General features: G+C 38.3%; 95 protein-coding genes and 3 tRNA genes. 21 read left to right on the top strand and 77 right to left on the bottom strand.

Annotated features, from left to right (window positions below; translation table 11 throughout):
* The 27 genes from LW137_RS04740 to LW137_RS04610 form a co-directional block, all read right to left on the bottom strand.
* The coding region (locus LW137_RS04740) for a pentapeptide repeat-containing protein (protein WP_233033692.1) at positions 1 to 381 on the bottom strand (381 nt) is incomplete at its 3' end.
* The gene (locus tag LW137_RS04735) at positions 381 to 857 is read right to left on the bottom strand and encodes a DUF7149 domain-containing protein (RefSeq protein WP_233033690.1); all 477 of its coding nucleotides are present in this window, start codon (positions 855 to 857) and stop codon (positions 381 to 383) included. The genes LW137_RS04740 and LW137_RS04735, both read right to left, overlap by 1 nt.
* Positions 858 to 905: 48 nt before the next feature.
* A complete protein-coding gene (locus LW137_RS07240; protein WP_233033688.1) occupies positions 906 to 2,660 on the bottom strand; it encodes a mechanosensitive ion channel family protein in 1,755 nt (584 codons plus the stop codon).
* A gap of 40 nt (positions 2,661 to 2,700) precedes the next feature.
* Positions 2,701 to 8,427 (bottom strand): autotransporter outer membrane beta-barrel domain-containing protein, encoded by a 5,727-nt coding sequence (locus LW137_RS04725; protein ID WP_233033686.1) that lies wholly within the window; start codon positions 8,425 to 8,427, stop codon positions 2,701 to 2,703.
* Positions 8,428 to 8,432: 5 nt separating this feature from the next.
* Positions 8,433 to 16,313 (bottom strand): hypothetical protein, encoded by a 7,881-nt coding sequence (locus LW137_RS04720; RefSeq protein ID WP_233033684.1) that lies wholly within the window; start codon positions 16,311 to 16,313, stop codon positions 8,433 to 8,435.
* Positions 16,310 to 18,883 carry an autotransporter domain-containing protein gene (locus tag LW137_RS04715; RefSeq protein WP_233033682.1) on the bottom strand — a complete coding sequence of 858 codons (2,574 nt, stop codon included), beginning with the start codon at positions 18,881 to 18,883 and terminating at the stop codon, positions 16,310 to 16,312. Before LW137_RS04715 ends, LW137_RS04720 begins: the two co-directional genes overlap by 4 nt.
* Entirely contained in the window at positions 18,873 to 20,108 is a 1,236-nt protein-coding gene (locus LW137_RS04710) for an autotransporter outer membrane beta-barrel domain-containing protein (protein WP_233033679.1), read from the bottom strand. The genes LW137_RS04715 and LW137_RS04710 overlap by 11 nt, the downstream gene beginning before the upstream one ends.
* A complete protein-coding gene (locus tag LW137_RS04705) occupies positions 20,105 to 23,074 on the bottom strand; it encodes an autotransporter outer membrane beta-barrel domain-containing protein (RefSeq protein ID WP_233033677.1) in 2,970 nt (989 codons plus the stop codon). The genes LW137_RS04710 and LW137_RS04705 overlap by 4 nt, the downstream gene beginning before the upstream one ends.
* Entirely contained in the window at positions 23,074 to 24,000 is a 927-nt protein-coding gene (locus tag LW137_RS04700; protein WP_233033675.1) for an NAD(P)H-dependent glycerol-3-phosphate dehydrogenase, read from the bottom strand. The genes LW137_RS04705 and LW137_RS04700 overlap by 1 nt, the downstream gene beginning before the upstream one ends.
* A 182-nt stretch (positions 24,001 to 24,182) precedes the next feature.
* Positions 24,183 to 25,127 carry a thiamine pyrophosphate-dependent enzyme gene (locus LW137_RS04695; RefSeq protein WP_233033667.1) on the bottom strand — a complete coding sequence of 315 codons (945 nt, stop codon included), beginning with the start codon at positions 25,125 to 25,127 and terminating at the stop codon, positions 24,183 to 24,185.
* A gap of 11 nt (positions 25,128 to 25,138) precedes the next feature.
* Positions 25,139 to 26,359: a 2-oxoacid:ferredoxin oxidoreductase subunit alpha gene (locus LW137_RS04690; protein ID WP_233033665.1), complete on the bottom strand. Its 1,221-nt coding sequence runs from the start codon at positions 26,357 to 26,359 to the stop codon at positions 25,139 to 25,141.
* Positions 26,360 to 26,369: 10 nt separating this feature from the next.
* On the bottom strand, positions 26,370 to 26,753 hold the full coding sequence (locus tag LW137_RS04685; protein WP_233033663.1) for a 4Fe-4S dicluster-binding protein: 384 nt from the start codon (positions 26,751 to 26,753) through the stop codon (positions 26,370 to 26,372).
* Between the two features lie 10 nt (positions 26,754 to 26,763).
* Positions 26,764 to 27,324 (bottom strand): pyruvate flavodoxin oxidoreductase subunit gamma, encoded by a 561-nt coding sequence (locus tag LW137_RS04680; RefSeq protein ID WP_233033655.1) that lies wholly within the window; start codon positions 27,322 to 27,324, stop codon positions 26,764 to 26,766.
* 63 nt (positions 27,325 to 27,387) lie between these two features.
* Positions 27,388 to 28,029: an HAD family hydrolase gene (locus LW137_RS04675; RefSeq protein ID WP_233033652.1), complete on the bottom strand. Its 642-nt coding sequence runs from the start codon at positions 28,027 to 28,029 to the stop codon at positions 27,388 to 27,390.
* Positions 28,026 to 29,375 carry an MATE family efflux transporter gene (locus tag LW137_RS04670; RefSeq protein ID WP_233033651.1) on the bottom strand — a complete coding sequence of 450 codons (1,350 nt, stop codon included), beginning with the start codon at positions 29,373 to 29,375 and terminating at the stop codon, positions 28,026 to 28,028. Before LW137_RS04670 ends, LW137_RS04675 begins: the two co-directional genes overlap by 4 nt.
* A 10-nt stretch (positions 29,376 to 29,385) precedes the next feature.
* Positions 29,386 to 30,093: a 3-deoxy-manno-octulosonate cytidylyltransferase gene (gene kdsB / locus LW137_RS04665; protein WP_233033649.1), complete on the bottom strand. Its 708-nt coding sequence runs from the start codon at positions 30,091 to 30,093 to the stop codon at positions 29,386 to 29,388.
* A 44-nt stretch (positions 30,094 to 30,137) separates the two neighbouring features.
* Positions 30,138 to 30,224, bottom strand: a tRNA-Leu gene (locus LW137_RS04660).
* Positions 30,225 to 30,252: 28 nt separating this feature from the next.
* Positions 30,253 to 30,337: transfer RNA gene (locus LW137_RS04655), tRNA-Leu, on the bottom strand.
* 28 nt (positions 30,338 to 30,365) lie between these two features.
* The gene (locus LW137_RS04650) at positions 30,366 to 30,665 is read right to left on the bottom strand and encodes a F0F1 ATP synthase subunit C (RefSeq protein WP_233033647.1); all 300 of its coding nucleotides are present in this window, start codon (positions 30,663 to 30,665) and stop codon (positions 30,366 to 30,368) included.
* Positions 30,666 to 30,763: 98 nt separating this feature from the next.
* Complete coding sequence (locus LW137_RS04645; RefSeq protein WP_233033698.1) at positions 30,764 to 32,806, bottom strand: polyribonucleotide nucleotidyltransferase; 2,043 nt, start codon at positions 32,804 to 32,806, stop codon at positions 30,764 to 30,766.
* Positions 32,807 to 32,873: 67 nt separating this feature from the next.
* The gene (locus LW137_RS04640; RefSeq protein WP_233033646.1) at positions 32,874 to 33,521 is read right to left on the bottom strand and encodes a phosphoribosyltransferase; all 648 of its coding nucleotides are present in this window, start codon (positions 33,519 to 33,521) and stop codon (positions 32,874 to 32,876) included.
* A gap of 8 nt (positions 33,522 to 33,529) precedes the next feature.
* On the bottom strand, positions 33,530 to 35,686 hold the full coding sequence (locus LW137_RS04635) for an LPS-assembly protein LptD (RefSeq protein WP_233033645.1): 2,157 nt from the start codon (positions 35,684 to 35,686) through the stop codon (positions 33,530 to 33,532).
* 28 nt (positions 35,687 to 35,714) lie between these two features.
* On the bottom strand, positions 35,715 to 36,164 hold the full coding sequence (locus LW137_RS04630) for an RDD family protein (protein WP_233033644.1): 450 nt from the start codon (positions 36,162 to 36,164) through the stop codon (positions 35,715 to 35,717).
* Between the two features lie 232 nt (positions 36,165 to 36,396).
* Positions 36,397 to 37,401, bottom strand: a complete 1,005-nt coding sequence (locus LW137_RS04625) for an LptF/LptG family permease (protein WP_249207959.1) — start codon at positions 37,399 to 37,401, stop codon at positions 36,397 to 36,399.
* Positions 37,402 to 37,411: 10 nt separating this feature from the next.
* Positions 37,412 to 38,125 (bottom strand): hypothetical protein, encoded by a 714-nt coding sequence (locus LW137_RS04620; RefSeq protein WP_233033642.1) that lies wholly within the window; start codon positions 38,123 to 38,125, stop codon positions 37,412 to 37,414.
* A complete protein-coding gene (locus LW137_RS04615) occupies positions 38,125 to 38,883 on the bottom strand; it encodes a carbon-nitrogen hydrolase family protein (protein ID WP_233033641.1) in 759 nt (252 codons plus the stop codon). The genes LW137_RS04620 and LW137_RS04615 overlap by 1 nt, the downstream gene beginning before the upstream one ends.
* Positions 38,849 to 39,880 (bottom strand): ribonucleotide-diphosphate reductase subunit beta, encoded by a 1,032-nt coding sequence (locus LW137_RS04610; protein ID WP_233033640.1) that lies wholly within the window; start codon positions 39,878 to 39,880, stop codon positions 38,849 to 38,851. Before LW137_RS04610 ends, LW137_RS04615 begins: the two co-directional genes overlap by 35 nt.
* A 195-nt stretch (positions 39,881 to 40,075) precedes the next feature.
* On the opposite strand from LW137_RS04610, the gene LW137_RS04605 reads away from it, so the two are divergent.
* The 8 genes from LW137_RS04605 (at position 40,076) to LW137_RS04570 (ending at position 46,374) form a co-directional block, all read left to right on the top strand.
* Positions 40,076 to 40,160 (top strand) — tRNA-Leu (locus LW137_RS04605).
* 558 nt (positions 40,161 to 40,718) lie between these two features.
* On the top strand, positions 40,719 to 41,492 hold the full coding sequence (surE, locus tag LW137_RS04600) for a 5'/3'-nucleotidase SurE (RefSeq protein ID WP_233033638.1): 774 nt from the start codon (positions 40,719 to 40,721) through the stop codon (positions 41,490 to 41,492).
* Positions 41,489 to 42,154, top strand: a complete 666-nt coding sequence (locus tag LW137_RS04595; protein WP_233033636.1) for a tRNA threonylcarbamoyladenosine dehydratase — start codon at positions 41,489 to 41,491, stop codon at positions 42,152 to 42,154. Before surE ends, LW137_RS04595 begins: the two co-directional genes overlap by 4 nt.
* A gap of 6 nt (positions 42,155 to 42,160) precedes the next feature.
* Positions 42,161 to 42,310 (top strand): hypothetical protein, encoded by a 150-nt coding sequence (locus tag LW137_RS04590; protein WP_233033634.1) that lies wholly within the window; start codon positions 42,161 to 42,163, stop codon positions 42,308 to 42,310.
* Entirely contained in the window at positions 42,310 to 43,197 is an 888-nt protein-coding gene (locus LW137_RS04585; protein ID WP_249206160.1) for a carbon-nitrogen hydrolase, read from the top strand. Before LW137_RS04590 ends, LW137_RS04585 begins: the two co-directional genes overlap by 1 nt.
* Positions 43,198 to 43,264: 67 nt before the next feature.
* Positions 43,265 to 43,744, top strand: coding sequence for a DUF3015 family protein (locus LW137_RS04580; protein ID WP_233033632.1), 480 nt, complete (start codon positions 43,265 to 43,267; stop codon positions 43,742 to 43,744).
* Complete coding sequence (locus LW137_RS04575) at positions 43,713 to 45,644, top strand: Lnb N-terminal periplasmic domain-containing protein (RefSeq protein WP_233033630.1); 1,932 nt, start codon at positions 43,713 to 43,715, stop codon at positions 45,642 to 45,644. The genes LW137_RS04580 and LW137_RS04575 overlap by 32 nt, the downstream gene beginning before the upstream one ends.
* 52 nt (positions 45,645 to 45,696) lie before the next feature.
* Entirely contained in the window at positions 45,697 to 46,374 is a 678-nt protein-coding gene (locus LW137_RS04570; RefSeq protein ID WP_233033628.1) for a F0F1 ATP synthase subunit A, read from the top strand.
* On the opposite strand, the gene LW137_RS04565 is transcribed toward LW137_RS04570, so the two are convergent.
* Genes LW137_RS04565 through recA form a run of 5 tightly spaced genes read right to left on the bottom strand, consistent with a single transcriptional unit; the run spans position 46,371 to position 50,059 of the window.
* Positions 46,371 to 46,841: a shikimate kinase gene (locus LW137_RS04565; protein WP_233033626.1), complete on the bottom strand. Its 471-nt coding sequence runs from the start codon at positions 46,839 to 46,841 to the stop codon at positions 46,371 to 46,373. The two genes, LW137_RS04570 and LW137_RS04565, sit on opposite strands and share 4 nt — an antisense overlap.
* Positions 46,842 to 46,863: 22 nt before the next feature.
* Positions 46,864 to 47,460, bottom strand: a complete 597-nt coding sequence (locus LW137_RS04560) for an AMIN domain-containing protein (protein WP_233033624.1) — start codon at positions 47,458 to 47,460, stop codon at positions 46,864 to 46,866.
* A complete protein-coding gene (locus tag LW137_RS04555) occupies positions 47,457 to 47,744 on the bottom strand; it encodes a hypothetical protein (protein ID WP_233033622.1) in 288 nt (95 codons plus the stop codon). The genes LW137_RS04560 and LW137_RS04555 overlap by 4 nt, the downstream gene beginning before the upstream one ends.
* Positions 47,744 to 49,015 carry a phosphopyruvate hydratase gene (eno, locus tag LW137_RS04550; RefSeq protein WP_233033620.1) on the bottom strand — a complete coding sequence of 424 codons (1,272 nt, stop codon included), beginning with the start codon at positions 49,013 to 49,015 and terminating at the stop codon, positions 47,744 to 47,746. The genes LW137_RS04555 and eno overlap by 1 nt, the downstream gene beginning before the upstream one ends.
* 9 nt (positions 49,016 to 49,024) lie before the next feature.
* Positions 49,025 to 50,059, bottom strand: coding sequence for a recombinase RecA (gene recA / locus LW137_RS04545; protein WP_233033618.1), 1,035 nt, complete (start codon positions 50,057 to 50,059; stop codon positions 49,025 to 49,027).
* A gap of 111 nt (positions 50,060 to 50,170) precedes the next feature.
* Between recA and LW137_RS04540 the strand changes: the two genes are divergently transcribed.
* The 6 genes from LW137_RS04540 to LW137_RS04515 all read left to right on the top strand — a co-directional run bounded on the left by LW137_RS04540 (position 50,171) and on the right by LW137_RS04515 (position 57,569).
* The gene (locus tag LW137_RS04540) at positions 50,171 to 51,031 is read left to right on the top strand and encodes a menaquinone biosynthesis family protein (RefSeq protein ID WP_233033616.1); all 861 of its coding nucleotides are present in this window, start codon (positions 50,171 to 50,173) and stop codon (positions 51,029 to 51,031) included.
* A 130-nt stretch (positions 51,032 to 51,161) separates the two neighbouring features.
* Positions 51,162 to 53,873 (top strand): FtsK/SpoIIIE family DNA translocase, encoded by a 2,712-nt coding sequence (locus LW137_RS04535; RefSeq protein ID WP_233033614.1) that lies wholly within the window; start codon positions 51,162 to 51,164, stop codon positions 53,871 to 53,873.
* Between the two features lie 94 nt (positions 53,874 to 53,967).
* Entirely contained in the window at positions 53,968 to 55,653 is a 1,686-nt protein-coding gene (locus tag LW137_RS04530; RefSeq protein WP_233033612.1) for a carbon starvation CstA family protein, read from the top strand.
* Complete coding sequence (locus LW137_RS04525; protein WP_233033610.1) at positions 55,646 to 55,909, top strand: cory-CC-star protein; 264 nt, start codon at positions 55,646 to 55,648, stop codon at positions 55,907 to 55,909. Before LW137_RS04530 ends, LW137_RS04525 begins: the two co-directional genes overlap by 8 nt.
* Complete coding sequence (locus LW137_RS04520) at positions 55,900 to 56,838, top strand: ArsA family ATPase (RefSeq protein WP_233033609.1); 939 nt, start codon at positions 55,900 to 55,902, stop codon at positions 56,836 to 56,838. Before LW137_RS04525 ends, LW137_RS04520 begins: the two co-directional genes overlap by 10 nt.
* A 26-nt stretch (positions 56,839 to 56,864) precedes the next feature.
* Positions 56,865 to 57,569, top strand: a complete 705-nt coding sequence (locus LW137_RS04515; protein ID WP_233033607.1) for an outer membrane beta-barrel protein — start codon at positions 56,865 to 56,867, stop codon at positions 57,567 to 57,569.
* Positions 57,570 to 57,573: 4 nt separating this feature from the next.
* On the opposite strand, the gene LW137_RS04510 is transcribed toward LW137_RS04515, so the two are convergent.
* The 8 genes from LW137_RS04510 to LW137_RS04475 all read right to left on the bottom strand — a co-directional run bounded on the left by LW137_RS04510 (position 57,574) and on the right by LW137_RS04475 (position 64,553).
* Positions 57,574 to 58,767, bottom strand: coding sequence for an NAD(P)/FAD-dependent oxidoreductase (locus tag LW137_RS04510; RefSeq protein ID WP_233033605.1), 1,194 nt, complete (start codon positions 58,765 to 58,767; stop codon positions 57,574 to 57,576).
* 45 nt (positions 58,768 to 58,812) lie between these two features.
* Positions 58,813 to 59,676, bottom strand: a complete 864-nt coding sequence (locus LW137_RS04505) for a damage-control phosphatase ARMT1 family protein (protein WP_233033604.1) — start codon at positions 59,674 to 59,676, stop codon at positions 58,813 to 58,815.
* Between the two features lie 2 nt (positions 59,677 to 59,678).
* Positions 59,679 to 60,122 carry a DUF3972 domain-containing protein gene (locus LW137_RS04500; RefSeq protein WP_233033603.1) on the bottom strand — a complete coding sequence of 148 codons (444 nt, stop codon included), beginning with the start codon at positions 60,120 to 60,122 and terminating at the stop codon, positions 59,679 to 59,681.
* Positions 60,123 to 60,126: 4 nt separating this feature from the next.
* Positions 60,127 to 61,095, bottom strand: coding sequence for an HTH domain-containing protein (locus LW137_RS04495; RefSeq protein WP_233033602.1), 969 nt, complete (start codon positions 61,093 to 61,095; stop codon positions 60,127 to 60,129).
* Positions 61,096 to 62,370, bottom strand: coding sequence for a peptidase U32 family protein (locus LW137_RS04490; RefSeq protein ID WP_233033601.1), 1,275 nt, complete (start codon positions 62,368 to 62,370; stop codon positions 61,096 to 61,098).
* Complete coding sequence (locus tag LW137_RS04485) at positions 62,367 to 62,870, bottom strand: hypothetical protein (protein WP_233033600.1); 504 nt, start codon at positions 62,868 to 62,870, stop codon at positions 62,367 to 62,369. Before LW137_RS04485 ends, LW137_RS04490 begins: the two co-directional genes overlap by 4 nt.
* Entirely contained in the window at positions 62,857 to 63,945 is a 1,089-nt protein-coding gene (prfB, locus tag LW137_RS04480) for a peptide chain release factor 2 (protein WP_233033599.1), read from the bottom strand. The genes LW137_RS04485 and prfB overlap by 14 nt, the downstream gene beginning before the upstream one ends.
* Before the next feature lie 107 nt (positions 63,946 to 64,052).
* Entirely contained in the window at positions 64,053 to 64,553 is a 501-nt protein-coding gene (locus LW137_RS04475) for a flavodoxin (protein WP_233033597.1), read from the bottom strand.
* 196 nt (positions 64,554 to 64,749) lie between these two features.
* Here LW137_RS04475 and LW137_RS04470 point away from each other — a divergent pair, with 196 nt between their 5' ends.
* The 3 genes from LW137_RS04470 to LW137_RS07190 all read left to right on the top strand — a co-directional run bounded on the left by LW137_RS04470 (position 64,750) and on the right by LW137_RS07190 (position 67,730).
* Positions 64,750 to 65,028: a hypothetical protein gene (locus LW137_RS04470; RefSeq protein WP_233033595.1), complete on the top strand. Its 279-nt coding sequence runs from the start codon at positions 64,750 to 64,752 to the stop codon at positions 65,026 to 65,028.
* A gap of 80 nt (positions 65,029 to 65,108) precedes the next feature.
* Positions 65,109 to 66,554 (top strand): threonine synthase, encoded by a 1,446-nt coding sequence (thrC, locus tag LW137_RS04465; protein WP_233033593.1) that lies wholly within the window; start codon positions 65,109 to 65,111, stop codon positions 66,552 to 66,554.
* A 63-nt stretch (positions 66,555 to 66,617) separates the two neighbouring features.
* Positions 66,618 to 67,730 (top strand): methyl-accepting chemotaxis protein, encoded by a 1,113-nt coding sequence (locus tag LW137_RS07190; protein WP_346344790.1) that lies wholly within the window; start codon positions 66,618 to 66,620, stop codon positions 67,728 to 67,730.
* Between the two features lie 3 nt (positions 67,731 to 67,733).
* Here the strand turns inward: LW137_RS07190 and LW137_RS04450 are convergent, their stop codons facing one another.
* The 6 genes from LW137_RS04450 to argB all read right to left on the bottom strand — a co-directional run bounded on the left by LW137_RS04450 (position 67,734) and on the right by argB (position 70,996).
* Positions 67,734 to 67,895 (bottom strand): hypothetical protein, encoded by a 162-nt coding sequence (locus LW137_RS04450; protein WP_233033592.1) that lies wholly within the window; start codon positions 67,893 to 67,895, stop codon positions 67,734 to 67,736.
* The gene (locus LW137_RS04445; protein WP_249206159.1) at positions 67,892 to 68,728 is read right to left on the bottom strand and encodes a TIGR00282 family metallophosphoesterase; all 837 of its coding nucleotides are present in this window, start codon (positions 68,726 to 68,728) and stop codon (positions 67,892 to 67,894) included. The genes LW137_RS04450 and LW137_RS04445 overlap by 4 nt, the downstream gene beginning before the upstream one ends.
* 33 nt (positions 68,729 to 68,761) lie before the next feature.
* Positions 68,762 to 69,151, bottom strand: coding sequence for a 30S ribosomal protein S9 (gene rpsI, locus LW137_RS04440; protein ID WP_233033590.1), 390 nt, complete (start codon positions 69,149 to 69,151; stop codon positions 68,762 to 68,764).
* 11 nt (positions 69,152 to 69,162) lie between these two features.
* Positions 69,163 to 69,588 carry a 50S ribosomal protein L13 gene (gene rplM / locus LW137_RS04435; RefSeq protein ID WP_233033588.1) on the bottom strand — a complete coding sequence of 142 codons (426 nt, stop codon included), beginning with the start codon at positions 69,586 to 69,588 and terminating at the stop codon, positions 69,163 to 69,165.
* Positions 69,589 to 69,674: 86 nt separating this feature from the next.
* A complete protein-coding gene (locus tag LW137_RS04430) occupies positions 69,675 to 70,070 on the bottom strand; it encodes a hypothetical protein (RefSeq protein WP_233033586.1) in 396 nt (131 codons plus the stop codon).
* 77 nt (positions 70,071 to 70,147) lie between these two features.
* A complete protein-coding gene (gene argB / locus LW137_RS04425; protein ID WP_233033585.1) occupies positions 70,148 to 70,996 on the bottom strand; it encodes an acetylglutamate kinase in 849 nt (282 codons plus the stop codon).
* A gap of 56 nt (positions 70,997 to 71,052) precedes the next feature.
* Here argB and LW137_RS04420 point away from each other — a divergent pair, with 56 nt between their 5' ends.
* Entirely contained in the window at positions 71,053 to 71,988 is a 936-nt protein-coding gene (locus LW137_RS04420; RefSeq protein WP_233033583.1) for a D-2-hydroxyacid dehydrogenase, read from the top strand.
* Positions 71,989 to 72,021: 33 nt separating this feature from the next.
* Here the strand turns inward: LW137_RS04420 and rplQ are convergent, their stop codons facing one another.
* From rplQ to rpsJ, 30 genes are all read right to left on the bottom strand, one after another.
* A complete protein-coding gene (gene rplQ / locus LW137_RS04415) occupies positions 72,022 to 72,372 on the bottom strand; it encodes a 50S ribosomal protein L17 (RefSeq protein ID WP_233033581.1) in 351 nt (116 codons plus the stop codon).
* An 11-nt stretch (positions 72,373 to 72,383) separates the two neighbouring features.
* Positions 72,384 to 73,388: a DNA-directed RNA polymerase subunit alpha gene (locus LW137_RS04410; protein WP_233033579.1), complete on the bottom strand. Its 1,005-nt coding sequence runs from the start codon at positions 73,386 to 73,388 to the stop codon at positions 72,384 to 72,386.
* A 15-nt stretch (positions 73,389 to 73,403) separates the two neighbouring features.
* Positions 73,404 to 74,030: a 30S ribosomal protein S4 gene (gene rpsD / locus LW137_RS04405; RefSeq protein ID WP_233033577.1), complete on the bottom strand. Its 627-nt coding sequence runs from the start codon at positions 74,028 to 74,030 to the stop codon at positions 73,404 to 73,406.
* An 11-nt stretch (positions 74,031 to 74,041) separates the two neighbouring features.
* The gene (gene rpsK, locus LW137_RS04400) at positions 74,042 to 74,434 is read right to left on the bottom strand and encodes a 30S ribosomal protein S11 (protein WP_233033575.1); all 393 of its coding nucleotides are present in this window, start codon (positions 74,432 to 74,434) and stop codon (positions 74,042 to 74,044) included.
* An 11-nt stretch (positions 74,435 to 74,445) separates the two neighbouring features.
* A complete protein-coding gene (gene rpsM, locus LW137_RS04395) occupies positions 74,446 to 74,808 on the bottom strand; it encodes a 30S ribosomal protein S13 (RefSeq protein WP_027326679.1) in 363 nt (120 codons plus the stop codon).
* Between the two features lie 3 nt (positions 74,809 to 74,811).
* A complete protein-coding gene (rpmJ, locus tag LW137_RS04390; protein WP_066340782.1) occupies positions 74,812 to 74,925 on the bottom strand; it encodes a 50S ribosomal protein L36 in 114 nt (37 codons plus the stop codon).
* Positions 74,926 to 75,040: 115 nt separating this feature from the next.
* Entirely contained in the window at positions 75,041 to 77,011 is a 1,971-nt protein-coding gene (locus LW137_RS04385; RefSeq protein ID WP_233033564.1) for an LTA synthase family protein, read from the bottom strand.
* A 124-nt stretch (positions 77,012 to 77,135) separates the two neighbouring features.
* Entirely contained in the window at positions 77,136 to 77,354 is a 219-nt protein-coding gene (gene infA / locus LW137_RS04380; RefSeq protein ID WP_066340781.1) for a translation initiation factor IF-1, read from the bottom strand.
* A gap of 3 nt (positions 77,355 to 77,357) precedes the next feature.
* Positions 77,358 to 78,116 (bottom strand): type I methionyl aminopeptidase, encoded by a 759-nt coding sequence (gene map / locus LW137_RS04375; RefSeq protein WP_233033556.1) that lies wholly within the window; start codon positions 78,114 to 78,116, stop codon positions 77,358 to 77,360.
* Complete coding sequence (gene secY, locus LW137_RS04370) at positions 78,116 to 79,369, bottom strand: preprotein translocase subunit SecY (protein WP_233033554.1); 1,254 nt, start codon at positions 79,367 to 79,369, stop codon at positions 78,116 to 78,118. The genes map and secY overlap by 1 nt, the downstream gene beginning before the upstream one ends.
* Positions 79,369 to 79,767, bottom strand: a complete 399-nt coding sequence (rplO, locus tag LW137_RS04365) for a 50S ribosomal protein L15 (protein ID WP_233033552.1) — start codon at positions 79,765 to 79,767, stop codon at positions 79,369 to 79,371. Before rplO ends, secY begins: the two co-directional genes overlap by 1 nt.
* A gap of 10 nt (positions 79,768 to 79,777) precedes the next feature.
* A complete protein-coding gene (gene rpsE / locus LW137_RS04360) occupies positions 79,778 to 80,218 on the bottom strand; it encodes a 30S ribosomal protein S5 (protein WP_233033550.1) in 441 nt (146 codons plus the stop codon).
* Between the two features lie 11 nt (positions 80,219 to 80,229).
* On the bottom strand, positions 80,230 to 80,586 hold the full coding sequence (gene rplR / locus LW137_RS04355; protein ID WP_233033548.1) for a 50S ribosomal protein L18: 357 nt from the start codon (positions 80,584 to 80,586) through the stop codon (positions 80,230 to 80,232).
* 10 nt (positions 80,587 to 80,596) lie between these two features.
* Complete coding sequence (gene rplF, locus LW137_RS04350; RefSeq protein ID WP_233033546.1) at positions 80,597 to 81,133, bottom strand: 50S ribosomal protein L6; 537 nt, start codon at positions 81,131 to 81,133, stop codon at positions 80,597 to 80,599.
* Positions 81,134 to 81,142: 9 nt separating this feature from the next.
* On the bottom strand, positions 81,143 to 81,538 hold the full coding sequence (gene rpsH / locus LW137_RS04345) for a 30S ribosomal protein S8 (RefSeq protein ID WP_233033544.1): 396 nt from the start codon (positions 81,536 to 81,538) through the stop codon (positions 81,143 to 81,145).
* A gap of 12 nt (positions 81,539 to 81,550) precedes the next feature.
* Positions 81,551 to 81,736 carry a type Z 30S ribosomal protein S14 gene (locus LW137_RS04340; protein WP_066340761.1) on the bottom strand — a complete coding sequence of 62 codons (186 nt, stop codon included), beginning with the start codon at positions 81,734 to 81,736 and terminating at the stop codon, positions 81,551 to 81,553.
* A gap of 1 nt (position 81,737) precedes the next feature.
* Positions 81,738 to 82,283, bottom strand: coding sequence for a 50S ribosomal protein L5 (gene rplE / locus LW137_RS04335; RefSeq protein ID WP_233033542.1), 546 nt, complete (start codon positions 82,281 to 82,283; stop codon positions 81,738 to 81,740).
* A gap of 1 nt (position 82,284) precedes the next feature.
* Positions 82,285 to 82,515: a 50S ribosomal protein L24 gene (rplX, locus tag LW137_RS04330; RefSeq protein WP_233033540.1), complete on the bottom strand. Its 231-nt coding sequence runs from the start codon at positions 82,513 to 82,515 to the stop codon at positions 82,285 to 82,287.
* On the bottom strand, positions 82,515 to 82,883 hold the full coding sequence (gene rplN, locus LW137_RS04325) for a 50S ribosomal protein L14 (RefSeq protein ID WP_027326665.1): 369 nt from the start codon (positions 82,881 to 82,883) through the stop codon (positions 82,515 to 82,517). Before rplN ends, rplX begins: the two co-directional genes overlap by 1 nt.
* A 1-nt stretch (position 82,884) precedes the next feature.
* Positions 82,885 to 83,145: a 30S ribosomal protein S17 gene (rpsQ, locus tag LW137_RS04320; protein WP_233033538.1), complete on the bottom strand. Its 261-nt coding sequence runs from the start codon at positions 83,143 to 83,145 to the stop codon at positions 82,885 to 82,887.
* 3 nt (positions 83,146 to 83,148) lie between these two features.
* Positions 83,149 to 83,337, bottom strand: a complete 189-nt coding sequence (rpmC, locus tag LW137_RS04315) for a 50S ribosomal protein L29 (RefSeq protein WP_233033536.1) — start codon at positions 83,335 to 83,337, stop codon at positions 83,149 to 83,151.
* Positions 83,324 to 83,749 carry a 50S ribosomal protein L16 gene (rplP, locus tag LW137_RS04310; protein ID WP_115569872.1) on the bottom strand — a complete coding sequence of 142 codons (426 nt, stop codon included), beginning with the start codon at positions 83,747 to 83,749 and terminating at the stop codon, positions 83,324 to 83,326. The genes rpmC and rplP overlap by 14 nt, the downstream gene beginning before the upstream one ends.
* Before the next feature lie 2 nt (positions 83,750 to 83,751).
* Positions 83,752 to 84,456 carry a 30S ribosomal protein S3 gene (gene rpsC, locus LW137_RS04305; protein WP_233033534.1) on the bottom strand — a complete coding sequence of 235 codons (705 nt, stop codon included), beginning with the start codon at positions 84,454 to 84,456 and terminating at the stop codon, positions 83,752 to 83,754.
* A 2-nt stretch (positions 84,457 to 84,458) separates the two neighbouring features.
* A complete protein-coding gene (gene rplV, locus LW137_RS04300) occupies positions 84,459 to 84,809 on the bottom strand; it encodes a 50S ribosomal protein L22 (protein ID WP_233033532.1) in 351 nt (116 codons plus the stop codon).
* A gap of 9 nt (positions 84,810 to 84,818) precedes the next feature.
* Complete coding sequence (gene rpsS, locus LW137_RS04295; RefSeq protein ID WP_233033530.1) at positions 84,819 to 85,100, bottom strand: 30S ribosomal protein S19; 282 nt, start codon at positions 85,098 to 85,100, stop codon at positions 84,819 to 84,821.
* 9 nt (positions 85,101 to 85,109) lie between these two features.
* A complete protein-coding gene (rplB, locus tag LW137_RS04290) occupies positions 85,110 to 85,937 on the bottom strand; it encodes a 50S ribosomal protein L2 (protein ID WP_233033527.1) in 828 nt (275 codons plus the stop codon).
* Between the two features lie 11 nt (positions 85,938 to 85,948).
* Positions 85,949 to 86,230: a 50S ribosomal protein L23 gene (locus LW137_RS04285; protein ID WP_233033525.1), complete on the bottom strand. Its 282-nt coding sequence runs from the start codon at positions 86,228 to 86,230 to the stop codon at positions 85,949 to 85,951.
* A 4-nt stretch (positions 86,231 to 86,234) separates the two neighbouring features.
* The gene (rplD, locus tag LW137_RS04280) at positions 86,235 to 86,849 is read right to left on the bottom strand and encodes a 50S ribosomal protein L4 (protein ID WP_233033523.1); all 615 of its coding nucleotides are present in this window, start codon (positions 86,847 to 86,849) and stop codon (positions 86,235 to 86,237) included.
* Positions 86,850 to 86,854: 5 nt separating this feature from the next.
* Positions 86,855 to 87,433, bottom strand: coding sequence for a 50S ribosomal protein L3 (rplC, locus tag LW137_RS04275; protein ID WP_233033521.1), 579 nt, complete (start codon positions 87,431 to 87,433; stop codon positions 86,855 to 86,857).
* Positions 87,434 to 87,451: 18 nt separating this feature from the next.
* The gene (rpsJ, locus tag LW137_RS04270) at positions 87,452 to 87,766 is read right to left on the bottom strand and encodes a 30S ribosomal protein S10 (protein ID WP_233033518.1); all 315 of its coding nucleotides are present in this window, start codon (positions 87,764 to 87,766) and stop codon (positions 87,452 to 87,454) included.
* Between the two features lie 181 nt (positions 87,767 to 87,947).
* Between rpsJ and LW137_RS04265 the strand changes: the two genes are divergently transcribed.
* The 3 genes from LW137_RS04265 (at position 87,948) to LW137_RS04255 (ending at position 89,999) form a co-directional block, all read left to right on the top strand.
* Positions 87,948 to 89,003 carry an ATP-binding protein gene (locus tag LW137_RS04265; protein WP_233033516.1) on the top strand — a complete coding sequence of 352 codons (1,056 nt, stop codon included), beginning with the start codon at positions 87,948 to 87,950 and terminating at the stop codon, positions 89,001 to 89,003.
* The gene (gene rnhB, locus LW137_RS04260) at positions 89,000 to 89,578 is read left to right on the top strand and encodes a ribonuclease HII (protein ID WP_233033515.1); all 579 of its coding nucleotides are present in this window, start codon (positions 89,000 to 89,002) and stop codon (positions 89,576 to 89,578) included. Before LW137_RS04265 ends, rnhB begins: the two co-directional genes overlap by 4 nt.
* 145 nt (positions 89,579 to 89,723) lie before the next feature.
* The gene (locus tag LW137_RS04255; protein WP_233033513.1) at positions 89,724 to 89,999 is read left to right on the top strand and encodes a hypothetical protein; all 276 of its coding nucleotides are present in this window, start codon (positions 89,724 to 89,726) and stop codon (positions 89,997 to 89,999) included.
* 18 nt (positions 90,000 to 90,017) lie between these two features.
* Here LW137_RS04255 and LW137_RS04250 read toward each other — a convergent pair whose 3' ends face one another.
* On the bottom strand, positions 90,018 to 92,603 hold the full coding sequence (locus tag LW137_RS04250; protein WP_233033512.1) for an autotransporter outer membrane beta-barrel domain-containing protein: 2,586 nt from the start codon (positions 92,601 to 92,603) through the stop codon (positions 90,018 to 90,020).
* Positions 92,604 to 93,070 lie beyond the last annotated feature (467 nt).

Below are 93,070 nucleotides of genomic sequence, written 5' to 3'. Positions count from 1 at the left end.
GAATTTAGTTTCTATAAATCTTGCTTCATTTTTAAATCGTGAGACAGAGAAATTTACTCTTCCTTGAAATTCTGCACTACTAAAATCAACTTTCCCTTCAAAATCACAGGCCCTGCATTCAACATCTCTTTCAAAAACACAACCTCTTGCATTCAAGAAATCTTTAAAAGTGCAATCGCTGAAGACTAGCTTGCTTTTTATCTTGGGAAAAACAAGTGTACTTTCAAAATTACAGAGCCAAAACTCAATCTCCATCTCTTCAAGCCACAGCGTTTCATCGATCCTTCCGATCTCAACATCTGATACTACAAACTTAGATTCTGTTTGTTGAATATTGCTTTTATCGATTCCTAAAAGCTTCGCGAGTTCTTCTACTGTCATTACTTCTCTCCTTCAATGATTCCAATCTCCTCAGGAGTGAGGTTGTAGAGGGAATAGACTAGGGAATTAATTTGGGATTCTAGCTCTTGGGTAGGGGAGCTGGGATTTTGCTCTTTTTGCGTTTCTCTTAAAAAGTAGAGGATCGCTTCATAGAAGGCTTTGGAGTGGAGATCTTGAGGGGATTTGGGGAATTCTGCTTTGTTGGCTAGGGATTTGACTTCGATAAGCACTTGAGCCTCTCCCTCGACATAAATCGCACTATCGATTCTGCCTTTGGTATTGCAGTCATAGCCAAAGCTTTGGTGCAAGAATTTCTCGATCTCTTTTTTCTGATATTCCTCATCGCTTCTTTTGGTGGCTTTGTCTAGGAAATTTGAAAGATTGGCTTGGAAGCGTTTGAGGTCTTCATCTTTTGGGACTTTGGGGCTGTGAGATTTGATGAAGTCTTGGAGTTTTTGTCCTTTGAAATAGATCATATGTTTCCTTTGTGGTTTTGTAGAGATACCCCCCTCCCCCCTTTTTTACTAAGCTTGGTTTGGCATTTTTTCAATATAGAGGCTTTGGCTTGGGAATGCAAAGCTAAGGTTGTGTTTATCTAAGATCTCCATAATCTTTAGCATCACATCTTGACGCACATCAAGCCATTCTCCCCAATTGGTCGTTTTGGAGAAACAATACACCAAAATATTGATCGAGCTTCCCGCAAACTCATCAAGCACGACAAAAAGATTGCTTTTGTATCCAAGGAGATCATCAAGTGAGATAATACTGCTTTTGAGATCAAGTTCATAATGGCTAAGGGGTTGTTTCTCATCATCGGCTTTAGCAATTTGTGGGTGATGAAGAAGCATTAGCTGGATATCTCTAATGCAAGCTTTGATTTGCTCTGGGGTTGAGCTATAAGTGAGTCCTACTTGGAATCTAATGCGTCTTCCTCTCTTGCGACGATTCCAATTCCTCACGCTTCCATTGGCCAAAAGTGAGTTGGGAACAAAAAGCATCGCATTATCAAATGTTCGAACTGTCGTGCGTCGCAATCCGATCTCTACCACAGTCCCCTCAACATCACCACACACGATCCAATCTCCTTGGTTGAAAGAGTTATCAAACAAAAGCACGACTGAGGCGAAGAAATTGGCAAGCACATCTTTGACCGCAAACGCCACAGCTAGCCCACCAATCCCAAGTGAAGCAATCAAGGCAGAAACATTGAATCCAAAATTTTTCAAAAGCACGAGTATGGCAATCACGACGATGAAAAAGTATGTCACTTTTAGCAAAAGATTGATCACTTCACGACGGAAAGAGTTGTTACGCTGGGCAAGACCTCCCAAAATCGCAGTCCCATATCCTTTGAAGAGCAAAATAATCAACCAAGTCAAACTCAAGATAAAACACGCATTCACCCACATTTTGAGCTTAGGAGAAACAGGGTTTGGATAGACCAAGATATCCAAAGAGAGATTAAAGCTAATCAATAAAATCAACCACAAAATAGGTGTAGCGATTTGCTCTTTGATCTGCTCTTGGACGATCTTGCTTTCAAGGAATTTGGAAAACAGACTGATTGATTTGAGCAAAATACGCGCGATCAAATGTCGCACAAAAAAGAATGCAAGGAAAATCACCACAGAGAAGATCAGCTTCACAACCGCAGGATATTGAATCTTCTCTGGGAGCAATTTGACAGTTTTGTCCAAAATCACACCAAGATCAAAACTACTCCAAATACTTTTGGGAAGCAAAAGATCGATACGACTTTTCAAAAAATTGAGAATCTCTACATAGCTTTCAAGCGTTATTTCAAGCTCTTGCTGTTTCTCTTCTACCTCTTTAGCCTCTTGTGGTTTGAGTCCTTTGGTAGAGATAGGATTCTCTTCTGTGATGGCTTTGATTGTCTGCTCAATCTCTCCCTTGACTTGCAGATGCGTGGTGAAGAAGTGATTGCGTTTTGAGAGAGTTTGGGCGCATTCTACCAAGGCCTTTTTGCTCTTAAGTTCTTGCAAGATTAAAGAATTGATAGCAGTTGAGTAGGGATTTTGCATCGTGCTTGAGAGCGCATTTTCAAGCTCATTGATGGATTGGTTGAGCGTTTCAAATGGTGCGATCTCTCCATCAACGATACTTGTGATGATTTTTTTCATCAAGGCTTCTTTTTTCTGAGAAGCTCTAATGAGTGCTTGAGCGGAAGTTTGGTCTTGGGAGAATTTATTGATATTGATCACTTCTTGTGTCAACTCATAAAAATCCTTTCCCCCCAAAAACACTATTAAACTCACTAAAAAAAATAATTTTTTTATCATAAAAAACCCTTTAAATTTATTTGCTAAGACTAGTTGAGTCCCTAAAATTCTTACGTGTATTGATGAAATAATCACTATTATAAGGAGAAGGTTTCCTCACTTCATTGTTATTTCTAATATCATTTTTTGTATTGTCTGTAATGACAGGGATATTTCTTGGATCATACTCTGGAGGGGGAGGAGGGGGAGGGGGTGTTGAAGATGGCACCTTGAGGCGTCTTGTATTTTTGGGACCGAAGTTAAATCTCACACCCATATTGACTGCATAAGTCGTGCTTGTATCTCCCAAAAATCCTGTTGAGGCTTCAAGATAGACTCTTGAAGATTCGTTGAGAATGAAGTTTGCCCCTGCTTGAAGCAATAGATGAAAATCTCCACCATATTTATATTCCACTGTATTGTTTCCATCATCTAAGCGAACACTTCCTCCATTATTCACCTCATAGACAATTGACCCCCCTAGCCTAATATCTCCCTTAAATGAAGAATAATCCATCGCATATGCACCAACCAATCCCGCACGCATAATCACAGGGAAAGAATAGCCCAGATTGGCTTGGATTGTCGTATCTGAGAGATCTACAAAGCTCAAATCATTTCCGTGGATATAGCCACTAGTCACCTGTGCTTCAGGTTGCAAATAAAAATAGTTATATCGCTTTTGCCCAAGTTTGAATTTCTTCCCAATTTCTACGCTTGCCATCAATTTATGGTTGAGATATTTGGGAGAATTTTTGGCTAGAGAGTAGTAATTGATCTCATACATTCCATAACTCATAATGTATTTGGCAACCACATCGACATAAAAATCATTTTTCGCCACAAACACATCATAGAAGTTAAATCCTACATTGTGGATATCCCCTGTATAGTCTTTGCTATTTGGAGAGACCAAAGCATAGCTCAATGCAAATCCAAGGAAATTTTGCCCTCTCAAAGAAAGAGAATTTTGATCATATCCAATCCAACCTGAATAATAATAATCGTCGACTTTGATATGGGTTTGTGTTTCTTTTGTGCCATTGATTCCCATATAATACCTCGCCCAAAGCCCATCAATCCTTTTGAGCTCTTTAAGCTCTCCAAGTCGCTGGTTGAGCGTCTCTGTTTGGATTGAAAAAGCACGATATTGGCTTTGCAAAATTGAAGCGATCACTTTCGTGCTATAAGATGGTCCAGTGTTGGTTGTTTTCCCCAAAATCCAATCCCACCCATTGCCCTCTTGAGCATTGACTTTTTTCACATCGGTTTGATAGGCTTGAGTCCCAATCTCAAGATCTCTTCCTGCAAAGCTCACTGTTGTCTCAGGATCATCTACATGAGCTACGACGATATACTTCCCATCTAGATTCTCTGTGTAGGTTTTTTGGTTATACACAACTTGAATAATATGGCTTCCTAAGGCTATTTGGGCACTGACTTTGTCTGCTAGATTGGCTCCTATATCGACATAAACCCTAAACACACCATTTAATCCATTGAGACTTGAAAGCCTCAAAGTCCTTGCTCTTGTCTGCCCATCTTGAGGGACTACATCAGAAGCCACCATATCTTTCCCCACTCTTTTACCCACTCTTGCCTCATCTCTATCTTTGGTCATATCAATCATACTGATTTGAGAATGAGTAGAATCTGCTGCCATTAGAGCTTCATCAATGACCGAAGAAGATGAGTTATTGATCACAAGGCTTTTGAGCGTAGAATCTCCTGTCATAATCCATCGCCCACCAAATGCACCATTTGTCCCCAAAGTTGCCTTTCCAATCAGTGGTTGCTCTTGAGTGATGATCCCCTGGAGTTTTCCTCCATTGAGTGCAATATCAAGCGTTGAGGTATCTTGAGGGGTAATATCAAAATCAATCAAAGCATTGCTCAAAGAAACAATAGAAGCTGAAGCATTTTTTGTTATCACAAGTTGGCCTGAGATTTGAGCATTGTTTCTCCCTACAAGAGCTAGGGTTGCATTGTCTTTGATTGTGAGCATATCAATAGAGCTATTAGAATAATTTGTTGTCAAGATACTAATCGCATTGGTCCCACCAGTCCCTAGCTCTTTAATCGTTCCATTGGAGTTATCAAGCTGTATATTCAGCTTTCCATGCACTAAATCTATACGCTCAGAATTGATCGTTGAGCTAAGCGAATCAAAATCGATATTTCCAATTAATGTCGCCCCTGTATTTTCAAGAATCGATCCGCTATTAAGCTTGATCTCTAGGTCATTCTCACCCTCTTTCTTGGCTCCTGTATGGTTGATACTTCCTTGTAACTTGGATTGATTATTGAGTGTGATTTCCATTTTGGGCGTAGCGATTGAGGTAATCGTTGATTTCATAGTAGAATGATTATTCAAATCAATTTTCACTATGGAGTTTGTCGAAGAAAGATCTCCAATCAAACTTGAACCTTGCAAGCGATTATCATCTAGGTTGATTGTTGCATTCAAAGAATTGATTGTGATGTTTCCTCTCATAGTTGAAGAATCGCGATAATCCAAAAACAAATCACCACTATTTTGGACAATATTACCGATCAAAGAAGATTGTGCATTAAGCAATATTTCTGTATGTGAAGGGAAGTTTTGATTGGAAACAACTAAAATATTGCTAGCGATAGAAGATTGATTAAATGCTTTGAGCACCGCTTTTGAATCTATCAAAGTGATTCCGTTCGTGCCATCTGCTTGTTGTGTAGATTGATGATCAAGAGTAATCAAGACATCTTCGAGATTGCTGATACTAATCTTTCCAAGCGTAGAAGACTCATCCATCAAAAGATGTGCAAACTCAGAATCTTTAAAAATCGTCTCTCCTCCAACGCTTGATTTATTGGTCATCACCAAATCAAGCTTCCCTCCATTAAACTCAAAATTCTTAGTAATTGTCAGACCAGAAAGAGGGAGAGGGAAAACCGGCTCTTTTCCAGGATGCAAGTTTTCAATCTGAACAGGTTCAGTATTGGTCAGATTTGTGTTTGTAGAGATGAGATTCCCCTCTATCACATTGCCCTCTCCTGATCCGCCTAGATACACATCTGTATCATCAAATCTCACATCTCCTGTAACAGAACTTCCATTTTCAATCGTCAAAATAAGGCTAGGTGTCTTATCTCCCCTTCCTGTCATTGTGAAGCCCTTGGCGATATTTGTATGATCCAAAGTCATCACCGTATTGCCACGCGTGATCGCAATCGTCCCTCCAATCGAAGAATCTTTGAAATGAAAGTGAGCATTGGCATCTGTGAGCTTAATATCTCCCCCAATATTTCCTCCATCAAAATCACCCCCGACATTCCCTCCATTGATTTCAATATCCCCCCCTATCGTCCCTCCACTTCCGATATCAAGCTCCAAATCATTATCTGGATCATTTGAAATCACACTGCCTGTGATTTTTGAATCATTGATAACCGTGAGCTTTGAGCTTGAATGACTGAGTGTAAAGTTTCCAGTTAGAATCGTGACATGATCAAGCTTGAGAAGATTGACAATCTCTCCTTGGGCATTTTTGGGACTATCGCTGATTGTGTAATCTTTAAGCTGTGATCCTTCATCAAAGATCACTTTAGATCTGATGGCCTGATTGATACTTGTAGGATTAGAAAAATTGGCCTTTTTAAAGGTGATATTTGCAGTCCCTCTATTTTGCGTAAAAATCCCTTTAAGGGTGAGCCCTGTGAGTTCTCCAGAAAGACTTCCATCATTTTGAGTGAGATTTTGCTCAAAAGTTTCTATCCTATCTTGAGCAATGCCGTTATCTAATACTGTCTGAACATTATGGAGTGTAATGTCTTTTTTGACAATCGATGATCCTCCCAAAGACCAATGCAAGCTTCCCCCAGTCTGTGTATATTCTCCTAGCAATTCAGAATTTTGACGCATATCAAAGCGAGTTTGGGTTTGGTGGTTGGTGATATTCCCTGTGATTCTTGTCTGAAGAGCTTGGAGGTGTTGCTCTCCATTGGTTTGTGTGATATTTCCCTCCAACAAAACACGATTTGAAAACATCAAATTCGTGCTCGTTGTATCCTGTGAGACAATATCAGCTTGGATCTTTGAATTATTGCTTCCTCCAACCCAAACTCTCCCACCTGTAAAGGTAAAATCACCATCTCTTGATTGGCTATTTTTGAAATCTAGCCACAAAGAATGATTGTTGGATGTGACGCCCCCTGTGAGAGTAGAGCCATTGTGAAAATTAAATGCCCCCATATATTCCTCAAAATTCTCACGATTTGCGACAGGTTGATTCCCATCTTGAACTTGCAATCCTCCATTGAGAGTGGATTGTGTAAAGGTGAGTTGCACCTTTCCATCATCTCGCGTCGCATCACTAAACTGCTTCAATCCACCATTGATGATAGAACCCTTTGAGATTTCTCCTGTAAGGGTGTTGGATAAGTTTTTAAATGTCATACTGTTGTGGATTGTTGATGCAGAAATCTTCATCAAAGCCCCTCTATCATAAGGCACAGCCCTTACTTCAGTGAGAAATACTCCTTTTTGGATACTTGACTTATCCAAAACAAATCGCGATAAATTCCCCCCTGATTGATTAAACATTCCCCCTATTTTTGTCTCCTCCAAAGCTTTAAAATACATCACTCCTCGAGTTTGTGTGATGCTTTCAGCGATATTGGTTGAGGTGGCATTGATCGTGGTCATTCCACCTGTATTAGAAACCCCTCCATTGATCTGACTTTTTACAAATGTTGCAGTAAGCTCTGCAGAATTTGACACAATAGATCCATCAACAATTGATTTGTTGACACTAATGGTCAAATCTCTTTGGTTTTGAGTTGCACTCTTCATCGTTGAATTCTCATTCAAAGAGAGCGTTGTATTTGAATCATTTCCTGTAAATTCCCCCATAGTTGAACCATAAAGAGTGATATCACTTCTCCCCGTGTTAAGGTTAAATCCTGTGACAGAAATCGCTTGCAATGTGCTGTTTCTAAACTCCATATTGGTCGCTGCATTAGAGATTGTGATACTTGAATCAAATTGTGCTTTTTTGAAGGTTGCATTTGATTCTCCGCCTGTTTGGACAAATCCTCCTTTGAGATGGAGTCCATTCATCCTTGCACTTAGATTCCCACCTGCTTGGGTAATGTTGCCCGTGATTGTTGCAGTTTGGGTGGCGGGATTTTGATTTTCATTGGCCAAAAGTGTGGCTCGCACTCCATCAGCAATCTGCACTCCCCCCTCTAGCGTTCCCTCAATCCTTGCGCTTAGCGTTCCTGCACTTTGTCGGATATCACCTTGCATTGTAGAGCCACCAAGCAGTGTAGCATTTGTCTGCGTGTCATTTAATAAACTCCCCACAAGCTTTCCACCCGAAGCGATATTGACATTTAATGTTGTCCCGATTCCACTAAAAATCCCCCGATTTCCCGCACCATTTGTCCCACTTGTCAGAGTAAGAGTTGCATTATTTTTGATATCAAATGTCACTTGATGCTGAACGCGTTGCATATTTGCAATGCTCAAATCAAGATTGAGATTGCCTCCATTGACATTAAAGGTCGCACTAGCCCCATTTTGCAAAAAGAGCATTTGCATTTGATTGATCGTGCTATTTCCTGTGCTATTGACTGTCAGATTTCCTGATCTCATCAACTGCACGCCATTGATTGTTTGACCAGTAATGTTCTTTGTTTGGGTATCAGTAATCGTCCAATCGATTCCATAATGAGGGCTAACCAAAAGAGCAGAAAGAGCAAAAGCAGGGGCGAATGTTTTCATTTGTGCTATTGATTGCCTCCATTATTTTGATTGAGTTCAATTGCTTGATCTCTGAAATTCTTCCTCATCATTGGTTGAGGAGCATAACCATTGACTGAACCATTGAGATTCCCGCGCGTATAGGTAGGCACATCGCGTCTTTTTCCTTGATAATTCATATCAATATCTTTTGTTGTAAAGTTTCGAATCACTGGGACAGTCCTTCTATCATCGATGGGTTGAGGAGCTGGATCATAGGGATTATAAACCATTGGCACCTCAGATACAATATTGTTTCTTCTTCCGAAAGCAAAACGCAGTCCAAGATTGACATTAAAAACCGTATTATAGCTTCCAAAGAAGCTTGTATCAAATGCGCTATACATTCTAAAATTATCGGCAAATTTCACATCTGCATAAGCGCTGAGCATCAATCTAAAATCTCCCTTTTGCTTTGTTTTAAAGGTCGTTGATTGATCACTGAAATTCAATTCTCCTCCACTATTGACATCATATGCAAGAGAAGTTCCGACTTTAAGATTGCTGCGTATTTTTTCCCCAAAAGCCTTTCCATAAAAAACGCCCAACCTCATCATTGCTGGTGCATTATGCCCAAGAGTTGCATGGATGGTCTCTCCGCTTACATCAATAAAATCTGTTTGTATCCCTTGAATGTATCCACTTGTGATTTGAAATTGTGGCTCGATATAAGAACTCTTCCTTTTTTGCCCTAAATAAAAGGTATAGCCCAACTCAAGATTGGCCAAAAACTTGTGATTTTTAAATTTTGGTTCATTGTGTTTGAGAGCAAAGTTGGAGATCGCAAACTCGCTTGAGGTATAGATATATTTTGCAAGCAGATCAAAATAAAATCCACTATGTGCCTTAAAGACATTATAAATCCCCAAAGCAAAGCTTGATGCATTTCCAAGATAGTCTTTGCTCTCCATATTCATCCCTGTGAAGTTAAAAAATGCACCCAAGAAATTATGCCCTGTCAGTCCTATAGCGTTGTAGTCAAACCCACTCCAAATCGAATAATACTTATCCACCGCACTCGTGCTATAGTCATTGGCATCTTTGCTTGCTTGACCGATAAAGGATCTCACCCAAAAACCCTGATCTCGCTGGATATTTTCAAGTCCTCCCAATCTCCGATCCAAACTATCTGTTTCAACAGCAAAGATTCTATATTGACTTTGCAAAATTGAGGCGATGATTTTAGAGCTATAACTCATCCCAGCAGGAGTTGTTTGCCCCAAAATCCACTCAAATCCTGTGCCAGTTTGTGCATTTTCTTTCAAAATCTCCGTGTCATAGCGCGTCAATCCCACTTCTGTTTGCGTCCCTATAAAGCTTACTTGGGTATTTGCATCATTGACTTTAGCCAAAACAATCCGCTCATCAGGACTTCCGATCTTAAAGGTATCACTGCGATAACTCACCTGAATCGCATGCTCCCCACTTGCATTTTCAGCCAAAATATAATCTGCAAGATTTGTCCCCAAATCCACATACACCCTAAATAATCCGTGATTTCCTACAAGGTTTTGGATATGCAACTCTCGCACATAAGTTTGATGATCAGGGGGAGGAGGAATCGTTCCATCTTCCAAAGGATCGGGTTTTTTGACAAGCTCTTTTCTCACACGCGAAGACGTCTCATGATCTCCAAAATTCATCGTCAAATCTACAACGCTCAAAGGACTCTTAAGCACAGGAGAAAAAATAGCCTGACTGATTAGTGCATCTTCGCTATTTTGGATATCAAGTTTCACAACTTTAGAATCTCCAGTCACCGCCCATCTTCCTCCAAAATCACCCGATTCTCTTAGTTTGACCTCTCCACTTGTAAAGTGATCTTGCAAAATCACTCCTTGCAAAACCCCTCCATTTAATTCTACATTGAGCCTGCTTGCTGTATCAACAAGGGTTGTATTGAAATTGAGATTCCCATTTCCTGTCGCTTGATATGTGGCTTGTGTTCCCTCTTTGAGTTGGATATCCACCCCTTCAAGGCGTGATTGACTTTGTGCTTGCACGCTTAGCTCAACTTTGGAAAAATCTCCCTTTGTGATTTGAGCATGACTTGAATTTTTGGCAACAATCTTTGCAAGAATCGAATTAAGCTCAAGAGATCTAATCACCTCCGGATCCTCTTCTCTATGAGTATCATGCTCTGCATGATCAAATACCAAATCAAAGCTTCCTCCACTTGCACTGATTTTGTTTGAGATCAATCTAGATTCCTCAAAGAATAAAGATGACTTGATATTTTTAAGCTCCATTTCCCCTCTAAAAGTTGATTGAGCTTCAAATTGAAGGGTTAGGGATTTTTCTTGGTTGGGTTGAGCGGTTTGTGAGAGATTGAGTCCTACAAAAGATTGTGATGCTGTGATGCTTAGATCTGAATCAGTTAGCTTTGCAGAATGAATGGCATCAGGGGCATTAATTGTTGATTGTGTCAGAGTGGCTACCAAAGAAGAATGATCAGCCTTGATCGAAGAAGTGAGTGCTGAGTTTTGTGCAAGATTGATTGTTGAGGATACATTTGAGAAAGTGATCCCAAAAGGATTTTCCCCTGTTGCTGAAGTAATTTGAGAGACAGATGCGTTAAGCAAAAACTCTCCCTCAGTTTGTGTGATATTCCCCCTAAAACTAGAAGAAGAAAGAGAGATAGAGGTTTTAGTCGCATTGGTCGCACTCAAATCCCCCTCAATCAAAGATTGATTCTCTCCAATCAATGAAGTTGTGCTTTTGTTTTCTGTGAAAATATTGCCTTTAATGAAAGACTGCTGAGTGAGCGAGATCGTATTATCTGGACCCCCAATGATTTTGACTTGATTTTGAATACCTGAATTTTGAGCAAACTTAAGGAAGGACGAATTGGCCTCTGTGATTGTTACTTTTCCTTCAAACAAAGAATGATCTTGGAAAAGAATATTGGATTGTCCAAAATGCTGATCAAAAGTCCCATGAAGCGTTAGACTTGAAATCTCCCCTGTAAGAATAGAGACGGATCCTGCATCTGTTCCCCTTGTAGTGAAATTCCCCATAATCTCATTATTTTCTGGACTTCCTGTGAGATGGGCAGTGGTATCGACAAACTCGATATTCCCTCCCACTTTTGAAGTATTGCTTAAATCAAGGTTGATTTTTCCTCCTGTGGCTTGAATATTTCCCTTGATTTGAGAGTGGTTAAACTTGATCGTGTTTTCACCATTATTTGCCACAAGATTCCCACTAATCACACTTTCATTTGCAAAACTCACATCAGAGTTTGTATTTGTAAGCAAGATATCTCCACCAATCTTTGTTGAATCTGTTTTTCCTTTAATGCCTCCTGTATCAAAGGTAATATTTCCTGTGATTGTGGAATTGAGCGTATCAAGCCTCAAAACCGAATCTCCACTTCCTTGAATATTTCCATCAATCGTTGAAGCATCCATTTTTAAAAGTGCATGTGCGGCATCTTTGAGTGTCAAATCTCCCGTCATTATCGTGCCTGCTAGAAGTTTGAGCGTATTATCATCTCCTCCGCTAATTGTGTAGTTTTTGAGAGTTGAATTTTCAAAGACAAGAGAGGAGCTGATAGCATTTGTAATAGTTGTATCACCTTCAAAAGAAGAATTTGTAAAGGTTGCATTAGAGATCCCTCCCATCTGTGTATAGGTCCCCTTGAGTGTCAATCCATTCATTGACCCATTGAGATTTCCTCCATTTTGAGCAAAATTTCCTCCAATCTGATTCCCAACTCCACTCCCTGACAATGTGGCATCAACATTATTAAGCGTGACATTTCCTCCTACAATTCCCTTATTGGATAGATCAAAGCCAAGCGTTCCTCCCGTCTGAGTAATGTTTCCAGTCAAAGTCGCTTGTTGAATTGTAATTGAGCCGACAGTATTGGTGTTTGTAATGCTTCCTTGAAATGTAGAATCTTGCTTGATGATTACTTCTTGTTTATGATTGGTTTGTGTCAAATCTCCAATGAATTGAGAGTTTGTATCAACGATTAGTTTCAAATCCGCATCTGTCACTTGCATTTGAGGGCTTTTAATCACTGAGTGATTTTGGGCTGTCAGATGGAGAAATTTGCCATTGACTGTGATATTTCCATCAATCTCAGAATCATCGACTAAAATTGTCGTTTCATTGTTTTGTGCGCTAATCCCTCCAGAGATTTTTGATTTGTTATACAAAGAGAGATTGGTTGCTCCATTGGAGAGAGAAATCCCATCTCTAATTTCTGCTTTTTGATTTAATGTCCCCAAAATCTCTCCCCCCTCCTGTGTGATCCCCTTGGTTGCTCCATCTCCGGAGATGAAGGACTCATTTAAAAGAGTGAAATTGAGATAACTTTGAGTTGATCGCAGTCCTTGTTGGATAGAAGATTGACTATTGAGCGTCAATGTCCCCTCTTGGACAGAATCTAAGATCATTCCGCTTTTAATAGATGAATTTGTAAGGCTGATTGGATTAAATCTTCCTCTAGTTTGCTGATATTTCCCCTCTATGCTTGAATTGATCGCACTCAAGTTCATATCCCCCTCAGTCTGAATGACATCTCCTCCAATCTTTGAATCTTGCATTGAGATTGTTGTATTGCCCTCATTGGAAACATTTGTCTTCACCTCAGAGTTTCCCAAAGAAAGCACTAAATTTGAAAAGTTTGTCCCTGTGATGCTATTGATCACTGAGTTTGCTGTCGCTCCAACACTCAATCGACCCCCATTTTGCGTCAAATCTTGTGCTTGAGATTTCAGCAAAATCAAAGAGTGGGAGCCAAAAGTCCCAGAAAAATTTTGCATCTTGCTTTCTGTTAGATTGATCGCTGTTTTACCTTCTTGTGCCTCAACATTGACAATCTGAGATTGCGTGAAGATGAGATTGGCATTTTCTGTGTTTTTAAGCGATGTGAGACCTTTAAATGTGGAATTTGCAAAAGAAAGATTGCTTGTTCCCCCCTCTTGTTTGAACATTCCCTCAAGTGTCAATGCATTGGAAGCACCCTCAGAGTTTGATGCGATCAATTCTAAATTTTGCTTAAGCGTTGTATTTTCACTATACAAGCCAAATTTGGCATTATCACTTTTGACAAGACCGCTAACTGTCACATTGGTTAAATCTAGGCGCATACCCCCACGGCTTTGCGTGATTTGTCCATTTACATTAGCCCCTACAACTGTGATTTTATTATCACTTCCATTCTCCCCTCGAATATTTCCATCCACAAGGGAGTTTGTTTGAAACTCAAGCGTTCCTCCGCTTTGTGTGACATTCTTGATTTGGGTTGCCACAAGATGAATGATATTTGTAGAATTTGTTCCGCTAAAGTTTTTAAGATTTTCTACATTAACTAGCTCTCCAGACAAAGCTCCTTGAGTTTGAGTAATATCTCCTTGGTTGAAGTTCCCATTGGCCACTTGAAGTGTATTGGTAGAGTTTGTCCCAGTAAATCCTCCGCTAATATTTGTGCCATAAGAGAGAAAGTCCAATTTCCCTGTATTTTGCACAATCCCTCCCTCAAGACTTCCATTGGTCATCGTCACTTGATTGATGGAGTTATTTGTCCCAGAGAATCCTCCTGTGATCTGAGTGTTTGTATTTATCATCTTCAAAGAACCGCTGCTTTGCTTGACACCCTCGCTGATACTGCCATTTATAGTCTCAATCGTATTATCCGAATTTGTCCCTATAAAGCCCCCTGTGATAATGCTATTTTTGGCTACCAAGTCTAGCTTTCCTGTGTTTTGTTGCACACCATTTGTAATCTTGCTCTGCGTCATCTCCACTTCATTGTTACTTCCCCCCTCGCCCACAAATCCTCCAGAAATAAGTGATTCTGTGATTGTGGCTTTGAGATGTTCTGAGCTTTGTTTGAAATATCCATCCACTTGCGTCTGTGAAAGCTTCACTTCGGCTTCATCATATCCTTGGATGTGCCCCGTGATCTTGCTTCCTGTAAAAGAAATCGTGCTTTTCCCTCCCCCAACTGCTCCAGCAATCGAATCATATTGCAAATTTCCATCAAGTAGTGTTCCTGGAGTAAAGGTAACGGTGTTGTTGCGTCCAGAGGCATTGACATCTCCAACAATCTTGGCAGAATCATTAAAAGTGATCTGCGTCTCTCCATTGGTCACTGTAATATTTCCCTTCATTGAAGAGTTATTTTTGAAGTGGATATCTGAGGTCCCATTGCTTTGAGTGATATTCCCTGTGAAGGTTGCTTGATTTGAAAAATCAATATCACTTGTTCCGCCACTTTGGGTGATTTGTCCTTGAAGAGTTGCATTGTCTTTGGCATCAAGCTTCATCTCTCCCCCAGACACGCTAATCGTCCCATTTTGCATTTTTGAATCATTAGAAAAAGCAATATTGGACTTCCCGCCTTGAGTATTGATCGATCCACCAATCATTTGAGCATTATTATCAAAAGCGATATTTGTCGTGCCTGCAGTGATGTTGAAGTTTTCATTATTGGCTTGTGCATGATCTTTAAAAATTAGAGTTGTGTTTGCACCAAAATTAGATGTGCCATTTTGAATCTTTGCATTTTCACTAAATGTGGCTGTTGTAGTCCCCCCTTGGGTATTGATCCCTCCAGAAAGAAAAGAATTCCCACCAAACCCAATCGTTGTCGTGCCACTTTGAGCGATGATCTGCCCAGTCATATTTGAGCCCTCTTGAGCATTGAGCTGATTTGTCGTGCCTGCAAAGGTCGTATTTCCTTGAATCTTGGAGCTATTGCTTAAAGAAACTTTAGAAGTCGTATTAGAAAGCTTAGAGTTGCCACTCAAGATAGAACTATCTTTAAGTGAAATAATCGCTTCAGTTCCAGAAGAAGTGATTCCATTTTGAATCATCGCCGAGTTGGATAACTCAACGCTAAGCTTTCCTTGCGTATTGACAACTCCTCCAGAGATTTTTGAGCTTCCTAAGCCAGTGATAGTGTTTGTGTTTCCACCTGTTGTGACTTTTCCGCCAATCATCGAATTATTTTCAAGTTTGATTGTGTTTGTTGTGGCAGTAGAGGAAACATTTCCCGTGATTGTTCCACTGCCTGCCAAACTAGCCTCAAAGCTCGTCCCACTTGCCGTGACATTCCCCACAATCCTTCCATTTTGTATCAAACTGATTTTTGTGGTGCCCTCATTAGTGATATTTCCCGTAAAGGTGCCTTGATTGCTCAAATCAAGAGATGTTCCCGCTCCTCTCCCTGGAGTTCCCGTAAAATTTCCATTAATCGTGCTTCCTTGAAGCATTTCAAGCTTGATATTTGCCCCAGATTCTGCATTGATATTTCCTGCGATTTGAGATCCTGAAGAAAGCTTGATTTTGGCTTGAGAGTTATTGGTAAATTTCATCTCTCCTGTGATATTGACCTTTTTTCCACCTTGCCCAAGATTGACTTTTCCATTTCCTGCGTTGATCGCCCTTTTGCCCTGAGCATTGATCGTCACATCGCCATCAAAAGTCAAAGTGCTATCTGCAACCTGAAATGCATCTTGGATATTGCTGCTAGAAGTATTGATAGAAACATTAGATTCAAAGCTAACAGTAGGCCCTCTAATCTCAAAACCTCCTCGATTAGAAGAGCCCGAATTTCCCGTGATCGTAAAGTCAATTAAACTCCCCTGAGAGCCAATTGTATAAGGTCCCCCTCCGTTATAGCACGCAACGATTCCACACGCTGAACTAATGGCTGAAGCATCAACATTGACTTTTAAGGTTCCACTTGTCAGAGAAATACCACTATTATTTAAGACTTTTTGACCCTGACTATCTTTATTGATCGTTACAGTATCCCCACCTTGAAAGCTTGTTGTCGCCCAATCTGTATAATCTGCCCCTACCAACAGATTGCACAAAACAAAACTCAAAGTCGTATAGCTTCTTAGATTCACCGATTGTTATCTCTCTTATAAACTCTACCTGATGAACGCTGTGCATCATCTCGATATTGTGGGGTGTATGTATCCCTTTTACTGCCACGATTATACTCTCTTTGCGGATTGGATTGGTAACTAGGGACATACCTATCTTGCGGGTAGAAGCGAATATCATTCCTCTCTGTTTGAGAAGATTGGGAGGGCTTGGAATTCTTCTGATAATAATCCCTCTCAAAAGCCTCGCGCGTAGTACCATGATATTTCATATGATTGAGCTCATCTTCTTGCACGACAGGAATCGTTCTTTGTATATTTTTGCGCTGATAGCGAATCTTAAATCTTTCTGGATCAGCAGGCGGAGGGGGTGGTGGTACATAGCGATCCCCAAAGCTCCATCTCACCCCCATATTAAAAGCCACATTTGAAGCATACTCACCCAAAAATGCAGAATCTAACTGCATATAAACTCTCAAAAATTTCTCCACCTCAATGCTTCCCATCGCTGAGATTCCAACATCCAAATCATATAAAAACGCCTTTTTTAAACGACTTCTAGAATCATATAAAACAATCTCCCCTCCATTATTAAGGCTATATTCTACAAAGCTCCCAAGCTTCAAATCTCCTCTAAACCCCTCATTCCACTCATAGCCAAAATAAAGCGATGCGCGCGCGATTAAAGGGAATTGCACCTTCAAATCCCCAAAGATTCTCTCTCCATACACATCCCCTACCTCCAAACCTGTTGGCAAAATCACCCCACTCACTAGCCTCCCTTGAGGCTCAAGATAAAATAAATTCTTGACTCTTCCAAAGCCAAATTTCTTGCCCATCTCAAACCCAAGCGTCAAAAGATGCACATTAAGCGATGCTTTTCCATTGAGATTGTTTGCATTGGCAAATTCAAATGAAGTGGGAGAAAAAGCGTATTTCAAAATCACATCATAATAAAAACGATTGTGAAAAATCGAAGTGTAATAAAGATTTGCCCCATAGGCTTGCGTATTTGACTGATAAGCAGAGTTTTTAGAATCCATCAAACTCACTTCAAACCCTAGCCCCAAGAAATCAGTGCGATTAGAATACAACTTATTGACATCATACCCCCCAGCAAAACTCATCCACACATCTTGGGTTTTAAATGTGTTTTTTGTCTCAGCAAGATTCCCAAGCCCTACGATATAGCGTGCATACAATCCATGATCTTTGGGATAATCCCTCAAATCTCCCAACCTCAAAGCAAGAGTTGAATTGGTCGCATCAAACAAGCGATAAGGAGTATTGAGTGCCGTGCTAAGCACTCTAGAAAGCGCACTATCTCCATCAGGAACAATGCTAGAAATCACCCATTGGGTTTTGTTTTCGTTAATACGCCTTGAGAGGTTGGTCTTATAATTGGTCAATCCCATTTCTGTCACTCCCCCCTCAAAAGTCGCTTGAGAATCCACTCCATTGATCTCAAAAACCACCATATTATCTGCCTCTGTGATACTTTGGGCAAGATCTTGTGTGAAAGTTTTTGGATGATAGAACATCTGTGCAAGATGCGATCCTGTAGCTTGAGAAAGACTTACCACATCAACTCCCTTTTGTGCAATATCTGCATACAGCACAAAAGTCCCTCCCCCCTCCAATTGATTGGCACTCAATGTCCTTTTTACCCAAGGTTGGCCAAAGCGTCCTAGTTTCAAATCCACAGAAGATTCCTGCAAGCTAAGCGTGCCAATCTGACTATCTCCCTGCATTTGCCACACTGAGCCTGACATCAAAGATACATCTGTCCCTCTTGCATTGCTCAAAATCGCATCAAGCTCTGAACCATAAAGCTCAAACTTTCCTTTTGCTCCCGCCGCTTGAGCATAATTTAAAATCCTTGCACTTGAATTAGAAAGCACAAGATTGACTTGAGCGCTCCCAGAAAGTTTGATATCACCATCAAAAAAAGAATTGCGATTACCCAATTTAAGTGTCAGACTTGCTCGATCAGAAAGATCTAAATTCCCATACAATCTCACTTGCTGATTTTGATAATTTCCTCCAGCATTGATTGTGATTTTGGAATTTCCCGCTCCTTTAAACAAAGAATGTCCCTGCGCATCTACAGAAAGGTCGATATCTTCAAGATTAAGCACAGAATCTTTGACTAAAAAAACCGCTTGAGGAAACACACTCCCCATAGCAAAATTAACAGAAAGGTTGCTATTGATATCCAAAGTTGCACTATTAGTCAGTGCAAAGAATCCAAGCTCACCCTGTGGATTTAAAGTAGAAGAGTTGATTGCAAAAACAAGATTTCCTTTGTTAAATGTGTATTTGTTTCCACTAGAACAAAATACAAGTCCACAAGATTGATTATTCCAATTTCCAGAAATATTGGCATTAATCGTTAGTGTCGCGTAGGGATTGGTAAAAAAGATTGAATCTTTCAAAACAAACTCTTCCACCCCGCTTGCATTGTAAGTGAAGTTTCCAATGGTGTCTTGATTGATTCCCGCAGGAGGCAGTTCTTTCCAGTTTTTGATCTCTAATCCCCAAAGACACAGCGTCCCAAGCCCCAAATACAATAATAATTTTTTACTTGCCATATTTTCTCTCTAGCTCACGCTGATAATAAGCCTTAATATCTCCCAAATCCCTATGTTGCAATGCAGGCAAGTTGCGATTTTGATAATTTTGCTCATTGATTTTTGTATCAATCCATCGTGAGCTTTCTCGAATCAGCCTTTGGCGTTTTGCGTATTTGAGATCATCTTGCACATAAGGAGAGTCGCGACGATCTTGCATCTGATATCGCGATTGCAATTCATCTGGCTTAAGGTGAGTTCTCTCTTGCACCCTTTGACGAGAAAGATCAGATTGATAGAGCATCTCTCTTTGGACATCTTTGAGCGTTCGCTGATTGCCTTGGATGGGAGCCTTTTGTGTATATTTGCGTCCAAACATAAACCTCATCCCCACATTCACCCCATAATCCACCCTACTTGATCCAAAAAATTCCATTTTCCCCCCTATAAACAATCTAAAGTGCTGGTTGATATGCATATTACTTCCAAGCGTGAGGAGCAAACGCAAATTTTTCCTTGCAATCATATGCGCAGAATCCCAAAAAAAATCCGAATCCAAAAACCCTCCAAACGCCAAATCTCCCTTTAGATTCCCCAAGAAATTTATCCCCAAATATCCTCCAGCCCTCACCCAAAGAGGATAATATTCACCAAGATTTAAAGAGCTCGGAATCCACCCTCCACTAACACCCACCAAGGGTTGAAAGAAAAAAAGTCGAGCAAAATTTGCACGATATCCTAACTCCAAGTTTCCCATCAAAAGATGTGATCTCATAGAATCTCGCCCCATATCTTGCAAAGAAAGAGCATATTTAAAAGAGGAGCGGATATAAAGATTGCTTTGATGCATATAAACATGATATAGCGCAAGTGCCAAAGTATTGGCCACTCCTGATTTGAGCTCTTCCTCATAGTCCTTAGAATCAATCCAAGAGTGACTATAATCCAACGCAAACCCCAAAAAACTCTGCCCGCTTTTCATGTGAAATGCATAATCATATCCTGCTTGTGCTAAAACACTTCTAATCTCTGATTGCTGAAGGAATGAAGTATGATCTGAGCTTTGTTTGGTATAACCTACATTTGCCCATATTCCATGCTTCAATCGATTCGTCCTCAAATCACCCACGCTCAATGCATTGGCATGCAAAGAAAAGAGATTGAAAGTATGATCTTGCATCGCTCTAGCTTCTATCCCAAAGGAAGAACAAAAGCACAAAGCACAGCAAGTAATGACTTTTCTCATCGTCTATATCCCTTATTCAAACCATCTTTGATACTTTGCATATCGCGTGTATTTTGTGGAATCACACTAGGAGATATCGACTGATTCTGATCCCTTGTGTAATTCTTTTGAGGTGCAATGATTGGCTCTTTTGGTTCATCAACAAAAACAGGTTCCCCTTTGGGTTTATTTGTCACTTGTGGAGTGATTCCATACTGAATCGTATCTGTAGGTGGCACTCCTCCATAAGGGCGTTGTTTGATTTTTACAGGAGGCTTATAGATGGGTCGTTTTCTTCTGCCATTGTAATTATCCAAAATACCTTGAGTTTCATAATTTTGAACCTCTGGAATCGTCCTGCGATCTTTGCGATACATACTGGAATCAAAAACATCTTGCTCTGGTGTGACATAGGGCATTTTAGGATGTAAACGCCCAAAATTAATCCTTACCCCACCATTGAGTGTGAAAGTTGAGCTAATCTGACCAAAAAAGGATGTATCCAAATCAACATAGATTCGCCAATACTCATTCAAAATCAAATTTGTCCCGACATTCAATCTCCAAGTGAAATTTCCCCCATGAGTTAGCGTCATCTTGTCAAGAAAATCCTCCAAACGCAAATCTCCACCTGAGTTGATATCATATTCAAAGCTCGTCCCCAAATACACATCCCCCTTCAAAAAGGGCTTATTAAACTCACGCCCAAACATCAACCCCGCTCTAAAATTTGCTGGAATATCATAATCTAGTCTTGCTTTGATCTCTTGATTACTCCAATCTTTGAAATTCCACGTATTCCCGCTAATAAACCCAAATGTAAATTGTAATTCGGGTCTAAGATAATAAAAACTCCTTTCAAAATCAGGTGTTCTAATAGGAAGACGAAATTTTTTTCCAACCTCCAAAGACCCTACCAAGCCATGTGTAAAAAACTTAGGATAATTGTTTGCCAAAACCTCAGAGCGTATTGCAAAATCATTGTCTGTCAAATAGTATTTGATCAATCCATCAAGATATAGGCCATTATCAAAAATATAAGTATCATAAACCGAGATTCCATAACTTCGCGAGCTTGCGTAATAACTCTCTCCACTAAAATCATCTTTCTCAGCAATCCCATGATTTCTAAAAGCCGTTGTATTAAGTGCCAATCCCAAAAAATTCTTCCCACCAAGGACCATATAATTTTGATCATATCCAAGCCAAATTGATGTGAACTCATCCCAAGAAGCCGTTGTTTGATCTGTGGATTTTGAGCTTAAGCGTCCATATTTTGTCCTCAACCACACGCCATGCACTCTTGTCATATCGCGCAGTTCCCCCATTCTTTGGTTGAAAGTATCACTCTCCATCTTAAAAATCCGATACTGCGATTGAAACAAAGAATCCAAAAGTCGTGACAAATAAGAATTATCTGCTCGTTGCACATCTGTAATAATCCATTGCCAGCCATTTTCCAATTGGCCATTTGCTCCTTGATACTGCATCATCTCTTTTTTGAGATTAGTTACATAGTTATAAACCCCTATAGGCGTTACAGCACCTACAAAATCAGAATCTGAGGCGATATTATTTTGTTTTGCTACCACGATTTTATAATCTTCCAAATTTTGATTTAAAAGCCCCTTGTCAAAATTTGTCGGATTCCAAAAAACCTGCATATAATGAGTGTTGAAGACCTGTCCTGCAATGATTTGATCAGTAGCGATCGTTTCCTCCAAAGCCCCACCATTTTCTACCCTCGTCCAACCTTCTTTGTTCAAAGCTCCAGTGATGCGGAAAACCCCATTTCCTCCTCGAATCTGATTGGCACTCAAAACAAAACGACTATCTTGTGCGTATTTCAACACATTTCTTAAGCCAGCCCCTTGATTCTCAAAGCGCATATCAACTGCTGATTGTTCTTTGAGATCCTCAAAATTTTCCTTTGTGATTTTAGAAATATCATTATTAATCTCAAGATAGTCAATGGTGTTACTTTGGCTCATCAGCCAAATCCCTCCATTATTTAGCGTAATTCTCCCTTGTGTGGGGATCTGTGCACCATAAGTAAAATCCGCATACAAGGAAGAATGATTGACATTAAAAGTCAAATTTGCTTGGGAGAGCATATTTGACTTCACTTTTGCCACAGAATCTCCTGTCAAAGAAAAGTGCACATTGGGTGCTCCAGCCTGCCTATCATGCAAGGTCAAAGCAACTTCTGCATAGCTTCCTCCAGTGAGATTGAGGTTTGTTGTCGAGGTATTTACAGCCTCTATTCTTCCTTTGAAAAAAGAATCTGCATTGGAGAGATTAAGCGTAATCGTGCCTCCAAAATTTGCGATATCTCCAGTGAGTTGGACAAGAGAGCTGTAATTGGGATTGACATTAATATCTCCAGCATTATCAAAAATCATCTTAGCATCTGTGATCCCTTGATTTGGAAGAACATTGTTAAAAACTCCTGTTGCTTGAGACAAATCCACAACAAAATCATTTGTAAAATTCAAAGTCGCTCTACCATTGCGAAAAACAGAAAAGATTTGCGTGTTTTCTGTCGCTGAAATATGAGTTTTGACCCCCACATCAAATTTCGTATTTGCTCCATTGAAGTTAAAGATGCTCTTTGCAAATCTTCCTCTCTCTGCCTTGATTAAAACACTCAAGCTTCCTGATCCAGTCCATGATTTTTGCGCATTATCAAACCCATAAATGGTCGCGGACTGCTCGACTTGATCGACTAGATTCACATCCACATTGATGGAAAGATTGCGATCAAAGACAATACTTCCATTATAAAAATCAGATCCAAGCGCTTGACCATTGGTTGTGACATTTAAAACACTATCTTCATAAATAGTCAATGGATCATTAAGCACAGGCTGTTGTGGAGGATTCAAAGGATCATTGGCTTGATCAAGTTGCCACCAAAATTGCGCATCAACAGCTTGCAATGTTTGAGCCAAAGCAAGACTTAAAATTCCAATTCCAATTTTTTTCATTATTTCATCAGCGCCTTTAAGCTCTCAAGAGGATTTTTTCCTTCAATAATCTTTTGCACCTCGGTCACAATGGGGGTGTAAATCCCCTCTTTTTGGCTAATTTGAGAGATTGCTCTTGCACTTCTCACTCCCTCAGCCACTTCCCCCAAATCTTTCAAAATCTTTTCTATTTTCTCTCCTCTAGATAATCCCAAGCCAACACGATAGTTTCTTGAAAGTGTTGAACTTGAGGTCAAAAACAAATCACCCGCCCCACTCAGTCCCAAAAATGTCTCCATCTTAGCTCCAAAATGCTCGCCAAAACGACACATCTCAATCAATCCCCTTGCCAAAAGCGAAGATTTTGCATTGTTTCCCAACCCTAACCCATCGCTAATCCCCCCAGCAATCGCGATCACATTCTTATATGCCCCTGCAACTTCTCCTCCTACAATATCAGAGCTTACATAAGCCTTGATAAAAGAAGGCATTAGCTCTCTAAACTCCCTAGCCAAGGGAATATTGAGAGAATTGATCACCAAAGCGCAGGGAAGCTCTTGCATGATTTCTGCTGCAAAACTTGGCCCAGAAAGAAAGCACAAAGAAAGAGAGGGGAAAAAATGCTGAAAAATGTCACTCACAAATGCCCCGCTATCTTCTTCAACTCCTTTGCTTGCACATAGTATCTTTGGCTCGTGCGTAGAAGACTTCAAAAAAGTAGGCAAAAACACATCACCCAACCACCCCCTAAGCGCAAATGAAGCAATAGCAACAACATAATAATCACACTCTAACACATCCTCTAAGGAAGCTTGAATCACTGGGTATTTTCCACTAGAAAGATTCAGCGATCGACGAGAACAAATCCTTACTTCATTGTGAAATGAAAGAGCAAAGGCCAACGCTCTCCCCCAAGAACCTCCGCCAAACACACCAATTTTTTTCATACAACTAGTCCTAGAAAAATTTTATTTCTTTATAAACAAAAATAATTCCACTTTTTATTTCAAAAATGCATTTCAAGATTCTAGCTACATATGATTTTCTACAAAGAAATAACGATACAAATGGATTACTTATAGAAATTGGCAAGACCTATATTGAAAAATACCCCCTTTTTAGAATCGGGTTATACTCCAGCCTCCTCACGCTTTTGGAGCATTTCCCATTTTTTATCCACATCTTTTTGGATTTGCTCAATAATGTGCTCATTTTCTGGCTTAAAGAGATGCTTAAAGCGCCCCTGAACTCCCAAATAATCTCTCACAGGAATAATATTTTTTGGCCGATAAGTAATGCGCAATTCATGTCCATTAACAATTTCATACAATGGGAAAACCAAAGAATCAACTGCTAAATCCATCATCTCAACAGTATTGTTGCAATCAAATCTCCATTCTGTTGTACAAGCGCTCAATGCGTTGATAAAAGTTGGTCCTTCCGTATCAAGAGCGGTTTTGATTTTTTTATTCATATCTTTCCACTTATTGGGAGCAACTTGAGCAACATAAGGAGATCCATGAGCTGCCATAATCGCAAGTAAATCTTTTTTCTTCTCTTTTTTTCCATAGCTCACTCGCCCAGCTGGTGTTGTGGAAGTCGAAGATCCAAGAGGAGTTGATCCACTTCTTTGACCACCTGTATTGGCATATACCTCATTATCAAAACACACATAAGTAAAGTCATGACCTCTTTCAAAGCATCCACTAATCCATTGAAAACCAATATCATAAGTTGCTCCATCACCACCAAAGGCTACAAATCTTGGCTTTTCTCCTTGGTATTTTCCTTTTCTCTTCAGTGCTTTATACATTGCTTCAGCTCCAGCAACTGCCGTAGATCCATTTTCAAATCCAATATGAATCCATGGCACATCCCAAGAAGTATAAGGATATACCGCTGTAGAAACCTCAATACAACCCGTTGAGTTTCCAATCAAAATATGACCATCAACAGAATTTAACACTTCTCGGATAATCATCCCATGTGCACACCCTGGGCAAAGAAGATTTGCTCCTTCAAATTTTTCTGCCGATTTTGAAAATTGTTTTAGATTTTTTACATCCTTTGTCATCTTATCTCTCCTTAATTAAATGCCATTTTTTTGCCACGAAGCCCGACAAACTGCTGTGTCTCATGTGTAAGCTTGCCCGCTTTTGCATTTTCATTAAGCTCGTGATAAATATTCAACAACGCTTCTTGCGTCATATCTCTTCCACCAAGACCATAAATATAATTTGAAAGAATTGCCTTGTTTTGTGCATTTTGCAATAACGCAACACCCACTTCATTGAACAACATTCCCATTGCCCCAGCTGGAAGAGAGCGATCCAACATCGCTACAGCTTTGCAATTCTGTAGAGCTTCTGCAACTTGCTTATAAGGGAATGGTCTTAAAGATCGAATGGATACAACACCTGCTCTAATTCCTTTTTCTCTTGCGCTTTTTGCCGCCACTCGTGCCGATTCTACGGTTGTTCCAAGAGCAACAATTGCAACTTCTGCATCACTCATATCATAGCTTTCTACAAGAGAGTATTTTCGACCTGTGAGTTTTGCAAATTCTTCAAAAACTTCTTCAATCACACCAACTGAATTCATTAAATCATGATGCAATTGAGCCTTATGTTCAAAATGCCAATCTTCTTCTGTCTGTGCTCCATAAGTAGCTGGCTTTGAAAAATCCAAAAGAGCATTTTTTGTTTTATATTCACCAACAAAAGCATATGCCTCATCATCGCTCAAGGGCTGAACATTTTGTGCTGTGTGAGAACAAATAAAACCATCTTGATTGACAATTGTGGGGATCCTTACTCTCATATCTTCAGAGATTCTAAATGCCATTAGATTGAAGTCATACGCTTCTTGAGGGTTATAAGTACATAAATTAATCCACCCACAATCGCGACTCAAATACATATCAGAATGATCTCCATTTACATTTAAAGGAGCAGCAAGAGCACGATTAACAAGATTAAGAACAATTGGCACTCTCATACCCGAAGCTTGATACATGACCTCAATCATAAGCGCAAACCCTTGTGAACTTGTTGCTGTAGCAACCCTTCCACCAGCAGCCGCAGCTCCGACACATGCACTCATAGCGGCATGTTCCGATTCCACCATAACAAACTCTCCATCAATATATCCATCACTCAAAAACTTTCCGTAATTTTGAACAATTGGAGTTGAAGGAGTGATAGGATATGCAGCAACAACATCAATCTGAGCTTGACGCAAGGCATGACTTGCTGCCATATTCCCATCCCAAACTTCTATTTTTGATAATTCATACTTTGAAGCCATTCAATCCTCCTTATTTAGTCTCTTTCTGTGGCCATTTTTTAAGCGCATCTTTTTCTTCTTCAACTTCATCAAACATCAACAAAGATTTTGGATTTGTTGGGCACACAGAAACGCACACTCCACACCCTTTGCAGTGAACATAATCTACTCCGCTCATTTTTTCATCTTTGGCCAAAATAGATGCATCAGGACAATAAACCCAACAAAAAAAACAATTAATACAATGTTCAACATTATGAACAGGCTTTTGAACCCTCCAATGTGCAACGCTTGCACTTCTTGAGCTGTTTTCTGTATAGCTTCTTTCTTGAGGCATTTTTTCTTGAGCCTTCATTCCATCTTCATTGAGAGGAAAAAGCACTGAACCGATTTCAAATTCATTCCAACCTTTCATTTTCTTCTCCTTATTTCACTTCATTGTATGCCCTAGTAATCGCCTCACGATTGGCATCAATAATTTTTTGAGGAAGCTTTTTTCCAAGCAATTTAATGAAAGCCTCCAAAAAATAATTCAACTCAAGCATTCCAGATACTTTCATCAAAGCCCCAAGCATAGGTGCATTTGGAATTGGTTTCCCAATAGTCTCCAATGAAATTTTAATACAATCCAAAGTATAGAGCTCTTTGCCTTTCAATTCAGGTTTTTTGGCTACAAGCTCTTCTTTGCTCAAATGAGTTGTAATAATATATTTAGTTTCTTTTTTTTCATTTGCACAAATATCTGCAATAAAAGTCAAACCAGGATCAATCACAAGCACATAATCTGGGCGCATAAATTTCTCATGATTGAGAATTGGACTCTCATCAACACGATTGTAAGCAGTCATTGCTGCTCCTCTTTTTGCTGAACCATAGAATGCAAATGCTTGCACTTGCTTCCCTGTTCCAGCAACAACATCTGCCAACCCCTTTGCTCCAGTCACTGCACCTTGACCAGCTCGACTATGCCATCTTATTTCTAGCATCCATACCTCCTAAAACTGAATTTTTCTCTAAAAATATTCAACGTTAATTCTACAACACAAACCCTATTCCTGCTCTTTAATGTAATCTAAGGCCGCTGCGATATCCTCAAAAACAAATGGAGTATATTTCTCCAAATCTTTTTGATACTTCCCCCTTACTCCTATCCCAATCACACCAGCATTCTGGGCAGCCTGCATATCAAACAATGTATCTCCGATCATAAAAACTTTAGATTGACCATAATCAATCCCCTCCAAAGCCTTCAAAATAGGCTGTGCACTGGGTTTTGGCTCCTCTGTATCTTCAATCCCAACAATGGTAAAAAAATACTTTAATATTTTAAGATTTTCTAAAATCTTTTCTGAAAAGAAATGTGATTTGGATGTTACAACGGCCATTTTATAGGTATTTGGCAGTGCTTCTAAAGCCTCCTTTACCTTTGGTAACAAATGAGTCTTTTCTAAAAAAACTTCGCGATAATAACCTCGATAAATCTTAATGCATTCATCGATTTTCTCATTTATTACACCCATTTTCAAAAACATATCTGAAAGAGTCATTCCAATCAAGGCACAAACCTCATCTCTGCGCTCATCTAAGTCAATCCCATAAAACTTGGTCGTTTTCAAAAAACTTTCCAAAATCGCATCCGTTGAATCAATCAATGTTCCATCCAAATCAAACAACAATATCTTTTCTTTCATTTTGCAAAGACTCCTTTTTTAAATTCATACCTCAAAACAATACTTGCAACAAAGATTGTTATCACAGAAGCAAGAGGATAAGCACTCCAAATCCCAATTTCTCCAAAATATTGTTTTAGAAGAGGGAGAAAAATAGGCGTTAATATAATGGTATAACAAAGAGTAATTAATAATGCGCCCCATGGACGTTGAATGGATTGCAAAAAAATAGAACTTACCATATTAATCCCCAATGCAAGGTAGGCGACAAACCAAATCTTCATCACAAAAGCAATATCAGATATTAGCTCCACATCCCTCAAGCCAGCTCGCTTTGAATCTAAAAATGCACGCGCAAACTCTTCTCCAAACATATAGAACAATCCATAAACAACAAAGCTAACAGCAAGAGTAAAGAAAAGCCCAAAACGATAAACTTCTTTTACTCGCGCAAGCTGATTGGCCCCATAATTAAAACTTGAAATTGGCTGTATCCCCTGAGCAATAGAAAGTAAAATTGTAAAAAATATAATTCCCCCATACATTGTCACTGTATAAATAATCACCCCTCTCTCCCCGATGGCTTGCATAAGTGTCACATTATAAAGCAACATAACAATCCCTGCACTCATTTCTGAAACTGAAGCGGGGATTCCATTTTTGGCTGAAATCAAAACATCTTTGAGACTAAAATTTCGCACAAAAGATAAATCTCCCTTTTTCTGCACAAAATGAGATAGCAGAATCACAATAGCAAGAGTGTTACCCAAGATTGTAGCAAGGGCACTTGCTCTTATCCCTAAATCCATCACAAAAAGAAAAATATAATTAAAAATTACATTACCCAAAGCAGCGATAATCATAGAACTCATCGCTAGCACAGGTCTTTTATCATTGACAACAAACATATCCAAAACAGGATGCAAGAACATAATAAAAGCACCAAGAAAAATAATTTCTAAATAATCCACAACCATTTTTTCAATCTGAATGCTTGCGCCCAAGAACAATGCAATCTCACGCGTCCACAAAAAAAGCACAACACTTATGCATAGCCCCAAAATCAAGACAAAATAAATAATGGAGCTAAATATTTTTTTCGCTCCTTGTATGTCTCCCTTTCCAAGATAATAAGAAATCAATGATGAACCGCCAATTGCAAAAAGAAGCTCGCAAGCAACCAGCATGGGAAAAACAGGCCATGTAATGCCAAGAGCAGCTACAGTATTTTCACCTAATGCATGAGCAACAAAGAAGCCATCTACGATTGCATGAGTACTCATTGAAAGCATAGAAAACAATGCGGGCAAGAAATAATAAAAGAATAATCGCACAATTGAATCGCGCTTTAAATCAACACTTTTCATCGCAAATTTTCTAACCAAAGATCTCTATTGCGCGCTGTTTGTCTTCTAGTGTATCAATCCCTATGCTTTGAGTTTTTACAAGCAGAGTTTGGATTATTTTTTGATTCCAAAGTGCCCTTAATTGCTCCAACTTTTCAACTTCCTCAAGGGGAGATTTGGGCAGAGTGCAAAATTCCTGAAGATGTTTATTTTTAAAAGCATAGATTCCCAAATGTCCGTAGTGCAAAGCATTTGTATTTTTTTCTCGATCAAAAGGAATGGGTGCTCTTGAAAAATACATTGCCTGTTGCTTAGAATCCAAAACAACTTTAACTAAATTTGGATCTTGAATTTGATCATAGGCAATTTCCTTGATACAGGTCCCCATAAACGCGCAAGAAGTTTTCATCATTTCTTTCAAATTTTGCAAGATTTTTGATTCTAAAAAAGGCTCGTCTCCTTGAACATTGAGAATTATCTCATCTTGAGAGACACCAAGCTTTCTTGCGGCTTCAGCACAACGATCTGTCCCGCTTAGATGATTGGAATCTGTCAAAACAGATAAAATCCCATAATGCTCACATACTTCTTTAATTTCAACAGAATCGGTTGCAACACATACATCATCAACCTCTTTTGCCATCATTGCAGTGCGTACTATCATTGGATATCCCAAAATATCAGTCAACATTTTTTGAGGAAAACGCGTGGAATGTAATCTTGCAGGAATAATAATCATTGGATACTCCCTAAAACAACCAAAGAAGTATAACAAGAGAAAGATGGTGCCGAAGGTCGGACTCGAACCGACACAGGGTTGCCCCTACCAGATTTTGAGTCTAGCGCGTCTACCAGTTTCACCACTCCGGCATTTTAAATCTATAACTAAAATAAAGTATGGTGCGCTGAGCGAGACTCGAACTCGCACGAGTTTCCTCACTACCCCCTCAAGATAGCGTGTCTACCAGTTCCACCACCAGCGCAAGACCCCCCCCCTTTTTTTTTATCTAATTAAATAAATGGATTTGCATAGAATGCAATGATTGCCAATACAAGAGTATAGATAACTTGAGCTTCAATCAATGCCAAAGCAAGAAACATTGTTCCTGTTAGCTTTCCACCTACACTTGGATTTCTAGCAATTCCTGAAATTGTAGCTGAAGCTGTATATCCCATCCCCAAAGCTCCACCAAAAGCAGCAATCCCCAATCCAACAATAGCTCCCAACACAGAATAAGCCTTAATCATTGCCTCATCGCTAGCAAAAGCAACTCCCAAACAAACAAACATCAAAAAGAATACTTTTTTCATTTCAATTTTCCTTTTCTATTTTTGGCTTTCGGATCAGACCCCTACTAGCACAAATTAAAAGCGCGATTTTAACAAAAAAACAACTTTTTTACAAGAAATCAGATCAAATCAAGCTCAATTTTGTTCTGCCCAATTGCCAAAATTCTACAAGAAACAATATCCCCAACACAAAGCTCTGCTTTTTTTGCACGCATCTTGCTAATATGCAACAAACCATCACCGCCATTAGGCATCTCAACAAATGCCCCAAAATCTACAATTTTTTTAACACACCCTTCAAATTCCATCCCAACGCTATAGCAAGAAAAGTTTTTTGATTGATTCTTTTTCAAAAGCTCTAAAATGTATTCTTTGGCAGATTCCAAACGCTCTCTCCCCAATCCACTTATCCTCACCTCACCGATTGTTCGATCCAAATCAATATTTACCCCAAGGCGCTCAATAATCTCTTTAATAATTTTTCCACCTTGTCCAATAATCTCTACCATACGATCCGCTGGCACGTCAAAAGAAATAATCAAAGGAACAATCTCTTCATTGATCTGAATTTTGTTTCGAGCTTCCTGCATAATATCTAAAATATGCAACCTTGCTCTCTTTGCTTGATTGAGAGCTTGCTTTAAAATCCCTAGATCAATCCCTCCAAGCTTAATATCCATCTGTAGTGCAGTAATGCCATGTCGCGTACCAGCAATCTTAAAGTCCATATCCCCACAATGATCTTCCAATCCCATAATATCAGTCAAAATCGCAAAATCATCACCCTCCTTTACCAGCCCCATTGCCACACCAGCAACCATATCATAAGTCTCCACTCCACTTGCAAGAAGAGCCAAAGAACCTCCACAAACTGTAGCCATCGAACTAGAACCATTTGATTCTAAGATTTCAGACACAAGCCTAATCACTCGTCGATCCTTGATGCTTGATTCTAGGGCTCTTTTTGCCAAATTTCCATGTCCAAGCTCTCTTCTTCCTGGAGCACCAATCATACTCGCCTCACCCACACTAAAACTAGGAAAATTATAATGCACCATAAAGCGCTCTTTGGATGATGTTTTATCTCCCAAAAGCTCATAGCTTTGGGCATCATTATCGCTACCAAGAGTAGATACAACCAAAGCCTGTGTTTGCCCCCTCTTAAAAAGACAAGACCCGTGCGCACAAGGCAAAAGATTTGTCTCAATCGCAATCTCTCTAACCTCATCCAATCTTCGACCATCAGCACGCTTTTGTTCTTTGAGAATCATTTCGCGCAATCTTCTTTTTTTACAAAACTCAAGAGCAGAAACAATCTCTTCAAAACTCCAAGCAACACTTCTTTGTATCTCTAAAGCAAGCTTGTGGAGCTGACTAGCCCTCTCGCTCTTTGCCATTTGCTTCAAAGCAGAATCTAGAGCTTCATAATAATTTTCCCAAACAAAATCCACAATTTCTGCATTTAAATTTTCAACAGATATATCAAGCGCCATTGGAGAATGAATACTATTTTGAAAAGCTTGCATCATCTGCTGTGATTTTTGAGCGATCGCCGTTTTTGCAACCTCAATCGCCCGATAAAGCTCCTCTTCACTCAATTCATTTGGTGTTTCTCCTTGCATACTTCGCATCTCAATCATCAAAATATCTTCATTGCAACCTGAGATATATAAATCCAAACTACTTTCTTGAAGATCTTGCATACTAGGATTTATTATGAAAGCTCCTTGTTTTTTACCGATTCTAACCGCATTGACAGGGTAATTAAATGGGAGTCCAGAAACATATAAAGCACTTGAGGCAGCTTGGAGAGCACACACTTGGAGATCACTTACCCCATCATAACTCAAAACAATTACACTGATTTGAGTAGGATAAGCATACCCCTTTGGAAACAATGGACGCAATGTGCGATCGATAATGCGAGATGTAAGAGTTTCAAAATCACTAGGCTTGCTTTCACGCTTAATAAATCCTGAAGGAAATTTGGCATTAGCATAGGTCTTTTCAATGTATTGGACTGTAAGAGGCAAAAAATCTTCGCTAATTGTTTTATCCTCATCAACAGCAACGCTTGCCAACAAAATCGTCTTGCCATGACGATACCACACTGCTCCACAAGACTGCTGAGCAACCTTTGTAAAATCAAAACTTTCATTCATATGTTCCGAACAAATCACAATCTCACTCAAACCACAACTCCATTAAATTAAAATATTAAATTTTATCCTACAAAAACGATGCCTTAAAAGACAATAAATCAACATCCGCACTCAATAAATCTCGATAATAATAATGAGTTGAAACAAAATATTGGGGATTGAGCACATAATAAATCTGATCGCACCTTTCAAGCAAAAACGAATATATGCCCTCAGATAAAACAGGAGAAGCGACAGAAATGCTTCTACATCCACTCTTAATACATGCCCTAATTGCAAGTTCTACTCCAAATCCAATTTCAATCCCCTCATCAACAATCAAAACATGTTTATTAGACATGTCCTTCATCTCTTCTTCGCCTCGAATCTTTTTTTGCCAAGAGCGGATAACGCTTTGATAATTTTTCTTTGCCAGATCAAACACTTCATCATTAGAGATTCCAAATGAGGAAATCAATCCATCATCAACCACAACATCCATCATTTCACTCACAAAAGCAATGGAGCATTCTTTGTTTTCAGGGGCCCTAAGTGCAGCCACCAAAAGATACTCCACTGGGATTCCAAAATATTGAGCCACCTTTTTTGCAAGGACTGCTTCTTCCCTAAAAATCCCCATAACAAGCGTATTGCTTAAATCAATTAAATTGATTTTTGCTACTAGTTGCTCTAATGCATCATCAACATTTTTAAAGTATCCTCTCAAATCTTCCATTTCTTTTCCTATTTTTTAAAGCGATAAGAGGCGCCAACTTCACCGAGTGGAACAACCCTAAACTGCACCTTAATATAATTATTTGTCACAGTTTCAATAGGCTGGTTAACACGATCTGTGATGATTGGTGTAAACTCTTGTCCAAAAACAAAAGAAACCCCAAAACACCGAATATCAGTCGATAATGTTAGTGTCCAGTCCTTAACGCTTTTATTGATAAAATCAAAATTCATATCCCCACCCAATGCAAAATAACCAAAATCATTTTTCAACGAAAAGTTCAAAAAATTTGCATCCGTATTGATGTTGTTAGAAACAAAAACATTCTTATAATAATAGCCAATTGAGCTATCCACTCGCCATCGCGAAAATGTAGCCTTCACTGAAGCCTCTTCAATTGCATCGTGCAAAAAAGAATAATACAAGGTGCCTTTTATGTCTAAGCCCTCAATTGGCGAAGATCCAATCTCATTTTGCATGCTTGAAGAAAAAAGCAGATCTCTTGATTCTAAATTAAGTTTTTGAGACACATTGTAATAAAAGATCGCTCTCCCCTGAGGCGTATAAAAATATTGAGAAATTCTAGCCTCAAACACGGGCTTATTGGCCTCAAAGTCGACCACAGAAATAGGATTCCAAAGATTATAAATTTGCTTGTTCCCGCTCAATTCTTGCGCATATGCTTTATAAATTGATGTATCAAACATTGCTGAGTTGTAACGATAGTAGGGACCATTCACTTTAGCTTCAAATTGCATAACATGCAAGAAATTTTTATAATCCCTTGCAATATCAGAAGTCACACTTGCTGAATAATTAGCTGTGAAAAAGTTGGCGGTTTTATCAGCCTTGATTCCTCCTGGAACGCGCATATCTTGATTTTGATAAAAATTTACATTTGTAAAATTCAAGTCTGTCCCAACACCAAAAGAGACATAATCTCCAAAAAGAGGGAATTCCAAACCAATAGGGAGGATAATGGAATTTTTGACATAGCTATATCCCCTTTGACGCGCAACATTGCTTGTTTGCACATCAATAGAATACATCAGATTCTTCCAATAAAGCGAATCTAAGAATTTGTGATATTGCACCTCTGGCAGAAGCTGAAAAGTCTCTTGATTATCTAGGCTCGTAAAATCAAAAAAATACTTATTATAAAGTCCCACATAATGGTCTTGAGACTGGAAAAAATAGCTCAATTTAGAAACATTAATCCGATTTGTGACTTTTTCTCCAACATTGTCAATTCTCAAATAATCAATATCATTCATATAAGAAAAATCAAGGAAAAAACCATCTTGTAATGCAGAACTAGGGTTATCAATCACTAACCCCTGACTAGTAAAGTATTTAAAATTAAATCCATAAACATGCTGATTCTTGACTGCATGTTTTTTGGCGTAATTATTAAAGTTATAAAGATACTTTGTTTGAAATGTAAAAAGATCGTTCTTGGGAGTTGCCAAACGAAATTCTCCAGAAAAACCAGCTCCTCTTGCTGATCGAATCTGGGGACTTAGTGTCATATCCCAAAATTCTTGAGGAGCGATGTAAATAGGCTGTTCATAATAAAATCCCTCTTGGTCAAGATATGCGACATTAGGATATAGCAAACCACTTTTTCTTTCATTTTTTGTACTAAAACTCAAATAAGGGATATATAAAAATGGTATCTTCCCTAAATAAGCCCTAGCATTCCACAATGTTAAAACATTATTGTTTTGATCAAAACTCCCAGAACTTACATCTAAATGCCAAATAGGAGATCCAATATCACATCCAGAAATTGTCCCCTCCCTAAAATAATAAACTCCTTCCTTAGAATTTGCCTCTGTGGCACTAATCCACAATCCTGTCTGATTATTTTGGAGATAAACAGAAGAGAGAGTAAATTGATCTTGATTAAAATCTAGCTTAATTTTTTTTGCAGAGAGCAAAAGATTACTTCCCTGATAGATCCTTGCCTCCCCTTCAATAAAGGCTGTTTTACTCTTTTGATTGTATTTGAGATCTGGGGCAGAAATATAATAATCGCCATTGATTAGAACAACATTGCCTTTTGCAAAAATTTCATCCCCAACCCTTTCAAGTTTATCTGCCGTCATTTCTCCAATCTGAGATTGATTTTGTTTGAGGATAGAGCTTTTTGAAAAAAGAGGCACCAAACAGCAAAGCAATAAAGCAAATCTTTTAAGCATTTTTAATCACAATAGTCTGAGCCGTATAATCATGAAATGCTTGCAAAAAAGGTGAGAAAAAAACGAATACATAAGGAATATAACCAAGATGCTCACTTATAGTCTTAACTACTGCTCTATTCAAAGAACATAAAAAATTTGGAGAATCCAAAACAGAAACATTCACAACACGTATTTTTAAAAGCATCTTCCCAAGTGTCCCGCCATATAAAAACAAAAAAATAGTCTCATAGATCACATTTAAAATAATTAATTGCCAAATCATTTTCAAAATCAAGGCAACAATAGCAGAATAATTTCCTTGGCACTGAGAAAAAGCATCCCAATAGATCACAATAAGAAGAAAAGCAATGATATTTTTATCAATCAAAAAAGCAAAAAAGCGGGCAGAAAGTGGGGCCAATTCAATATCTTCACGATATAACGTTTCTTCTAAATTCATATTTTTTCCATTTTGACATAGCCCAAGTGCTGCTACCCATCGATGCGTAGCCTAATAGCACTACTTATAGGGCCAAGAGAAATTTATTAGGCAATAAATCCTCGTCTAAAGACTGCAAGCGGAAAAATCGCACACAAAACCTACTACTCAACCCAAAACTTATTCTTTTTAACAGACTAGCATATACTGGGAAACACATATCACTTGAGCAGGTGTAATTATAAAATAAATCTCAATAAATCGATTTAATTTTCCAAAAATACAAACCATAACTTCCAACTAACCAAATCACTGGCAAGGCAACCAAAGTAACAAAGGGTGCCAAATCTGCAAAAATCTGTACAAGAACAAAAAACAACACCACCGAACAAATAATATAAAAGGCTGAAAAGTTTTTATGATATCGAGGATTTGCCACCCCAATCAGAGGAACCAAAAATAAACTCAAAAACGGAAAAATGGCCATCAAAATAGCTTTAGCAAACTTTCTTCTTTTGCTATGGCTCTCTCCGCTCAATCCCTCAGACCAATACTCAACCAAATCATATCCACTCAATGGAGCTTCTCCTACACGTGTTTTGATTTTGGCCTCTTGAAATACAACACTCCGAAATTGTTGATCTTTTTGTGCAATATAGGATTTGCCATCATATAGTGTTAGAGCAAAAATTCCTCCATCATTTGTAATCTTCCCTTCTTTAGCGCTAATAAAGTTTTCAAAAGCCATGCGATTAATAGAGAACAAAACAAGATTCTTGTAAGCACGGTTTTCTACACTTTCTACATATACAAGCCAATCTCCTATCTTTTGACCAAACTCCCCTGCTCTAAGATTAATATCAACATCAACCTTCTTGCGTTCAATAAAATTATCAAAAGCTCTTTTTGACACAGGAACAGCACCCAAGGAGAAAACTAGAGAGGAAAAACAAACAATCACCGTAAGAGGTAAAAAAGTTTTGATCAAAACACTAGGCTTAACCCCCAAAGAAAAGAAAACCAACATTTCATAATCATAAGAAAGGCGCGAGATTGCCAATGCACATGAGGCAAAAAATGTAATAGGAATGATGAAGGAAACTGTATTGGGAAGGGAATACAAAAACAAATAAGCCAAATCAGAAAATGTAAGCTTAATTGCATAGCTTGATCCAGCAATTGTGATAAGCAAGATTACAGAAGACACAAAAAAAAGTACAGCAAAAAAAGGGAAAAAGATTTGCGAAAAAGCCCACAAAAAATATTTTTTATACAAAATTTTCTCCAAACTTTACATAAACCAAAATCAGCACAAATGCAAGTGTCAGAAACACCACAAAAGGGACTTTAATCCCAGATAAAGCAATCTCTTTTCCCTTGAGTGCAAAAAGACTAATAAGCAAAATATACCCCATAGCAATCACACAGGCCAGAATAATCAAATAAAGGCTTAAATCAATCAGAACAATAGCTCCCATCGATGCAAAGACAATAATATCTGCCTCTCCTAAAATTTCTTTTTGAAACACAAAATTTCCAAAGATTCTTAAAATAGAAAGCCCGCCAGCTACACAGAAAGCTGAAATCAAATGTTCAGCCCTCAAATCTCCCAAATAATACAAACCTCCAAAAACTCCAAAGAAGCATAAAAAATTTATCCAATCAGGAACCGCAAGCATAATAGAATCAATATAAGACATGACAAACAACAAATACAAGATTCCCGCTATTAAACAGGCATAAGGTGTGACTCCATAAAGCACGACAACAAAAACAAAATCTGCAAAACAAAACAATAAACAAGCTATTAGACTTTTTGAACAAAAAATTTGAAGAAGCATTGATTTGTTTTTTTGATTTTTTTGCAGAGTATAAAACGCGATCATTGCATTTGCAATCACTCCTCCTACCAAAACCCACAAGCAAACCCAAAGCCAATCTTGCGCCTCCAACAAGGCAAACTCAGACCACAAAACATCCATCACGACTCAAGTCCAATCTTAAGATAATTTCGCATTTCTCTAATCTCATCAAGACAGATTTCTTGATGTACAATTCCCCTTTTTCCATCTTGATACACTCTTCCAAAAGGTGAAATAATAGCACTTCCCTTAGATGATCCCTCATTGCCCCAATCGCTAGCAATCACAAAAGTCTGATTAAGAATAGCCAAGGATTGGGAAAGCACCTCAAAATGCTTTTTTCTTGCCTTATCCCATTGAGCCAAAACAAAAACCATTTCAGCACCTTGAACCTTTTTCCACACATCTAAAAATCTCAATTCATAGCAATTAATTGCAGCGCACCTTATGCCATCAATATAGAAAAAATCCATATCTTCAAGTCTGCCCTGAGCAATAAACTCTTCCTCGTTATTGAGTGGAAAGGCACGTGTTTTGGATTGAGAATAGAGAATTTCACCATTTTGAATCACTTTGATATTGTTATAAAACTTTCCTTCAATTTTTTCAATGACAGAAGTGATTAGCGTGTGATCAAAGATGCTTTCTTTGTAGCGCTCAAGTGCATATTGAGAAAAAATGCTTGCCTCTTCAAGACGATGAAAATCAAAACCAGTCAGACTCAGATTTGGAGTGCAAACAATAGAATCCTTAATGCACCGCCTAGAAAAATCCAGCACACGCTCTAAATTTGTTTCAAAACAATTTTTGACCTTAAATTGCAAAACATAGATTTTCTTATTTTTAGAAGTCATCAAAACTGATACTTCCCTTGGCATAGTTTGTTACTTTTGCCTCAAAAAAGTTCGTTTTTTGATCATTAAAACTTGAAAACTGATCCACCCATTTAATAGGATTATGAGAGCCATAAATTTTTGGCATTCCAACATGAGCAAGACGATCATCAGCCAAGTATTGAATATATTGACGAATAATCTCACTTGTAAGGCCAAGAATCTGTCCTTGAGTGATATATTCTCCCCAAGCTACCTCTACTTCAACAGCTTTTTTAAACATCTCCACTACCTCTTCTTCTAGGCTTTTTGTAAAAAGATCTGGACGCTCTTTTTTGACAGAATTGATCATGTTTTGAAATAAAAGCAAATGCGTCACTTCATCACGCTGAATAAACCTAATCATCTGTGCACTACCAAGCATCTTCCCCGATCTTGCCAAAGTATAAAAATAACTAAAACCACTATAAAAATAAATCCCCTCCAAGATTTGGTTGGCAAACATTGCCTTTACCAAATTTTGCTCTGTTGGATTCTTAGCAAGCTCCATATACACATCAGCAATATGATCATTTTTGGATCTAAGTTGCATATCTACACGCCACATATCATAGATTTCATCTGTATTGGCAGAGATTGATTCCACCATAACCGCATAACTCTGAGAATGCAACGCCTCTTCATAAGCCTGACGCACCAAAATAAGATTAATCTCAGGACTTGTCATATAAGGATTGACATTGTCAATAAGATTATTAGTTTGCAATGAATCCATAAAAATCAATTGTGCCAAGGCTCGGTCATATCCAAGCTTCTCTTGTGTCGTAAGACCACCATTATAATCTCGCTTATCAGCATTCATATTAACTTCTTCAGGGAACCAAGTGTTAGCAAGCATGACTTTCCAGAGATTATAAGCCCATTGATATTTAATTTTATTGAGATCAAACATACTTGTTGGATCCCCTCCAAAAATTCTCCTTTCATTAACGCTTTCTATTGAATTTGGATTGTAAATTTTTTTACGCTCAACCTTTTCCATTGTTCTCTCCTTTCAATGTTTTTGTAAATTTTCTTTGTAATTTAAAATAGTGACAGCAAGAACTCTAATTAATTTTTGAGTAAGAATCATTGCGATTAAAAATTCTAACTATATCAAATTTATACTTTTCCTTCTCGAATTCTTTGATACAATTTCACCTTTCAATAAACATCAACTCAATTGTCTATTGAATAAGCGGGAGTGGCGAAATTGGCAGACGCACCAGACTTAGGATCTGGCGCCGCAAGGCGTGGAGGTTCAAGTCCTCTCTTCCGCACCACTTTTCTTTTAATCAATTCTAATCTTCTCTTATAATTTACATACACACTTCAAGGAACATTATGCAAGAGATTAAAATGCAACTTGTTAGCAACTACAATAATATATCAATACAATCATGGCTCAAGCAATCAAAAAACAACAATTGCTTATATACAAATTATTTTTCAAAACAAATTACAAGCTGTCTTTGGTCGATTGCATTTCTTTTTATAATACAAAATATTACCCACCCCTCCTCAAAATTCCTTGCATGCATTTTTAAGAAGACTATCAAAATCATTCAAAACATATCACAAGAGAAAGAAATAGGAGAGAAACCAAAACCATCTTTAGAGATACAAAGCAATATCTTAGAAAGTTATAATTTTCTACAAGCCATGAGAGGAGAGATTATCAAAAACTTTTTGTCAAATTTTCTCTCTCCAAAAATAAGCGTTGTGTTTAAAGACCATAAACGATCCTTGATCCCTCATCTTTTACACAATTTCCAAAGAATCTATTGTTTATTCTTGCAACCCTATGGCTTATTTATAAAAATCAACAAGGAGAAATCAATATGAAAACAATCCTTTTAACCAATGATGATGGGTTTTTTTCAAAAGGTTTATTAGCCCTTCAAGAGGCATTGAAAGATTTGGCACGCATTGTCATCGTCGCTCCTGCATGTGAGAAATCAGCTTGTGGTCATGGCCTTACGCTTAATAAACCTCTCAAATTAATCCAAATTCAAAAAGATTATTACAAGATCGACAATGGAACTCCTGCTGATTGCATCTATTTGGCGCTTCACTCACTTTTTCCTACCCAAAAACCCGATCTTGTTATATCAGGTATTAATCTAGGATCTAATATGGGAGAAGATATCACATATTCAGGAACCGTTGCAGGAGCAATGGAAGGAGCGATCTATGGAATCCCCTCTATCGCAATCTCTCAGGTATTAAAAAATGCCGATAAAAATTATGAAGACTTTTCTCTTGCTCAAAAAACAATTCGCCACATTGTTACACAAATCTTTCAAACTTCTTTCCCACTCATTGATCGCAAAGTGCTCAACATCAACATCCCATATGCCAAAGAGAGCAATGGCTACAAAATCACTCAGGCAGGGTATCGCCTTTATGAGCATACAGCCCAAAAGAGCACAAATCCCAGAGGACAAGAATATTTTTGGCTTGGACTTCACCCACTCAAATGGAAAAATAGAACCAATGCAGTTGCAATGTCTGACTTTGAGGCAGTGCAAAATGGCTATGTCTCTCTCACTCCTCTAACTCTTGATTTGACGAGTTTTTCAGACTTAGAGAATCTTCAAGGATGGATTCAATGACTGCTGATCGCTACACCCGCTCAAGAATTATTTTTGGTCCGCATTTTGAAACAATGCAAAAGACAAAGGTGTTGATTTTTGGCGTTGGAGGAGTGGGAGGATATGCAATTGATGCCCTCTATCGAAGCGGGATTCAAAATCTCACTATCGTGGATAAAGATTCATTTGATATTACAAACCAAAATCGACAAATCGGTTCTGAAGCCATAGGACAGGTCAAAGTCGAAGCACTTGCAAAGCTTTATGATGGAATCACCCCTATCCATGCCCAAGTTGATGAAAGTTTCCTCCAAACGATAAATTTTGAAGATTTTGATTATATCGTTGATGCCATTGATGACATACAAGCCAAGATTCTACTAGCAAAAAAAGCTCACAAGAGGCGCTTTGGCACTTATATTAGCTCTACTGGGAGTGCCAAAAAACTCAATCCTCTTTTTATAAAAGTTTCAAGTATTTGGAAGAGTTATGGGGATAAATTTGCAAGAAAATTTAGAGAAAACCTCAAGAAGCAATCTTTTAAGGGAGATTTTAAAGTAATATTTTCTGATGAAGCTCCTCATTGTAAGGCTCTTGGGAGCTGCAATGTTGTAACAGGGAGCTTTGGGTTGCAAATTGCAAGTGAGATCTTACGCGATATTCAAACCACACACAAGGAGTAATTTAAAATGGAAAAGTTATTTTGCTATGAAGATGAAGATATTCTAGATTATCAAGAAGACTATATCGATGAAGAGGAAGATGAGGAAGGCGGATATTATCAGGGGTATGATGATGATGACTACCAAAATCCAGATAGTGAATATGAGGATGAGTAATGCAATCCAAAATCATTCCTACAGCACTCATTCAACACAGCTTTAAAGGCACAAAAGAAGAAACTCTTCAGTATATAAAAAACAAAATTTTAGAATCTGCACAGCTTGGCTCAAAACTCGTTTTGCTTCAAGAGCTTCATGCACAAGAGTATTTTTGCCAAAGTGAAAATGTTGATTTTTTTGATTATGCGCTGTCTTTTGAGGAGGATATAAGATTTTTTTCTTCTATTGCCAAAGAAGCACAAGTGGTTCTGGTGACTTCTTTGTTTGAAAGACGCAGTGCAGGTCTATATCATAACACAGCGGTTGTTTTTGAGACTGATGGGAGTCTTGCAGGAAAATATCGCAAAATGCACATTCCTGATGATCCTGGCTTTTATGAAAAGTTTTACTTCACTCCTGGAGATTTAGGTTTTGAGCCCATTCAAACCAGTGTTGGAAAACTTGGAGTAATGGTATGTTGGGATCAATGGTATCCAGAAGGAGCAAGGATTATGGCTCTTAAGGGAGCAGAGATGCTCATCTATCCTACGGCCATTGGTTGGTTCCCTCAAGATGATGAAGCAGAAAAAAATCGCCAAAGAGAAGCTTGGATTGGAGTACAAAGAGGCCATGCAATCGCCAATGGAATTCCAACTTTGGCAATCAATCGCGTAGGATTTGAGGAAGACAAAAGCGGTGTATTGCAAGGAATTCAGTTTTGGGGATCTAGTTTTGCCTTTGGTGCTCAAGGAGAACTTTTGGCAATGGGAAGCATTGATCAAGAAGAAATCATACAAATCCAAATTGATCTTGGTCGCAGTGAAGAAGTGCGAAGAATTTGGCCTTTTTTGCGCGATAGACGCATTGATTCTTATCAAGAAATTCTTAAAAGATACTGTGACTAATCCTGCGCATATCAAACATGTTTGATAAAATAATGAACTTCACAATTTATTGATATAAGGAAAAAATATGAAAAAACTAGCCTCTATTCTTTTGAGTGGTCTTTTTTGCTTTGCAACAGAAGCTCAACAAGAAAAAACAACAGGTCTCAAAATCAATGAACAAGCTAAAGGGGGGAATACTTACACGGGCTGTGGCCTTGGAAGTATGCTTTTTACAACAGATAATGCCTTTTTGCTCTCTTTTCAAGCCACAACAAATGGTCTTTTTGGGAATCAAACTTTTGCAATCAGCTCTGGAACCTCAGGTTGCGAAAAAGCAGTATTGGCACAAAATGATCGTGTAGAGGAATTTGTTGCATCCAATATGGATCAGCTTTCCAAAGAAGCTTCTATGGGAAGAGGCGAAGCCCTTGATACACTTGTTGAACTCCTAGAGATTGAAAATGCCCAAGAATTCAAACAAAAATTGCAAATCAATTATCATCTTGTTTATGCAACCAAAATGGTTCAAATGAATGAGGTGCTCAATCAAATTCAAACCCTTTAGTTTGATATTGGGGGGAATCTTTCTTCCCCTTTTTGTTTTTTCGAAACCTCCCACCTTTCAACAAGCTGATTTAAACAAAATCGCAAAAAGCAGAGAATGGAGAAATCTTCTTCATTTTGACAAAAGAAAAAGTCAAATTGATGATGAGCGGTTTTTCCTCTCTCCTTGGGGGAATACAGACCCAATGAGCGAGCTAAAAGCTACACTTCAAGCCTTTTATGCACCTATTCCCACCCAGCTCAAAGATCTTAATTCTAAAGCCTTGTCACTTTTGGAAGAATTTAATGCCCAAGAAAGCGGAATCTCAATGGGTGTTCAAGATATGCACGCTATCTGCAGATTCCCATCGCGTCTCAATTATCTCAGATCACAACTTCATTTACCCAATCTTCCAACGCCACAATGTCAGACCTTTGACAAACTTTATTCCAAAATCTCACCCAAATCCATCACGCTCATCTTTGCCTCAGGGCACATTAATTCTCCTGCATCAATGTTTGGGCACAACTTCTTACTTTTTAATTCCAAATACAACTCGCGCTTGCTCTCATATGCACTCAATTACTCTGCTCAAGTTGATGAGGCAAATACAAATGGCTTCATCTTTGCGCTTAAGGGATTAAGTGGGGGCTACAATGGACGATACTCGATCCTTCCATACTATGACAAAATCAAAGAATATGCCTATAGCGAAAATCGCGATATGTGGGAATTTGAACTCAATCTCACCCCCCAAGAAACCCTAATTGCTTATCAACACATTTGGGAGCTCAACAACATCAACTCAGATTATTTTTTTCTAGATGAAAATTGCGCTTCTAATCTTTTGTGGATTTTAGAGATTGCTCGTCCTAGCATAAACCTTCGCGATTCTTTTCCTAGCGTTGTCAATCCCCCACAAACTCTCCACATCATCCAAGATGCCAAACTTATTTCAAAAACCATTTATCGTCCAAGCAAACAAAATAAGATTCGCGCCTATGAAAAAATGCTCTCTCTAGCTGAGCTTTATCTTGTCAAACAAATCGCTAAAGGGAATCTATCCCCACAAGGTATTGCCACCCACCCCAACCAAATTCTCATCCTAGAGTGTTCAGCAGAACTTGTAGAGTTTTATTTTATGAAACAACAACTCAGCCTCAATCAATATCAAGAAATCGCTCACAATATCGCCAATGCAAGATCTAAACTTGGCACATCTCAAGAGATCGCGATCTCCGCACCTCCTTCCCCCTTGCAATCTCATCGAGAATTTTTGATCTCTCCTACATTTTTTACAAATACAAAAAATCATTTTTTAGGATTTGAAACGCGCTTCACTTATCATGGGATCGAAGATAGTTCAATAGGGATTCAAAAAGAAACAAGCATTGAATTTCTCAAAGCCCTTTTTGGAATCTCTTTAGAACAAAATCCAAAACTCTATCTCCAAGAAATCACCATCCTCAAACTCCAATCCCTCCCAACAATCAGCACACTCATTCATCCCATCTCTTACCAATTCCAAATGGGAGCTAGTCGAGATTTTCTCAATTCTCACTTGACCTTTTATCTCAATGGAGGAGTGGGAGCAAGTATGGCTTTAGGAGAACATTTCTTTGCCTATTATCTTTTTGAGCCCTCACTTTATATCTCCAAGATTCCACAAATTGCTGTGACTAATACCTTAGGAGGAGTATTTGAGGCTTCAAGATTCAAATTTCTCATCACTTATCACAACACTCTCTATCCACAAAACTTTTCATCAGAAAATTTCATCATCTCTAATGCACTCAAAGCCTCCATTAATCTCTCTATCAATTCTCACTGTGCCTTAAATTTCTCATCACATTTGATCTTTTTCAACAAATCACTCCCAACTAGAATGCTCCACAAGGCACAAATCCGAATCTACTTATAAAAGATTTAGGGCATAATTAGCCCTTTATTCTTGCATCTTAGAAAGGTTGTTTATGGACGGAAGATTATTTACTTTTGCGGGGTTAATCAACCCAAATCACGATTTTATTATCGGCTTTTATACGGTTCTTGTAGCTGTGATTATTTTAATTTTGGCAAAAATGGCTACAAGCAACCTTAAAATCATCCCCCAAGGACTACAAAACATTTTTGAATGGTTTATCGAAGGAACAATCAATGTAGCAAGCGATATTGTGAGCAGAGAAATTGCAGTCAAATACCTCCCTCTCACAGCAACAATTGCTCTTTTTGTTTTTTTCTCCAACGCCATTGGGATCATCCCTGGATTTGAATCCCCTACATCAAGCTGGAGCTTTACTCTTGTTTTGGCACTTGTTGTTTTCTTCTACTATCACTTTGAGGGCATTAAAACCAAAGGGATCGTAAAATATTTCGCGCATTTTGCAGGCCCTGTTCCTCTTTTGGCACCATTGATGTTGCCTGTAGAGATCATTTCTCACTTTTCGCGAATCATCTCTTTGTCATTCCGTTTGTTTGGAAATATCAAAGGGGATGATATGTTTTTGCTTGTGATGCTTATGCTTGCTCCTTGGCTTGCACCACTTCCAGCTTTTGCAATTTTGACGCTTATGGCATTCTTGCAAGCCTTTGTGTTTATGATTTTGACTTATGTCTATATCGCAGGAGCAATTTCTGAAGAAGAGCATTAAGCTCTTCTTTTGATCCACTCCTCAATCTCCCAATCACTTCTTAAAATCACATTAGCTTTTGCGCAATATGTTTTTGCTCTCAAGTCATAAAGTTCTTTGGCGCGATCATCAAAAAGAGGTCTGCAAACAGTATCTTGAATCACGCGCTGAGAAATCACATCAAATGGAAGATCCAAAAAAACCACTTCTCCCAAGATCCCTACATCCTGATAAGCACCAAAACCTCCTCCACAATCAATAATATGAGGCACACTTAAGTTTGCAATCTCAAAAAAGATTTCTTTTTCCTTGGCTCTAAAAAACTCCTCTCCATATTGATGAAAAATATCCACAATTTTCATTTGCATCAGATTCTCAATCCTACAATCTGTAGAAAAAATAGGCAAAGAAAATAGTGAAGCTAGCCTTTGAGCAAGCGTGCTTTTGCCACTTCCCATAAAGCCAATCAATACAAGATGGTGTTTCATATGATTTGAAAAGTCCTAAAGCTTACCTTAGGGTAAGAGTATAGCCCTTTTCATTCTGCCCCAAATCATAGGCATATTGTCCATCAAGCTCAAGGGAAATGCGATAATAGTTTTTATGCGTCCCCACAGAAATAACACGAAAAAATCGACGATCAAGAGCGATATCTTGATTGATAATTTCCTCTCCTTTCTGCAAATCAAGAATGATTCTAAAGGGTTTAGGCAAAACAAAAATTTGTTCAAGTTTATAAGGAGATGTGATTTGGATTGTTTTGCCAATGATTGTAAAACCAAAACTTTCTATCTTGTAGCTCACCGGTTTTTTAAGCTCTGCTTCTTGTATGTTTTGAATTTGCGATAAGCTAATGGGGTAGTGCCAATCAATATCTGAATCTATCTTAATTGTTTCTGTAGCGATACTACCATCAAGTTTTTGATATACAAATTGGACCTCTTTAAGAATCCTTGCTGTTGTGGGAAGATTTACCTCAACCTTTTCTAAAGGTTTAGTAATCGCCCCCTCAACACTCTGAGGACTTGTTTTGGGCGTCATTTTCAACTCAAAAGGATCTTCTCTTGCAAACAAAATCAAGGCTATTAAACAAATCATCTTTTTCATTTCTTCTCCTCACTCAATGGCTCTAAACCCTTAAGCTCAAAAATTCTTTTTTGCAAAACAACATTTTCTTTTTGCAAATTTTCGGCCTGATTCTCAAGAGAAATCTTCTCCTTTTTCAATTCCAACAAAACGCTCCAAGAATTGCTTCCAAATAACAAAAAAAATAAATATATCATCACCCCCAATCCACAGAACCCCAAAATAACAATCCTTTTTTTGGAACTTTGCGCTCTCTCTTCCTTTAGTTCTTCAAAGATTCCATCTAGATCTTCCCTTTCGTGCATTATGAGAAAATCTTCCACCCCAAATATTCACCCCCAGCAAGCTCCCTTTCAATTTCAATCAAACGATTGTATTTTGCCATCCTCTCACTTCTTGCTGTTGATCCAGTTTTGATTTCTCCACAATTCAAAGCCACAGCAAAGTCAGCAATAAAACTATCTTCACTTTCTCCACTGCGATGACTCATCACACAACGATACCGATTGCGTTGTGCTAGTCTCATCGTTTGCATACTTTGCGAAATGCTTCCAATTTGATTGGGCTTGACCAAGATTGCATTTGCAATCTTCTTTTCAATCCCCTCGCGTAAAATATCCACATTTGTAACAAACAAATCATCGCCTACAAGTTGTATTTTTTGACCCAATTTCTCTGTCAAAATCTTCCACCCACCCCAGTCATCTTCACTTAAACCATCTTCGATTGACACGATAGGATATTTAGCCACAAGCTTCTCATAATACTCAACCAACTCGCTTGAAGTCAGTTTTCTTCCCTCCCCTTTTAAATCATACAAACCATCTTCTCCAACCAACTCACTGCTTGCAACATCTAAAGCAATCGCGATATGTTCCCCAGCTCTATATCCTGCGCGCTCAACTGCTTGCAAAATCACCTCAATTGGCTCTTCATTGTTTTTTAGGTTAGGAGCAAATCCCCCCTCATCTCCAATAGCAGTTACCTCTCCCTTTTCAGATAAGATCTTTTTGAGATGTTGATACACCTCTGCAGAGGCCCTTAACCCCTCAGAAAAACTTTCAAATCCTAAAGGCATAATCATATATTCTTGAAAATCTACCGTATTGTCTGCGTGACTTCCACCATTGATGATATTAAGCATTGGAACAGGCAAAACACAAGCATTTGCTCCACCCAAATAACGATAAAGAGGCACTCCCAATGATCTTGCGCTTGCTCTTGCATAAGCCATGCTTACACCCAATATAGCATTAGCCCCCAAAGCAGAATAATTAAAAGTCCCATCAATCCCCCTCATTAAAGAATCAATTTTCTCTTGATTCCCTATCTCTGCGCCTATCAATGCCTCTCTAATCACTCCATTGACATTCCCACACGCTTTTTGCACACCCTTGCCCAAATATCTATCACCCCCATCTCTGAGCTCCAATGCTTCTCTTTTCCCCGTGCTTGCTCCACTTGGAACAATTGCACTTTCACGCACCCCATCACTTAGCTCAATTCCAACTTTCACTGTTGGATTTCCTCGACTATCCAAAACTTCAAATGCTTCAATATGTGTAATAATCGACATCATTTCTCCTTAGAGTTCTGTTTCATCAGGGAGAGGCATAATCTCATCTTGCCCCCCAATTTGTTCTTTTATCTTGTGGATAATTTCTTCACTGATTTGAGGATTTTCTTTGAGAAAGATCTTTGCATTCTCGCGCCCTTGTCCAAGCTTTGTCGCACCATAGCTCAACCACGCCCCACTCTTATCAATGATATCTAGCTTCACTCCATAATCAATGATTTCACCCTCCTTGCTGATCCCCTCGCCAAACATAATATCAAATTCTGCTTCTCTAAAAGGAGGAGCTACTTTGTTCTTGACGACTTTTGCCTTTGCTCGATTCCCAATTTGCTGTTCATTTTGCTTCAAAGTCGCAATGCGTCGGATATCAATTCTCACGCTTGCATAAAATTTCAGTGCATTTCCTCCTGTCGTCGTCTCTGGACTTCCATATCCCATCATTCCAATCTTCATCCGAATCTGATTGATAAAAATCAGAGTTGTATTCATCTTGTGAAGGACGCCCGTAATCTTACGCAAAGCATGACTCATAAGCCTTGCTTGCAAGCCCACATGTTGATCTCCCATATCTCCATCAATTTCAGCTTTTGGAGTCAAAGCAGCTACAGAATCAATAACAACAAGATCTACAGCTCCACTGCGTGTCAATGTCTCTAAGATCTCCAATGCTTGCTCGCCATTATCAGGTTGAGAGACCAAAAGATTCTCTGTATCTACCCCTAGCTTTTTTGCATAATACACATCAAGCGCGTGCTCTGCATCAATAAAAGCACAAATTCCTCCATTTTTTTGGCACTCAGCAATCACTTGCAAACTCAAGGTTGTCTTTCCTGAGCTTTCAGGTCCATAAATTTCTATAATCCTACCCTTTGGGATTCCCCCAATCCCCAATGCCATATCAAGCCCCAAAGAACCCGTTGAAATACATTCAATTTTTTCAACTTGCTTATCTCCCAAGCGCACCAAAGCCCCTTTTCCAAAAGCTTTATCCACCTGTTTCAAAGCAAGTTCAATTGCTTTTTTCTTCTGCTCATCAATGCTCATTGCAATCCTTCATGATATCTTTTCAATGTGATGATTGTATCTCAAAGAAAGGCTTTCAGTATGGGGTTTTTGGTAAAATCTAGACTTCAAATTAAATCTTAGAGGAACATTATGCGTGAGATTTGCATTGCACACAGTCCAGATGCTGATGATTTATTTATGTATTATGCGATTGTGTTTGGATGGGTAGATACGCCTTGTGCTTTTAAAAATATCGCACTGGATATTCAAACTCTCAATGCTCTTGCTCTTCAAAAATTCTATGCAGTGAGTGCAATTTCTTTTGGCGTTTATCCACTCATTGCCCAAGATTATGCCCTTTTGAGAACTGGTCTAAGCTTTGGGAAAGGATATGGTCCAAAACTCATTAAAAAGAAGGACAAGATTCTTAAAAAACACTTCAAAGTCGCACTCAGTGGAGAACATACAACCAACGCTCTACTCTTTCGCCTCAAATACCCTCAAGCAAGAATTATTTACAAAAACTTTTTAGATATAGAAACTGCTGTTTTGAGCGGTGAAGTTGATGCGGGGGTTTTGATCCATGAATCAATCCTTAACTTTGATGCATCTTTGAGTGTTGAGGCCCACTTGTGGGATATTTGGCTTGATCTTACAAAAAAAGAGCTCCCTCTTCCACTTGGAGGAATGGCTATTTCACGATCCATTCCCCTAATCCAAGCAATTGCCATTGAAGAATCACTCACCAAAGCAGTCAAAATCGCCACAACACAAAAACAAATCCTCTCAAAAATGCTCCTAGATCGCCATCTTGTTAGAGTAAATTCTAAAGATTTGGAGACTTATCTCAATTTGTATGCCAATACAGATTCCATTTCTTTAAATCAAACACAGCTAAGAGGGATTGAAAAGCTCTTTGAGCTAGGATATGAGGGAGGGTTTTATCCTCACAAAATCGATCCTCTTGATTGTCTCATTCCCTCAGAATATAAGCAGGTTCGCTACAACTAAGTCTTTATAGCTTTTGTTGATCAAATTTTTAAAATTAAATTTGATGATAAGACCTGCAAGATATAATTATAAAAACTCAAAATAATTTTCCAGATTTCAGAAAGGGACAACAATCAAACAGCTATTTTTCTTGATTACTTTTCTTGTTTTTTTAGAATTGCTTCTCATCTTTGGTGCTTTTGGATTAATGGGGAAATTTGGAAGCTCTTTTTTTGGATTCAATTTCTATCTTTTTGGAATCCTTTGCTATTTGTGGCCAATTTTGCTTTTTTATATCATTCGCTCCTATCAAAAGCACAAAAAAAACTTTTGGCATTTCCTTGAAATCTCGCTTGGCACCATTGCATTATTTCTTTTTCTCCTAGTGATTCAAGCCCTATCTTTTAAAACAGGTATTTTTGGCAGAGCAATCACCACATCTCTTGTCCCACACATTGGTTATTTTGGAATCTGGATTGTGTCAATTTTTGGCCTTTGTGTTTGCCTCCTCTCTCTAAGCCAAAAAGACCCTATCCAACTCATCAAACAAGCAAACCTTCCACACATATTGACCAAAACAAAACATTTCTTTTCTCAATGCCTCTTGGGGGGGATCAAAAAAAGCTTGCCTATTTTTAAAAAAATCTCAATTTCATGTAAGCATATTTTTCATTCTGCAAAATTACATTTCTCACACCACTCCCCCGCACTTCCATTTGCAAAAAAGGACAGTCAAGATTCTTTAGTGGATCTCAAAAATCTCTTGCCTCATCCCCAAGAGACACATCAATCAGCCAACCCAAACCCCACACAACCAGCTCAACCCAAACAGGAGAGAATTATGTTTAAAAAAGATGAAAAACTCAATATTCAAGAATTTGTCATTGCAACAAAAACCGAAGAGAAAAAAGTCAATATTCGCGTTGTGGATAAAATCCAACCACAAAAAGAAAATCCCTTTCTTAAAGATCATTTTCCCCTAGGAGCAACGCAAGCAATCAGCACAAGTGCAGAATTACTTAAAAAAATAAAAACTCAAGACTCTCAACCACAGAACCCCACACAAGAGCCACAAATATCTCCCTCTCAAAGCGCTACTTCAAGCCAACCCTACCACCCCTCACCTTCTTTAGATCAGCATATCTCAGATCATCCATATTCGCCAGAAGAAACACTTGAACTACCTACAGAAGATGCCTCTTTAAAAACTTCACCCCAAACCGATCTGCCCTCCCCAGAAGAAAATCCTAAGCATACTTCTTTGGCAACCCAATACCCCTCACAAGATCAACCTTCGCCCTCTCAAGATTCTATCTCTAGCACCCCTAGCCCAACTCCCCCATCACTTGCACCCTCACCCATTGCACCCAATGCATTTTCTAAGCCAAGAGTCGCCCATATCAAAACGCTTGAAGAAAACGAAGCATTGCTCAAAGAGATCGATCAGGGCAATGTCGCTATCCCCAAAGATTATAAACTCCCCCCCATCTCTCTTCTTTCTCCAGCTCCTCAACAAGAAAACGAGATTGATGAAAATGAGATTGATTCCAAAATTCAAAGCTTGCTTGAAAAGCTCTCTGTCTTTAAAATTGAGGGGGATGTGATACGCACCTATTCTGGTCCTATTATCACAACCCTTGAGTTTCGCCCAGCTCCCAATGTCAAAGTCAGCAGAATCCAAAGCTTAGAAAACGATATTGCAATGGCATTGGAGGCTAAATCTATCCGCATTCAAGCACCCATCCCAGGGAAAAATGTCGTAGGGATTGAGATTCCAAACTCCAATACCCAAACAATCTATCTTAGAGAAATCTTTGAATCTGAGATTTTTCAAAATTCAGCCTCACCCCTTACACTCGCCCTTGGAAAAGATGTGGTAGGCAATCCTTTCATCACAGATCTCAAAAAACTTCCACACCTTTTGATTGCGGGAACCACAGGTAGCGGAAAGAGCGTGGGAGTGAATGCGATGATTCTCTCTCTTCTTTATCGCAACTCTCCAGATGATCTCAAACTCATGATGGTTGATCCTAAAATGGTAGAGTTTATGCCCTATAGTGATTTGCCTCATCTAATCACCCCCATCATCACAGATCCCAAAAAGGCAGTGATTGGATTGGCCAATGCTGTGCGTGAAATGGAAAGACGCTACACCCTTATGAGTCAATCACGCACAAAAGAAATCATCAGCTACAATCAAAAAGCACAAGAAATGGGACTTGAGAAGTTTCCATATTTTGTCATCATTATCGATGAGCTAGCAGATTTGATGATGACAGCAGGCAAGGAAGTTGAATATTCTATGGCACGCATCGCTCAAATGGGGAGAGCTTCAGGAATGCACCTCATCGTCGCCACCCAAAGTCCAAGAGCAGAAGTGCTCACAGGTCTTATCAAAACCAATCTTCCTGCTCATCTAAGCTACAAGGTTGGGACAAAAATTGATGCGGGAATCATTGGTTGCGCAGGCGCAGAAACCCTTCTTGGTCGCGGAGATATGCTCTTCACTCCTCCTGGAGTAAGCGGATTGGTTCGCCTACACGCACCTTGGAGCAGTGAAGATGAAGTCAATGCGATCGTTAGCTATATCAAAGACCAAAGAGAAACACTCTATGATCCTTCATTTTTGCCAGAAGAAAAAGAGGTTTTTGGCGCATTGGATTGCAATGATCTTGATGATGAAACCGCTCAGCTTCTAGAAAGAGCCAAACAAATCATCATCCAAGATGGAAAAACTTCCATTAGCTACCTCCAGCGTAGACTTTCAATTGGCTACAACAAAGCCGCAACCCTTATTGAAAAACTTGAACAGATTGGGTTTCTATCCGAAGCAGATTCCAAAGGGAACCGTCAAATTTTGTAACTTTTTCCTACAGGTAGCTCAAGAGACCCTTAGATAAAATAAAAGAAATTTTTCCCTTAGGATAAGATCATTCAAATAGAATAAAAGGACACTTATGAATGCTCTTATTTTGCTTGTGATTGGCTTAGTTGCCTTTGGTTTTGGATGGTTTATTTACTCAAAATTTGTTGCCTCAAAAATCTTAAAACTTGATGCAAATTTTTCTACCCCCTCACATACTATGCGAGATGAAGTGGATTATATCCCCACCCATAAATTTGTCCTATGGGGACATCACTTTACAGCTGTTGCCGGAGCTGCACCTATTGTTGGCCCAGCGATTGCCGTTCAATGGGGTTGGATGCCTGCATTCTTTTGGGTTGTTCTAGGAACGATATTTTTTGCAGGGGTTCATGATATGGGTGCTCTTTGGGCAAGCGTTCGCCATCAAGGACAATCAATTGGTGGAGTTTGTCGCAAGATTGTAGGTTCAAAGGTGGGACAACTTTTTATGATTGTGATCTTTTTAGTTCTTTTGATGGTCAACAGTGCTTTTGGCGTCATTATTGCCAATGAATCCGTTGCCTATCCTTCGACCATTATCCCTGCGTGGGGAGCCATATTTGTAGCAATCTTTATGGGAATCTCAATCTATCACTTTAGACTCAATCTTGGAATAGTAACACTTATTGGAGTGGTCGCTCTTTATGGGCTAATTCCTCTCGGAAATGTGATCCCTATCTCTCTTCCTGCTGAATTTTTGGGTTTTAATGCTTATCAACAATGGATCATCATCCTCTTTTTATATGCAGGAGTTGCATCAATTATGCCCGTTTGGCTTTTGCTTCAACCCCGTGACTACATCAATGGAATCCAACTTTTTATCGGTCTCATTTTGCTTTATAGCTCTATCTTCCTAGTTGCTCCAGCCGTTGTGGCTCCCAAACTCATTCCATCCATCACGCAAGAGGGTGGATGGCAGATTCTTATTCCTGTGCTTTTTATTACTGTTGCCTGTGGTGCTATCAGTGGATTTCACGGGATTGTTGCTTCTGGAACAACTTCTAAGCAGGTTGATAAAGAAACCGATGTAAGATTTGTTGGTTATCTTGGGGCTTTAGGAGAAGGCTCTCTTGCCCTTGGAACAATCATTGCCTGCATTGCTGGACTTGGACTGATTAATCCTGATTTATCAGTTGATACTTGGGCTTCTCTATACAAAGGGGGAGCAGCCAACTTTTCCCTTGGAGGGGCGGCTATTTTACACTCTGGGCTTGGCATCCCCCAATCTCTTGGACAAACTCTTCTATCTCTTATGGTGATTCTATTTGCAGCGACCACAATGGATGCGGGAATCAGATTGCAACGCTATATTGTTCAAGAATGGGGAGAGCTTTATAAAATCCATTTTCTTAAAAACAAATGGGTTTCGACACTTGTGGCTGTTGGACTCTGCTTTAGCCTATCATGGAGTGGTTTAGGAGAAGGGGGACAAAATGAAGTTGCAATCTGGCCACTTTTTGGCGCAACCAATCAGATCCTTGCCTCTCTCACACTCCTCACTCTTGGAGTGATTCTAATCCAAAATAAACGCATTAAAGGCTCATTGGTTGTACTTATTCCGATGAGCTTTATTTTATGTATGTCGCTTTGGGGAGCACTTATTAAAATGAAAGATTACTACACGCAAGAAAGTTATCTTCTTTTTGTGATCAGCTTTATTGTTATTGTTGTCACAATTTCTGTTGTCCTATCAGCCCTCTCTTGCATTTCCAAAATTCTAAGAAGCAAACATGCGTAATATTTATAGCCCAATCAGTAAATTTCTCAAAGATTACTATGAAGTTGGCTACAAACGAGCCCTCAAAAAAGAACAAGAAGAAATAGAGGCACTCCTAATGCTTTTGGCATTTTCAGAGATGATGGGGATTGCTAATCCTTATGAATTTCATATGCTTGAATTGATTCCTGATCTAATGCCCAAATTTCATCAGTGGCATAAAAAAATAGGGTTTGAAAAATCACCCTTTGATTTCTTTCCCTGCGCATGCTGTTAAATCAAATTATTTTTATTGGAGGGAAGGGAGGAGTGGGAAAAAGCACAATTTCTAGCTCCCTTGCTCTAAATCTATCACTTCAGAACAAAAAAACACTTCTTATCTCCACAGATCCTGCACACAATCTCAATGATATTTTTTCTATCCCCTATGCAACACAAATCAGTCAAATCAACCCCTATCTATCCATTCAACAAATTATTCCCCAAGAAGAAGCCCTCTCTTATATGCAAGAAATTGCACAAAAAACAAAAAAATTTCTTGGGGCTCATCACTATGAGCTTATTGATCGCTATTACAAAAGCGCTGCACAAAATGGTATCACGCAAGAATCTGCCCTTTTTGACAAGCTTGTCAAACTCATCACTCACAGCCAAGCACAATGGGATCATATCATCATTGATACAGCACCCACTGGACACACTTTGAGATTCTTTACACTAGCCCAAACGCTCAAAACTTGGAGCAAAACAATGCTTGGATATCAACAAAAAAATAATCATCTCTATCATATCTTAGGCTCCCCTTCTTATGAAAACAACTCTTTACAACAACATCTAGAAGAGAGATATCAAATCTACCAAGCATTTCAATCCATCCTTACTCATCCCCAAAAAACTTCTATTATTTTTGCCCTCACTCCCGATCTGCTCTCCATCCACGAAACTCAAAGAGCTATAGAAGAGATTCAAAAAGACAAAATCCACATCCATGCTCTTGCTATTAACAAAATCCTTCCTCCAAGCCATGATCCATTTTTTAAAAAACGCTATGAGATTCAAGAAAAATATCTCTCTCAAATTCAACAAAAATTTTCTCAATTCCCCCAATGGTTCATACACCACCTCAAAGAAGATATCTTAGAACAAAAGCACATTCTCTCTTTGCTCTTACCTCTTTTCCGCTCCCCCAATAATGATAAAATTTGACACTCACTACTTCAAGAGGATTAGAAATGAAAAAAAGTTTATTATTTTTTGCACTTACCCTACTTTTGTCTCTTTATGCCCAAGAAGATCAGTCTCAACAAGAACAAGAACTCCCCTTTACAGATACCCCAAAAGAACTCACTCTTGCTCAGAAAAAATCGGGATTTGTTGTTGGGGTAGAAGCACTATTTGGATCTTCCACAATCCATCATGAAAATGTCTCCCAAAGCTCATCAGGCTTTTCTCTTATGGGGGGATTTTATGGAGGATACCAACACTATTTTGATGATCATTTCGGAATCCGTGCATTGCTAAGCGTTCATGATGGGACACCTATTATTGGAAATGTTGATTTGGCAAATCAAACATTTCAAATCTCTGCTCTTCCATTTTGGGTAGGTACACAACTTGATGTTTTGTGGGATTTTTGGCAAAAAGAAGAGCACACCTTAGGAATCAGCGCAGGACTAGGATATAACTTTGAAACCTACCATGCAAGAGAAGCCAAAATCAATCAAACCACTTATACGCTCTCTAATCTTTACCAACACAACCTATATCCCATCATCGGATTCCACTACTATTATGGACATCATCAAATGAGCTTAAACTATCGCTTTATAGGGACGCTCAATTCTCCTCTCAAGGAATATTTTGTCGCAGGAATTCCACTTAAGACAAAATATAACTTTACTGATTATTTGAATTTCTCCTACACTTATCGCTTTTAGTGACTTAGTCACTGCTGCGATAGCGAAACTGCCCCTTTTTAAAGACCATTTTCAATCCACCAATCCCAAATAGCCAGCGATTTTCTATCAGATTCTTAAAAAACGCACTAACACCATCACTGATCTTATAGCCAAATACGACCCCTACTCCATCTAAATGCCCGATTGAGCAAACTGATCCACGATTGATAAATTTGAAATCCTTAGTCTCTGTTTTGCCCTCTGCCATATCAGCCAAAAGATTTCCCACATACTCTCCCATTTGTGTGGCAAGCTGAGCTGTTGGAACATAAACGACCTCCCTTTGTGCATAAATTGCACAATCTCCAACCACATAGATATTGGGATAATCTTCACTCTTAAGTTTAGAATCCACTTTCAATCTTCCCTTGTGGCTTGTCATTTTGGAAAAATATTCAATGCTATCATTTCCCTTCACTCCAGCAGACCAAAGAATCGTATGAGCATAGATCTTTCTCTCCTCTCCCCCTTCTGAGACAATCACGCCATCACTTTGACACTCCTTGACACTAACGCCATTTAAAACTTTAACACCCAAATCTTCTAGCTTCTTTTGAGCCTTTTGACTAAGCTTTGGATCAAATACAGGCAAAACCTGAGAAGACCTTCCTATACAAGTAATTTTCACTTCCTTGCGATCAATCCCATAAATACGACACAATCGCTTCAAATCGTGTGCAAGCTCAGCTGTAAATTCCACACCTGTTAAGCCACTCCCGCAAATCACAAAAGAAAGATCATTGGGATCTTTCTTGAGATGATAATCTTTAAACTTCCATTCAATGTGTTTTGCAAGCACCAAAGATGCATTCAAAGAGGAGAGTTTAAATGCATATTCTCGCACACCTTTGATTCCAAAATCATCAGGTTTAAACCCCAAGGCAATCACTAAAATATCATAAGAATACTTGCCAAGTTTGCCAATGACTGTATTTTGTTCAGGACAAATTTCCATCACCTTATCTTTAACAAAAGCAACACGATTAAGCAAAGTGCGATAATAAATCTTGGCTTTACGCTCACTCAAAGTTCCAACAGCAACTTTATGCAAAAGAGTTGTTTGATAGTGATAATCGTGCTTGCTCAAAAGAGTCACTTTTGCATTTGTGTGGCGCTTTTGCAATGTAAGTGCTGTTTTTAACCCTCCATATCCTCCACCAACAATTAAGATATTCATTGAATTTCCCTCAAATTGCAAAATAAAAAGTAAAAAATGTTTTTATCATAAAACAAAATGATTTTGTCTAAAAACCATTTTTCCCAAAGCAAATCCCAATCTATCTGCTACGACTTGACACTTAATCTTCAAAAGATAGAAAATCCTTGAATCTTTTCTCTCATCCAAACATTCAAAATTTCCCATCCCCTTACTCAACACAAGATCTGATCTTGAAAAAATTTGCTGAGCCTCCGTGCTTGCATCACCATAGACAAATCCTGGACTTTTCACTCCGCTATCTACCACTTGCGCAACCTCAAATATCCCCCTGCATTCCTCAAACCTCTGCAAGTCCAAAAGAGTAATATCATTGATAATGGGCTTTCCGCGCACAAAGTAAAATAACTCAAGGTTGGGATACTGCCTTGATAAAACCCTCAATAAAACCTCATCAAACAGATTCTCTCCAGCATTATCGCCAAGCATTACAAGACTTCTTGCACCCTCTAAAGCATCTTGGAATCTATCAAAATCAAAACAAGCAAAATCCATTCTGCTAAGCTCTTGCATAAAATCAAAATCTTGGATGCAAAACTGACTTGCCGAACCATAATCAATCACATTTCCCAAAGCAGATAATCTCAAAGCCTCCTCCAATGAGAGCACTTCTAGATCTAGCATTTGCAAAATCTGACTAGCTTTTTGAATGCTTTGTGCCTTGATATGAGCAAAGGGATCAGACACACCAAGATCTCTAGCAATCTTCTCATATAGCCCAATTGCAATTTGTGGTGGAGATAATGCAATACTTGCCCCATTTTGATCTTTGGGAATACTTTGGAGAAAAGATTGGTATTCTTCTATCGCAACAGGATGAGCACATACTTGTCGCTTAAGACAAGCAAAACAATCACTTTGGGCTTTCATTTTCACTCTTTTGCATCATTGATCTTATCCCACATCAATCGATATTTTTTCTTCACTAGCTCCAGCTCCTGCCTGCTTCTTTGCAATTCTTCACGCAAAAAATCAAGCATTTTTTTATCTTGCATATAAGCCTCTTGCATAGACAAAACTGCACTTTTAAGAAATTCATTCTCACTCTTTAAGCTAGCAATCACCTCATCTTTTGCAAGAGCAAATTTAGAGTGGATATCCAATACTTTTTGCAAAACTTCCTGCATTAAAACTTCTGGCTCTTTCACAAGGGCCTTGCTTGAAGCGTTGAGTGCAGGTAAGCTCTCCTTGTGTCTTAAATATAACTTTCCTTCTTGATTTTTTGCCTCAATCTCTCCATTTTTTACAAGCCTAGCAATCTGAGCTTTTGTGTATGAGGTATCCTCAATAAAACTCTCTATATCTCGCCATTGCATTGCACTATCCAATCTTTTTGTCTTTAATGTATGTTTTCATTTCCAAATCTTCAAAAACTCTATCAAAATCTTTCTCAATAAGATAATTCGAATCTGAGACTTTGATATTGCGATTGATCGATTCAATAAAATTTCTAAAATTTGGATTTTCTCCCACAAGCAAATCGATGGTTTTAAAATCTAATTGTTCTCTCTCATCAGAGGGGATTAAAACCTCAGAATCAAGTAAATTATCAGCATTAAGCTTAATCACTCCAATTCCAAAAGCATTATTTAATCTCCAAAGTTCATCCATAAACTCTTGACTTTCATCGCATTCCAAAACTACCAAATACCCCTCATTTGCCCAACTTGAATTACTCACTGCTTGAAAATAGCACTCTCTCAAATTTGAAAAATCAATTCGGATTTTCAACTCAAAACTATAAAGCTCATAGGGTGTTTGAGCAAAATTTTTGAGCAACTCTGTTGTTTGTTCTTGGAATCCAAAAGGAAAATGCACTCCCACAATATCAGGGTGAATCCAGCGATTTTTCCCACTTTTTTGTTTTTTGCTTTCTTCGTGATAAATTGTTTTGCAACAAAGATTAAATTCTTCACTTTCTTTCAAAAACTTCACAAGCAAAGGATGCAAATCTCGCTCACAATAGTTTTTTTGATTTGCTTTTTCTTCTTTTTGAATTTGGAGTTGAATGCTTTTTTGAAGTTCTTTAGAATCTAGCTCTTCTTGGCGTGATTTAAGCCAAAATTTTGTAGGCTTTTTTGAAACAATCATTAAAGGAAAATGTTCATTTTTAACCCCAACATATAAAATTGCATATAGCGTCTGCCAAGGAGTTTTTCCAACACTTCCAAGCTTTGAAACTAGCCCAAACTCAAGGGCTTTTTCCCAAATCTCCTTACAGGCAAGAGGAATCTTTGCCTTCCCCAAAACCTCTTCTGCTAAGTCCAAAAATGTATATCCCCTTGCCATTTATCCTCCAATTTTCTCCCTCAAAAAACTAAAGGGTGGCAATGATGCAGGGAGCGCGACACGATTAACATTCCCACTATGGATTTCACTTAATTCTCCCCCATTTTCAAGCTCAAGTTTTTTAAACCTTACAAAATACTTCCCCCCCTGCTCATAGATTCTTCCCCTCTCATTATCCACACACTCTATTGCACATCCAAGTGGCACAACAAGCTCTTTGCTTTCCCCTACTCTGATTGTATGGCGACAGGAAAACCACTTCCCACACTCACTCACCTCAGCATTGACCTGATAACTTCCCTCACTGATTGCTGTTTGATGATTTTGTGTATCAAGCTTTTCATATGGACGATGCATGATATACCCATCAGTAAATCCACGATTTTTGAGCGTATTGAGCTCTTCTTGGTATTTGAGTGAGTTGTATCGTTTGGCATAAAAATCATCTATTGCCATTCGATAGGTGCGTGCTGTAATCCCTGCATAATAATTAGACTTTGTGCGTCCTTCAATCTTGAGTGCATCAATCGCCCCACTTGAGAGAATCTCTACCAAATGCGAAGCAAGATTGAGATCTTTTGCATTGAAAATATGAGTCCCCACACCCTCCTCTTCTACAAGTCTCATCATCACCCCATTATCTGGATTTCGCACATAATATTCATAATCAAATCGACAATCATTTGCGCAACTTCCACGATTGGGGACGCGTCCATTTTGGAGTGCAGAGATCAAACATCGCCCCGAAAAAGCAAAACACATACTTCCATGCACAAAAATCTCCAATTCCAAATCAGGCAAATGTTTTTTGATCTCTACCGCATCAGAAAGGCTCATCTCCCTCGCAGCTACGATTCTCTTCACTCCCATTTCATAAAACACCTCAGCATCTAGCACATTCAGCACATTGGCTTGAGTGGATAGATGAATGGGAATATGGGGGGCAAGTTTTCTAGCAAGCCTTACAACACCAGGGGTTGCGATGATAAACGCATCAGGCTCAAGTTCTGCCATTTTGACAATATGATTTTCTAAAAGTTTGAGTTGAGCATTAAAAGGGAATCCATTGATTGCTGCATACACCTTTTTTCCTCGCTCATGTGCATAATCAATCCCTTCTTTAAATGTTTCAAGAGTGAATTCCTTTCCCGCGCGATTCCTCAAAGAGAAATGACTTACTCCACCATAAACCGCATCCGCTCCATAAGCCAAAGCGATTTTGAGTTTTGTTAGATTCCCTGCGGGAGAAAGAAGTTGAGCCTTTTGCATAATCATCCTTTGATTTGATATTTTAAAGCTTGAAGTGTTTCCAAACTTCCTTGAGTGTTTCCTGCATTTTGGTTGCTTGTCGTTGTTTGTATAAAAGCCTCTAGTTTTTCTTGCTCAATAAGATCAAGGCACGCAATGACACTTTTGAGCAAACTTGAAGCTTTAGAAATCCCCTCTTGCTCAATAGCCTCATCTGCAGAAAGATCCAAAATCTCTAAGCTCTTTTGACTGATCTGAGAAACCGCCATTGTATGAGAGAGCATCTCATCAAGACAATCTTTTGAGCTTTTGAAAATCTCAAGTTCTGGATTTTGTTGGCTCAAAATTTCCATCATTTGAGCTTGATCCCTCAAACCTCGCTGCACAAAGATATTGCGTCCTTGAATCTGTGTTGCATATCCATTGAGCTTTTCGATTCGCCTTAAGCTTTCAATGCTATATTCTCGTGCTTTTTGCAGAAGTTCTAAGATCTCCTCAATTTGAGGAATAGGTTTATTGTGCTCCACTCACCAACACTCCCTCAATCATTTCATCCAAATCCCCATCCAAAATCGCCTCAACATTGCTATATGCAATGTTACTACGCAAATCTTTCACTTGCTGATAGGGAGCCAAAACATAGCTTCTGATTTGATGTCCCCAGCCAATTTCACTTTTTTCTTGATTGGCACTAGAGGCATTTTGCTTTTCTTTTTCAAGTTCATAAAGCTTACTTTTAAGCATCTTAAGGGCTGTAGCTTTGTTTTTATGCTGACTTCTGTCGTTTTGACATTGCACAACAATCCCTGTTGGAAGATGCGTAATCCTAATAGCCGATTCTGTTTTATTGACATGCTGCCCCCCTGCACCGCTCGCTCGATAAGTATCAATCCTAATATCCTTATCTTCAATCATAATATCAATATCATCACTCAACTCTGGACTGACTTGAACACTTGAAAAACTCGTATGCCGTTTGGCATTCGCATCAAATGGAGAGATTCTCACTAAACGATGAACGCCATTTTCACTCTTCATATACCCATAAGCATTTTCACCCTTAATGATAAAAGCCACGCCTTTAATTCCTGCTTCTTCGCCATCTTGATAATCAAGTAACTCAACCTTAAATCCGCGACGCTCCGCCCACCGCAAATACATTCGATAAAGCATACTTCCCCAATCTTGACTTTCTGTCCCCCCCGCTCCTGGCTGAATTGTGATAATCGCATTGGAAGAATCATTCTCATCGCTCAACATCACCTCAATTTCCACCTTTTTAATCGCGCTTTCCAACTCTGCACTTTGAGAAAACAATTGATTTAAAATCTCCTCATCATTTCCAGCAAGCTCAAAAAGTTCTTTGGCGTCATTAAGCATATCTGAGGCATTTTTATAAGTCTGAAGCATTCGCGAAAGTTTTGATTTATGCTTGCCAATCTCTCCTGCTTTTTTTGCATCATTCCAAAACTCCGGATTTTGCTCAAGCAAGACAATCTCATCAAGCTCTTTTTGAATCTCTTGGGGTTTAATGATTTTTTCAATATTGCTACATTTTCCTTCAAGCTCTTTAAGAAGCTCTGAGTATTCATAATTATCCATATATCCAAATCCAAATGATTAAATTTAAACTGGGATTTTAGCAAAACTCAAAAAGCTATCTGTATATGCAAATCATTACCCCCTACCCCCTTTTTATGTATGTCTGCTTAAGCAAACAATGGCTTAATCTGTGCAACCCAGTTTTGGATTCTAGAATCTGTCAAATCATCTTGGTTATCTTCATCTAGAGCCAATCCAATAAACATACCATCAATCACGGCTTGGCTATCACTAAATTCATAGCCCTCTACAGCAGTTTGCCCAATGATTTTTGCTTGCTTGACCTTCTCATAGAGGTGAAAAAGGCTATCGCAGAATGTATCACTATATGTATCCTGATCGCCCACTCCTACAAGAGCGATTGTTTTGGATGCAAAATCACTTGCTTGAAATTGTGCAAGCGCTCCTTCCCAATCATCTTGCAAATCTCCACTTCCATAAGTTGAGCTTGCAAGGATTAGATTCTCAAATCCTAACACATCTTCTTTGGTTGCCTTTGCAATATCAAACAATGCCACATTTTCTTCACCAAAAACTTTGGCAATCTTTTGGCATACATTTTGAGTATTTCCACCATCACTTCCATAAAAAATTCCAATTTTTTTCATTATTTTCTCCTGTTTAAATTTCTAAAATAGAACTAAGGCTTTTATCAAATAAAATAAAACAATCTCATTTATTTTGAAAGAAATCTTAAAAAAGAACATGCTTTCTTCGCCCTTGCTATTTTTTAAAATAAATAAAAGTAAATAAAAATTCATCGGGATTTGGATATATCACTCATTTTATTTTAAGGAGTTTCTAATGACAAAAATTATTGAAGAAGAAGGAATGCAAATCAAAAACGATCAGTTTATGCTCGTCAAAAAAACAGGACTTAAGGGCGAAGAAATCCAAAAGCACAATCATTTGGGATTTTCTGTTCTTTTTACAGTCGTCTCGGGCCTTGTAAGCGCAACACTTAATGATCAAGAACATTATCAACTAATGCCCGGTCAAGTGCTTAGCTTTGATGGAAGCAATTTCATCTCAGCGCATTTTAAGGAAGATAGCCAAGTTTTTATCACACTCATCAAAAAATAATCCTCTCGCAAGGCTTCAATCTCACTAAAACCCAAATGCAATAAGTTATTATTGCATTTATTTTCATTCAAGGATTTTTGATGCAGATTTTTACACAAACTCGTGGAGGAGAAACTCCACGAATCACCTTCAAAGATTCCATCCTCAATCCCAAGGCAAATTTTGGAGGTCTTTATACGCTTTCTAACTTCCCTCCACTGCCTTCTCTTGATTCTTTGCTTAATTTGGATTATGCAACACTCACAGAAACTATTTTTTCACATCTTGGACTTGAGCTTGATGGGCTAGAAAAAGCACTTGCGAGTTATAAAAACTTTGATAATCCACTAGATCCCGCACCTATTTCACACCTTCATGATCAGTTTTACTTACAAGAGCTCTATCATGGACCCTCTAGGGCCTTTAAGGATATGGCACTTCAACCATTGGGACGATTATTTTCTTCTTTTGCCAAAAATGACAAATATCTCCTTCTAACTGCTACCAGTGGAGATACAGGCCCTGCTACCCTTGAGAGCTTTAAGGGAATGAAAAATATTTTTGTCATCTGTCTTTATCCTGCTGAGGGGACAAGCGATGTTCAACGCCTGCAAATGAGCACTCAAGATGCTTCAAACCTCAAAGTGATTCCCATTATTGGAAATTTTGATGATGCTCAACATGCGCTTAAAACGCTTCTGCAAGACAATGCTTTTCTTTCTGATCTTACAAAACTAGGATTTAAAATTTCAGCAAGCAATTCTGTCAATTTTGGGCGTATCGCATTTCAAATCATCTATCACATTTGGGGTTATTTAAGCCTAGTCCGACAAAACAAGATCTCTTTGGGAGAGTCAATCTATACTGTGATTCCAAGTGGGAATTTTGGCAATGCATTAGGGGCGTTTTATGCCAGACTAATGAATCTTCCTCTACACAAAATCATCATTGCTAGCAACCCAAACAATATTCTTACAGACTTTATCCAAAGCGGAATCTATGACATCTCTTCCCGCAAACTTTTACAAACCTATTCACCGGCAATGGATATCCTCAAAAGCTCCAATATTGAGCGAGTTTTATTTGCGCTCTTTGGTAGTGAACGCACCAAGGAATGGATGATCTCTCTTGATCAGCATAAATCCTACCAACTCTCCCAAGAGGAATTGCAAAAACTCAAGACCTACTTTGATGCAGGTTTTTGTAGCGATCAAGAGTGCCTAGAGTGCATCAAATCTCTAGCTCAGCAAGGGAAAATCATCGATCCCCACACCGCCAATGCTTATGCAGTCGCACAAACTCTTCCAAAAGATTCCAAAATCTTGATTAACTCTACGGCAGAATGGAGCAAATTTAGCCCAACAATTTTTTATGCACTTACAGGTCAAAAAGCCAACGATAGACAGGCCCTAAATTGGATTTCTTCAAACTTCCATCTTCCTCTTCATCCTCAAGTTCAATCACTTTTTGATAAACAAGAACTATGCTCATCCCCTATTGCACCACACACAATCGCTTCCACAATTCTCCAATGGCTCAATGAGTAAAAGCCTTGGAGCAAGTCTTGCTATAATAAATTTTATTTCCATCTTTCGCTTAAAGGAATTGTCGTGTTTTTTTCTTATAAGAAAAAACTTATCTCACAAATTGATCAACTCACAAAGAAAAATCAAGAACTTCACTCCAAGCTTCAAGAACAAGATGAGCTCCTCAAAAAACAAAACCAACAAATTGCACAAAGCGAACACAACAAGAGATTGGCAGATTTCTATCACAAAATGCTTTCTCTCATCATCGCCTCATCAGCCAAAAATCTCAAAATCTTACAAGATGATTTTTCTTCCTCTGTCAATATGCTTCAGGATGTCCAAAATCTCTCCAATACAAATTTAGAGCAAACAACCTCACTTGAACAAAGAATCTCACAAACAATGCAACACACACAACAAGAGCTTCAAGCATTCCAAGCTCTGATTGATAATGTCTATCAGAATCTGGATGCAATCAATAGCGTCATTAATCTCATTACAGATATTAGCAATCAAACCAATCTTTTGGCCTTGAATGCTGCTATTGAAGCTGCAAGAGCGGGGGAGCACGGAAGAGGCTTTGCTGTTGTTGCTGATGAAGTAAGAAAGCTTGCAAACAAAGCTGGAGGGGCAACTAAAGATATTTCAACAGATATCCAATCTCTCAAGCAAAGCTTCTCTGAGGTTCAAGATTCAATCAATACAGTCGTAGAAGAAATCAACTACGCAAGTGCCGAAGTTGAGAACTTCAAATCCCTTCACCATCATTCAAAAGAAATTCATCACCACTCCCAAAATGTCCTAGATTCAACATTTGTAGGATTGGTCAAACTAGATCATCTGCTATTTAAAACCAACACCTACCAAGCTATCCTCGAAAAAGACAAGGATTTTAAACTCTCTTCTCATCATGATTGCCGGCTTGGAAAATGGTACGAGCAAGGAAATGGCAAACAGGCCTTTGGACACCTCAAACACTACAGCTCTCTTGAGCAACCACATGCTCTTGTGCATCAATTCTTTCAACAAGCCCTTGAGCTATTTTGGCAAAATGGATTAAATGGAGATATGCAAACTCTGATTGCATCCTTTCAATCAGGAGAACTTGCATCAGATGAAGTGATCCATATTTTAGATCGCCTTTTAAATGAGAAACATTTAGAAGCTCAAAACTTACAAGAATCTGATCAATAGATTTTATTTCAGAGGCTTTGTGGGCACATTCTCTTGTGCTTGGTCAATCTGATGAGTTTGATATTGATTGACCCAATACATCGCAAGACACATAAGAATAATCAACAAAAGATTGATTGTATTAAGCTTAAAGCCTCTGCAAAAGATGCAAGGTTTTTTTCTCATCGCTTCCCCTTTGGTGAAAGATTGATCGCCTCAAAAGGTGGAAGCCATCCCATTGTTTGCAAATAACGAATCTTGTAAGCCTCCAAAGCTACTCCATTCTCCAAAGTGCAAATAATCATTTGCAGCACTGTCCTCTGACTTGAACTGACTTCAAATCTTGCATGCCCGATGCCACTTAAACCTCTTTGGATTGGAGCTTCGCTAGCCATTCCAATCACGCTATCTATCGCTCCACACATCCCCACATCGCTTACATATACACTCCCTTCCTCAAGCATTAAATCATCAGTCCCAATATGTGTATGCGTCCCAAATATGCCACTAATCTTGCCCTTAAGCATCTCAAACAAAGTGCGCTTTTCACTCGTTGCTTCTGCATGTATATCAATCACAATATTCTTAATGCCCATTTGATGCAACCTATCTACTTCATCTCTTGCACAAACAAAGACATTATCACAATGAGGCATTCCAAAATGCCCCATCAGATTCATAACAGCTAATTTCTCTCCATTTACAACGCCTACAAACACGCCACTTCCTGGCAACTCTTTTGAGCAATTATGCGGACGCAAAACTTGACTTTGTTCTCCCAAAAGTGTGGTAATTTCTTTTTTATCAAAACTATGATTCCCGCCCGTAACTACATCCACTCCTCCATGCAACAATTCTTGAGCATGGGCAATGCTCAATCCAAAGCCATGAGAAGCATTTTCTCCATTTGCAACAACAAAATCAAGTCCGTGTTCTTGTCTAATTTGAGGCAATAGCTTTAAAACCAAAGCTCTGGCATTTTTTCCAACAATATCGCCAATGATTCCAATTTTTATCATAAGGGAAGAATCCCCAGAAGGGGAAGTAGATCATTATCTTTTTGAGAATTGTGGGCTTCTTCTTGCTTTGCGCTTTCCGTATTTCTTTCGCTCAACCACTCTTGAATCTCTTGTTAAGAGTCCTTTTGGTTTCAAAATCGCACGAAATGCAACATCATAAACATTAAGTGCTTTTGAGATTCCATGTCTCAATGCTTCAGCCTGAGCAGAATAACCTCCACCCAAAGTCACAGCGACAATATCTACAGATTTTTCTTGCTTAGTCAAAACCAAAGGTTGCATTACCTTCATTTTAATTGCTTCATGACCACCAAGCCAAGAATCCAAGGTTTCCCCATTAATACTTAATTTTCCGCTTCCATTTGTAAGCCACACTTTTGCAATTGCTGTTTTTCTTTTTCCAGTTGCATAAACTTTTGCCATTTATTTATCCTTTACTTCGCTGTTGAAATCTGTGCTGTATGAGGATGCTCACTTCCTCTATAAACCTTAAGCTTTTTAAGCATTGCTCTACCAAGCTTGTTTTTAGGAAGCATCCCTCTCACTGCCAAGTGATAAAGTTTCTCAGGGCTTTTTTCTAGCATCTCTTTAAGCGTCTTGCTCTTTGTGCTTCCAAAGTATCCAGAATGAGTGAAATATTCTTTATCTTCAAGCTTAAGCCCAGAAAACTTGACTTCAGTTGCATTCACAATAACAACATAGTCACCACAATCAAGGTGAGGAGTAAAACAAGGCTTGTGCTTTCCTCTCAAATATGTTGCAACCTCAGTAATTAGACGACCAAATACTTTGTCTTTGGCATCCAATACGATCCACTTTCGCTCAATTTGAGCCTCATTTGCAATTTTTGTCATTTCCATTGATTGAACCTTATTGAAAAAATATTATAAAAAGGAAAGCTCATTCTAACCAATGAAACTTAATCTTTCCTTAATTTAAGAAAAGATTAAGAAACTCCTCCTTCATTTTCAAAATATCTTTTTTCTTGATATCGCAACAAACGCTTCGTTTCAGCTGGAAGTTCAAAACTCTCTTCATAATTTTTTTTGACAATCATCATAGAACGCCCCAACTCTCGATCGATTCCATCTAAAGCATCCATCACCAAAGAAAACATTTGAATATTTTGCGTAATCATCTCATAAGCTCTTTGCTTGGCCTCATAAAAGCTCTCTTCATTTTCAAAAAATTTTTTGGCCTTAAACATAATGCGACGAAATACCATCACTGCTATTCTTCTAGATCTCACATGAGTAAAAACAATTTTTCTAACATTTTGTATTGTTCTTTCCAGATTCTCATTTGCTCCAATTTTGACAAATACTGGAAGTAAAATTATCATTTTGTCCAGCTTTGATCCTAATGAGCGGGTCTGCCACTTAATCCATGTTCGCTCAAAAAATCCAAGCCGATATTCCTCTAGCATTTTATGATCTCACTTCCCACACCATCGCTTGTAAAAAGCTCTAAGAGCAAAGAATGCTCTACGCGACCATCAATAATGTGTACCTTCTTTACTCCTGCACTCAAACATTCCACACAAGATCGAATCTTAGGAATCATCCCTCCACTAATCACGCCTTGTAAAATCAAATCTTCGACCTGATTGACATCAATACTCTCAAGCAATTTCCCTTCTTGATCCAAGACACCTTGAGTATCAGTTAAGAAAATCACCTTATCTGCTTTGATTGCCCTAGCTACAGCACACGCGACATCATCGGCATTAATATTATAAGAATTTCCCCTTCTATCCCCAGAGATTGGTGAAATAATCGGAATCAGCCCACCAGTAATCAGTGCCTCTATGACCTCAGAGTGACATTCTACAATCTCTCCTGTCAAGCCAAATTTTCCTCCATCTTTAGGCTGAGCTACCAAAAGATTAGAATCTTTTCCACTCATTCCAATTGCATTAACCCCATTAAGACTCATAAAATATGCCAACTCTTTATTGATCTCTCCGCTCAAAACCATTTCCACTACTTCCATAGCTTCTGCACTTGTCACCCTATGACCATCAACAAAACGGCTTTGGATTTGCATTTTTTCCAACATTTCAGTAATCCGCTTACCTCCACCATGCACAATCACAGGATGGATTCCAAGCATATACATCAAAACAATATCTTGTGCAAATTTTTCCTTTAAAACAGGGTTAATTTGAGCAGACCCCCCATATTTAATCACAATCCGATTCCCGCGAAACTTTTTAATAAAAGGGAGAGCATCAAGCAGGATTTCTGCTGTTTTGAATTGAACATTCATTGCAAAACCTTGATGTAAAATAATCCACAATTATAATATTTTGCTAAAGGATTCATATGAAACTTGTCATTTTGGACACTTTAACATTGGGGGAGATTGACCTTGAAGAATTTAAAGAGTTTGGAGATGTAGAAACCTATGAAACAACATCTCAAGAAGATTTGATTAAACGATGCATTGATGCAGATATCATCATCACTTGTAAAGTGCGTTTTGATGCACAAGCCTTACGCTCACTTCCCAAACTTAAATTAATCGCACTCACTTCTACCGGAACAGATGTTATTGATTTGGAATGTGCAAAAGCTTTGGGGATTGAGGTTAAAAATGTCGCTGGATACAGCACTCAAGCTGTTGCTCAACATACATTCATGCTTGTTCTTGCCCTTCTTGGGAATCTGGCCTATTATGATCGATATTGCAAACAATCACATTGGTGCTCATCTCCAGTTTTTACCCATATTATCGAGGGGAGTTATGAAATCCAAGGAAAAGAATGGGGAATTATTGGACTAGGCAATATCGGCAAGCAAACAGCCAAAATCGCAGAGGCATTTGGAGCCAACATTAGCTACACATCCATTAGCGGAAACAATTCTTGTGCTACATACCCCCACAAATCACTTGATGATTTACTAAGTTCAAGCGACATTATCACCATTCATTCCCCTCTAACTCCTCAAACCTATCATCTCCTCAATCAAGAAAAACTTACACTGCTCAAAAAAAACGCCCTATTAGTTAATGTTGGACGAGGGGGGATTATCGATGAATATGCATTAGCTCAAAGAATGCGAGAAACAAATATGAAATTTGGGAGTGATGTTTTAGAATACGAACCGATGAAATTCAATCATCCATTGCTTGATACAACATTACAAGATAGAATCATCCTTACTCCACACTCTGCGTGGGCTTATATGGAAACAAGAAAGCGTCTAATGCAAAAAGTTTATGCAAATATAAAAGATTTTATTCAAAGTCTCTCCTAAGAATTAGGAGAGATATGTCTTGATGATGTCAAATCAAACAAGCTCAATAAGTGCCATCATAGAAGCATCTCCTCTTCTGATGCGTGTTCTATGAATCTTTGTATATCCTCCATTACGCTCTTTATAGCGAGGAGCAATTTCTGTAATTAATTTCTTTGTAGCAACTTTATCTTGCAAATAAGCAAAAACTGCACGATGAGCATTAAAGTCCCCACTTCGCGCAATTGTGATAAGCTTCTCAATATAAGATTGCAATTCTTTTGCTTTAAATACACCAGTCTCAATCTTCTCATGAGTAATCAAAGCGATTGAAAGATTTTTTAACAATGCTTTTCTGTGAGAAGAAGTGCGACCAAGTTTTCTATATCCATGCTTATGTCTCATCTTTTTTCTCCTTACTTTTTATTAATCTTTTTTTCAAATAGTGCAATTAGGTTTTCAGAAAGTTTTGTCCCTACCGGATATCCCAACTCTTCCATCTTTTCAGTAATCTCATCATAAGATTTCTTTCCAAGATTTTTGATATTTTTAAGTGCACTTTCTTCCATCATTACAAGCTCTCCAATATAGCGGATTTCTGCTCTATCAAGACAATTAAAGCATCTAGCGCTCAAATTAAGAGAATCAATTCTTATCAACAAGTTTTTAAGTTCTGCGCTATCTTCATTTCCACTCTTGGAAGAGAATGCGGGTGCCTCAAGAGAAAGATCTGCACCAAAAACAGACATTTGTTCATGCATAATCATGATCGCATTTCTAAATGCCTGCATTGGCTCAATTTGACCATTGGTTTCAATATCAAAAATAATCTTTTCAAAGTTTGGGTTATCTTCAACCAAAACACTATCAATATCATAAGTTACACGCTTTACAGGAGTAAAAAATGCATCAAGAGGGATAAAGCCTTCCGGCAAAGTTCCACGAATATCTTCACTTGGCACATATCCGATTCCATTTTGCACCAAAAGAGTCATATTAAGTTCAGCGCCCTCATTGATCGTTGCAATATGCAACTCCGGATTGGTTACCTCTACACCCTCTGATATAAAATGCGAGGCTTGGAGGTTTTTAGGACCCTTAAAACTATAGCTTAGTTTAAGAGGCTCATCACTTTCCTTATTGGCAATCAAGAATTGAATATTTTTCAAATTCACAACAAGCTGGGGCACATCTTCAACAATCCCTCGAATTGAATCAAACTCATGAGCAACACCATCAATCTGAAATCCAATAGGTGCAAATCCCACAGAACTCGACATCAAAAGTCGTCTAATTGGATGCGCAAAAGTAATGGCATATCCAGATTCAAAAGGATATGCAGTGATTTTGATACGATTTTTTCCCACTTCCTCTACAGAGATATCTGTAGGAACATAGGGAGATGTTTTTATAGTCTTCATATTCACCTCCTCACATTACTTTGAATACAACTCAACAATCAAACGCTCTTCAATAGGAATCACAACTTCTTCTCGCACAGGATAACGAGTAAAGATTCCAAATTTTTTATCTTTATCAACATCAATCCAAGGAACAGCTACAACTTGGGATGAAAGTTCGATCGCTCGATTGATTTGAACATTATTTTTACTTTTTTCTCTAATTTCTACTTTTTGCCCTGGTTGAACCATATAAGAAGGAATATTTACTCTTTTTCCATTCACTAAAATATGTCCATGAGAAACAAGCTGGCGAGCAAATCTTCGTGTCGTTGCAAAGCCCATACGATAGACCACGTTATCTAGTCGCTGCTCAATCAGACGAATAAGATTTTCTCCCGTATTGCCATCGATTCGATTTGCTTCTGCAAAGAGACTTCTAAACTGTTTTTCACTTACGCCATACATCATCTTGGCTTTTTGTTTTTCGCGCAATTGCATACCATACTCAGAGATTTTTCCCCTTCTTTGTCCATGCTGTCCTGGACCATATGGTCTTTTGTCCAATGCACTTTTCCCTGCAAGTCTTCTCTCTCCCTTTAGGGCCAAAGACACACCAAATCTTCTTTCAATTTTCTCAACAGGTCCTCTATATCTTGCCATTTATCTGCTCCTTACACTCTTCTTCTTTTTGGCGGTCTGCATCCATTGTGTGGCAATGGCGTAATATCTTTAAACCACAAAACCTTGATGCCCTCAATTGCACCAACACTCTTTACAGCAGTTTCTCTTCCGCTTCCAGGTCCTTGAACCTTAATCCCGACTTCCTTGATTCCGTGTTCTTTCGCCTTTGCCATTGCGCTTTCAACAGCTTGCTGTGCGGCATAAGGTGTAGATTTCTTGGAACCCTTAAATCCTAGTCCTCCAGCAGTCGCCCAGCAAATTACATTTCCCACTTCATCCGTTACAGTAATGTTTGTATTGTTAAAAGTAGCAGAGATATATACAATTCCCCTTGCTATATTTTTTTTAGCAACTTTTTTCTTTGTCATTGTTCTTTTTGCCATACTGCTATCCTTTACTTGCTACCTACAGTTTTTTTCTTACCTTTTCTCGTGCGGGCATTGTTCTTTGTTGTTTGTCCGCGAACAGGCAAGCCTTTTCTATGTCTTAAACCTCTATAATTTCCTAAATCCATCAATGCTTTGATGTCCATAGTCACTTTTTTACGCAAATCACCCTCAACCATGTAGCTTTCTTGAATCTTTTTGGCAATCAAAGAAACTTCATCTTCGCTGAGATCATTAACTCGCTTATCAAAAGAAATATTTACGGAATTCAAAATATCTCTGGAACTCTTAAGCCCAATACCATAAATATATGTTAGAGCATACTCTACTCTTTTCTTTTTTGGCAAATCTACACCAGCAATTCTCGCCATATTTTATCCTTGTCTTTGTTTATGTTTTGGTGTGGAACAAATTACGCGAATCACACCCTTTCGCTTAATAACTTTGCACTTATCGCACATCTTTTTGACCGATGGTCTTACTTTCATTACATCCTCCTTAAAATTTTGTGATGCAAAAAGTGATTTTATAGAGCCTAAAATTTAGACAATATAAACTTTAGATTTTATCGAAAATTTATATAAAAAATTGCATAAAACTTGCTCATTTTGAGGGAATAATATTCCCTTTATTGGCAATCCACCAACTAAGTGCTTTTGCATCTTTCATTTTTTCAATAAAAGAGTGCATAAGAGGGCCCTCTGCAATCTGACTTTCTCTTGTTTGTAAATCAATAACAGTATTGTGAATTGAATAAACCTTTTTAGAATTACCTATTAATTCATGTGCCACAAAAATACGTTCAGGATTTTCTCTTTCTTTGGGGTTTAGGGTAAAAAGAGGCTTTCCAAAGCTATAGTATATAAATCCTTCTTGTGCGACCAAATTAATAATGCTTGGAAGGATATCAATCTGAGAGCCAGCTTCTGCTATCATTTTTGGCTCCAAAGCTTTTGAGTAAAGCAACATGGGGACCTCTCTAGAATCCTGAAATCCAGAAACATGAGAATAATGCGTATGATCTCCAGTTATAATAAACAATGAATCTGGATAAAGCTCTGAAAATTCTTTAATAAAGCGCGTGATATGCTTATCATCCCACCATAAAATACCAAGCTCTTTGGCATCCCAATTCTCTTTTTTAGTTTTTTCCAAAAATTTTTCAAAATTCTCTTTTTTCCCACCAATAGCCTCAATATACTCCCATGGCAAATCGGTTGGACCATGAAAACTTGTCGTTAGAAGCATATTGAACGTAGGTTGCTCTGATCTTGCTGCATTTTGTGCAACAAAGTCAAGCAAAATGTTGTCCCAAATTCCCCATACATTTTTGTATGGCTTCATTGCCTTTTGCTGAATCGCAAAGGCCTCATAACTTGAAAGCCCGTAGGATTCATCAAACCCCTGTGACTTTGAGAATTCCAATAGATTCTGCCAAACCTCAGAGCCGCCATAATAAAACATTGTTTTGTATCCGGCACGCTTGAGGTTGTCTGCAGGTGCAGTCAAGAACGGCTTAAAGCTTGCTGCTCGAAAACTCAAACGAACTCCCGTATAATAAAGTCCCGTAAGCTGAGATTCTATACTCCAAATTGTTCCATGCGCGTTTTCAAAAAAATTTTTGACTAAAAATCCGTGTTTGTTATCAATCAAACTTTTCATTCCAGAAACAAGACCTATATCATCATAATCTGGACTAAACGCATAGGTCCCCAAAGATTCTGCAATAATCCAAAAAATATGTTTAATCTTTGGGGTATCGCTTGGCTTACTTGAAGCTTGCGCCAAAAGCACCCTAAAATCATAAGAACCATCTTTGTCTAAAGAAAAAAACTCTTTTGTAGCCTCTTGTGGAGCTTTGGAGGTAAATGAAGAAAAATTTGCACTTTGCTCTGATTTATATCCACGATAAACCAAATATAAACTTCTAAAAGGAGAGGGTGTCATTTTTCTCAAAAATGCATTGCGGGCTGGCTCCAACTCTTGATCTAAACTTCTATTGTAAAAAGAAATCGAAGAATTCATATAACCCAACATCCAAATTCCATACACAAGGACCAAAACCCCATCATATAAAAGAACTTTTGGCATATTGGGAGCAAAGTTGATTTTCTTTATTATTTTTTTATAAATCCAAATGCACAGCCATAACGCAATAAAAAAAGATAAAAATTTAATACTTAACCAATATTTTCCACTCAAACCGTCTTCAAAAATTGCTTGTTGATCGTCAAAAAATAATCCAAGAATAATGATATTAAAGACATCTTTATAGATAGTATAATAGGTAAAATTAGCAATACTAACAAACAAAAAAAGTCCAAATATTCCGTATGCAAAATAATCAACAAATGACAGGAACACAGACTTTTCATTTTTAAAAGATGTGATACAAATCCCCAAAAAACCCAAAACAAAATATAAAATACCAAATATAGAAATAACACGATTATCGTGCAATGCTCCGCTATAAAACATCTTTAAAATTTGAGGAAATAATGCTTCCCCCTGATAGGCTTCCTCAAAAAGTGCTCCATGATAATAACCAATATAGATAACAAATACTACACGCAAAAAGATGCACAATAAAGTAAGAATTAATACAAAAACTGAGCTTCTTAATAACAGATTAAATAGTTTTTGAGCAAATATCATTACCCTATCTCCACGGCATATTCTAATAAATAAAATGAATTTATTATTTGTATCTAAAAGTAATGCGTCCCTTATCAAGGCTATATGGAGTTAGTTCGATTTTAACTCGATCTCCGAGTAAAATTTTAATATAGTGCATTCTCATTTTTCCTGCAATATGACAAAGCACAATATGTCCATTATCCAACTCTACCCTAAAGGTTGCATTAGGCAAAACCTCTATTACTTTGCCATCGATTTCTATTACATCATCTTTTGCCAATCATTACTCCTTTGATAAAATCTCTGCTTTTCCACCAATAATCGCTACAGTATGCTCGTGATGACTTGTATTCAATCCATCTTCTGAGACAACAGACCAGCCATCCTTAAGCACAACAGGTTTTCCACTTTTTTGACATATCATTGGTTCGATACAAAAAACCATTCCATTTTTAATCTTTTCTCCAGATTTTGCTTTTCCATGTAAAAGATAATTTGGAATTTGAGGCTCTTCGTGGGGTTTTCTACCTATTCCATGCCCACAATAATCCAGCAATGGAACAAAACCATACTCTCCAATAAGGTCTCCCAACAAAAGACTCAATTCTTTAAAATGCATCCCCTCTTGCAAAGAGGAAATGGCTTCTAATAAAACTTGTTCTGATGCAGCAATAAGTTTTTGATCCTCAATAGCAATTTTTCCTATTCCTATTGTGATTGCCGAATCTCCATACCAACCATCTTTTTCTACTCCGACATCAATCCCAACAATATCTCCATCTTGAAGCTTGTATTCTGTAGGAATTCCATGGATAGCAACAGCATTTACAGAGATACAAGCTGAATTTGGAAATCCATACAACCCCTTAAATGCTGGGCGTGCTCCAGAAGAAAGAATATGCTCCTCAATTGTCTGATCAATTTCCAAAAGAGAGACTCCTGCTTTGGCTATCTTTTTTGCCTTTTCAAGAGCCTGAGCGACGATCAAATTTGATGTTCGAAGAAGATCAATCTCATTTGCTTTTTTAATTGTAATTGCCATTAAAGCCCTGTTGCACTTAACATTTGATATTTATTCATATAAATTTGAGCCTCAATTTTGCGCATCGTATCTACAGCAACTTGGACCACAATCAAAACAGCTGTTCCCCCAAAATAAAACGGAACACCCATGCCTTTTAAAATAATCCATGGCACTGTAGAAATAATAGCCAAATACAATGCGCCCCAAAATGTCAAATTACTTGCCACATTATTTAAGAAACTCACCGTCCCCTCCCCAGGCCTAAGTCCAGGAATAAAACCCCCTTGTTTTTTAAGGTTTTCAGCAATATCTTTTGCATTAAAAACAATTGAGGCATAAAAATATGCAAAGAAAATAATCAATACAAACATTAACAGATTATATAGGTACCCACTTGGATTAATCCAGTCTGCAATTTTCAATAAATAGGGATTTTGAGAACTCTGCAATATGGTGGATGGGAATACAATTAGTGCAGAGGCAAAAATAGAAGGGATCACACCACTCAAATTCAATTTAATAGGAATGTAATTCAAAATCTTTTTATGCTGATTTTGCATTACAACCTTTCTTGCATAAGAAACAGGAATTCTGCGTTCTGCTAACTCCATATAAAGAATGACAAATACTGTTGCCAAAATCAAAACTACAATCAACAATAATGTTAAGAGGTGGATCTCTCCAGTATTAACAAGATTGAAAGTTCCTGCAATTGCAGAAGGGATACCTGAAACAATTCCTGCAAAAATAATCAGACTTACACCATTCCCAACCCCTCTTTGTGTAATTTGTTCGCCAATCCAAAGCAATAGCATTGTTCCAGAAAGCATAGAGAAAGTTGAGATCACAACAAAACTCGACATGTCAATCAAAATCGCCCCATTATTCCCCATACTTCTCAATCCAAATGAAACGCTAACTGCCTGAATAATCGTGATTCCAATTGTGACATATTTAATCACTTGCATATATTTTTGTAAGCCATCACGCTCTTTTTTCATCTTGCCCAAAGATGGGAATGTCGCAGCTAGAAGTTCCATCACAATTGAGGCTGTAATATATGGCATCACGCCCAAAGAAATAACACTCAAACGCTCAACAGCACTTCCGCTAAACATATTAAAGAGACCGAGTGCATTATGGGCATTCTGATCAAAAAATCTTTTAATTTCGGCAAGATCAACTCCTGGCACAGGAATATACGCCAAAAGTCGATATAAGAAAAGAAAAAGAAGGGTAATAAGAATCTTGTCAACGATTTTCTTATTCATTATTTTGCCTTAGTTGCCTTTACTCTCTCATCCTTGATTTTTGAAGCAAGAGTATGCGCTTTTGATCCAATTAGCTTAATGCTTGCTACATAAAGAGGAAACCCATAAACTTCTCTTAGACTCTCTAAACTAATCTCAGAAAGATTAAAGATAGATTCGCTTTTGTCTACATTGATCACATAAGGCTTTTGAATCCTTGAATTGAATCCAACTTTTGGCAATCTTCTTTGAAGAGGTTGTTGTCCACCCTCAAACCCTCTTTTTGCCTTATAACCTGTTCTTGCAGTTTGACCTTTTCCACCACGCGTAGAGGTTTTTCCCATTCCACTCCCCTGTCCTCTTCCTACACGCTTAATATCTCTTGTGCTCCCCTGAGCTGGCTTGATTCTCTCTAACATTTTTTGCTCCTTAAGCTTTAATTCTTGCAAGAGCATCGATTGTAGCTCTTACAACATTGTAAGGATTATTTGAGCCCAAAGACTTCGTCAAAATGTCTTTGATTCCAGCAAGTTCGATTACAGGTCTTGCGCTTCCACCTGCAATAACTCCAGTCCCCTCACTTGCAGGTTTAAGTAAGATTTTACTTGCATTATATTTGTGTTCAATATCATGAGCAATTGTTGTGCCCTTAATATTTACCTGAATGATATTTTTAAAAGCATCATCAATAGCCTTCTTAATTGCATCAGGAACCTCTTTGGCTTTTCCCAAGCCAAAGCCTACAAGTCCATTTTTATTCCCTACAACAACAAGGGCATTAAAACGAAAACGACGACCACCTTTGACAACCTTGGTTACACGACCAATATTTACAACAACTTCACTAAATTCTTCTCTATTGATTTCCATACTCATCCTTTTTACAGAGTGATTCCATTTTCACGCAAAGAATCTGCAAAAGCAGCAATAACTCCATGATAGAGATATCCATTGCGATCAAATACAACCTCAGAGATTCCAGCCTTGCTCAAGTTTTCAGCAAAAATCTTGGCAACCTCTTTTGCATTTTCTTTATTGTTGCCTAGACCCAATTTTTTTCCATCAATACTTGCAAGAGTCACACCGTTTTGATCATCAATTGCCTGTGCATACAAATAACGATTTGATCGAAAAACACTAATACGAGGTTTAGATGCAACTCCAAAAATTGAGCCCCTTACTCTTAGTTTTCTCTTTGCTCTTAATTTTTTCTTTTGTTCCAATATTTTATTTGTCATCATCTACACCTTACTTTTTAGCAGTTTTACCAGCTTTTCTGATAATCACTTCATCGCTGTATTTGATTCCCTTGCCTTTATAGGGCTCTGGTGGTCGGAATTCCCGAATCTCTGCAGCAATTTGTCCAATTTGTTGTTTATCACTTCCTTTGATCGTGATCGTATTTTTATCAACACTGATTTCTACACCATCGGGAATCTCATACTTCACAGGATGCGAAAAACCAAGTGCCAACTCAAGAACCTTTCCAGAAACACTTGCCTTATAACCCACGCCATTGATTTCAAGAACTTTTGAAAAACCTTGACTAAGGCCAATGACAATATTATTTGCTAAAGCTCTATATGTTCCCCAATAAGCCCTTGATTGTGCTTCTTGATTAACAGGTTTGAAGCTCAATTCCTCATTTGATTTTTCGATCAAAACACGCCCATATGTTTCCAATTCCTTTGAAATTTTAGAATTTTGAAACACAATTTTGCTTCCTTCAACACTCACGCTGATGCCTGAAGGAATGCTAATTGGTCTTTTTCCAACTCTTGACATTATCACTCCTTACCAAATACTACAAAGTGCTTCGCCACCAACATTGGCCTTATAAGCATCTTCATTTGCAATAACGCCTTTTGAAGTGCTCACTACAATTGTCCCATAACCATTTTTAAATCTTTTTAGTTCATTGCGACTCTTATAAACTCGTCTTCCCGGCTTACTAATACGCTTAACTTCACTAATCACACTATATCCAGCTTCATCATAAGCAAGTTGAACGCTGATGGATTGTTTCCCATCTTTATCATTAACTTTATAATCCTTGATAAAACCCTTTGCTTTAAAAACCTCAAGAATTGAGACAATAATTTTTGCATAATAAAGAGTTGTATACTCAAGTCTCCTCATTGATGCATTTCTAATTCTTGTCAGAGAATCCGCAATAATATCATTCACCATCTCTTATCCTCCTTACCAACTTGCCTTGCGAAGACCGGGAATCAAGCCTTCATTGCCCATTTTTCTTAAACATACACGACACAAACCAAAATCTCTATAAACAGAGTGTGGTCTTCCACATACTTGACATCGTGTATAAGCTCTTGCACTAAACTTCGCTTTTCTGCCTGCTTTAGCAATCATTGATTTCTTTGCCATCTTACTTTCCTTTCGCAAAAGGCATACCAAGAAGTTCTAACAACTTGAATGCTTCCTTGTCACTATTTGTTGAAGTTACAAATGCAATATTCATCCCATGACTTACCATAATGTCATCATATACCACTTCAGGGAACATCAATTGTTCATTCAAACCAAAACTATAATTTCCTCTTCCATCAAAACCGTTTCTTGAAACACCTCTAAAGTCTTTCACTCTTGGTAGAGAAATAACGATTAGCTTTTCTAAAAAGTTATACATCATATTTCCCCTAAGAGTTACTTTGACACCCATAGGCATTCCCTCTCGCATTTTAAATCCAGCAACAGATTTTTTTGCCTTTGTAATCACAGCTTTCTGTCCTGCGATAATTGAGATTGTGTCTGCAATATTTTGCATAATTTTCATATCTTTTGCATATTCGCCTGCACCAACACTAATAACAATTTTTTCTAGTCTAGGCGTTAGCATTGGATTTTTAATCTCCAATTCTTGCATAAGCTTTTGCTTAATTTCATTTTGATATAAATTCTTCAAACCATACATCTTATTGCTCCTCTTTCTTCACATTGGAAATACTCATTGGAGCTTCCTTAGAAACAAAACCACCTTTTGGATTTTCTTCTGTTGGTTTAATTGCCTTCTTAACCATTTTGCATCCCTCAACTACAACTTGAGCTGTTTTGGGATAAACAAAAAGCACTTTTCCGCTTTTTCCCTTATCATCACCGGCGATTACTTTAACAATATCGCCTTTTTTGATTTTAAACTTTACCACTACACTACCTCCGGAGCTAACGATACAATCTTCATAAAATTCGCATATCGCACTTCTCTACTAACTGGGCCAAAAATCCTTGTTCCAACTGGCTCTCTTTTTGCATCTAAGATTACAGCAGCATTATCATCAAAACGCACAAGAGATCCATCTTCTCTTTGGATTTCTTTTTTTGTTCGCACAACAACAGCTTTAACAACTTGCCCCTTTTTAACCTTTCCATTTGGAATGGCTTTTTTAACTGAGGCAACAATTACGTCTCCAACTGTTGCATAACGTCTATGACTTCCACCCAAGACTTTAATGCACATAATTTCTTTTGCACCACTGTTGTCTGCAACATTTAATCGAGTAAAACTTTGAATCATACTACACTCCTACAGAAACAATATTTTGCAAGTTAAAAGTCTTTGTCTTTGAGATTGGTTTGCACTCAATCGCACTAATTACATCGCCCACTTTGACTGCATTGTTTTCATCGTGAATCGTGTATTTTTTAAATCTTTTAACAATCTTTCTATATTTTGGATGGACAACTTTACGCTCAACCAAAATCACAACACTCTTGTCTCCAGCCTTACTTACGACCTTTCCTTGAATGATTCGCTTATGGGGTTGCTTTTTCTCCATCTCTTAATCCTTTTTTGCGCTAATAGCAGTATTGATTCTAGCGATATCTTTGCGAATGCCCCTGATCTCACTAGGATTAGTCAATTGCATTGTTCTGAGTTTGAGTTTGAGCTCAAACAACGCCGATTTCTTTTCCTTAAGAAGCCCTTGAAGCTCTTGAATACTCTTATCTTTCAAATCAATAAATTTCATTTTCACTCTCACTCGTTACAATTTTTGTCTTAAATGGCAATTTGCTTTGAGCCAAAGCCAATGCATCTCTAGCAGTAGCTTCATCAATTCCAATCATTTCATAAATGATTCTTCCTGGCTTAATGTTCATGACCCACTTATCTACTGCACCCTTACCTTTACCCATTCTTGTCTCAAGAGGCTTGGCAGTAAGAGGTTTATCAGGAAACACACGAATCCAAACCTTACCCGCTCTCTTTATGTGTCTAGTCATTGCAATTCTTGCAGCTTCAATCTGACGAGAATCAATTCTCCCATGCTCAAGAGCTTTGATTCCGATATTTCCAAATGCCAAGCTTGCACCTCTAAAAGACTTTCCTCTGTTGCGTCCCTTTTGTTGTTTTCTGTATTTTGTTCGTTTTGGCATCAACATGGTTATTGTCTCCCTTTTCTACTAGTTTTGGGGCGATCTTCTTTGTTTTGCTCTTCTCTTCTTTCTGCTTGGATTCCCTTATGCAAAACTTCTCCTTTGAAAATCCAAACTTTGACACCAATGATTCCATATGTTGTCATTGCCTCTGCAAAACCATAATCAATCTTAGCCCTTAATGTATGAAGAGGAACTCTTCCCTCCATATACCATTCTGTTCGAGCCATCTCTGCTCCTGCAAGTCGTCCAGAAACCTTTACCTTAATCCCCTTGGCTCCAGATTTCATCGCAGATTGCATGACTTTTTTCATTGCTCGACGGAAAGCAACACGGCGCTCAAGTTGTGTTGCAACACTCTCTGCTGCGAGTTGAGCATCAGCTTGAGGTCGCTTTACTTCTTTGATATTAATCGCAACTTCTTTTTGAACAATCTTCTTTAAAGATTCTTTAACCTTTTCAATATCTGCACCCTTTTTCCCAATAATCAAACCAGGTCGTGCAGCAACAACTGTTACTCTAAGCTTTTTCGCAGCTTTCTCAATAATGATTTCACTCACCCCTGCATAATAAAGCTCTTTTTTTAAGAACTTTCTAATTTTGTGATCTTCCAAAATATAGCTAGGAGTTTCTTTTGAGCCTGGAAACCATCTTGAAGTCCAATTTCTATTGATCCCTAATCTCAAACCAATCGGATTTACTTTTTGTCCCATAGTTATTTGCCCTCTCTCTTTGTTTTTTGCTTATTAGAAGCTACAGCCACTTCTACATAGATGTGAGAAGTTGGTTTACGAATGGGTGTTGCACGACCTCTAGCTCTTGGCATAAAGCGTCTCAATACGGGACCAGCATCAACTCGGCAAGATTTCACAACAACAGATTGAGGCTCATATCCTCCATTGGCCACTGCAGAAGCAATAACCTTTGAGATAATCTTTGCTGCCTTATTGGGAGTAAATTCAAGGCTTGCTAGTGCCACTTCAGCATTCATTCCCTGAACTTCTCTGGCCACCAATCTAGCCTTTGTCGGAGAAAGTCTAATATATCTCAATAATGCCTTACTCATTCTCTCTCCTTATTTACCAATTTTCTTTTGGACACTTCCCTTGTGTCCCTTAAAAGTTCGAGTGGGCGCAAATTCACCAAGCTTATATCCCACATGATTTTCTGTCACATACACAGGAACAAACGCACGACCATTATGAACATTAAAAGTCAGCCCAATCATATCAGGCAAAATCATGCTTCTGCGTGACCAAGTTTTAATAGGTTTATTGTCTTTGTTTTCTTTTGCTTTAAGCACCTTCTTAAAAAGGCTTTCATCAACAAAAGGACCCTTTTTTACCGATCTAGCCATGTTCTATCCTTACTTCTTTCTTCTTGAGATAATCAAGCGATCGCTTGCTTTTTTGCGTCTAGTCTTATATCCCTTCGCCGGAGTTCCCCATGGAGACACAGGATGACCACTTGAACCAGTTTTTCCTTCACCTCCACCATGTGGGTGATCAACAGGGTTCATTGCACTACCTCTTGTTTGAGGACGAATTCCTCTGTGGCGATTACGTCCAGCTTTTCCGATTGAGATATTGATAAAGTCTTCGTTTCCAACAACACCAATGCTTGCCATACATTCATCAAGAATATATCTCATTTCTCCGCTTGGCATTCTAAGGGTTGTATACTTTCCTTCACGCCCCATAATCTGAGCACTTGCTCCCGCACTTCTTGCAAGCTGTCCCCCTGCTCCAGGATGCATCTCGATATTATGTACAATCGTTCCGATGGGGATATTTTTAAGCTTCATTGCAAAGCCAACTTTAATATCCAACCCACCTTCAGCAGAAATTACAGTATCTCCGACATTCAATCCGCTTGGTCGGATAATATATCTCTTCTCTCCATCAGGATAAACAATCAAAGCAATTCGACAGTTTCTATATGGATCATATTCGATTGCCGCAACTTTTCCTTCAAGATTGAATTTATTGCGTTTAAAGTCAATGATTCGATAAAGCTTTTTGGCTCCACCTTCTTTATGTCGACTTGTAATGCGTCCATTGTTATTTCTTCCTGCGCTAACGGGAAGCTTAATGAGCAAACTTCTAACGCTTGGTTTTGCTGTAATGTCTTTTGAACTAAGGTTAGACATAAAACGCCTGCTAGGCGTATAGGGTTTATAAGTTTTAATTGCCATTTAGTCCTCCTCTACACTGCCAAAGAATCGATTTTTGCACCTTCGGGCATCTTGACATAAAACTTTTTATAAGATGCTCTCTTGCCTTCTCGACCTCTAAATCTCTTGACTTTTCCATTTTGCTTCAAAGAATTGATCTTCTCAGGAACAAAACCAAAATACTCTCTAAAAACCTGCTTGAGCTGATTTTTGCTAATCTTTGCAGAAGTTTGCACTACAAGCACACCGCTCTCTTGAAGCGAAAGAGACTTTTCTGTATATAAAATTGATTTGATATCTGTTATATCTGCCATCGCCTTATCCTTCTTTCACAATTTCGTCAAAAACTGCTTTTTCAATCACAACAGATCTAAATGCTGCGACAAGATATGCATTGAGCTCATTTGAATCTGCAAGATAACAACTTCTAAGATTTCTATATGCCAAGAATGTTGGCTCATCACTCATTTGAGAAACAAACAAAGTGCTTCTCTCATTTAAGCTTTTAAATGCCTTGAAAGCATCCTTTGTCTTTCCGCTAGCAATTGCTACAGAATCTACAACATAAAGTTTCCCTTCTTCTGCCTTTTGTTTTAGGGCAAACTCAAGAGCTAGTCGCTTCTGTTTTTTATTGACTTTAAGATTGTAGTTTTTGTTATTGCTTGGACCATGAGAAACACCTCCACCCACAAATACAGGAGAAGTAATGCTTCCTGCTCTTGCACGACCTCCGCCTTTTTGAGCCCAAGGCTTTTTTCCTCCTCCACTTACTTGTCCTCTTGTTTTTGCACTGGCGCTATTTGCACGCAATGAAGCAAGATAAGACTTTACATAAAGATAGAGATTGTGCTCATTAATATCCTTATATCTTTCAGGCAATGCGATTTCGCTTGTCTTCTTCATTTGAGAATCTAAAACTAATGCTTTCATCACTAAACCTATCCTATTACTTTGATTTTTCCGTATGCATTGTTAAAACCTGCAACAGAACCCTTAAGAACCAAGATTCCATTTTCACTATCAAAAGAGAGAATCTCATTTCTTACGCTTACTTGCTCATTTCCATAATGCCCTGCCATTTTCTTTCCTGGCTGAACACGTCCTGGCCATTCGCGATTACCAATAGAACCAAGTCTTCTATGGAATCGGCTACCGTGAGCTGCTGGACCACCTTGGAAGTTCCATCTTTTCATAGCACCACTAAACCCACGACCTTTTGTCCTGAACGTGCTTTTGACAATTTTTCCAGCACTTAAAACTTCTGTTTGCAAATCACCTACTTCTTGATTTGCAACTTGGAGTGTCGCAAAACGATTAAACTCTTTGCTCAATCCGTATTTTTTTTGTTGCCCCTCAATAGCTTTATTAATCTCTTTTCCTTGAGCATAGGCAACTAACGCTTTTCCATCTTCGCGCAAGCTGCATACTTTTGCATTCAAAACTTTCAAAAGTGTTACAGCAGTGCTTGAAGATCCAATTGTTCTACTCATACCAATTTTTTGAACGATAAATTCCATCTGACACCCTTAAAACACTTAATTTTTACCCATAGAAATGACTTCTACATCAACCTCTGGAGCCAAGTCCAAACTCATCAAACTATCCACAGTATCAGGTGTTGCAGACATAATGTCTATGATTCTGCTGTGGATTCTGATTTCAAATTGCTCTCTAGAATCTTTGTTGATATGTGGAGATCGAAGAACTGTATATCTTCTTTTCTTTGTTGGCAATGGAATAGGACCTCTGATCTCTGACCCCGTTCTCTTTACAGCCTCAACAATAGATACAACAGATCTATCAAGCACTCTATGATCGTAAGCTTTGAGCTTTAATCTAATTTTTTCCATATATTTTTCCTCACTTAAAGAACTCATCAACACAATGCTGATGTTAATTTTGGAAGCTGTGATTATAAAAAAACACTTCTAAAGTGTCAATATTTCCATTCCTTTTTAAGATAACATTATCAAAATTCATTTCCTTCTTTCTAAGGAAATAAAAACTTTCATCAAAGACTAAGGATCGCTGATGCATTTTTTCTCGCAATTTTGGAATGAAAGGCTTCATTACACCCTTCCTAGAAAAAATCCAATCCACTCACAAAAAACACTTATTTACGGGCCACCCAGAAGCGGAAAAACCTCTCTTGCCCTAGACTATGTCCAAAATTTAGAACTCCCTCAAAAAGCAATCATTTATTTTGATCTCAATGATGCTCGAATACAACACAATATAATCAAACAAGAGCTCCTTAAACTTCATCTTGAACGAAAAATTCAATGCCTAATCATTGATCATTTTCACCCCTCTTTCACTTTTCCCAATATTCCCATTACATTGCTCATATCCCAAGAAAATATCGCTCTCCCCTCTTTTGATTCTCTTTTTTGCCCCTCCCTGAGTTTTTTAGAATATGCTAGTTTTTATCCCAAAAGTAGCTCCACTCAAACACTTCTAAAAAACTTCATCAAAGATGGGAATCTCCCCCAAATTGCGACAACAAGCGAGCATCAAAAACTACAAATCAAGCAAGAGATTCTCAAGCTTGCTCTTCTTGATGATTTTACACTTTTGGAAAAACTCATTCCTTTTCAATCCCAAAAAATAACGATCTTTCAGTTCTATACAATACTCAAAAAAACAAACAAAATCTCCAAAGATAAAGTCTACTTTTTCTTTGAGAATCTCCAAAGAAAAAATATGATTTTTTTTATCCCTCATCTCCATCCCAACAAACCCAAAAAACTTTATTTTTATGATTTTTCAATCCCCAAGTCTCTCTCAATCAATCCCACAATCATCCCCATCCTTGAAAATATGTTCGTACTAGAATTACGCTCAATCACTCAAGAAATCTACTATGATGATTTTGGATGCTTTGTTGTGCCCCAATTTGGAAGATTTTTGTTTGTCCCCTTTGCTCAAAAAGAAAGCATTGAAGATAAACTTTCCAAGCTTTCTCATCAAGGATTAAAAGATCCCATCAAAATCATCACGCTTGATTATTCAGATTCTGGAGAAATACACAAAATTGCTTGGGAGGCATTGAGTTTTATTGAATTTGCACTTGGAGGAATTGAATGATTTGCGGAATCGATGAGGCTGGAAGAGGATGTGTGGGAGGAAGCCTTTTTGTTTGTGGGGTTGCCTATGAAGAAACCTATATTGCCTCTTTATCTCATCTTACTATCAAAGATAGCAAAAAACTCTCAAAGTCCCAAAGAGAGCAAATCGCGCAATTCCTTTTATCATGCGATAAGCTGACCTACCACATTGCCAAAAAAGAAGCCCAAGAAATCGATACAAAAGGCCTAAGTCAATGCCTAAAAGAAGCACTTGAGGAAGTGATGGAATCTGTTTTTCAAACAAGCAAAATCACAAAATTTATCTATGATGGAAATTCCACTTTCAAGGCTCAACCTCCCCTGTTTATACCTTTTGAAACACTTATTAAGGGGGATGCCCTCATCCACCAAATCTCTTCAGCCTCCATCCTTGCCAAACATGCCAAAGACAAAGAATGTGAGGAGATTCACACACTCTATCCTCAATATGGATTCCTAAATCACAGCGGATATTGCACCCAAGAACATAGGAGCAAAATTCAAGAACTTGGCTATACCCCCTTTCATCGCAAGAGCTTCCAAATCAACACTTAGCTTATACATATGCAACTAGCTCAAAAATTAAATATAAAAACGCGATACTCAAAAGCGCCCATTTTGAATGCTTTGCATCTTTTTATCTAGCAACTCTCATTTCTTATTGCAATAAAGCTTCTATTTTGATCTCAACACAATAATAATGGACTCTATCAAAGCACAACATTCTCCATTATCAATAAAACTCAATAATTGCCTCTTTGTAGAAGCAAATGCAGGCTTATCTCCCATCGAATCTATTTCGCAACATCCGGAAGTTATGCAATTCATTGAGGCAGTTCCTGCCGGTTTTCTTGTTATTTACACCTATCACAAAAACAAAAAGATACTAGTTATGCAAAAAAGCTACACCGATCCGACCTTTAAAACGCTCTCAAATGCAATCACTATGATATGGAATGATTGTCAAGATTTTTAGGAGATTTCTCCTCTCCCCCTAAAATCTCCACACTCCTCCAACACTTCCTATAAGCATTGTTTGATTTTTATAGTCTCCTTTAATATCTTTGCTTCCTGAGATATTTTGCTTCACACCCAAACTTAAATTGAGCCCCCAAGAAGAGTTTAGGGCAATCTCTCCTCCCAAAAGAATCTGAGCATAAGTTTTTAGAGATGAATCAAGATTAAGAATTTGTGTGGGAAGATTTGACATAGAAAGCCTTAATTCTTTTTGTGTATCAAGGAGGGTTTGCTCAATACTTGGGATGATATAAAAGAAAGAAGAGTTGGAGAAATATTTTTTAAACTCCACCCCTACACTTGCACCAAGAGAAACATTGATTTGAGAATCAAAGCCTAGTGGAATATCTCCACTCTCTTCATAGCTTGGAGTATAAGCAAAGCTAGCATTTACTCCAAGATAGGGCTTGGCTTCAAAACTTCTAAAGACAATGTTATATCCATAACTCAAATACGCTTGAGTGAAAGAATGGATTGTCTTTGAATCTGTTTTTGATTCTAGGGCTTGTGTTGTTTTTGAAATTGCGTTTGAGGCAAAGAGAGTTCTTAAAGTAAAATCAATTTGATTGGAAGAAAAATCACTCCTTAGATATAGCCCAGTTTCAAATGCATGAGTATTTGCCTCTAAAGCCAAATCTTTGAGATTCAAATAGTTATAAGAAAGATAAGCTCCCAAGACTGTTTGCCCCAAAAGCTTGTCATAGCCCAAATTGAAACCAAAACTTCCTCCCGCTTCACTTCCATTCATGTTTGCTCCACCCAAGAGGTTAAACCAAAGTGAAGAGAGATTGGAAGGATTGGGAATGCTTAATTGAGAATCTTCTTGTGCCATAGATGAAGAGCTAGATAAGATTCCCTTTTCTAAACTTGAAAAACCAGAGCTTGAAGTAGAAGCTTTGAGATCAGCAAAAGAATAGCTTGATAATCTTTGGGCAATAGAAAGCTTGGCTCCTAAATTTTCTTGAATCTCTTGATAAAGAGAATTTGTTTGAGAAGAAGAAAGGGTATTGGATTTTATTTCATCGAGCAAATCAATAGGCACGTTATTAAAAGGCTGAGAGAGAGTATTGACAAAATTGACAGCTAAGAGATCATTGCTAGAGTTTTTAATACTCTCAGCTAGAGCATTATTGAATCCATCTTTAATAAGATCAAGTTTGACATCAATGCTATCAAAGCCTGAGGTGGTGATTTGAGCGTTATTTGAAAGAGTTGTTTTAGAAGATGTAGAAAAAGTTTCTTGCAAGAGAGATTCGTGATTGAAAAAATGATCTTGATAGGATAAAGATTCAGCTGGAATGATAGCTTCTCCAGTATCGGGGTTGATTCCTTGAGAAGTGAGGTAGGTGGAGAGGGCTTGAGTCACTGCCTGATCTTTATTGGAATTATCTTTATAAAACCGATAATAATTCAATGCAAGTTGATTTTTCCCATCATTGACCAGCTTGACAATATTCTCTTTTTTAACATTTTCATTGAGCTTAGGTGTGATATAGATTGCAGAATCTGACTGCTTCACAGAATACGCATATAAATCACTTTTAATCTGAAGAGCCCAACCATAATCTTTATGATCTGGAGCAATATCTACAAAATCTTGAAGCATCAAAGCTAGCATCCCCGTCACATTCTGCGTCCCTTCTAGTCTGATATTTCCATTTGCACTCAAAAGTTTCCAAGGCTTGATCGTTCCACTTTGGGGGATAAAAGTCAAAATCTTTGCATCTTTAAAATACACATCTCCATTGACATGAAAGTTTGGAGTATTCCCCTCTCCCATACCTGCAACACCCACTCCCCCTCCAAGCACGCTCAAATCTCCTTCAAGTGTAAAACTATAATCTCCCTTTTGACTCCCAACGGCAAGAACTCCATCTGTATGCACAAAGGTATGAGCTTGGATTGCTATCTTTGATGCTTTGCCATCAGAAGTATTTATGGCCGAAAATTGAGCTGGTGCATTTTCTGTATTTTTCCCTCCACTCATAAAAGAGAAAAGATCCTTATGAGCATATTTTCCACTACCGATGTGGAGCTCTTTGGCAATGATTGTTATATCACTTCCCCCTTCTCCAAAAGCAGGGGATTTCTTTGTTCCAGGACTTCCTTCAATAATTTGTGCATTTGGATCTATGGATTCTAAAACAATTTTTGAGGTGGGAGCATCGATGGAAATATGTCGTGGGGTTTTCCAAGAATCGCTACTTCCACTCATGCTCACTCCATCAAGTCCTTGATACCAATGATAACCCTTATTGGAATCAATATGTGTTCTAAACACAATCGTAGAATTTGGAGAGATTGGTGTTTTTCCTAGAGTATTTGCCTCACTCACGCTAAAAGTTAAACTTGTAGCATCAAACTTTGCATAATTATTTCCTGAGTTTGTGAAACTTGGCATACCACTTGGTTCTCCATTGGGCCGAGCCTCAAAAACAATTGCATCTTGAGGAATTTCTACTTGATCTAGAGCTGAAATCTGAGCATTCAAAAGAATTTGGGAAAGGGCTAAAGCTAGAAGTGTTTTGCCTCTAAGGGTCTTGTAAGGGGGGGGGGTAAACAATTCATGTTTTCTCCTTGTGTTTTTAAATATAAGGTTAAATTAAATCAAAACATCACAGAATTTGTCAAGCCAAAACACAATAGCCACCCCCTTGCCCCCACATTGAGCCCAACCTCGCACCAATTTATCTCAACCCACGGCAATATCTCAGGAATACAAACTCAACTCTTGACAAAAGCAAATCTCAATCAAACTCAATATAAACAACCCAAATTTTTCTCCATAAATTACAATAAGCATAAAAATTTTAGATCAAATAGACTCCTGCTCTTCACGCAGGATTCTTTAATCAGATGCTTGAAATAATCAAGCAAAAGAATAAGACAAATAAGGTTACTTAAATGAGAATAATAATAAAACTATTTGGAATCTTTGTTTTAGCGGTTGGGATGTTGTGGTTGTGGAATGATGGATTTTTTGTGCGTTTAATGCCAAGCTATATCAAAAAAGAAAAGCTTAGTGAAAAA

Origin of the sequence: Helicobacter kayseriensis, from assembly GCF_021300655.1 — a bacterium.
GTDB lineage: Bacteria > Campylobacterota > Campylobacteria > Campylobacterales > Helicobacteraceae > Helicobacter_G > Helicobacter_G kayseriensis.
This window is presented reverse-complemented; position numbering and strand designations above follow the sequence as displayed.

Coding starts and splice junctions, on each gene's coding strand:
- LW137_RS04525 (WP_233033610.1), top strand. CDS start 55,646: ATGCGTAATATTTATAGCCCAATCAGTAAATTTCTCAAAGATTACTAT.
- recA (WP_233033618.1), bottom strand. CDS start 50,059: ATGAGCATTGATGAGCAGAAGAAAAAAGCAATTGAACTTGCTTTGAAA.
- rplP (WP_115569872.1), bottom strand. CDS start 83,749: ATGTTGATGCCAAAACGAACAAAATACAGAAAACAACAAAAGGGACGC.
- eno (WP_233033620.1), bottom strand. CDS start 49,015: ATGTCGATTATTACACATATTGAAGCATTTGAAGTTTTGGATAGTCGA.
- rpmC (WP_233033536.1), bottom strand. CDS start 83,337: ATGAAATTTATTGATTTGAAAGATAAGAGTATTCAAGAGCTTCAAGGG.
- LW137_RS04595 (WP_233033636.1), top strand. CDS start 41,489: ATGACTGCTGATCGCTACACCCGCTCAAGAATTATTTTTGGTCCGCAT.
- rpsJ (WP_233033518.1), bottom strand. CDS start 87,766: ATGGAAAAAATTAGATTAAAGCTCAAAGCTTACGATCATAGAGTGCTT.
- LW137_RS04500 (WP_233033603.1), bottom strand. CDS start 60,122: ATGCAATGGCGAGATATAGAGAGTTTTATTGAGGATACCTCATACACA.
- LW137_RS04690 (WP_233033665.1), bottom strand. CDS start 26,359: ATGGCTTCAAAGTATGAATTATCAAAAATAGAAGTTTGGGATGGGAAT.
- LW137_RS04725 (WP_233033686.1), bottom strand. CDS start 8,427: ATGAAAACATTCGCCCCTGCTTTTGCTCTTTCTGCTCTTTTGGTTAGC.
- rpsI (WP_233033590.1), bottom strand. CDS start 69,151: ATGGCAAAAGTTTATGCAACTGGAAAAAGAAAAACAGCAATTGCAAAA.
- rpsS (WP_233033530.1), bottom strand. CDS start 85,100: ATGGCTAGATCGGTAAAAAAGGGTCCTTTTGTTGATGAAAGCCTTTTT.
- LW137_RS04430 (WP_233033586.1), bottom strand. CDS start 70,070: ATGATAATTTTACTTCCAGTATTTGTCAAAATTGGAGCAAATGAGAAT.
- rpsM (WP_027326679.1), bottom strand. CDS start 74,808: ATGGCGAGAATTGCTGGTGTAGATTTGCCAAAAAAGAAAAGAGTAGAG.
- rplN (WP_027326665.1), bottom strand. CDS start 82,883: ATGATTCAAAGTTTTACTCGATTAAATGTTGCAGACAACAGTGGTGCA.
- rplE (WP_233033542.1), bottom strand. CDS start 82,283: ATGTATGGTTTGAAGAATTTATATCAAAATGAAATTAAGCAAAAGCTT.
- argB (WP_233033585.1), bottom strand. CDS start 70,996: ATGAATGTTCAATTCAAAACAGCAGAAATCCTGCTTGATGCTCTCCCT.
- LW137_RS04705 (WP_233033677.1), bottom strand. CDS start 23,074: ATGAAAAAAATTGGAATTGGAATTTTAAGTCTTGCTTTGGCTCAAACA.
- LW137_RS04610 (WP_233033640.1), bottom strand. CDS start 39,880: ATGGAAAAGGTTGAGCGTAAAAAAATTTACAATCCAAATTCAATAGAA.
- rplO (WP_233033552.1), bottom strand. CDS start 79,767: ATGTTAGAGAGAATCAAGCCAGCTCAGGGGAGCACAAGAGATATTAAG.
- rplB (WP_233033527.1), bottom strand. CDS start 85,937: ATGGCAATTAAAACTTATAAACCCTATACGCCTAGCAGGCGTTTTATG.
- LW137_RS04680 (WP_233033655.1), bottom strand. CDS start 27,324: ATGCTAGAAATAAGATGGCATAGTCGAGCTGGTCAAGGTGCAGTGACT.
- rplF (WP_233033546.1), bottom strand. CDS start 81,133: ATGTCAAGAGTTGGAAAAAGACCAATTAGCATTCCTTCAGGCATCAGC.
- rpsE (WP_233033550.1), bottom strand. CDS start 80,218: ATGGAAATCAATAGAGAAGAATTTAGTGAAGTTGTTGTAAATATTGGT.
- LW137_RS04675 (WP_233033652.1), bottom strand. CDS start 28,029: ATGAAAGAAAAGATATTGTTGTTTGATTTGGATGGAACATTGATTGAT.
- rnhB (WP_233033515.1), top strand. CDS start 89,000: ATGATTTGCGGAATCGATGAGGCTGGAAGAGGATGTGTGGGAGGAAGC.
- kdsB (WP_233033649.1), bottom strand. CDS start 30,093: ATGATTATTATTCCTGCAAGATTACATTCCACGCGTTTTCCTCAAAAA.
- LW137_RS04450 (WP_233033592.1), bottom strand. CDS start 67,895: ATGAGAAAAAAACCTTGCATCTTTTGCAGAGGCTTTAAGCTTAATACA.
- LW137_RS04490 (WP_233033601.1), bottom strand. CDS start 62,370: ATGATTATGCAAAAGGCTCAACTTCTTTCTCCCGCAGGGAATCTAACA.
- LW137_RS04570 (WP_233033628.1), top strand. CDS start 45,697: ATGGACGGAAGATTATTTACTTTTGCGGGGTTAATCAACCCAAATCAC.
- LW137_RS04265 (WP_233033516.1), top strand. CDS start 87,948: ATGCATTTTTTCTCGCAATTTTGGAATGAAAGGCTTCATTACACCCTT.
- LW137_RS04530 (WP_233033612.1), top strand. CDS start 53,968: ATGAATGCTCTTATTTTGCTTGTGATTGGCTTAGTTGCCTTTGGTTTT.
- rplC (WP_233033521.1), bottom strand. CDS start 87,433: ATGGAATTTATCGTTCAAAAAATTGGTATGAGTAGAACAATTGGATCT.
- LW137_RS04580 (WP_233033632.1), top strand. CDS start 43,265: ATGAAAAAACTAGCCTCTATTCTTTTGAGTGGTCTTTTTTGCTTTGCA.
- LW137_RS04255 (WP_233033513.1), top strand. CDS start 89,724: ATGGACTCTATCAAAGCACAACATTCTCCATTATCAATAAAACTCAAT.
- LW137_RS04620 (WP_233033642.1), bottom strand. CDS start 38,125: ATGGATGTTTTGTGGTCTGAGTTTGCCTTGTTGGAGGCGCAAGATTGG.
- secY (WP_233033554.1), bottom strand. CDS start 79,369: ATGAATAAGAAAATCGTTGACAAGATTCTTATTACCCTTCTTTTTCTT.
- surE (WP_233033638.1), top strand. CDS start 40,719: ATGAAAACAATCCTTTTAACCAATGATGATGGGTTTTTTTCAAAAGGT.
- LW137_RS04505 (WP_233033604.1), bottom strand. CDS start 59,676: ATGAAAGCCCAAAGTGATTGTTTTGCTTGTCTTAAGCGACAAGTATGT.
- rplM (WP_233033588.1), bottom strand. CDS start 69,588: ATGGAAATGACAAAAATTGCAAATGAGGCTCAAATTGAGCGAAAGTGG.
- LW137_RS04615 (WP_233033641.1), bottom strand. CDS start 38,883: ATGCCAAGGGAAGTATCAGTTTTGATGACTTCTAAAAATAAGAAAATC.
- LW137_RS04560 (WP_233033624.1), bottom strand. CDS start 47,460: ATGAAAAAGATGATTTGTTTAATAGCCTTGATTTTGTTTGCAAGAGAA.
- LW137_RS04650 (WP_233033647.1), bottom strand. CDS start 30,665: ATGAAAAAAGTATTCTTTTTGATGTTTGTTTGTTTGGGAGTTGCTTTT.
- LW137_RS04470 (WP_233033595.1), top strand. CDS start 64,750: ATGACAAAAATTATTGAAGAAGAAGGAATGCAAATCAAAAACGATCAG.
- rpsC (WP_233033534.1), bottom strand. CDS start 84,456: ATGGGACAAAAAGTAAATCCGATTGGTTTGAGATTAGGGATCAATAGA.
- rpmJ (WP_066340782.1), bottom strand. CDS start 74,925: ATGAAAGTAAGACCATCGGTCAAAAAGATGTGCGATAAGTGCAAAGTT.
- LW137_RS04410 (WP_233033579.1), bottom strand. CDS start 73,388: ATGAAGACTATAAAAACATCTCCCTATGTTCCTACAGATATCTCTGTA.
- rplV (WP_233033532.1), bottom strand. CDS start 84,809: ATGAGTAAGGCATTATTGAGATATATTAGACTTTCTCCGACAAAGGCT.
- LW137_RS04735 (WP_233033690.1), bottom strand. CDS start 857: ATGATCTATTTCAAAGGACAAAAACTCCAAGACTTCATCAAATCTCAC.
- LW137_RS04445 (WP_249206159.1), bottom strand. CDS start 68,728: ATGATAAAAATTGGAATCATTGGCGATATTGTTGGAAAAAATGCCAGA.
- rplR (WP_233033548.1), bottom strand. CDS start 80,586: ATGACAAATAAAATATTGGAACAAAAGAAAAAATTAAGAGCAAAGAGA.
- rplQ (WP_233033581.1), bottom strand. CDS start 72,372: ATGAGACATAAGCATGGATATAGAAAACTTGGTCGCACTTCTTCTCAC.
- LW137_RS04715 (WP_233033682.1), bottom strand. CDS start 18,883: ATGGCAAGTAAAAAATTATTATTGTATTTGGGGCTTGGGACGCTGTGT.
- LW137_RS04555 (WP_233033622.1), bottom strand. CDS start 47,744: ATGCACGAAAGGGAAGATCTAGATGGAATCTTTGAAGAACTAAAGGAA.
- rpsK (WP_233033575.1), bottom strand. CDS start 74,434: ATGGCAAAAAGAACAATGACAAAGAAAAAAGTTGCTAAAAAAAATATA.
- LW137_RS04340 (WP_066340761.1), bottom strand. CDS start 81,736: ATGGCAAAGAAATCAATGATTGCTAAAGCAGGCAGAAAAGCGAAGTTT.
- LW137_RS04510 (WP_233033605.1), bottom strand. CDS start 58,767: ATGAATATCTTAATTGTTGGTGGAGGATATGGAGGGTTAAAAACAGCA.
- LW137_RS04495 (WP_233033602.1), bottom strand. CDS start 61,095: ATGGCAAGGGGATATACATTTTTGGACTTAGCAGAAGAGGTTTTGGGG.
- LW137_RS04695 (WP_233033667.1), bottom strand. CDS start 25,127: ATGACAAAGGATGTAAAAAATCTAAAACAATTTTCAAAATCGGCAGAA.
- map (WP_233033556.1), bottom strand. CDS start 78,116: ATGGCAATTACAATTAAAAAAGCAAATGAGATTGATCTTCTTCGAACA.
- LW137_RS04285 (WP_233033525.1), bottom strand. CDS start 86,230: ATGGCAGATATAACAGATATCAAATCAATTTTATATACAGAAAAGTCT.
- LW137_RS04515 (WP_233033607.1), top strand. CDS start 56,865: ATGAAAAAAAGTTTATTATTTTTTGCACTTACCCTACTTTTGTCTCTT.
- LW137_RS04590 (WP_233033634.1), top strand. CDS start 42,161: ATGGAAAAGTTATTTTGCTATGAAGATGAAGATATTCTAGATTATCAA.
- LW137_RS04565 (WP_233033626.1), bottom strand. CDS start 46,841: ATGAAACACCATCTTGTATTGATTGGCTTTATGGGAAGTGGCAAAAGC.
- LW137_RS04520 (WP_233033609.1), top strand. CDS start 55,900: ATGCTGTTAAATCAAATTATTTTTATTGGAGGGAAGGGAGGAGTGGGA.
- LW137_RS04630 (WP_233033644.1), bottom strand. CDS start 36,164: ATGAATTTAGAAGAAACGTTATATCGTGAAGATATTGAATTGGCCCCA.
- LW137_RS04475 (WP_233033597.1), bottom strand. CDS start 64,553: ATGAAAAAAATTGGAATTTTTTATGGAAGTGATGGTGGAAATACTCAA.
- rpsQ (WP_233033538.1), bottom strand. CDS start 83,145: ATGGAGAAAAAGCAACCCCATAAGCGAATCATTCAAGGAAAGGTCGTA.
- LW137_RS04420 (WP_233033583.1), top strand. CDS start 71,053: ATGAAACTTGTCATTTTGGACACTTTAACATTGGGGGAGATTGACCTT.
- prfB (WP_233033599.1), bottom strand. CDS start 63,945: ATGGATAATTATGAATACTCAGAGCTTCTTAAAGAGCTTGAAGGAAAA.
- LW137_RS04585 (WP_249206160.1), top strand. CDS start 42,310: ATGCAATCCAAAATCATTCCTACAGCACTCATTCAACACAGCTTTAAA.
- thrC (WP_233033593.1), top strand. CDS start 65,109: ATGCAGATTTTTACACAAACTCGTGGAGGAGAAACTCCACGAATCACC.
- LW137_RS04685 (WP_233033663.1), bottom strand. CDS start 26,753: ATGAAAGGTTGGAATGAATTTGAAATCGGTTCAGTGCTTTTTCCTCTC.
- LW137_RS04645 (WP_233033698.1), bottom strand. CDS start 32,806: ATGAATGAAAGTTTTGATTTTACAAAGGTTGCTCAGCAGTCTTGTGGA.
- LW137_RS04710 (WP_233033679.1), bottom strand. CDS start 20,108: ATGAGAAAAGTCATTACTTGCTGTGCTTTGTGCTTTTGTTCTTCCTTT.
- rpsD (WP_233033577.1), bottom strand. CDS start 74,030: ATGGCAAGATATAGAGGACCTGTTGAGAAAATTGAAAGAAGATTTGGT.
- rpsH (WP_233033544.1), bottom strand. CDS start 81,538: ATGGTGAATGATATTATTGCGGATTCTCTGACAAGAATTAGAAATGCA.
- LW137_RS04700 (WP_233033675.1), bottom strand. CDS start 24,000: ATGAAAAAAATTGGTGTGTTTGGCGGAGGTTCTTGGGGGAGAGCGTTG.
- LW137_RS04540 (WP_233033616.1), top strand. CDS start 50,171: ATGCGTGAGATTTGCATTGCACACAGTCCAGATGCTGATGATTTATTT.
- LW137_RS04575 (WP_233033630.1), top strand. CDS start 43,713: ATGAGGTGCTCAATCAAATTCAAACCCTTTAGTTTGATATTGGGGGGA.
- LW137_RS04640 (WP_233033646.1), bottom strand. CDS start 33,521: ATGGAAGATTTGAGAGGATACTTTAAAAATGTTGATGATGCATTAGAG.
- LW137_RS04670 (WP_233033651.1), bottom strand. CDS start 29,375: ATGAAAAGTGTTGATTTAAAGCGCGATTCAATTGTGCGATTATTCTTT.